Here is a 115343-nt window from a genome sequence, read left to right on the forward strand (position 1 = left end):
ACCTGCAAAAGACTGGAATGAGGCTTTACCAATAGGAAATGGACGATTAGGAGCCATGATTTTTGGTCATCCAAGTTTAGAGTTAATTCAATTAAACGAAGCTACGCTTTGGACAGGCGGCCCTGTTAATCTCAACCCAAACCCAACAGCTTATAAATATTTGCCACAAGTAAGATCCGCACTTTTTGCGGATAGCATACCCAAAGCGGTTTCTTTACTCAAGAAAATTCAAGGTCCAAACACAAATATGTACCAACCTTTGGGTGATATTTTGATTAAACAAGATTTTAAAGGAGAGGTTAAAAATTACAAAAGATCTTTAAACATTGAAAAAGCAATTTCCACTACTTCTTTTGAGGTTGATGGAGTGCAATATACCCGAGAAATGTTTTCTTCTTTTCCAGATCAGGTGATGATTTTACGCATCACCGCCAGCAAAGCCAATAGCCTTAATTTTAGTGTATCTAACACTCATTTATTAGCACATAGCAGTTTTGTAAATGCTCAAAATGAATTAGTACTGCAAGGCAAAGCCCGCATTGAGAGCGATGAAAGAAGAGTTCCAAAGCCTATTGTTTTTAAAGATGATGAATCTTGCAAAGGAATGCGTTTTGAATGGAGAATGAAGGTGATAAAAAACGATGGTAAATTAACAGGTAAAGACAGCACATTAACCATTACTAATGCTACTTCTGTAGTGTTTGCTATTGCCGCCCAAACTTCTTTTAACGGAATTGATAAATGCCCTGATGCTGACGGGAAAGATGAAAAACTTGCCGTCACTCAAGATCTAAATAAAATTGCGACTAAAAAATATGACGACCTTTTAAAAGCCCATCAAACAGATTACACTTCGTTTTTTAACAGATTATCTTTGCAAATAAAAGGAGAATCTCATCCAGAATTACCCACCAACGAAAGATTATCCCAATATAAAACTGGTAAGCCGGATGTAGGCTTAGAAAAATTGTATTATCAGTTTGGCCGGTACTTATTAATATCTAGCTCCAGAGCGGGCAGCCCGGCTGCAAATTTACAAGGAATTTGGAATCATTTATTAAGACCATCTTGGCGAAGTAATTACACTACCAATATCAACTTGCAAATGAATTATTGGCCAGCAGAAATGACTAATCTATCAGAATTAACAGAGCCATTAATTACGCAAATAGGTTATATGGCAAAAAACGGAACTGCAACTGCTAGTAATTATTACCAAATGAAAGGTTGGGCGGTTCATCATAATTCTGATTTATGGGGACAAACCAATCCGGTTGGCGAAGGAGGCGGAGATCCAAAATGGGCAAATTGGGCTTTAGGAAGTGCTTGGTTATCTCAGCATTTATATGAACACTATCGTTTTACCAAGGACAAAGAATATTTAAAAAATGTAGCTTATCCGCTAATGAAATCTGCTGCTGATTTTTGCGAAGATTGGTTGGTAGAATATAAAGGCGAATGGGTTACTGCACCATCCACTTCTCCAGAGAATATTTACCTGCATCCGGCTGGCTATAAAGGTGCTGTAACCATTGCTTCGGCTATGGATATGGAAATTATTTGGGATTTGTTTACCAATGTAATAGAAGCCGCCAAGTTTTTAAATACCGATAAAGATTTAATTGCTAAGCTTGAAATGAAGCGAGCCAGGTTACATCCCCTACAAATTGGTAAAAAAGGCAATTTAATGGAGTGGTATGGAGATTGGGAAGATGAAGATCCAAAACACAGGCATGTTTCGCAATTATTTGGCTTGCATCCGGGTCGAGAAATTTCACCATTATTAGATCAGAAACTGGCTAACGCAGCAAAACAAACCTTAATAGGTAGGGGAGATGGCGGAACAGGTTGGAGCAAAGCCTGGAAAATTAATTTTTGGGCCAGGTTATTAGATGGAAATCATGCTTATCTGATGTATCAGGAATTATTAAAAACAACTACTTTAAATAATTTATTTGATACGCATCCACCGTTTCAAATTGATGGAAATTTTGGCGCTACTGCTGGCGTTACCGAAATGCTTTTGCAAAGCCAGTTAGATTACATACAATTATTACCTGCCTTACCAAATGCTTGGGCTACCGGATCTGTTAAAGGCTTAGTTGCTCGTGGAAATTTTGTGGTAGATATGAGTTGGAATAACAAGGAATTACAAAAAGCCGAAATTCTATCAAGAAGTGGCGAAGATTGTAAGCTGTTAACTTTGTTGCCTGTTAAACTAGCAGGAGTAAATGTGCTGTCAAAACCAGTAGTTATCAATAACCAAACTTATCATAGTCTTAACTTTAAAACTAAAAAAGACAAAAAATATTTGATTCTAAAAATATGAAAATCTCTTTAAAATACTTATTTCTGCTTATCACTTTATCTTCTGGTCAATTATTGGCACAATCTACAGCAAGGCCATCTTTTAAATTTGATTTTGGATCATCTGATGTGCAAAGTGGCTACACCGCCGTCACCCCAAAAAGTACTTACACAGATGCCAGCGGTTTTGGATTTGATTATGAAACTTTGCCCGCTTTCGCTGATAGTGGAAAAGGAAATGCGTTAAAAAGAGATTTTGTGACCGCCAGTCAGCCGTTTTATTTCTCGGTAAAACTGCCCGAAGGCAATTATAAAGTAAGAGTGCTACTAGGTAATAGTGATGGAGCTTCAAAAACCACTGTAAAAGCCGAATCAAGAAGGCTAATGTTACAAAATATATCTCCTGCAAAAGGTAAATTCAGATATGAAACTTTTATAGTAAACATAAAGGATAGAAATATTAGCGAAAACAAAAAAGTGGCTTTAAAACCCAGAGAGTACACTAAATTAGATTGGGATAACAAGCTTACCCTAGAATTTGCTGTTCAGCCATGTGTGGCGGCTATAGAGATTACTCCCGTAGATGATCAAATTACTGTTTTTTTAGCAGGTAATTCTACCGTGGTGAATCAAGATGATGAGCCTTGGGCATCTTGGGGGCAAATGATTCCTTATTTTTTTAAACCAGGGATAGCCATTGCAAATCATGCGGAGTCTGGTCTTACTTTAGGGAGTTTTATGGGTTCTAAACGTTTAGAGAAGATTTTAAGCGTGATGAAAAAAGGAGATTACCTATTTATAGAATTTGGTCATAATGATCAAAAGGATAAAGGAGCTAATGATGGCGCTTATAAATCATATACAGAAAACTTAAAATTCTTTGTTTCTAGTTTTAGAGCAAAAGGCGGAATACCGGTAATTGTGACTTCTACCGCAAGAAGATCTTTTAGCAACCAAGGAGATGTGGTAGAGACTTTAGGCGATTTCCCTGATGCCGCCCGCAAAGTAGCTGCCGAGTTAAATGTGCCATTAATAGATTTGAACAAAGAGACCAAAATTTTATACAAAGCATTAGGAGTAGAGCCTTCTAAAAAGGCTTTAGTACACTATCCTGCCAATAGTTATCCGGGTCAAACTCAGGCTTTGGCAGATAACACTCATTTCAATCCTTATGGGGCTTATCAAATTTCAAAAATTATTACCCAAGGAATTATTGATCAGAAAATAAAACTCAAAAAATACATTAGAAATTTTGATCATTATGATGCTGAAAAACCCGATCCTTTTACCAGTTGGACCTGGCCAGAAAGTTTAAGAAGTGATGCGGTAAAGCCCGATGGAAACTAGATTAAATGGTAGTTTTTTTTATCTAATTTTTTAAATAAATGTACAAATGACATTTTTTTAGTGAAAATAGTAAAAAAACAGGATGCGACAGGATGCAAAGCTTCCCGGAAACTTGTACTTTAGTATATTAACCAATTAGAGAGTCCCCGACTTTCGAGATTTATTAACCTAAATTAACCTTAAGTATGATGAAACTTTACTTCAACGCATTGCCTCCTTTTCTAAGTTTGATAATCTTATTAGTGCTTCTAAAAAGCAATAACAAGCATCAGGTCAATTCTTTTGATTTATCATACGCTCAATAAAGACCTTTATTAATTTTCTAAGATATAATTACTAATTATGTTCACATCAATTAAACGTGTTATTCTTTTGGTTTTAGTGGGTAGTTTTATACTATCAGGCTGTCAGAAGGATAAATTTGACGAGTATTATGGTAGGCCAGATTCTCTTGCCGATCCCATATATCAACAACTGGTTGCAAAGGGAAATTTCACTACCTTACTTAAACTAATAGACAAAGCTGCATACGCAGATATTTTGTCTAAAGCTGGTTATTGGACTTTGTTTGCTCCAAATGATGCCGCTTTTCAAGTGTTTTTTCAGGAAAACGGAATTACAAATGCAGAAGCTGTAACTAAAGAAATGGCTGAAAAAATTGTAAAATACGCCTTGGTATACAATGCATTTAGGACCGATAGAATTTCAGACTATCAATCTAATATAGGTTGGATTCCAAATCAAGCTTATAAAAGAAGAACCGCTTATTATGATGGTTTCTACAAAGAAATGGTTAATGGGGTAGAAACAGTTGTTTTTTCTTCAAACAGAAACAACTCTGCGGTAGGCGGAACTCCTTATTATGTTGATGGAGATAACAACAATAAATACGTTCCTTACTTTCATCAGAATTTTGTAACCGCCGCAGGTTTAAGCGCAATAGATTACAATTATTTTTTTCCTAACGAACCTTACACAGGGTTTAATTTTATTGGAGGAAATGTTAAAACAGCCGATATTATTGCCGAAAACGGAATTATACATGAGGTCACAAAAGTAACTCTTCCTTTACCAAATTTAGACCAATACTTAGCAGGAAAGCCTCAATACAGTTTATTCAAAAGTATTTTAGATAAATATTTGGTTACCTACCAAGTGAATGAATTAGCTACCAGAAGATATCAAATTTTAACTGGTAAAACAGATAAGGTTTACATTAAAGTTTATAACGCTGGCTTAGCTTTTTCTCCTAATAATGAGAATTTTGTAAAAACAACTGATAATGATGGTCAATCTGATGGTTACAGCATGTTTGTTCCTACAAACACGGTACTTCAGAATTTCATCAATACTAAAATTTTAGAGCATTATACTTCTTTAGACGCTTTGCCACAATATATTTTAGTGGATTTAATAAATTCACATTTATGGGCAAACACAGTATGGCCTACAAAATTTGCATCGGCCCTTAATTTATTAGAAGAAGAAGTTAGGTTTAACAGAACTAATGATATTGTTGACGGTCAAATATTAAGTAATGGTTTGTTTTATGGTACTAATAAAGTACAAGAATCAAATACTTTCTTTTCTGTGTACAGCAGACCCTATTTGAATCCCAATTATACTTTAATGACAAGGGCTTTAAATGAAGAGTACAAACGTATCATCAATAATATTGATATAAAATTTACGCTTTTCATGATGTCTGATCAATTGTTAAGAGCTAAAGGTTTTGACTACGATCCTATTAGAGTAGAATGGGTTTACACTTCTCCTGCTACCGGGGTAAGAGTAGCGGGTGCTTTAGCAAGAGCAAGAATTCAAAGAATTCTTTACACACATATAGTTGCTACGCCAAATAATGAGTTAAACAACATTGCGACCACAACAGGTTTTATAAGAACTGGCGATAGAGATATCCCTGGTGAATATATTAAATGGAATAATAATAAAGTGGTTGCAGCTGGTAATGAAGATGTAGGAACAGTAGTAAACATTACAGGTTTTGATAATACCAGTAACGGAAGAGTTTATTATACTGATAACCTGTTAGAATATAGTGAAAGAGGCATTGGTTTAAAGCTGGCAGCTTTAGCGAATACAATCCCACCAGGGCAAACTATTTCTCCATTTAAAAGATTTTTTGATTACCTGAATAACTCACCATTGTATACAAGAGCAACTGGAGTGATAAACGGTGTGTTATTGGGAACTTCTCATACCTTATTAGTTCCAGATAATAATGCAATTGCAGCAGCTATCACTGCTGGTTTGTTGCCTGCAAGTACAACACCTACAACAGGTATAGATGTTGAGAAAGTTTCTGCATTTATCAGGTATCATATTTTGGTAAGAAGAACTGTAGCTGCAGATGGAAACCAAGATATTACCTCTTCTGAAACGCTTCATAAAAACATTAATGATGAAGTGGTAACGGTTAGGATAAATAACCAAATAAACAATTTGTCTTTTTCAGGACAAAATAACAACAGAACTGCTACCGTAATTAATGCTTCAAGCAATAACCTGGCAGATAGAACTTTAATTCATTTAGTTAATAATTATCTTGATTACAGATAGATATGAGAAATAGATATTTTTTAAGCTTTATGGTTGTTTTGATGGGTGTTTTTGCACTTCCATCATCAATTTTAGCACAGCAACCCGCAGCAACTTCAACAACTTTATTGGTGAGAGGTAAAGTGATAGATAAGGTAGATAAATTAGCCATTATTGGAGCCTCTGTTGTAGAATTAGACAAGGATAAGCGTACCGTTACCGGCGTAGTAACAGATTTAGATGGTAACTTCGCCATAAAAATTAAAGATGCAAGTCATACCATTTCTATTTCCTATTTAGGATATAAATCTCAGGTAGTAGCAATTAATGGTAGAACTACTATTAACATCTCCTTAGAATCTAACTATAATGAATTAGCAGGGGTTACCGTAACCGCCACAAAAACTGGAACTAGCGGATTAATGGCCATAGCCGATAGAGATTTAACTACTGCTAACGTTACTATTAGTGCCAGAGAATTACAAGAAATGCAATCTACTTCTATTGACGAAGCCTTACAAGGTAGAATTGCAGGGGTTGATATTGCTTCTAACTCTGGAGATCCAGGTTCTGGAATGTCTATCAGAATTAGAGGTACTTCTTCTATTAGTGGAAGTGCAGAGCCTTTAATTGTAGTTGATGGTTTACCTTATGAAACTACTGTTCCCGCTGATTTTAATTTTGGAACTGCAGATCAGGATGGATATGCGCAATTGTTAAACATTGCCCCAGCAGATATTGAAACCATTACTATTTTAAAAGATGCAGCAGCCACTGCAGTATGGGGAGCCAGAGCATCTAACGGAGTATTATTAATTACTACAAAACGTGGTACGGTGGGTACGCCAACTATTAATTATGCTTTTAGAGGGTCGTTATCTACTGTTCCAAAAGGGATTCCGCTATTAACCGGAGATCAATATTCTCAGTTAATTCCAGAGTTATTTATGAACAGAACTGGAACACCTTTAAATACATTGGTAAATAAAGAATTTCAGTATGACCCAAGTGATGTTTACTGGTTTAAAAATTACAGTAATAATACGGATTGGATAGATGCCATTACTCAAACAGGTTTATCAGGTGACCATACCATTTCTTTACAAGGTGGTGGTGAGAAAGCTAAATATTACACTTCTGTTGGTTATTTAGACCAAAAAGGAGTAACCAAAGGAACAGGTTTAAACAGAATTAGTGCAAGGTTAAACTTAGATTATACCGTTTCTAGTAGAATAAGATTTAGAACAGATTTTTCTTACACCCATTCTGTAACAGATCGTAACTATGTGAATTCTTTTAATGCAAATGATGGGGACAGATTAAGAAGTGTGGCCAATAATAAATTACCAAACATGAGTATTTATGAATACGATGAGTATGGTAATTTAACGCCTAACTATTTTTCTCCAGCACAAAACATTCAAGGTGCTTATTCTAGAACTTACAATCCGGCTGCAATGGCTGAGTATGCATCTAACCAACAAACAGGAGAAAGAATTACCCCAATTTTCAACTTAAAATACGATATCATTCCAAGTATATTATACTCAGATTTTTCTGTGATGTTTGATATCAATAATAGTAAAGTAAATAACTTTTTACCTCAAAATGCTACCGGCAGACCCTATACAGAAACGGTAGTTAATAGAGCGGGAGATTCTGATTTAGATCAATTTAGAGTACAATCTAAGGCTAACTTTATTTTTAGTCCAAAAATTGGAGATAACCATGAATGGCAAAGTATTCTATCTCTTCAATCTGATGATTACAGAGGCGTAAGTCAAGAGTCGTTAACTTCTAATACCGCTTCTTCTTTATTAACCGATCCTTCAAATCCATCAAGAACTCAAAATACAGATTTAAGATTGTTAACAGGTATTGGCGAATCAAGAAGCGTGGGTGCTTTAATTAGTACTCAATATAAATATGCCGATAAATACATTATCAACGTAGGTTTAAGGGCTGATGGAAGTTCAAAATTTGGACCTAACAACAGATACGGTTATTTCCCTTCTATCTCTACTCGTTGGAGAGTTTCTTCTGAAAAATTTATGAAGAAATTAAAATTTATTGATGATTTAAGTGTAAGAGCCAGTTACGGGGAATCAGGTAGAGCGCCAAGAACAGATTATTTGTTTTATAACTTTTACGGAAATTTCCAATCTAACTATTTAGGTTTATCGGGTGTATATCCTTCAAATATTGAGTTAAGAAACTTAAAATGGGAAACTGTAGCAGGTACTAACTTAGGGTTTAACTTAGAAATGCTAAATAGAAAGTTGAGAATAGATGTTGATTTATATAAAAATAGATCTACAGATTTATTGTTCGAAAATCTTCAAATCTCAGGAGTTTCTGGTTTCAATGATTTGGATTTAAACTTTGGAAAATTAGATAACCAAGGATGGGAAGTAGGCATTAATGCTACGCCATACAAATCTAAAAACTTAACCATTGATTTTGGTTTTAACATAGCCAGTAACGTAAACGTCATTAGAGAAATATCCGAATTTTTCCCTTCTGAGGATGGTTTTTCTGATAGAAATGGTAGCTACAAACGTTTTTTACAAATTAATAATCCTTATGGTTCATTCTATGGCTATAAGTTTAAAGGTGTTTACACAGATCAAAACGCAACCATTGCTAAAGATGCAAATGGAAATCAAATTGTTAGCCCAAGCGGTCAGCCAATTTACATGCGATTTAATTATCCTCAAACAGATTATGTTTTTCAACAAGGAGATGCCATGTATGAAGACATCAATTTTGATGGAAATATAGATTCAAGAGATGTTGTTTATTTAGGAAACAGTAATCCAAAATTCACAGGTGGTTTTGGTCCATCATTTAACTACAAAAACCGTATCAGATTATCTACTTTCTTTAGTTATAGAATTGGTTACGAAGTGATTAATCAAACAGATATGTTCACTACCAATTTATCAGGTTTTGACAACCAAAGTACTGCCGTTTTAAGCAGATGGAGAAACCCTGGTGATGTTACTAATATCCCAAGATCATTATTTGCTTCGGGTTATAATTGGTTAGGTTCTGATCGTTATGTAGAAGACGCTTCTTTTGTAAGATTTAGAACAGCAACCATCAGCTACAGCCTTGGACCAGATATGTTAAAGAAAATAAAGGTAGCAGATGTAAGGTTGTTTATTACTGGCGAAAACATGTTTACGCTAACTAATTACAGAGGGCAAGATCCAGAGATTAACATGCAAAGAGGCGTATTTGGAGTAGCTTTAGATAACTCTAGAACTCCACCTACTAAGCGTTTTACTTTCGGTTTATCAACAAGATTTTAATCATAGAGAATAATCATTATGAAATTTAAAAAAATATATTTTACGCTCTTACTTATAGTTTCTTTAAGTGGGTTTTCTTCTTGCAACAAATGGCTTGAATTAAAGCCTCAAGATGGTATTGTGGGTGCCGAGTTTTGGTTAACAAAAGAGCAGGTACAATCAGCAGTAATTGGTTGCTATTCTTCTTTATTGGTTTCACCACAAGGAAATAGAGATATTCCTATGGCCGATCTTTTATTTATGTATGGCGAATTAAGGGGTGATATGGTAGTCCCTGGTGCTTTTGCTAGTATAGATGAAATAGATTTAATGAATGTTAATATACTAGAAACAAGTGGTTTAACCAATTGGAACGCTTTTTATCGCATCATTAACTACTGTAATAATGTAATAGATTTTGCACCAGCTGTTTTACAAAAAGATCCAACTTTTACCCAGGCAGAATTAGATAGTTATGTAGCAGAAGCTTTAACTATTAGATCTTATATGTATTTTGTTTTAGCCAAAACATGGGGTAATGTGCCACTAAAACTTCAAGCCACTAAAAGTGATGATGATAATTTTCAGATTCCAACTTCTACACAGTTACAAGTATTTCAACAAATAGAAAAAGATTTACTGGAAGCAGAGGGAAAAGCAAAATTAACTTACAATAACATCGCTTCAGATAAAGGCAGAATTACTAAATATACTGTGAATGCCATGCAAGCCGATTTGTATTTATGGCTTAATGATTTTCAAAAAGCCAACGAAGCTTGTGATAAAGTAATTAATTCTGGTAAGTTTTCATTAGTTCCCGGTAACAATGCTTGGTTTACTACCTTGTATGCAAATGGAAATTCATCTGAAGGTATTTTTGAATTACAATTTGATTTACAACAGTTAAATCCTTTTTACACCATGCACTTACAAAGACCTAGGTTTATTGGCGCTCCAAGAGTAATGGAAGAAGTTTTTAGAATTAATTTTCTTGACGAAACCAAGTTTGATATCAGAGGAAATGGCGCTTCTATATTATCTAGTGATAATTCTATTTACAAATACATAGGTTTAAATTCTCAGGATAGAAAAACTTTAGAACAGTCTTTCACCCATTGGTTTGTTTACAGATATGCAGATGTTCTTTTAATGAAAGCTGAAGCTTTAAACGAATTAGGAGATGGTGAAGGTGCAATAGAAATTATTAACGGGAAAGATGATAGTGATATAAAAGCGATTAGAATTAGAGCCAGAGCTTTAGAAGAAACTAAAGAATCTTTTGCAAATCCTAATACTCAAAAGAATGCGGTGACAGATTATATTTTGAAAGAAAGAGCTAGAGAGTTTGCTTTTGAAGGTAAAAGATGGTTTGATGTGTTGAGAAATGCCAGAAGAAATGATTATGCCCGTAGAGATTTAATTATAGACATGGTTACTGCAAGTGCACCGGTAGATAAGCAACAATCAATCATTTCTAAATACAGAGATAATAATAGTCATTATTTGCCTATCAACTTTACAGAGTTGAGAACAAATAAATCCTTAGTTCAAAATCCATTTTACAAATAAACTCCAGGAAATATGAAAAAGTTATTCAAACTAAAAAAGTTACAAGTGATGACAGCTTTACTGTTCTTACTAGTAATAGGGTTTGTTGCTTGTAAGAAAGAAAATTTTAAACAAACAACAGATGACAGCGTAAATATTACAGGATATTTCGAAAAAGACATAGCCAACTATTCGGTGTTTTTAAATATTTTAAAATTAACCGATAATGCTTCTTTTTTAGGCGCTTATGGTACATATACCGTATTTGCACCAACAGATGAGGCATTTAAAGCATATCTAACGGCTCAAGGAAAAACCAGTATAGATCAAGTTGATATTAACGTATTAAAAGATTTGGTAAAACTTCATTTAATTGAAGATACGGTATCAACCACTTCATTTACTGATGGTAAAATTAGTAAACCTACTGTTTCAGGTCAGTATTTAACCACGCTAGCCAAAAATGAAGGTGGAGTGACAAGAATTGTCATCAATAAATTGGCTAAAATTTTACAAGGCAATATTAGAGTGGGTAATGGAATTATACATTCTATAGATCATGTTTTAGTTAAATCAGAAAGAACGTTAGCTCAAGAAATTAGTGCAACTCCAAGTCTTTCTATATTTAATAAATTATTAATAGCCACAGGTTGGGATGTAAAATTAAACACCCCATTAAGTTTTGTAAATGGCGAAGGCAGTTATGTATCTGTATTAACTACCACCAACGCAGCTTATAAAGCTAATGACCCAACGCTTACAGATGATCAAATAGTTGCCAAACTAATTGCAAAATACTCTAATACTGGCAATCCAATGAATGCTGCTGATAGTTTAAATGTATATGTTGCTTACAGGGTTTTGCCAGGTTTAAAATACATGGCTGATATTGTAACTGCAAGCTCTCATGGCACCAAAGCTCCTTTAGAAATTATTAGTGTAAAATTATCTAAAGATAGTATTCTGTTTAATGAGGATGTTTTTGCAGGTGTTTTAGAAAAGGGAGTAAGTGCAGATCGTGATATAAGTGATGTTTCTACAACAAACGGAGTATTGCATTTTGTTAGAGGAGATTTCGCTGTTAAGAAAAGGGTGCCAACAGCTGTATATTGGGACGTTGCAGACCAACCAGAGATTCGTCAACTACCAGGTATATTTAGAGTAGGGGGTAAATTTCAATCTTTTACAAGAGGTACGCTAAGAGATATCAGATGGGATGGCGGCAATAACCCTGTTGTTACCTACGCAGTAAGTACTACAGGAAATTTTGCTGGGGCATATTATTCAGATTATTTACAAATCAGTTTAAGAACCGCAGTAGCACAGTTTGTAGAGTTTAGAACACCAGTGGTAATTAGAGGAAGGTATAAAGTATGGATTTCATTTAGATCGATACGCGGTAGTAGTAATTCACAAAATACCTGTAGCGCTGCTTTAGATGGTGTTCCATTTTCCAGAACGGTTAGTTTTGGAGAATACAAAATTAGAGCGCAAGGGGATGTTGGTTCTGTAGCGTCAGATCCTACTCCAACAGAGTTAGAAGCACAAGGGTATAAAAATCCAATAACTTTTAATAGTTCTAACTGGAATTGTAGGCTTTTAGGTACTATGGATATTTTAACCACAGATAGACATATTTTTAGATTAGATGCATTAACCAATTCCAACGCATCTTCAGCCACTATTGATATGATACATTTTATTCCTATTGATCAAAATCAAATAAGTCCAAAGTTTGGACCCAACGGAGAAATTGTATATTAATTAACTATAAATATTCTATCAGCTATTTCTAATTAGAAATAGCTGATTATTTCAAATTCTATAAATAATCCATTAAGGGATGAAGATTTACAAACAATTACGCACCATACTATCTGTAGCTTTTGTGTCAATAGCAATCTATGGTTGTACTGATAAATGGGATGAGCATGTAGCAATCACTGATGAAATAGTGAATGATAATTTATCTGAACAGATATCAAAAAACACCAGCGTATCAGAGTTTAATAAGCTATTGGTAAAAACTGGTTATGATAAAGTGATAGCTTCTTCAAAAACTTACACTGTTTTTGCTCCAAATAATACGGCTATAGCAGCTTTAGATCCGGCGATAGTGAATGATACTGCCAGATTAAAATATTTTGTAGGTAATCATATCGCTATTTCTGCTTTTCGTACAGATATGGCTTCTGATTCTTTAACAGTAAAAATGTTAACAGGCAAAAATTTAATCTTCTTACAATCTGCAATTGATGAAGTAAATATTAGTACCCCTAATAAGTTTGCCGCAAACGGTATTTATCACATTATTGATGGCTTGTTGAGTCCTAAATTAAGTATATGGGAATATTTAAAAGCTAACAATACTACTTATGAGCAAGCGGCTTTTATTACTGCTTTAGATACCATAAATATTTATCCAAATGGTCAAGAAAATACGGGTAACCCAACAGTAGATAATGAATTTACCAGAGAAACATTTAATATCAGAAACGAAGATGGTAAATACACCTTATTCTTAATGCAAAATGCTGCTTTTAATACCGAGGTAACTAAATTACTTCCTTACTTAATCAGACCTTCTGCAGATACTACTAAACTTATTTCTACAGAATATACCTTAAGAGATATGGTTTTTGCTGGCGAATTAAAAGTAGCCAATTTGCCTGATACCTTGGTTTCTAAATTTGGCGTAAAAGTGCCCATCAATCGTGGTAACATTGTACAAACTATAAAAAGTAGTAATGGTCTAATTCACATTGTGAGTAATATGAATGTTGAGTTAATTCATCGTTTAGTCACTACAAAAATAGAAGGAGAAAATCCACGACAGTTTATACCTGGAAATAAAAGAGGTAATACCTACTATCGCCAAAAGTTAGATAATAATGGAATAGAGTTTAGAGATTTAATGGTTCAAAACCATGCAACTGCTCAATTCTTGGTGACTTATACTACACCTATTTTATATAGCACCAGGTACAAGGTTTTATGGAGAGCTATTAATGATATTCAGACCAATACGTTTCAGCAAAAATTATTAGTAGGAACATTATCTATCCCTCCAACAGGAGGTTTATATACGGGCTCAATTATGAGTTTTCCTTATACAAACGTAAATGTAGCAGATTATAAAGATGTAGAACTTACTGGTACATTTAATTTAACCACTGCTGGCGGTGTTCCTCTTGCCTTGGTAGGTGCAAATAATAATTTAACCACCGGAACCAACACCTTATCATTAGATTATATTAAACTAGTTCCTATCATTAAGTAATTGTTAAATTTTAGAACATTTAAAATGCAAATAAAACCTATACATATCCTAAAATACAGCTGCTTAATAACTTTGGGTGCTTTAAGCTTTAGCGTTGTTGCTCAACAGCGTGATAGCGTAATGGCCAAAACAGTTCAAAATGCTAAAACACAAAAAGTAAAAGGTACTGTTAAAGACGCTACAACGGGAGCGCCATTAGCGGGTATCAATATTTCTTCACCTGGTTACTCTGCAAGTATTACAGATGATAAAGGAAATTTCTCTATCAGTACACCTTATACCAATTCTACTTTATTGGTAAGCGGCAACGGTTTTCAAACTAAAGAAGTAGCCTTAAAAGGTAAATTAACTGTAGATATCATTCTTTACGAAGCTGGTTATACTTCATTTTTTGACGAGGTAACCATGCCAACAGGCGTAAAAATAGAAAGTCAAGTTCCTTTTGCTGCAAAATCTTTAAACGTGGAAAAAAGCCAGTGGGAATTAGCTTCAGAAACCCCCGGTACTTACCTGCAAGGCCGTTTAGCAGGCGTAAATGCTACTCGTCGTTCTGGAACATCTAACAGCGATGCAACATTATGGTTAAGAGGCTTTAACTCGCTTTATGCAACTAATAAACCTTTAGTGGTTGTAGATGGTGTAATTTACGATACTGAAGATTACAGTTCAGAATTAATTGGGAATAACTTTAATAATTCAATCGCAAATATTGATGTAAAAGACATTGAAGATATCAGTATTTTAAAAGATGGATCCTCTCTTTATGGCACAAAAGGGGCTAACGGAGTCATCATGATTAGTACCACCCACCCAAAAGATTTAACTACAAAAATGGATTTTGCAGTATATGGAGGCTTTAATCAGCAACCTAAAAACATTCCTTTGTTAGGTGCGTCAGATTATCGTTCCTACTTAACTCAAATATTGCAAACTAGGGGTTTAAGCCAAAATCAAATACAGGCACAGCCTTATATGAATGATAATCCAAATAATTTCACTTATAACAACAATACCAATTGGCAAAATGAGGTGATGCAAAATAGCTATAATCAAAACTATTACTTAAAAGTAACAGGTGGAGATAACATTGCTAAATATGCACTATCTATGGGTTATGTAAATAACGGGAGTGTAATTCAAAATAGTGATTTTTCTAAATACAGTATGCGTTTAAATGGCGATTTAAATTTAACGCCTAAGCTTACTTTACAAGCAAATTTATCTTTCTATTACAATGAGCAAAACTTACGCAATCAAGGTAACAACTATAGAACTTCTAGTCCGCTTTATTTAGGTTTAACTAAAGCACCTTTTTTAGCGACTAATGTTTTTGCTGTGGATGGAGCACAATCACCAAACTTTAACGATTCTGACATTTTTAATGTAAGTAATCCGGCGGTGATAGTTTCAGATAATACCATTGGAATTAACAGAGCTTACAGGTTTTTTGGTAACCTGCATTTTGGTTACAAATTCAATAAAAATTTAAACTTGGTAACCATTGCCGGTATTACTTATGATAAAGGCAGAGAGAATTTCTTTTTACCTCAACTAGGCGTTACCAGCGATACTTTAGCAACAGCTATTGCTTTAAACAGATCTGGAACAGAAATACAACGTTTATTTAGTGTTTTTAATGATACTTATTTAAACTTCAATAAAAGTTTCAACAACAAACACAACTTTAGCTCTAGAGTAGGTTTACGTACGCAAACTAATAATTCTGAAAGTGATTTTGGATTAGGATACAATTCTGCAACAGATGAATTTTTAAGTGTAGGCGCCGGTAGTACAACTTTACGTAAAGTGGGCGGTACTTTGGGCGGCTGGAATTGGATGAACGTTTACATGGCCAATAATTATAGCCTGTCTAACAAGTATTTCTTCTCTCTTAATTTAGCATTAGACGGATCAAGCAGATTTGGAAAAGATGCAGATAATGGAGCCATAGCCATTGGAGATAATAAATTTGCCTTTATGCCTTCTATTGGAGCAGGTTGGTTAATTTCTTCTGAAGATTTTATGGCCAACAATACCTTTATTAATTTCTTGAAATTAAGAGCTTCATACGGAATTACAGGTAATGATGATATAGGAAATTACTCCTCAAGATCTTACTATACTTCTCAAAATTTAGTGGGCGTACAAGGTTTAGTTAGAGGAAACATTGGAAACTCCAGTCTACAATGGGAAACCGTTAAAAAAGCGAATTTAGGTGTTGATTTAGCTGTTTTAAAAGAAAAATTAAGCTTAACGTTTGATGTTTTTTCTAATAGAACCAGCAATATGATTGTTTTTGAATCTCTTAATTCTTCTACAGGTTTTGATTTTGCCATTAACAACAACGCAGCCATGAGAACCAATGGATATGAAATTGCTGCTAACAGCCGTGTAATAGGAAAAGCTGATTTGAAGGTAGATTTAGGCGTAAGTTTTTCTCAATATAGAAATCAAATTACTTCATTGCCATCTGGCGAATTCCTTACTCAGTTTGGTGGCGCAACTTATATCACAAAAGTGGGTCAAGATGCTAATTTATTCTACGGTTTAACCAGTAATGGAATTTTCACTACTAACGCAGCCGCTACCGCATCAGGTTTACAAAGAAGATTACCTAATGCATCTTTAGTGCCTTACCAAGGTGGTGATGTTCGCTTTGTAGATTTAAATGGAGATAACGTAATTGATGATGCGGATAGAACTGTAATTGGTAATCCAAATCCAGATTTTATTGGAATGTTTAACTCTGCGGTGTCTTACAAAAGATTTAGCTTAAACGCGATGTTTAACTTCTCTGTAGGTAATGATTTGTATAACGGAACCAGAAATAGTTTAGAAAGCATGTCGGGTTATGAAAATCAAACTCAAGTAGCCTTAAACAGATGGAGAGCTGATGGTCAAATCACTTCTACACCAAGAGCAAATTGGGGAGATCCAATGGGAAATGCACAATTTTCTGATCGTTGGGTAGAAGATGGTTCTTACCTAAGATTAAGAACCTTGGCTTTAAGTTATAATATCCCCGTTAAGGATAAAATGATTAAAGGAGCTAAAATTTATGTGACAGCAAACAACCTGTTCACTTTAACCAACTATTTAGGTTACGATCCAGAGTTTAGTGCTAATTCAGCGCTATTTGCACAGGGTGTAGATACCGGTTTAATACCACAAGTAAGAACATTTCAACTAGGTTTTAAATTAGGCCTTTAATCATATCAGAGAATTTTTAGTATAGAAATGATGAAATTAAAATTTAATACAACAAAATGGTTTAGCTGCATTGCGTTTACGCTAGTGGTTACAGCTAACGTTTCCTGCAAAAAGTTTTTAGAGGTAGAACCTAAAGATAGATTAGTAGCAGAGCAAACTTACAGGAATGTATTTGATGCAGATGCTGCCGTAATAGGTGTTTACGGTAAGTTTATGAACTTGGCCGAGCAGTATGTAATTCTTAATGAATTAAGAGGCGATTTAATGTCGGTTACAGAAAACTCAAATCCTTTTTTAAGACAAATTAATGATCACCAGGTAAGTGCTGATAATCCTTACGCCGATCCAAAATTATTTTATGAAGTAATTTTAAACTGTAATGATGTCTTAGCCAACTTTGATATCATGCTAAAAGATAACAAGTTTACGCAAGATCAATACAATCAGCGTTATTCTGATGTGGCTTGTATCAGATCATGGGTTTACCTGCAATTAGGTATTCATTTTGGAAACATTCCATACATCACCTCGCCATTAGAAAACTTAGCCGATGTTAAAGATGTCACCAAATTTCCAAAGGTAAATTTTGATCAGTTATTAGATCTTTTAATTCCTTTTGTAGAAGGTTTACCTTACAAAAATACTTACGCAAGTAATTCCTCATTAATTACTACTGTAGATGGTTATGCTACAGCCAAATTCTTTATCAACAAACAATGTTTAATTGGTGATTTAAACCTTTGGAAGGGGAATTATACAAAAGCAGCAACCGCTTATAAAAGTGTAATGACCAGTTTTGATGATACAGGTGATGCAAATGCCAGGTATGATACTTACAAAATTAAGTTTGCTGATGTAGCTGGTAATAATGATTTATCTGTAGGATATATTCGTTTTAGAGAGCAAGATACTCAAGGGCTTATTAACAGTACTACCCAAGGCTGGAAATCTATTTTTGCCAGACCAAGAGATGTATTATGGAACACAGAATGGATTTGGGCTTTACCATTTAGCAAAAACTTTCAACCAGTAAATCCATTTGTAGATTTGTTTTCTATACAAGGCGGAAAATATTTGGTTAAACCATCTCAACTATCAATTGATAATTGGAATGCTCCAGTAAAATACAACGGTATAGTGGGCGATGCTAGAAAAATTTTCAGTATCAATGAAAATAACGGCAGACAAGTAGTAATGAAATACCTTTATAATTATTTAGACGATAGAACATTTTTGCCAAGGGTTTTATTTGAAAAAGAAGGAAATTGGTTTTTATACAGGGCAGCTACTTTGCACTTACGTTTTGCCGAAGCTGCCAATAGAGATAACAGACATAAATTAGCAGATGCATTAATTAGCACAGGAATTAATAATAATTATGACCCTACACCAGGAGTTACAGGCAGAAACGTAACTAACATTATGCAAACGTTTGATGTAGCACCTTATGATTTTGATGCTAGAAATGGCGATTTCCCAAGCTTTAGAGCTACATGGCATAGAAATACAGGAGTAAGAAACAGAGCTTATTTACCAAGGTTAGCGGTAGTTGGTGATAGTACCATTTCTATAGAAAACAATACCATTACAGAAGCAGGTTTAGAATTAGCTTTTGAAGGTAACCGTTGGGGAGATTTAATGCGTATTGCCAGAAGAAGAGGAGAGCCCGCTTTCTTAGCAGATAAAGTTTATCAAAAATTATTAAGAGAAGGTAATCCTAATGCAACTGCGGTACGTACCAAATTAATGGACCCAAACAATTGGTACTTGCCATTTAAGTTCGATTAATTTTTATTCATCATAATTTTTAAGCAAAACCGGCCTTTTAAAGCCGGTTTTGCTATTTTTAAGGTTTTAGCATTTACACATGGTCAAAAGCAACAGTAGGTTTATTTTTAAAAAATTCATCTTATTCTTAAAAGGAGGGTTCTTTTGTTTATTTCTATTCTTTTGCTCACCACTTAAAGCGCAAAATTTTGAGATTTTCACCTCAAAACACAAAGTAAGTATAGTTTACAGTCGTCAATCGGTAAAATTAGATTCTATTACAGCGCATTTATTAGCAAAAGATATTTATGCAGTTAGCGGTTATTTGCCTTTGGTTTACACCGATGTTAAAGAGGCCAAAGGAAACGTAATTATTTTGGGAAACTCCCAACATTCGCCAGCTCAAAGTTTTCCTGAATATGATGCATCACTATTAAAAAATAAATGGGAGGTTTTTTCATTTGTTTTACTAAAAAGACCTAATGAAAAAATTAAGCAGGCTTTAGTCATCACAGGTAGTGATGCCAGAGGATTGGCTTATGGCGTTTTTCATCTTTCAGAAAAAATGGGGATAAATCCTTGGTATGATTGGGCTGATGTTCATCCTGAAAAAAGGAAATCTTTAATCATCAACATAAAAGATACCATTTCTAAAACACCATCGGTAAAGTATAGAGGCATTTTTTTAAATGATGAAGATTGGGGTTTAAGGCCTTGGGCTGCAAATAACATAGACACAGCGCTAAAAAATATTGGTCCAAAAACTTACGCTAGAATATTTGAGCTTTTATTAAGGTTAAAAGCAAATATGATTTGGCCAGCCATGCATCCGGGGACCAAAGCTTTTTTTAATATTCCAGAGAATTTAGCTGTTGCCAAAGCTTATGAAATAATTGTTGGTTCTTCTCATGCCGAACCTATGTTGCGCAACAATGTAGATGAATGGAAAGAAACTAGCATGGGCGCTTTTAATTATGTAAGTAACCCCTCAGTAATTAACAATTATTGGCAAAAAAGAATCGAGGAAACCCAAGGCTTGCAAGCCATTTATAGTTTAGGAATCAGAGGAGTGCATGATAGCGGAATGGAAGGTGTTAAAAACAATAAAGAAGCCATAAAGGTTTTAGGAGATGTTTTTAAAGCGCAAAGAAACATGCTCAGTAATGCTTTAAATAAAGATCTACAGGTTATTCCGCAAGCTTTAACTTTATACAAAGAGGTATTAGATATTTATGATGAAGGCTTAAATGTACCAGAAGACGTGACTTTGGTTTGGCCCGATGATAATTATGGTTACATCCGAAGGTTAGGAAATTTAAAAGAAAATAAGCGATCAGGTGGGGCGGGCGTTTATTACCATATTTCTTATTGGGGTCGTCCGCATGATTATTTATGGTTAAGTACCACACCACCAGCTTTAGTACATCAAGAAATGCTAAAGGCTTATCAAAACGAAGCTAAAAACATGTGGATCGTAAATGTTGGCGATATTAAGCCGTCAGAATACCAAACCCAATTGTTTTTAGATATGGCTTATGAAATGGAACCTTTTCAAAAAAACGATTACTTAAAGCAGCATTTAACCAATTGGTTGCAGCAAATATTTAAGTTAGAGGAGACCCAAAATCTTACCCATATCATGCAAGCTCATTATCAGCTAGCTTTAGAAAGAAAGCCCGAATTTATGGGTTGGAGTCAAACAGAACCTACCACTCAAATTCAGCAAACAAAATATAATCATTTCGCTCATGGCGATGAAGCTCAAAAAAGAATTCAGGCTTATTTAACTTTAGAAAATCAAGTTGCTGAGGCGAAAAATAAAATTCCTTTGCATTTACATGATGCTTTTTATCAATTAATTGAATACCCGGTAATTGGCGCTTCTAATATGAATAAGAAGTTTATTTATCATGATAAATCAATGTTTTATGGCAAACAGGGTCGTTTATCTGCAAAAAGCTACACAGATTCAATGTTTTTGGCGTATGAAAATATCCAAAAAGCAACAATTTTTTATAACAGCACCTTAAGTAAAGGGAAATGGGCCGGTATGATGTCGGCAGAGCCAAGAAACCTACCTGTTTTTGCTTTGCCTAAAACGACTATAGAGATGGTGCCACAAAAAACAGTTTGGAATATAGCCGTTGATGGAGCCTCAAATTTAGAAAGCGACACGCTAATTGCGCCAACATTTTATGGCAAAGCCGATGAAAAATTCTTTATTGACATCTTTTTGCAAAAGGATGTACTCATCAATTGGAAAGCAGAAACTCCAACAAATTGGATTAAATTTTCTCAAAACCAAGGAACTTTAAACGCCAAGCAAAACCAGTACAGAATTTGGCTTAAACCTAATTTACGCAAATTGCCAAAATCAAATCAAATTGCTGATGTGCAAATTAAAACCAACCAAGGCAATAAAGTGATTAGGTTAAACTATCAGGTAAATGATAAAAAACTAGAGGGCATTTTTAAAGAACAAAATGGCTACGTTTCCATATTTGCGGCTAATTATTCAAATAAATTTGGCGATAAATGGCAATTGATAGAAGGTTTAGGTTATAGCGGTAAAGTAATGTCATCAGGTAATTTACCGCTAACCAAGCCAGATAGTCTGGTGTTAACCTATCAGTTTTATAATTCCACATCGGCGAAAGCCAAAATCTCTGTTTTTACCGTTCCTACCTTGCCTTTAAATAATGAATTAAAGTTGAGATATGCCATCAGAATTGATAAAGGCGAATGGAAAGAAGTAAATTTTGAAACTTTTGGTAGAAGTAACCAATGGAAAGAAAACGTTTTGTCTAACATTACCAAAAAGGATTTTGATTTCCCAAAATTAGCCGTAGGTATACATGAATTAGAAATTAAAGCGCTAGATCCACAAGTGATGATTGATAGAATATTAATAGATATGGGCGGATTAAAGCCAGCTTACAGCGTTATAAAAGAAACTAAATAATATAGAACAGGACACAGCAGGTTGCCAATTTTGCAATGCAAGCCTACATTTGATTATTCTAAAAGCGAATAAACCCTTATAAAGCTACTTTATTTGCAAAAATATTAATTGGTTCAATATGCGGCTCCCGCTGCATTACAAAAGATCATTTCAATCTGAAATGGTCTTTTCTTTTTTACAGGTTTTTTAAATGTTGATTAATTTTGGGATCCCCTTAAAACCAAAGCTCAACTTTAACACAGATTAAGTAATAAAGGAATTTTGAAGGGATATATAAGTTTCAACTTATGATTTGCAATAACGCTTTTTATTTCAATGATTAAAATCATTTAGCGTTGTGACCTTCGTGTGCTCGGTGGTTAAAATTTTAATATAAGTTAGCTTTTCATATTACCCATCATCGGGATAAAAATACAGTAAATAACAAAAAAATAAACATGAGGAATATTAAATATTGGCCGATTTTTAAATTAATTGAATTGATTTTTAATTAATAAGATAGTAATTAATTTAATAAAATAATGTCATTTTGTTTTTTAAGTTAAAAAACAAAATTATTAAAGTTAAATCACAAGAAAATTACAATCAGGATGCAACGGGTTGCGATGATTTTTTATCTGTGCTACATTTGTCTTAAGTCAATCCAAAAAGGCTTGTAAACCAAAAATTATAAACTAAACAATTAATTATGAATCCTAAGATTTTTAAAAATCCTAAAGGTTTTTCTCATCGGGTTTTAAGTTTAATGTGCTTACTTTTTATGTTTAGCTCATTATTAGTTAACGCTCAGGATAAAACAATATCCGGAAAAATCATTGATGAAACAGGTGAACCAGTACCAGGGGTGGTGGTTCAAAACAAAGTGAGTAAAAAAGGCGTGGTTTCTGACCTTTCTGGTAGATACAGCCTAACGGCAAACACAGGAGATGATCTTGTTTTCTCATTTTTGGGTTATATCACCCAAACCGTAAAAGTTGGAGCCTCAAGCACAATAGACATTACTTTATCATCTGATACCAGAGCACTTAGTGAAGTAGTGGTAATTGGTTACGGTACACAAAAGAAAGCCAACGTATCTGGTGCGGTAAGTACTTTCAAAGCCGATAAATTAGAAGAACGTCCGGTTGGTAGAGTAGATCAAGCAATGGTGGGGCAAATGGCTGGGGTAACGGTTAAACAAACCACAGGTCTTCCTGGTAAAGGATTAAGTATTCAAGTAAGGGGTACGGGGTCAATATCTGCCGGAAATGAGCCACTTTACGTGATAGATGGTTTTCCTCTTGCTGGAGCTAGTCCAAACGGAGCCGGAAACTATGCTACAGGTAATCCTTTAGATAATATCAACCCAAATGATATAGAATCTATTCAGGTTTTAAAAGATGCGGCTTCAGCGGCAATTTATGGTTCTAGAGCAGCCAACGGGGTAGTTTTAATTACCACAAAAGGAGGTAAAATTGGAAAACCTAAATTAACTTTTAATAGTTATGTGGGATATAATGAGGCGAGTAGAAAGGTAGATATGTTAACCGGTCCGGAATGGATAGACAGAGCTACCGAAATTATAAATGCGCAATGGGTAGCTTCGGGTACTGGGCGTACAGCAGCACAAACTAACGAGCAAAGAAGAGTCATATTAGGTTTAGCGCCTGGTTTGGTAAATACCGGTTTTATGACTGATGACCGTTGGGCGCAACCAGGCTATCCAGGTTTAAGAGTAATTGACTGGCAAGATGAGGCTTTTAGAAAAGGGGTAACGCAAAATTATCAGCTTTCTGCAAGTGGCGCTACAGATGCGGTTAAATACTATGTTTCTGGAAACTATGCTGGGCAAGAAGGAATGGTAATTGGTTTAAATTTTAAATCATACTCTGCCAGAGCTAACGTAGAAATTAATCCTAATAAAAATTTAAAACTAGGCTTAAACTTATCTCCAACTTATTCTGTTGGTGAAGACCCTGGGGTAGAAGGAAAAGATAATATTTTGCACCAATTAACCAGTATGACTCCTATACAGGAAGATACCATGGGTGTTTACAATAATTCTTTTAATAACGATCAATACAGATGGAGTTCTTCTCCAAACAGTCCAATTGCAAAATTGCAAAACACGCAAACTAACAATGCTACGTTTAGAAACATAGCCAGTATTTTTGCGGAGTATAAAATTTTAGAAGGCTTAACTTTTAAAACTACCCTTAACTTAGATAATTCAGATTACAACGCAAAAAGATATACTCCATATACTATTGGTGGTACTTTAGCGGCCAGATTATCACAATTAACGGTGGGTACTTCAGGTGCTTTTACATCTTTTAGAAGGCAAACTTTTGTGAATGAGAACACCTTAAATTTTCAAAAGAAATTTAATGATAAGCATGATCTATCTGTATTAGGAGGTTATTCTTTCAATACCGATAAATTAAATACGCAAAGTTTAACTTCACAGGGCGGGTTTGGAAATAGTGTAATTACTACTTTAAATGCCGCAAATGGAATAGTAGGTAATACTTTTGAAACAAAGAACGTGTTACTTTCTTATTTTGGAAGGCTTCAATATAGTTATGCAGATAAATACCTGTTTTCTGCAAGTTTACGTAGAGACGGTTCTTCAAGGTTTGGTGCAAATACCAAATGGGGATTATTTCCATCAGCTTCTGCTGCTTGGAGAGTAACTCAAGAAAGCTTCATGACTGATTATGCCAATGTAGTGAGTGATCTTAAAGTAAGAGTAAGTTACGGTGAATCTGGAAACTACAATATTGGAGATTATAGCAGTATTCCATTATTAGCTAACTTTAATTATTCTTTCAATGGTGTCCCTGCTATCGGCCAAGCTCCTAACGGAATTGTAAATCCAAATCTTGCATGGGAAAAATCAAAAACCATTAACGCAGGTATAGATTTTGGTTTATTTAAAAACAGAATCTCAGGTGCATTTGATATCTACAGAAAAGAAAGTTCTGATCTATTATTGAATGTATCTGTACCTCAAATTACAGGCTTTAGCTCTTCTTTAGATAATATTGGTCAGGTTCAAAATAACGGATGGGAATTTGAATTGAGCAGTCAAAATTTAGTTGGAGATTTTAAATGGTCAACTTCAGCTAATTTAACGCATAACAGCAACAAGGTAATGGCTTTACCTAATGGTCAATCGCAAATATTGGTGCCCTCAAGTTTTGATATACCTCATAGTTTAATTAGAGTTGGCGATCCATTATACAGTATTTTTGTAGTAAAGCAATTGGGTATTTTATCAGCTCAGGATATTACAAATAATGTGGCTAGATATGGCGCTCAAAAAGAAGGAGATGCTAAATATTTTGATGCAAATGGCGATGGTGTAATTGATGCAAATGACCGTGTAATAGTAGGTCATCCAAACCCAAATTATATCTACGGTATTACTAATAATTTCAAATACAAGAATTTTGATTTATCTGTTTTGGTGCAAGGTCAAACAGGTGGGTCTCTTTATTCTTTATTTGGTAGATCAGTTAATCGTACTGGTACTGGCGTTACAGATAACGTTTTGGGTACTTGGGAAAATCGTTGGCGTTCTGCCAGTGATCCTGGAGATGGCCAAATAGGTAAAGCATATTCAACTTTTGGTAGAATTAAAAATACAGATTGGTTATACTCTTCAGATTACGTGAGAGTAAGAAACATTACTTTAGGATACAACCTAGGGAATGCCATCAAAATAAAACAAATACAGGGAGCAAGAATTTATATTTCTGCCGAAAACTTCTTTGGTAAAGATAAATATGATGGAGGTTTTAATCCCGAAGCTACCAATACCAGTTTTAGTGGAAGTACACAATATCCAGAATCTGGAGATTATGGTGGTTTACCATTGGCTAAATCTCTCATTTTTGGTTTAAACTTCACCTTTTAATTCAACAAAAGAAAAAGATTATGAAAAAGATATTTTATGCAGTTACCATTACCGGAGCGCTGCTTATTACCAGTTGTGAAAAGGAATTAGATCAAACTCCTATTTCATCAGCAACTACTGAGACTTTTTATTCCATTCCCAATGATTTTTTACAGGGAGTAAATTCAGTTTATGCTAACCTAAAAACTTATCCAGATAGGCAATTAAATTTATCAGAAACCAGATCTGATAATTTATATGCCGTATCAGACGGAGGAGTGAGAGATTGGGAAGGCGTTAATAGCTTTCACAAGAATTTATCAGCCAATCCTTATTTAGAAGAAGCTTGGGCTACTAATTATAACGGTATTTACAAAGCAAATACGGTTTTAGGGCAAATAGCAACTAATGGAACCATTATTACTAATGCAACTTTAAGAAACAGATATGAAGCAGAAACGCGTTTCTTAAGAGCATTTTATTATTTTGATTTGGTAAGATGGTTTGGGAAAGTGCCCTTGATAGATAAGGTAGTTTCAGCAAAAGAAGCTTTAGAAATACCAAGAAGCCCTGTTGCAGATGTGTATGGTTTAATTATTTCTGACTTGCAATTTGCTATTGATAACCTTACAGAAGTTTATACTTTACCAGCAGATAAAGGACGTGTAACTAAAAATGCAGCTAAAGGAATATTGGCATTGGTTCACATGACTCGCTCAGGTCCAACTTATAGTATAGACGGCCCTGGTTTAGGTTTAAACGAATGGGGGAAAGCTTATACATTACTTAATGAAGTAGTGGTTAGTAATAGATATGCTTTTATTTCTAGTTACCCAACCGTATTCTCATTCACAAATGAGAACAATTCTGAAGTGGTATTTGATGTACAATACAATACGGGTTCTAATCCAGTAGTGGGTGCAACTTTTCCTTGGGTTTTAGTTCCTGATAATTGGTTTACCTCATTAGGGAAACCCGTACAAGGCGGCTTAACCATTAGACCTGTAGCTACAGATTTGTTAAATTCTTATGAAACGGCAGATACAAGAAAAGCATTTTCAATTCAAACTGGCTTTGTGGCAAATGGAGTGGCAGAGCCTCGCAGTTTTTTCAAAAAGTATGTTGATTTAAACCGAGTTCCTGTAAGTAGATTTGACTGGCCAATTAACTTTATTGTATTAAGATATACTGATATTTTATTGCTTAAAGCAGAATGTACACTAAATGGTGGTGGCGGAAACTTAGCTACAGATGTGTTAATACCAGTTAACCAAGTAAGAGCAAGAGCCGGATTAACAGTGCCGCTTACAAGTCTTACCCTAGCTCAATTAATGGAAGAGCGAAGAAAAGAGTTTGCAGCAGAAGGTTCTCGTTGGCATGATTTGGTAAGAAGCGGTTTAGTAATCACTAAAATACCTGCTTGGATTACCGCCGAAGATGTTCAACGTCAGATGCAGCCTTTTGTAAAAGATTTTGTGATCTATGCAATTCCACAATCACAATTAGATGTAAAACAAGGTTTATATACTCAAAACGTAGGTTATAACTAATTGTTCTTTAACTGAATTAAAAGCCACGAAATTTCTATTTCGTGGCTTTTTTTGTTGTGCCGGCTAAGAGATTTGTCAACTCTTTTGCCAGTTGTATTAAAGAGTTGACAAATTTTTCTTTCACAAATCTTCCGTTTCATCAAATGTCAGGACGATACAGGATAGCCCATTCTTTTAAAATTCCTATTTTAGAGGTTCAAGATTATTAACCAATTTTCAGACAAGCTTAAGATTACATACAACCTTTATATGTTGCTTGATATTTAAAACGTTAAGTTTTTTATTCCTGCATAAGGTAAAATATAATCTCCTTGCTGACCATAGAATTATGAACGTACGATACAAAAAATTAGTCCTGGTTACATTTCTCCTTATTGGATTCACATCAGGTTCCTTTGCCCAAAATCAATTATCGTGGCCAACAATAACCCAACAAAATAAACCATGGACAAGATGGTGGTGGGAAGGAAGTGCCGTAGATACCACCAACCTAAAATGGATGTTAAAAGAATATCAAAAAGTAGGTTTGGGCGGTTTAGAGATTACCCCAATTTATGGTATAAAAGGAGAGGAAAGTAAGTTTATCAATTTCTTGTCGCCAAAGTGGATGGATATGCTGGGCTTTACCTTAACAGAAGCTAAAAAATTAGATTTAGGCATTGATATGGCTCAAGCATCTGGCTGGCCTTTTGGTGGTCCGTGGGTAAAAGATGAAGACGCAAGTAAATATGTTGCACATCAAATTTACACCTTAAATGAAGGCGAAAAGTTAAAAGAACCTATTTTTTTTCAACAAAAAACTCTTTTAAGAACTGTTGGCGATAGAACAACTATTGATAAATTGGTTGAACCCATTGCGGCAAATCCCAATATGCAAGGTTACGCTTTTGATCAAGTGAGGTATCCTAAAATATTAAAAGCAGAAACCTTAATGGCTTACTCAGAGGAAGGTGAAACTTTAGATCTTACCAATAAAATTGGTGCTGATGGCCTATTAAATTGGGTCGCCCCAAAAGGAAAATGGACTTTATATGCGCTATTTGAAGGGATGCATGGTAAAATGGTAGAAAGAGCAGGACCGGGTGGCGAAGGTTATGCCATAGATCATTTCTCTTTATCGGCCACAAATAATTATTTGAATTTTTTTGATAAAGCTTTTAAAGGATATGATTTATCTTATTTAAGAGCCTTTTTTAACGATTCTTATGAAGTAGATGATGCACAAGGCGAAGCTAATTGGACGCCAAATTTTTTAGCGGAATTTAAAACCAGAAGAGGATACGATATAAGAAATGAATTACCTGCTTTATTGGGTTTTTCTAAAGATCAAGATAGAGCAACCAGAGTTTTAACAGATTACCGCCAAACCGTTTCTGATTTATTATTAGAAAATTATACCAAAGCTTGGCATAAATGGTCTAAAGGAAACGGAAAATTAATCAGAAATCAAGCACATGGTTCGCCAGCAAATATTTTAGATTTATATGCCGCAACTGATATTCCAGAAGCCGAAGGTGATGATGTTTTAAGAATTAAATTTGCTTCCTCAGCAGCTCATGTTACAGGTAAACCACTTTCTTCATCAGAATCTGCCACTTGGGAAAACGACCATTTTTTAACCCGATTAGGTGATGTTAAAAAGAAAATGGATTTATTCCTTTTAGGAGGTATTAACCATACTTTTTACCACGGCTCAAACTATACCCCACAAGATGCTAAATGGCCGGGTTGGTTATTTTATGCAGCAGTTCATTTTACGCCAAATAACTCTTTTTGGGGCGATTTTAAAGCCTTAAACAATTATGTGGCGCATTCACAATCCTTTTTACAAGCAGGTAAACCTGATAATGATGTGTTGGTGTATTTGCCAATTTATGATTCTTACGCCAACAGAGGAAACACTTTGTTAGTACATTATGATGGGATTGAAAAAGGTTTTAGAGGAACAGGTTTAGATAAAACCGCTAATGATTTATATGATAAAGGTTATGCTTTTGATTTTATTTCTGATACTCAAATCATGAATACTTCTGCTGCTAACGGAAAAATCAAAACTGCCGATGTAAATTATCAAACCATTTTAGTGCCAGCGGCAATGTATATGCCTGTAGCAACTTTACAAAAGCTAGTGAAATTAGCAGAAAGTGGCGCAACCATCAGTTTTTTAAATTTCTTACCTAAAGATGTTCCGGGCTTAGCTAATTTAGATCAAAATCGTTTGGCATTTAAAGCGCTTATTGCACAATTAAACTTTAAAACCGAAGGAAATTTTCAAGTGGCCAAAGTAGGTAATGGGTCAATTTTATTGGCTAACGATTTAAATAATCTATTATCGGCAGCTAAAGTTGCACCAGAAAGCATGAAAGAAATGAACCTTAACAACATTCGAAGAGCGGTTGATGGAGGTAAATATTATTTTATTGTGAACGAAGGAACAGAAATGATTAACGGTTGGGTGCCTTTAAGCACCAAAGCAAAATCAGTGGCTTTATTTGACCCAATGACAGAGAAAAAAGGTTATGCAGCCATTCGCCAAACCGCTAAAGGAACCGAAGTTTATTTGCAATTAGATAAACTAGAAAGCTGCATTTTACAAACTTATGATAACGTGGAAAATGCTGCCTCTTATGCTTACGTTGGTGCTGCAAATGAAGGGAATCAAATATCAGGAACTTGGAAGGTGAACTTTATTTCTGGCGGACCAGTTTTACCAAAAGCTTTAGAAATGCAAAGCTTAAAATCATGGACAGAAAGCGGTGCTGATTATGCAAATTTCGCTGGAACAGCATCTTATACTCAAACTTTTAAAAGGCCAAAAGGTAAAGCAACCGCTTATCTTTTAGATTTAGGTAAAGTAGAAGAAACCGTAAAGGTAAAATTAAATGGAGTAGAAATTGCCATTTTAATGGGTCCAAACTATAAAGTAGAGATTCAAAAAAGCCAATTAAAAAGAAAGAATACTTTAGAACTTTTGGTTTCTAACTCAATGGCTAACCGTATTTCTTGGATGGATAAAACCAATCAAAACTACAAGATTTTCTATAATATCAATATGTCATCAAGATTGCCCGAAAATAGAGGTGCTGATGGTTTATTTACCGCTAAAAACTGGACAGTAAAACCATCAGGTTTATTAGGTCCTGTTCAAATCACTCCTTTAACTTATATCAATCCAAAATAATTTATTCCCGTTATGAAAAAGTATTTATCTATTGTTTTTTTTCTGATGGCTTCCTTAAGTTCATCGGCGCAAAGCAATATTACTAAAACCATAAAATACCTGTCAGGAACAGATAATGAGAATACGGTAGCTTGGGATTTTTGGTGCACTGGTGGGAGAAAAGCTGGTGTTTGGACCAAAATAAATGTACCAGGCCATTGGGAACAACAAGGTTTTGGTGAGTATAATTATGGCAGAGATTACGTAACTTATGGTAAAAACTTTCGTTTTGCCGATGAAAAGGGCTTATACAAATACAACTTTACCGTTCCAGCAAATTGGACTGGAAAAGATATAAAAATTGTGTTTGAAGGTTCTATGACGGATACTGAGGTGAAAATTAATGGTAAATCAGCCGGAAAAATTCACCAAGGTTCTTTCTATTTATTCAAATATGATATCAGTTCTTTATTAAAATATGGAGCTTCTAATTTATTGGAAGTTACGGTAAGTAAAATGTCGGCAGATAACTCTGTAAATAATGCAGAGCGATTAGCTGATTATTGGATTTTTGGTGGAATTTATCGCCCAGTTTATTTAGAAGCTACTCCAAAACAACACATAGAATGGACATCTATTGACGCCAAAGCTGATGGCTCTTTTGCAATGAATGTGCATATAGAAAATCCTGTTAAAGGGGCCGAAGTTTATGCCGAGTTAAGCGATTTAAAAGGGAAAGTAATAGGTTCGGCGAAAGCCATAAATACCAATGGAGATACCGTTTTAAAAGTAAGTACAAAAATCACTAACCCTAATCTATGGACTGCCGAAACGCCAAATTTATATCAGGTAAAAACCTATTTACGCTCAGCAGGTAAATCAATTTATCAAACTCAAAACAGATTTGGTTTTAGAACCATTGAAGTGCGTAAGCAAGATGGAATTTACGTGAACGGTAAAAAGGTGAAAATGAAAGGCGTTAATCGCCATGTTTGGTGGCCAGAGACAGGTAGAAGTGTAAATGCCAGATTAGATTTAGCTGATGTGAAGTTAATTAAAGGGATGAATATGAACGCCGTAAGATGTGCGCATTACCCGCCAGATCAAGCTTTTTTAAACTATTGCGATTCGCTGGGTTTATATGTTTTGGATGAATTAGCGGGCTGGCAAAAAGCTTACAGCACCAAAGCTGGTGAACCTTTGGTTAAAGAAATGGTTAAAAGAGATGCCAACCATCCATCTATTATTTTATGGAGTAACGGGAATGAAGGCGGTCATAATTTTGATTTAGATGATGATTATGGCAAATATGATTTATCTAATCGTACGGTAATTCATGCTCACCACCGACCAGGAAATGCCATTAACGGCATTGACGGTAATCATTATGAAGATTTTAACAGCACCCAAAAAATATTAGCCGATACCAATATTTATATGGTAACCGAGTTTATGCATGCTCAAGATGATGGTGCCGGTGCAGCCGGATTATCAGATATGTGGGATTTGCATTGGAACGCTAAAAAAGGAGCCGGAGGCTTTATTTGGGCTTTTGTTGATGAAGCCATTGTGAGGACGGATAAAAACGGAATGTTAGATCCTAACGGTGTAAATGCGCCTGATGGTTTGCTAGGTCCGCATCGTGAAAAAGAGGGGAGTTATAACGCCGTAAAAGAAATTTATTCGCCTTATAAAATCATTTTAACCAAACTGCCCGAAAACTTTAATGGCAGCATTGAAGTAGAAAACAGGTACAATTTTACCAATTTAAATAAAGGAAAACTGAATTGGGAATTGATCAATTATAACCTTCCTGATGATAAAGATGCTGGTTATAAAGTGATGAAAAGTGGAACCGCAGTTGCGCCAGATATAGAACCTTTTGCGAAAGGAAATATTCAAATTCCGTTGCCTGCAGATTGGAAACAATACCAAGCTTTAGCTTTAACCGCCACAGATCAACATGGGGAAGAAGTCTATCGTTGGGTTTGGAAAATCCAACAAAATAGCCAAATGGTAAATATTTTGCTGCAAAGTAAACTGAAGAATCCTAAGGTTGCGGTAACAGAAAAAGACAGTATTTTAACCGTTAAAGGTGGTGATATCAGCGTAAGCTTTAGTAAAAAAACAGGTAAAATTATAGGTTTAACCAATGATAAAAGTGCGCCAATTTCTTTTGGAAACGGTCCGGTTTTGGTAAGCGGTAATGCTGCTTTTGTTTCTCTTACTCATAAAGAAGAAGGAGAAAATATAGTGATTGAAGCCAATTATACTGGTGCCATGAAAGCCATTAAATGGACCATGTACCCAAGCGGATGGTTACAGATGGATTATAGTTTTACTTTAAACGGAAAGCATATTTTTGCCGGAATAAGCTTTGATTACCCAGAAAATTATGTTTTAGGAGCTAAATTTTTAGGAAACGGACCTTACCGAGTTTGGAAAAACCGTTTGCAGGGCGTTACCTATAATACTTGGGAAAAATTTAATAACAGCACACAAACAGGATCTTATCCTTGGATTTTTCCAGAGTTTAAAGGCTATTATTCTAACATCAATTGGATTCAAATGAACACCGTGGAAGGTAAATTTACCATTGCTACCCCACAAGATGATTTATTTGTAAGGCTATTTGATTTTTACGGTTTAACCGGAATTGAGCCACATCCGCAATTGCCAACTGGCGATATTTCTTTCTTAGAAGGCATTCCGGCTGTAGGAAGTAAATTAGGTTTGAGGATAACTCCTCGTCCGCAAATGTATGGCCCAGCGGGCGAAACCAATGAATTTACAGGCGAACAGAAACGTACTTTATACTTCTTTTTTGGTTTAGCACCATCAGATAGAGTAAACAATTTTGTGATGCCAAAAGTGAATATCTTAACAGATTAATTGATGAAAAAAGCGCTCTTTTTATTCGTTTTTTTATTCGTTTTTGTTTTGGCTAAGGCCGAAGTAAAACTACCGGCATTATTTGCTAGTCACATGGTACTGCAGCAAGATACGCTAGTGAATTTTTGGGGTTGGGCAAAGCCGAATGAAAAAATAAGTATTAAAGCAGATTGGCAAAATAAAACCATAACCCTTACAGCTGATGCAGATGGAAATTGGAAAGCGACCATAAAAACCTTAAAATTTGATAAAAAGGCGCATCAAATTTCATTTAAAGGAGAAAACGAAATCATTATCAATGATATTTTATTTGGTGAAGTGTGGTTATGTGGTGGGCAAAGTAATATGTCTTTCCCCATTCAAGGCATACCCGGGCGCTATTTAGGCTTGGTAAACGCTAAAGAAGTTTTACAAAAAGCCGATAACCCTCTTTTGCGTTTCATCACAGTAGAAAGAAAAGTTTCTGCCGAGCCACAAAAAGATACCAAGGGCGAATGGTTAGTGTGCACACCAGAAACTGCTGCCGGAGATATTTCTGCGGTATCTTACTTTTTTGCTTTACAGCTGATAGAGAAAACAGGTTTCCCGGTAGGCTTAATTGGTTCTAATTGGGGAGGCACACCGGCAGAATCATGGACAAACAAGAAAATTTTAGAAAATGATAAAGATTTTAAGCCAATTTTAACTAGATATGATGCCACCGTAGCCGATTGGAAAAATATCAGTCAGCAATATCAATCAGATCGAAAACAATATTTAAAATTGGATTCTATCGCAAAAGCAAATAAAACAACAAGACCAACCGCACCTGCAGAACCTATTGGAGCAAACAGCAATAAATCGCCATATAAGTTATACAATGCCATGATTGCCCCATTAATTCCTTTTACAATTAAAGGCGTAATTTGGTATCAGGGAGAAAATAATGCTGTTAGAGCGTATCAATATAGAAGGTTATTTCCCGCTATGATTCAAAATTGGAGAGACGATTGGAAGAATCAAAATTTGCCTTTCTATTTTGTTCAAATTTCTCCGCATCGCTCTCAAAACGCCGAGATTAGAGAAGCGCAATTGTACACTTTTCAAAATGTAAAATCTACAGGAATGGTGGTTACCACAGATAACGGCGACTCTGTAGATATTCACCCAAGAAATAAAGAATTGGTAGGAAATAGATTGTCTTTATGGGCATTAAAAAACCATTATGGTTATAAAAATATAACAGCTTCTGGACCTATTTATCAATCTGCGCAAATTCAAGGCAATCAAATAGCAGTGAATTTTAAGTACGATAACGGTTTAACCGCAAATGGAGCACCCTTAAAAGAGTTTATGATTGCCGGTGCTAATCAGGTTTTTTATCCTGCCAAAGCAACCATTAAAGGAAAACAAATTATAGTTTCATCAGAAAAAGTAAACAAACCGTTAGCCGTTCGTTTTGCTTGGAAACATGTTCCTCATCCAAATTTATTTAATGCAGCAGGTTTGCCTGCATCACCATTCAGAACCGATTCTTGGGAAGTAGAAACCCAAGGATTAAATTAATCTTACAACAATTATGAACTTTAGAAGTAGAAAATTCTTCCTTATCGCTTTTGTTGCACTGGCAACATTTTTTCAATCGATTGCTAAAGATAAAGACCCCGCCTGGACAAAAAAGGTAGGTACTGCAAAACTGAAATTTAAGAAGCAAGAATTTGTAGCCAACAATTTTGGAGCTAAAGCCGATAGCACATTTTCTAGTACAGCGGCTATTCAAAAAGCCATTGATGCTTGCGAAAAAGCTGGAGGTGGTACAGTTACCCTAAATCCGGGTAGGTACTTAATAGGTTCTTTATATGTAAAAAGCAATGTGAAGTTAAGGATAGATGATGGGGTAGAACTATTGGGCAGTCAAAATATTAAAGATTACCCAATTATTGATACCCGTATTGCAGGTATGGAAATGAAATGGCCATCAGCTTTGGTTAATATTATTGATCAAAAAAATGCAGCTGTAGAAGGCAAAGGGCTCATCAATGCCAGAGGGAAAGTGTTTTGGGAATTGTATTGGAGCATGAGAAAAGATTATGAAGCAAGAGGTTTAAGGTGGATTGTAGATTACGATGCCCAAAGACCAAGAACCATTTTAGTGCAAAATTGTGAAAACGTACAACTCAAAGATTTTAGAATTAAGCAAGCTGGTTTTTGGAGTGTGCAAGTTTTATACAGCACTCATATTACTGTAGACGGATTAAATATTAGAAATAACATTGGCGGAAAAGGACCAAGTACAGATGGCGTAGATATAGATTCGTCTAGCTGGATTTTAGTTCAAAACTGTGATATAGATTGTAACGACGATAATTTTTGCTTAAAAGCTGGTAGAGATTGGGACGGTTTAAGAGTGAACAGACCAACAGAATACGTGGTGATCAGAAATAGTATTGCCCGCAGAGGAGCAGGATTATTGACTTTAGGAAGTGAGACATCAGGAATGATTAGACATGTTTTAGCCAAAGATTTAATTGGACTGGGTACTTCTAACGGCATCAACATCAAATCGGCACTTACCCGTGGCGGCGGTATAGAAGATATTCATTTTAAAAACTTTAGAATGGACAGCGTAAATACGGCTTTCCAAATTGGTAAAAATTGGAATCCCTCATACAGTTATTCTACTTTACCTAAAGAATTTAAGGTTGATGAAATTCCGGTTCACTGGCAAAAAATGCTGAATAAAGTAATGCCAGCCGAAAAAGGAATTCCGGTTTTTAAAGATGTTTATATTACTAATATGAGCGGTGTTGGTCTTAAAAGAGCTTTTAATATTGCGGGTATAGAAGGTTCGCCGGTAGAGCGTTTTAACTTTAGCAATATCAATTTAGAAGTTCAAACTGCAGGGACTATTTCTTTTGCAAAAGATTGGAAAATGCTTGATGTAAAAATCACAGCTAAAGATGGTACTAAAGTTAAAGTAGAAAATTCTACAGGGGTAGCGCTTTAAAATTGCTACGCTTAAAGTTCTTTTAAAATGATGTCGCTATCACTCTTGATGTGATAAATTTAATCGTCCAAAAATATAGCTCGATCTAACAATTGGTAAAATATATGCATGCATTACTTTAAAAAGCATTGGATCATTTTTATTCTTTTAACTTCATTTTTAACTGCAAATGCGCAGTTAAAAAGTAGGTTGAGGCATTATTCTACTGAAGATGGGCTTTCCCATGATGGCGTGTTATGCATCACAAAAGATAAGGAAGGTTTTATGTGGTTTGGTACCTGGGACGGAATTAATCGCTATGATGGCAATCAATTTATCACTTATAAAGCCCGCCCCGGGGATAGATCTAGCCTAAAAAACAACAAAATAAGGAGTATTGTTGAAGATAAAATTGGCTATTTATGGGTAGAAACCTATGATAATAAAGTTTATAGATTTGATAAGCGAACTGAGCAATTTCTTGCTATAAACAAGTCTGTTAACGGCGGAAACCTTAAAGATATAGTTGTAAGTAAATTGATAGCCACCTCATTAGGTGATACTTGGTTAATTACAGAAGAACAAGGCTTATTGTGTGCCGTTTATGATGAGGAAACCAAACTCCCTAAAGTTTACAGCTATCAAAAAGGGAAAAAAGGTGGTTTTGGAATTCCTTCTAATCATATCAATTTTTTAATTGAAGATAAAACAAAGAAAATTTGGGTAGGGACTGATGAGGGCCTATTTTGTTTAGTGAAAAGAAACGGAAAATACGTTCAGTATTTGAAGCGCCAAAACAGCGAAAAAATTCTAAAATCAAATTATAATGTTACTTGTGTTACCGGTAAGAATAACTTACTCTATTTTGGGACTTCAAGTGGCGAAATCATTATTTACAATACTAAAGAGCGGGTTTTTAAAATAAAAAATCTGGTTAAAGGCGCAAATATAAATGATATTTGTGTGGCCAAATCTGGTCAAATTTATATTTCTACCTCCAAACAAGGGCTTCTGGTGATGAATCCTAAAAGTCTTCAATTTGAAGTGCTAAAAATGGATGGGCAATCAAACTTGCTTTCATTATATGAAGATAAATCAGGAAATATTTGGATAGAGCCTACAACGCCGGGCATTATCAGGTATAATCCTTATAAAAAAGTATTTAAGCTTTATGTTCATCAAATTGAAGAAGTACCCGAACAGTTAATTACTAAAACTTATCAGGATAAAAATTATACTGTTTTTGAAGATGTAAATGGCGTTTTATGGACAAGTATGAAAGGTGGCGGCTTTGGTTATTATGATGAAGAGCGTAATGAAATAGCTTATTTTTATAACAAACCAGGTTCAAGTGATCAGCAATTATCTAATGTAGTTACTACCGTTTTTTCTGATAAGACGGGGGTTTTGTGGTTAAGTACTCGTTTTGGTGGAATTAATAAGGCGATTTTTACAGGTAACAATTTTCAACATCAACAATTAGAACCTCAATCTTTAAAAAGATATGATAATGAAGTGAGGGCAATTTATGAGGATAGCAAAAAGAGAATTTGGGTAGCTTCTAAAATTGGTAATTTATATGTTTTTGATAAGGGAAAAAAAATTCAAAACATTTTCAAAAATATATCAACCGCTAAAATTGGGAGTATTTATGCCATTAAAGAAAGTAAAAATGGGATCATTTGGATAGGAACAAAGGGGCAAGGTTTGTTAATGGCAAAGCCTTTAAATAAAGAGCGTACCAGTTATGAAGTAACCAGATTTTTAAATGACAAAAAGGATAGCAATAGCCTAAGTAGCGACATGATTTACGCTATTTTGGAAGATGCAAAAGGCAGAATTTGGATAGGTACTTTTGGTGGAGGACTTAATCTTATAGAAGAAAAAAACAACAAAATTATATTTAAGAATGCTAATAATTATTTCAAAAATTATCCAATTGCTACTTCCAATGTAATTAGATATTTGGAGGAAGGTGCAGACGGTACAATTTGGATAGCTACCACTGATGGCCTGCTCAGGTTTAATCCTGAGAGCAGTAAAAATGGCGATTATCAATTTTACAGATCTTCAAAAATACCCGGAGACATTAACAGTTTAGGAAATAATGATGTACAGGTAATTCACAAAAATTTGGATGGTCAAATGTGGATAGGCACCTTTGGTGGGGGTTTAAATAAAGTAATTGGAAGACCAAAAATTAACGACAAGCTAAGATTTGAAATTTACACCAAAGAACAAGGCTTACCCAATGATATTGTTTTAAGCATGGTGGATGATAAAAATGGGAATTTATGGCTGGCCACAGAAAACGGATTATCTAAATTTAACATTAACCAAAAAACATTTAGAAATTACGATTCTTATGATGGATTACCAAAAGAAGGATTCTCAGAGTCAGCTTGTTTTAGATCGGCATCAGGGGCTTTATATTTTGGATGCATTTATGGATATATTTCATTTTTCCCTGATAAAATAACCAGTAAAAAGTATAACACAGAAATTGCTTTAACCAATCTTCAATTATATAATAAAGATATTATTGCGGGTGCGCCGGGCTCTCCTCTGTCTTTTTCGCTTAACAAAACAAATAAAATTGTTTTAGATTATAATCAGGATGTGTTGAGTTTAGATTATTCGGTATTAGATTTTAGAGCCAATTCAAACATTAACTATGCTTTTATTTTAGAAGGCTATGATAAAGCTTGGCATTTTGTTAAAAATCAAAGAAAAGCAACGTACACTCATCTTTCTTCTGGAGATTACATTTTTAAGGTGAAAAGTTTGAACAAAGACCTGTTCACAAATATTCCCGAAAAAAGTATTGCCATCACTATTCTTCCCCCACCTTGGTTAACCATTTGGGCTTATTTGTTATACGCTATTCTTTTAGTTGTTTTAATTGTAATGGCCAGAAGAATCATCATCACCATGATAAGGTTAAGAAACAAAGTAACTGTAGAACGTAAACTTACCGATCTTAAATTGCAGTTTTTTACCAATATATCTCATGAGCTTAGAACACCTTTAACGCTGATTGTTAATCCTTTATCTCAAATTGCTAAAACAGAGCAACTATCAGAAAAAGGTAAAGAATACATGTTGGTGGTAAATAAAAATGCCAATAGAATGGTTCGGTTTATTAACCAACTGTTAGATTTTAGGAAAATTCAAAGCGGAAAAATACAACTTAAAGTTTCTGAAGTAGAGGTAGTGGCTTTTGTTAAAGATATTGCAGCGTATTTTAATGAACTGGCCGAAGAGAAAAATATTAAGTTCTTAATTCACTCAGATGTAGAAACATTTTTTGTTTGGATAGATGAAGAGAAAATAGACATTGTAGTTTATAACCTGCTTTCTAATGCTTTTAAATTCACCCCGCCCAATAAAATAATTGATATTCAGATTGATTGTGCCAGCTACCCTGATAAATTTATTATAAAAATTACTGATCAAGGGGTGGGAGTACCCGAAAGTAAATTAGCCGAAATATTTGAGTTGTATTATGAAGGTGAAAATCATGATCAGTCTCAAAAGGGAACTGGAATAGGTTTGGCCTTATCAAAAGATATTATTTTAAACCATAAGGGAAAAATTATTGCTCAAAATAATGAAGAAGGAATGAGCTTTATTATTGAGCTTAATAAAGGGAGTATGAGTTTTACATCAGTTGATATGCTGGAAAAGGAAAATGACGAAAGACATAGTTTACTTTTGCAACACCCTGAAAATAAAACAATTTTTTCTGCAAATGATAGCATTGATAAAAGCATTGCTGATAAAGAAAAACCTGTTGTTTTATTGGTAGAAGACAATACAGATTTGAGAAAATTTTTAGCCGACCAGTTAATAGATTTTTATAGAATTACCGAGGCCGCAGATGGGTTACAAGGTTTAAATACAGCATTAGAAATTTTGCCAGATTTAATTATTAGCGATGTGATGATGCCAAATATGGATGGTATAGAAATGCTTGATAAATTAAAAAACAACTTAACAACCAGTCATATTCCGGTGATATTGCTTACCGCAAAATCATCTATTGAAAACCAAATTAATGGCTTAAAATATGGAGCTGATTTTTATATCACTAAACCTTTTCATGTAGATCATATTTTGGTTTCTATGCAAAATCTAATTATGCAAAGGAAAAACCTTTACAAGAAATTTTTAGAGGAGAGAAAAATCTTCAAATTAGAACCTGGCGAAATTATTATTACTTCAAAAGACGAGAAATTTTTAAAGGAAGTAATTGCAATTGTTGAAAACAGCATGGCCGATCCACAATTTAACATAGATTCTGTTGCTGCGGCTATTGCTATGGGGCGTACCACATTTTTTAAAAAGCTAAAATGTTTAACCAACAGGTCTCCGGTAGAATTTGTAAGAGACATGAGATTAAAGCGAGGAAAGCAATTACTAGATGCAGGTGAGCATACCATTTCTGAGATTGCTTACATGATAGGCTTTAGTAGCTCAGGATATTTTAGCACCTGTTTTAAAGAAGAGTATAAAATTTCGCCGTCAGATTATCAGAAGAACAGAAATGAGAATAATTCTTAAACAGAAAACTTTGTTTGAACTTTAGTGTGATTTTAAAAACACCCCATAGAGTGCAACACTAAGTTGTAAATTATAAAAGCGAAGTCAAGCTCCGGTTTCTAATAATTTATTGCCTTGTTTTTCTTTTCACCAAAAATTGGAAGTTTTTCGCCAATTTTTTAATGCCCTAACCTTCCCACACTTATAAGTTTGTTAATACAATTATAAACAGCAAGTTCTGTTGAATTTTATTAATAAGCATAAAGTCTAAACTCTTTTTATTAAGAGGATTGGTTCCCTTTTTTTACGTGTTAAAACGTAAGCACTTTCTTAATGCCGTTAATGTTCAGCAGAAATTGCCACCATAATTCTCAAGATTAAGGTGTATAGTTAAAAAAACCAATTATTAAACAATTTCTATGAATCTAAAAAATTTACTTTTTAAGTCGGTAAAGTGCATGCTGATTGCTTTTTTTTTATCAGTTGCTTTTAATCAAGTTCATGCTCAAACCTTAGCTTTTCCGGGGGCAAAAGGTTTTGGTCGCTATGCTCTTGGGGCAAGAGGAGCCGCTAGTCAGCAAGTATATGTTGTTACTAATTTAAATAATAGTGGCGCTGGTTCTTTTAGAGATGCGGTAAGCCAGCAAGGGCGTATTGTTGTTTTTGCGGTAAGCGGAATCATCAATCTGGCTACAGATATTGTGGTGCCTCCAAATACTACTATTGCAGGGCAAACTGCGCCGGGTGAGGGCATTGTGCTTTTTGGTAAACGGGTAACTTTTTCATCATCAAGCAATACAATAGCTCGTTACATCCGTATCCGCTTAGGGGCAACAGATAATGCAGGTAAAGATGCGTCGGGTATTTCTAACGGAGCTAATATCATATTTGATCACATGACATTTACCTGGGGAATGGATGAAGTGTTTTCCATTAATTGGGATAATAAGGGCACAAGTCCAGATAATATTACCATCCAAAATTCTATTATTGGGCAGGGCTTACATCGTAACAATCACTCTGCAGGTGGTTTAATGCAGCCCTCAACCGGGAAAATTAGTTTAATAGGTAATTTATATACCAGTAATAAAACTAGAAACCCTAAAGTAAAAGGCATTAACGAGTTTGTAAATAATGTAGTTTACAATTGGGGAAATGCCAACAGATTAGGTGATATCATGAACTATGGCTGGAGTGGGGAAGCTTATATTATGGGTGGCGACTCTGAAGGTATTTCTCATGTAAATATCATTAATAACTATTTTATTGGTGGCCCTAGTACAAACCCATCAACCAGTACTCCATTTAACAGAGGGAACTCTAATTTTAATTTATATGGTGCAGGTAACTATATGGATAATAATAAAGATGGCGTTTTAAATGGAACGTTAATTCCTTCAGATTTAACAGGCTATCCAACCGGAGATATCAATAGTTTACAATCTGTAGCTTATGATTATCCGGCAAAGAATCCCGTTTTAACGGCTCAACAATCTTATGATTATATATGTGATAGTGTTGGTGCATCTTATCCAAAGCGTGATCAGGTAGATAGCATAATGATTGCCGATTTAAGATCAAAAGGTACAAGTGGTATTTACGTTTACCGCGAAACCGATTTGCCTTTTTCTAACGGCGGGGTAGGTAATGTTTTTAGCGCTCCGGCCCCTTTAGATACTGATAGTGATGGAATGCCCGATGTTTGGGAAGATGCTAACGGGTTAAATAAAAATAATGCAGCAGATGCAGTTACCTATAATATCAATTATCCAGAGTATTTAAATATAGAGGTTTACATTAATAGCTTAACCAGTATCACTCCGCCAGTATTTATAATTCCACCTTCTAATATCACTTTTAATGCAACATCGGTAGAATTACCTTCGCCGGCCAGTACCATTGTTGTAAACTGGAATGACAATTCAAACAACGAAAATAATTTTGTAATTGAGCGTTCTTTAAATGGAACTACTTTTACCCAAATTGCACAAGTAGGCGCAAATGTGATTACTTATACTGATTTAAATTTGGTGCCAAACACTAAATATTATTATCGCCTAAAAGCAGTTAACAGTACAGAATCATCTAGTTACAGTGCGGTATCATCTGTAACCACCCCTCCAATTCCTACAGCACCAACAAAAGCATCAGGGGCAAACCCAATTAACGGGTTTAATTTTGTTGAATTAAGCAGCGGAAACCTAAGTTTAAAATGGACAGGAAGTAGTAATACCACCACTTACGAAGTTTATTTTGGTACTACAGCCAGTAATCTTACCAAGCTTGGAGATGTAGCTTATACAGCTGCCCCAACTTATTTGGTGAATGGTTTAGCGTCTGGATCAACTTATTTTTGGCGAATAGATGCCCTTAACAATAAAGGCAGTGCAACTGGTGATGTTTGGAGTTTTAGAACCATTGCAAATGTTGCGGTAGGTACAGTTGGTTATTGGGCCTTTGATGAAACCTTATCAGCAGGAACACAAATTACAGATTCTACAACCTACATCAATCATGGTGTTTTAGGTTTAGATGATGATGATGCTACTATCAGGGTGTTAGGTAAAGTAAAAAATGCCTTAGATTTTGCTACCGCCCGTACAGATATTTATGTGGTGAGTGTACCCAGTCAGGATCAATTATATCTTGATAAAAGCTCATTTTCTGTTTCTTTTTGGATGAAGGCAGCATCCGCTTTGTTGCCTACAGGTACAAATAGCTCTTACCTAATGTGTAAAGGATCTATTACTAAAAACACCAATACTGGCGCTACCGGTAAAAGATTTGATATTGAATTTAAGAGCAGTCAGTTTCGTTTTGCAATTGATGATGATGTCACAAAAAAAGAACTCGCAACAAGCGCTACACCTTTTTTTACTGGCGATTGGGTACATGTAGTGGTGATGCGAGATGTATCAGACAATAAATTAAAATTGTATTTAAACGGAACCTTATTAACTACTTTAGATGCAACCGGGGTAACCGGAATTGGAGAAGCAAGTTCTTTGGTTGTAGGTAATATTGGCGAATTAGAGTTTTTAGCCACAACCAATTTGCCGGCTCCTTACAAAGGGCAATTAGATGAATTAAAGGTTTTTAATTATGCCTTAACACCACAACAGGTATTGTTGCAATACCATACCAGTCCTTTACCTATACAGGCTTATACGCCTTTTCCTACCAATACTGGCGTTGCTGATGATGCTTTGAAAGCAAATGTAACTTGGGCTGGAGGCATAAATACTACGCACTATAAATTGTATTTAGGTACTTCTAGCGGAGTATTAAATTATATAGATGATAGAGATGTAAGTACTCCAAATTATCAGTTCACTAATTTAATTGCCAATACACCTTATTTTTGGAGAGTAGACGCCGTTGGTGCAGCGGGTACCACTACCGGCAGCGTTTGGTCTTTCACAACATCGGCTTTTGCTATAGGTATTGTTGCCGATTGGCATTTAGATGCAACATCTGGGACAACAATTACAGATCACAGTACTTACGCCAATAGCGGAACAATTGATAATGTAAGCGCATACCAATGGATAGCTGGCAGGTTAAATAATGGGTTAAACCTGCAAACCATGACCACTGGTTCTACCATAACTATTCCTCATCAAAATCAAATAAAGTTTGATAAAAATTCATTTAGTATTTCTTTTTGGATAAAGGCTAATGCGCCCGCATCTGCAAGTACATCTGCCTATGTTTTAAATAAAGGGGCTTTTGCCAGAAATACAAGCACAGGCACTAATGGGCGGTGGTATGGGTTGGAATTAAAAAATAACTTGATTTATTTTTCTGTTGATGATGATGTGACTAAAAGCACTGTAAGTTTAAGCAGCGCCAATTTCTTAACCAATGCCTGGGTACATGTAGTTTTAATTAGAGACTTAGCAACCAATACACTAAAAATTTATAGAGGTGGTACGTTGGCAATTTCAGGTGCTGATAATACAGGCATTACAAATGGAATAGGAAATACCGACCCATTATTATTTGCAAATGCATCTGGCTTAACAGCTCCTTTTACGGGAGCTTTAGATGAGATAAAAATTTATAATTATGCTTTAACTCCTTCAGAAATAACCACTTTATCAACAGGGGCGGTTTTGCCTGTAAGTTTATCATCTTATACCGCTAATGAAGATGGAAACAGCGTACGATTAAACTGGACAACACTTTCTGAGCAAAATAATAACCATTTTTTGATAGAAAAATCTATCGACGGGGTGAGTTTTAACGCCATTGCAAATTTAAAAGGCAAGGGCACAACAAATGAGGTGTCTAATTATGTGGCTTATGATAAGCATCCATTTAATGGGAATAATTACTACCGTTTGCAGCAATATGATAATGATGGTGCTATAAAAAACCTAGGTATTAAAGTAGTGAAATTTGGCATCACCAACCAAGATGTACTTATTTATCCAAACCCAACCCTACAACGCATTCATATAAAAATGCCTACCCATATTGAAACAGCAAATGTTACTATCAGAAATTTAAATGGCGCTCAAGTCTATCAAAATATCATAAATGTGCAAAACCAATTATTGATGATTGATTTAGAGAATAAACCAAGTTCGGGAATTTATTTATTAGAAATTAATGCATTAGGGTTTACTAAAAGCGCAAAAATCATTGTAAAATAATAATTAATGTAAGGCTTGTTCCTTGTGCTTCTTATAACTCAATTAAAGGGAAGTGAAAAATACAAGCTTTTAAATCACCAATTCTAAACCTTTAAATAATATTAAAACATGAAAAAAAACTTACTTAAGATTTGCTTAATCTTTTTTACAGTAGCAATGGTAACAACTACTTCAAAGGCTCAAAACAACGGAGATTTTAGAAGTGTGACTAGTGGTGGTTGGGCAACTTTAGCAACTTGGGAAACCTATGATGTTGCAACTACTTCTTGGATTCCTGCAATAGCTGTACCAACCAATGGAAATAATGTTACTGTATTAAACACACATATTATTACTCTTGATGGCACAAAAGGGGTGAATAAACTAACTATTGATGCCGGAGCGGTTGTAAAATCAGCAGGCGGAACTATAAGAAATGTAAGGGTTCAGGAGTCAATTATTAATAATGGTTCTTTTGGTGCATCAGGCTCTAATGAACGGTTAAGCATAGAAGGCTATGCTGTAAATGGAACAATAACTATAACAGGGACAGGTGTTTATTTGGTGAGTTTAATTCGCAACAATGGGATTTCTCAAAATGTTGATTTTGTTATTGATGCTGATTTAAATGTAAGCTCATATATTTCTGGCCCATATACGCTAAGTTCTGGAACATCTAATTCTGCATCTCAGGGTGATGACAATGTAAACATTATTATAAATGCAGGTAAAACGGTTACTTGCGGAAGCTCTTCTTATCTTCATGCACCAAGTGGAAATACAACCATTACTACAGATTTTTATGGGAGTTATACTTATACCATTAATGGAACTTTAGATATGACAACTTCTACAACTTCTTGTGTGGTAGCTCATAATACAATTGGTTCTGTTACAATTAATGTAAATGGAACTTGGAAAATGGGTTCTGCTTTAAGAACAGCTTCAGCCTTTGCTACTATGCCAGTAGGTATTGCAGCTTTTAATTTAGGTACAAATGGGGTGATTGATGCAAGTTTAAATGCTGCGGGTACAAATTTGGTAATGACTAATAGCACCAGTGGTTTATATACATTTTTTAATATTACCGGTAACGGCATTCTAAAACAAAATCCAAGTAAGCATTCGTCTCAAGGGATATTTAGAGTAGGAACGGCTAATTTTTATTCTCCAGTTACCATTGGAGCAGTAGCAGCTCCAAATGCAGTTTATGCTGTTAATGTTTCGGCAGTTCCCGATGGTACAAAAAAAGTGGTGAATAGGGTTTGGGATATTTCATCGCCTACTACCGTTGCCGATTTAAATTTAACTTTTGGAGCAGTTGCAGGTATTGAAAAAAATGGGTTTAATATTACTCCTGATCCTGTTTTGGTTTACAATTGGTTAGGTGCTGCTTGGGGTGCAGGAACAACTGCTACAGCTGCCGGAAGTGGTACTGTAGCCGATCCGCATACAGCAGCAATAACTTTAGTAAACACCTTAGGTAAATTTAGTGTGGCTAATGAAGAGCCTATAGTTTTACCATTAAAATTTATTGCTTTTACGGCTAAAGCAAATGTTGCCGGCAACCAAGCATTGCTAAATTGGACAACTGCAGAAGAAAAGAATACCTTAGATTTTGTAATTGAAAAAAGTATTGATGGGGTTGTTTTTAGCTCTATCGGGATAGTTGGAGCCAAAAACGCTTCAGGTATTCATCCCTATAATTTTATAGATAATGCTGTAAATAGTGGTGTTTCTTATTATCGCATTAACCAAAGAGATTTAGATGGTAAATCTGCTATTTCTAAAGTGGTTTTTGTAAATATTAAAAGTCAGATTGCAATAAGTGCCTATCCAAATCCTGTGGTTAATGAACTTTATATCTCTCATCCATTAACTTCAAAAGAAGGTCAAATTGTGGTTTATGATTTAGCAGGTAAGAAAATTGCCAATCAAAAAATCATTTCGGGAACAGCCTTGTCTACTGTAAAGGTATCTCAATTAGTTCCTGCTATATATCTTTTAGAGGTAAATACAGGTTCAGATACCGTAAGAAAGCGCTTCATTAAAGAGTAAATAATTTAAATATTCAAAAGCATTTTACTATCAAAGTTTATAAAACAGAGATTGGTAAAATGCTTTTTGTTTTTTGCTCAATAGCTCATTTAGTTTGACGCTTATTTCACTTATCAGTAATCAAACCGAATTACTTTATTTTTTAGTATCAAAAAATGATTTTATCAAAAGCATAAAATATAAGAACGCCTATAATACTTCATTTAAAAGCTTTTTTACCAAAAATTGAAAGCATTTGGTCAATTTTTTAAAGCAATTTTTTACAGAGAAAGGTACGTTTGTTTCACAATTATAAATCAGTAAGTCTAAAAAATTACTGCAACCAAAAAAGCTAGGTATTAAAAACAGTTAAAGGGCGGTTATTCCGCTTTTCTACTTGCTTTTAGGAATGTTAATTTTTTAAAATTTAACCAAACCAAAATTATAAAATGAAGAATTCAGTAATTAAAAGCTTTTGGCTTTTGTGCAATTTAAAAATTACTACAATTCTCATTTATAATAGCAAAGATATTATCAAATAATTATCGGGCTTTTATAATCCTTTTTGATAAAGCCCAACAACCAATTTTTACAATTAGACGAAACTATGAGTAGAATTTCAAAAGTTTATTATCTAATCCTGCTTTCAGCCATAATATTATCGGGCTGTAAAAAAGAAATTAGTAGTTTTTATGATCGTCCAGAAAATTTAGGGCCTCCCATTTATCAGCAATTAGAATCTCGTGGCAATTTTAAGCACTTATTAGCTGCAATAGATAAAGCAGGGTACAAAGAGATTTTAGGAGGCACCGGATGGTGGACATTTTTTGCACCTACAGATTTAGCTTTTGAAAAGTTTTATCAAGCCAATAATATAAATGGTGATAGTGGTTTGTCTGATTCTTTAGCCACCGCAATAGTAAAATATTCTTTGGTTTATAATTCTTACAGAGATGATCAGTTGAGTACTTTTCAATCTGCCGATGGTTTAGATATTAATTCCGGTTTAGCCTTTAAACGTAAAACAGCTTATTATGATTGGGTTCAAGAAAAAGGTGATGCAAACCATCGCAAAATTATTGCTACCAATCGTAATGTTTCTACAGCCAGAAGCGGCAATGTAACTACCAATGTTTCTAATTACATAGATGGAGACAATAACAATAAATACATTCCATACTTCACTTCTTTATTTTTATCAACCAATAACCTTACCTCGACAGATTATAAAGCATTTTATCCTGATGCTAATTATACTGGTTTTAATGTGTTAGATGCCGCTGTAGATGAGAATAATAAAAATATTGCGGCAGAAAATGGGATGATACATGTGATTGATAAAGTGATTTTACCCTTACCAAATTTAGATCAATATATCAAATCTCAGGCGGCTTACAGTGATTTTGCCAAGCTCCTAGATTCTTTAAAATATTATTCTGCTAATGCTTACATCACCAATAAATATAGAATCGCAACAGGTAGTAACGATTCTGTATATGTAAAAGCCTATAGTGGTCAACTGGCTTTTTCACCAAATAATGAGCATTACCAAGTGCCAGGTCTTACTTCTTTTTCTAATACGCTTTCTCAAAGGCAAAGTTATAGCATGTTAGCCCCAACCAATGCGGCTTTGCAAGCCTACAGAGCTAAAATTTTAAAAAAATATGGCAATACTTTCTTTGGTACAACTCCTTTAAGTATTCTAATAGATTTTCTAAACTCACATTTATGGGGAGAAGCTTTATGGCCTAGTCAGTTTAAAACAAAAGAGAATTATTCTTTAGAAAACACAACCTTAGAGCTATCTAACGCTTCGGATAAGAAAATACTTAGTAACGGAATTTTTTATGGTGTTGATAAAGCAAATGAGGCTAATGTTTTTAGAACCGTTTTTGGAGTACCCTACCTAGATCCCGCAACCAGTTTAACCCACTTAGGGTTTAATGATTTATCTACCGGAATAAAAGCATACGTTATACAGCCAGGCGTAAGACAAACCATATTAGTAATGCCAAATTCTGTTTTGCAAAGTGCAGGTTGGCGATATAACGAATCTAGTGCAGGCTCATCAACAACGGTTTGGGGTTATAAATCACCAACAGCAACCAGTTATTCTCATGGTTTAATTTATCGTGAAAATATTTTAAGAATGTTTTCTACAGGTATTTTATTAACCCCTTCGGCAGAACTTAATAGTTTTGCTGGCGTTGGAGGCATTATAGAAACCAAAAGTGGAGATTACATTAAATATAAAAATGGTAAAATTCAAACCAGCGGTACTATAGAAACAGGTGTTGATATTAATGTAAGCTCACCAGATTTTTCCTCTATAAACGGCAATGTTTTTTATTTAGATAAAACGCTTTCTTTTACCGAGAAAAATGTAGGGCAACAAATAGAGAATTTAAAAGATCTTTATCCAAGCAGTTATGCCTCATTTTATTGGTTTTTATTTAACGGAGGGCCATCTATTTATAATAAAACATCTAAAGCTATTTCTGGTGTAAACACCGGTACCGATAATAAATATACCATACTGGTGCCTGATAACGCAGCAATTGCACAAGCAATAAAAGATGGTTTACTACCCGGAAATGTAACTACAGGAGCACTACCAACCTCAGCACCTACCAACCAGGTTCAGCTAGATCTTATTCGCAAATTTATTTTATACCATATTATACAAAGTGAATCTATCGCTTCTGATGGTAAAAAGTCTGATAATTTTATCACCATGCTGCAAACCGAAACCGGTGGTGTAACGCTGCTAAATGTTTTAAACCAACCTGGAAACTTATTAATTACGGATAAAAAAATGCGTACAGCAACAGTTAAAGAGAACGAAAGCAACCAGTTAGGAAACCGTTCTATTATACATTCTATTAATAAATACCTCAACTATAACAATTAATAAGCTATTGAGCCGAATATCATAAACATGAAAAGATCCTTATTAAAAAAATTATTTCTTTTTATACTGATTGCCCTAAGTGCTGGTTTAGAAATAGCCAATGCACAAGAGAAGTTTATCATTATAAAAGGAAAAGTAGTTGATAAAAATGATAAGCTACCCATACCAGGTGCTTCAGTTGTAGAATTAGATAAAGACAAAAGAACCATTACCGGCGTAACGACTGATTTTAACGGAAATTTTTCTATCAGAGTTTCTAAACCAGATCATCAACTTTCTGTGTCTTTTATTGGATATAAAACTTTTTTTAGTGGCGGCTTAAATGGTCGTACAGAGATTAATATTGCCTTAGAAACTAGCTTTAATGAACTTCAAGGAGTTACTGTAACCGCTAAAAGTGAGGCGCCACTTACTGATTTAGCTATATCAGCCCGAAATTCTACAAGGGCAACATCAACTATAAATGCAGAAAGAATAGATCAACTTTCTGTAACCTCCATAGATCAGGCTTTACAAGGGCGCTTAACCGGGGTAGATTTTGGTACAACTTCCGGAGATCCGGGAGCAGGTATGGCCATCAGAATAAGAGGTACATCTTCCATCAGTGGGTCTGCCCAGCCTTTAATTATTTTAGATGGCATGCCTTATGAAACCGAAGTACCAAAAGATTTTAATTTTGGAACTGCTGATGATCAAGGTTATGCCCAATTATTAAATATTGCGCCTTCAGATATTTTAGATATTACCGTATTAAAAGATGCCGCTTCTACAGCTTTATGGGGTGGCAGAGCTGCAAATGGTGTTTTATTGATCAATACCAAGAGAGGTAAAATGGGTAAGCCAGCTGTAAACTATAATTTTAAGGGTGCTTTAGCTACTCAGCCAGCTTCTATTCCGTTTTTAACAGGAAACCAATATTCTATGTTAATACCAGAAGAAGTGATGAATGCCACAAACTTACCTTTAGATTTTTTAGGTAATAATGGCCAAAATAAGGCTTTTCAATACGATCCTCTAGATGCTTATTACTATTATAATTACAGTAATAATACTGATTGGATAGATTTAATTTCTCAAACTGGTGTTACTCAAGATCATAATGTTTCTATGAGTGGTGGTGGCGAAAAAACCCGATATTATGCTTCTGTTGGTTACTTAAATCAATCGGGGACTACTAAAGGAACCGATTTAACACGTATCACCACAAAAATAAATCTTGATTATAATGTTTCAAGTAAGCTGCGTTTTAGAACCGATTTAACTTATACCCATGTTAATAATAATTTAAACTATACCAACAGCCTCCGTACTACTGCATTTAATAAGATGCCCAACATGTCGCCTTATGAGTATGATGAAAATGGAAATATTACACAGGTATATTTTTCTCCAGAATCTAACATTCAGGGAAGATACAGTGGGACTTATAACCCGCTGGCCATGGCAAATGAAGGTTCTAGTCAGCTATTTGGCGAACGTATTACGCCAAGGTTTAATTTAAGTTACAAAATTCTTCCTGATAATAAATTAACTTTTACCGGCGATGTGGTTTTTGATATCAATAATAATAAATCTAAAACCTTTTTACCGCAAATAGCCACCGGCAGGCCAAGTTCTGAAACAACAGTAAACAAAGCGTCAGATTCTGATGGAGATTCTTACAGTATGCAAACCAAATTAAACTTGGTTTACACGCCCATTTCAAATGAGAAACAATCGTTACAAAACTTAATATCTTTTCAAACTAGTGATAGTAGAACCGCATCTTTTAGTGCAATATCTTCTAACACCGCATCTTCTTACCTAAGAGATCCATCAATACTTTCTGTAACCAATGGAAGCGGTTTAGGACTTAATTCGGCCAAAGCACAATCAAGGTCTATGGGTTTGGTATTTCAATCTCAGTACCAATTGTTAGACAGATATATCTTTAGTTTAAATGGCCGTATAGATGGAAATTCTAAATATGGTCCTGATAATCGTTTTGGCTTTTTTCCGGGAGTTTCTGCCCGTTGGCGAGTTTCTGGTGAGCCTTTCATGAAAAAATACAATAAATTTTTAGATGATTTAAGTATCAGATTAAGTTATGGTTCTACACCAAATGCACCGGGCAGTAATTACGCTTATTTTAGCAGATACACACCTTTCTCCTGGACTTACCTCGGAAACTCAGCCGTTTCTCGTGATAACATAGCTTTAACGCAATTAAGATGGGAAACTGTAGTAGGTAAAAACCTTGGTTTTAACTTATGGATGTTTAATGATCGTGTTAAACTAGATGCAGAAATCTATCAAAATACCACTAAAGATATGTATTACAGTAATTTAAGAATTCCAAATATTACGGGTTATTCTGCTGTATCAATGAATATTGGCACCATGAATAATGATGGATGGGAAATTGGAATTAACACATTACCTGTAAAAACTAAAAATTGGGTGGTTGATCTTTCTTTAAATGTTTCTAGAAATGTAAACAGCATACAATCTATCTCAGAATTTTATCCTCGCGAAAGCGTGGTGGGTTTACCCGGTTTAGGAAATTACAAATCTTACCTTATAGAAGGTAATCCATTTGGTTCTTATTATGGTTTTAGGTACAAAGGCGTTTACAAAACAGCAGAAGACACTAAAGCAAAAGATGCAAACGGAGCACCTATTATTGGTCCAAACGGACAGGTAAAATACATGAGGTATAATTATCCGGTTGCCGATTATATTTTTCAGGCCGGAGATGCCATTTATGAAGATATTAACCACGACGGTAATATTGATGAAGCTGATATGGTTTACTTGGGTAACGGACTTCCTAAATTTAATGGTGGTTTTGGAACCGATATTTCTTATAAAGGGACTTGGAAACTGGGGGCGTATTTTAGTTATCGTTATGATTTTGATGTGGTAAACAAAGCGCAAATAACCACTACCAATATGTATGGCTTTAATAACCAAAGCACCGCAATTTTAAGCAGATGGCGTAACCCTGGGGATGATACCAATATGCCAAGAGCGCTATATAATGATGGTTACAACTGGTTAGGGTCTGATAGGTATATTGAAGATGCATCTTTCTTAAGATTATACTCTGTAACCTGTACCTACATATTTGGAAAATCTGTTCTTCAAAAATTGAATATTAAAAGTGGAAGACTTTATGTAACCGGGCAAAATTTATACACCTGGACAAATTACACAGGCCAAGATCCTGATATTAACATTGTAGGAGATAACAGTCCGTTTGCTTACCCTCAGGATAACGCATTAACTCCGCCCCCAAGAATTTTCACTTTAGGTTTAACACTCGGTTTTTAATAATTAAGAGATATGAAATTAAATATTAAACATATAACAGCTAAAGTATTTTTTATTGGGATGCTATTGCTTTGTTTGATGGGCACATCTTGTAAAAAGTGGTTAGAATTAAAACCCGAAGATGGCTTAATAGATCAAGAATATTGGCGAACCAAAGAACAACTTAAAGGAGCGGTGATGGGTTGCTATGCGTCATTGCTGGGTGGTTCTACCATGCCGCTTGCTAAATATTTATTTATTTGGGGAGAGTTGCGTGGCGATATGGTAACTACCGGAACAGATTTAGGTGGCGAAGAAAATGTATCAGCCTTAAATAATTTAAGACGAGACGAATTGTATATGTTGCGTACAGAACTTTCCTCAAACAATAGTTTAATTAATTGGGAAGCCGTTTACATCACCATTAATTATTGTAATGATGTGATAGAAAATGGCCCAAAAGTACTGGATAGCGATAAAACCCTCACAGAAACGCAGCTTAAAGCTTACTTATCTGAAGCGTATGCGCTTAGAGGCTTAATGTATTTTTATTTGTTGAGAAATTTTAAAGAAGTGCCTTTAAAATTAGAAGTTACCGCTACAGATAAAGCCATTAAGCAGCAGCCAAAAAACACCGAACAAGAAATTTACACCCAAATTATTAGTGATGTAACTTATGCTTCAGAAAATGCACCGGTATCTTATGGCTCTTTGGCCGAAGACAGAGGGCGTATAACCAAGTTTACAGCCTTTACCATTTTGGCTGATGCTTACCTGTGGATGGAAGATTACCAAAACTGCTTAACTGCATGTGAACAGGTAATTGCTTCAGGCAGGTACCAGTTATTTCCAGCCGGAACTATTCCTGCTAACTGGTATAGAGATGTGTTTTTTGATGGTAATTCTGTAGAAGGGATTTTTGAATTTCAGTTTGACAATCAAAAGCAAAATCCTTTTTGGGATATGTTTGGGGCTTCATCAAGAGAGTTTAAAGCTTTAGACTGGATAGCCGAGGGCGATTTATTTGGTGTAGATTTTAACAATCCCAACAACCGAGACATTAGAGGCAACGGTACTTCTATGAATGAAGCCACCAGCGGCATAGCAAAATATACAAATTCAAGAACCAACAGCACTTCTTTTTCTCACTGGTTTGTTTACCGATATTCAGATGTGTTATTAATGAAGGCCGAAGCATTGGTTTGGCTAAATCCGGGTGATGTAAACAATGCCACAAAGGCTATTGAAATAGTTGATAAGTTAAGATTTTCTAGAAATGCGCTAAGTAATTTAGCTTCTACATCAGTAGAAGTTCCTGATCCAACTGCAGAAACTCAAGAAATATCCAAATATGTATTTAATGAACGCTCTCGCGAATTTGCTTTTGAAGGCAAAAGATGGTACGATATACTCCGTAATGCAAAACGTAATAACTATCAAGACGAAAAAATATTATTAGACATTGTATCGGCGAAAGCCTTACCTAGTAAACAGCAAACCGTAATTAATAAGTTTAAAGACCGCCGCAGCCATTATTTGCCAATTTATTTTACAGAATTGCAAACAAATAAAGCCTTGGTGCAAAATCCTTTTTATCAATAGTAATAAACAAACTAACTAAAAAATATAATGAGAAATATTGTTAAACTAACATTTGGCCTCCTACTTTTCTTAAGTGTGTTGGCTGTTGTTTCTGCTTGCAGAAAATCAACACTTGTTTATTCTGTTTCTAACAGACCTAATATTACTAGGTTTTTGCAAGAACATCCAGATGAATTTTCTGAATTAAGCAAGGTTTTAAATTTATCGGGCACCGCCTCTTTTTTAGATGCTTATGGTAGCTATACTTTGTTTGCGCCAAACAATACAGCTATTAAAGCCTATTTGCAAACTAAGGGCAAAACTACAGTAGAAGAGATTAGCGGCGATGAATGGAAAAGCTTTGTCCGCTTTCATTTGCTGGAAGATTCTATTGGTACTGAGCAGTTTACAGATGGTAAATTACCGCAGCTTACCATGTTTGGGCAATACCTAATTACAGGTTCAGAAAGCGCAAACGGACAAACTAAAATTAGGGTGAACAGGCAGGCAAATATCACAGCATCAAATATTTCTGTTGGTAATGGGTTAATTCATACTATTGATAATACCCTTACTCCGGCCAGTCTTACCATTGCGCAAATTTTAGAGGCTAATGGCAATTACGTTATTTTTACTGAAGCATTAAAGAAATCGGGTTTATTTGAGACTTTAAATGTACTGCCAGCTAATAATCCAACCTTAAATAAAAAGTTTTTAACGCTTATTGCAGAAACTGATGATGTTTTAAAAGATGCTTTAATTTACGATTATGATGATTTAAAACGCACATACTCTAATACCGGAGACCCAACCTTGGCAACAGATAGTCTTCATTTGTTTTTAGAGTACCACATTTTATATGAAGCAAAATATTTGGCAGATATCATCACATCTAGCGCACATCATACGCTTGCACCTTTAGAAGTTTTAACGGCTAAATTATCTGGAGAATCTGTTTTAATTAACGATGACTATTTTAACGGAACGCATGAAGTAGGGATAGAATTACCACGTAACACTGGCGATATTTCTGCCACAAATGGTGTAGTACATAATGCGGCTAAGCATTTCGGAATTAAACTAAGATCGCCATATCGTGTAGATTTTGATGTTTGTACTTTTCCAGAATTATTAAAAAACAAGGCTTATTACGGGGTTAATAGCTACGAGTTTACTACAGAAGAAGCTGCTGAGTTAACCGAAGTGAGATTTTCTGGAGCTGTTGAAAACAAGAAATTGATTTACAGATTTGGCTCAGGTCAGGGAACTTCCAAAACTTCTTATAATGTAGATGTTTTAATAGTGCCAATGGCTACAGGCGGTACATCATCAAGGCCAGAGTGGGTTGAATTTAAAACGCCTTTGCTGATCAGAGGGAAATATAAAATTTGGATTGGCTATTACACTCAGGCTCAATCATCTAGTAATGGAGGTACAAAAACAGAAGTGCAGGCTCTTATTGGTGCAGATGGATCTGATGTGAGAACACCACTTTCTAACGCTCGTACCTTAAATTTTGTAACCAAAAGGCCAGGCCAGCCAGCAGATGTAGAAGAAGCCATTGGCTGGAAAACCTATATGGAAAACACCTCAGGGTCGCAGGTATCACGTTTAATGGGGATTGCAGATATTCCACAAACAGGCAGATATTGGATTCGCCTTAAAGCTATTGATGGCTCTCAAACTACTAATAATATTGATTTGATTCAGTTTATTCCTATAAACGATAATCAGCAATACCCAAAATTTAAACCAGACGGCACATTAATTCCTAAGCCTTAAATTATTTAAATACAAAATGAGAGGGAAAAAACCTTGGGCTTTCCCTCTCTTTAAAAAACACTCAATGCTAAATATTAATATGATTAATTTAATAAGAAGGAATTTGCTGGTAGTGGTTTTGTGCACATCTTTTTCAGTAATATCCTGTAAAGATGTATGGCAAGATCATAACGAATTGAATATTCAGGCGCTAGATAAAACCCTAATTGAACAAATTAGTGAAGACAGTAATTTAAGTTTGTTTAAAACCTATTTAGAGCAAACTGGCTATGATAAAGTTTTAGCAAGCTCTAAATCTTTTACAGTTTGGGCACCTGTTAATAGTGCATTGCAAAATTTAGATCAAGCTATTGTAAATGATAAAGACAAGCTTAAATCTTTTGTGGGCAACCATATATCTTATCAGTCTTACTTTACAAATACGCCTAAGCCATCTTTAATCATAAGAATGTTAAATGGAAAGAATACCACTTTTACTGCATTAAAATTTGAAAATGCCAGCATTGTTGATGCAGATTTATACGTAAAAAATGGAGTGTTACACACCATTAATGAAGCATCTGTACCAAAACCTAACGCTTGGGAATATTTACAATCTTCTACACTGGCAACCAAACAATCAAAATTTATAGCTTCTTTAGAACGAACAGAAATTGATACCACTAATGGAGTAAGACTTTTTGTAGATCCTGTTTCTGGTAGAACTGTTTTTCAGGAAGGCACCACTTTTCCGGTGCAACGTAATTCTTATTTTCAAAATGTATCTAATATTAGTAGTGAAGACAGTTTAATTACCTGCATTATTTTAACTGATGCTGCCTTTGATTTCGAAATTAATAAGTTAAGCAGCTTTAACCATACACCAAATGTTTTAAAATCAGATTCACTTACTAAATTTAATGCAGTAAAAGATTTGGTAATTAAAGGCGTTTTTGATTTAAATAGTCTTCCCGATTCTTTAACCGCAGTTACCGGAGTAAAAATCCATTTAGATAAAAATGCAGTGGTAGAAACCCGCCAGCTAAGTAATGGGGTGGCTTATGTAGTAAGTAGCATTGGTTATAAACTACTCCAAAATAAAATACCTACGGTATTAATACAAGGAGAGGCTTTAGATTCGCTACGTACGCCAACAGCGCCAGTTTATAAAATACAAAAAGATCCATCGGGTAAATTGTTTAAGCAAATACAGGTTTCTAATATTACTTCTTCGCCAAGTCCGCTATATTATTACAGGTACAAAGCTAAAGTGTATGCTACAAAATACGCTGTTTACTGGAGATGTATAAATGATATATATGCTACCCCAATATCAATGGCCGTAAAATTTAATCCTTTAAGAAAATATGATGTGGCTATGGCCGCAATGGATTATAAGGATGTACCTCCATTTAATGCCGCAAACCCGGTTACTTACCGTTTAGAATACTTGGGCGAATATACAGTAACAGACTATGGAGACTTATACACTTTTCTGGTTTCTTCACTTGGTGTCACAAGCTTAGCGCCAACGGCACTTTCTCTTGATTATATAAAATTAGTACCTATTAATTAATACCAGAAAGAATTCTATGCTCACAATAAATAAATCGATAAAAAAAATCTTAGTGTTTGGATTGGTGATTTTCACCTATTCTACATCTATGTTTGCACAAACCGATTCTCTAAGCAAAGTCTCTTCAATATCAAGAGACCCTGCATATAAAAATTTAGTTAAAATTAGCGGATTAGTGAAAGATGCGGCAACTGGTAGTCCAATAATTGGCGCTAACATTACTGTAGAAGGTTATTCGGCTGCTATAACTGGCGAAAACGGAAAATTTACTATTAACGTTCCTAATTTACAAAGCGCAGTAGTGGTTTCTGGTGCTAATTATCAAACTAAAGAGGTAGCACTTAAAGGAAAGTTAAATGTTGAAGTCATCTTGTATGAAGAAACTTACAGGTCTGTTTATGATGTTGCTGTACTGCCTTTTTCATCCGATTTAAAAAATAGAATTCCCTATGCTGTAAATTCAATCAATAATAATCAGGCTTGGAAAAAACCAACAGAAACACCTGATAGCTATTTACAAGGCAGCTTTGCCGGGTTAGATGTGGTAAGAAGATCTGGAACACCAGATATTGGCGCTAATATGTATTTAAGAGGCTACAATTCGCTTTACGCAACCAGTCAGCCTCTTATAGTAGTAGATGGGATGATTTTTGACAACAATTCTTACGGCGCATCACTTGTAGAAGGGCATCAAAATAATTCGCTGGCCAATATAGATATTAAGGATATTGAAAATATTACGCTTATAAAAGATGGAGGTTCTTTATATGGTACCAAAGGTGCTAATGGCGTATTGCTTATTACTACAACCAAAGTTAAAGATGTAGCCACCCATTTAGATTTTGCCGCTTATGGAGGAGTAAATCAAAACGTAAAAGCTTTACCTGTAATGCAAGCTAATGATTATCGCATTTACCTTTCAGATGTATTAAAATCTAAAGGCTTAACAGATGCAGCAGTGCAGGCTCAGCCCTATATGAATGATGATCCAAATACTGGTTTTTATACCTACCACAACAATACAAACTGGCAAAATGAGGTAACAGATGATGCTACAAGCCAAAACTATTATTTAAGAGTAACAGGTGGTGATGATATTGCTACTTATGCTTTATCATTAGGGTATTTAGATAATAATGGCATCATCAATAATACCAGCCTTACCCGTTATCAAACTCGTTTTAATGCAAATTTTAACCTCTCTAAAAAATTAGAAGCCTATACCAATCTTTCATTTAGCAGGAGTGAACAAGATTTAAACAATCAGGCTTTAGGAAGTAAAAAATCTCCACTTTATTTATCGCTAATTAAAGCTCCATTTCTTTCTCCAAATGAAATTTCTGAGTTAGGCATATCGTCTCCAAACTTCTCCGATACAGATATTTTTGGAATCAGCAATCCTTCAGTAGTTGTTTCCGATGCTTTTGTAGCCAAAAATAATAGCTACCGTTTTATGGGGTCTTTTGGCTTTGGTTATGCTTTTAATAATAAGTTCAAGTTAAATACACTTTTTGGTGTCACCTTTAATAAGGTCCGCGAAAACATGTTTGTTCCTCAAATAGGCGTTTCTGCAGATGTTTTAACTACTGCTATAGGTTATAACCAAACATCAGCAAGTTTACAGCGGTTGTTTTCGGTTTATAATGATACTTGGCTATCTTTTAATCATGATTTTAATCAAAATCATAAACTAACTTCAAATTTAGGATTCAGGTATAATAGTAATAAATCAGAATATGATACGGGCTTAAGCTATAATACTGCCAGTGATGATTTTATTACCCTAAATAGTGGGCAAACTACGTTAAGAACCGTTGGTGGATCTTTAGGGAAATGGAACTGGTTAAACACTTATGCTAATTTAAATTATTCGGCTTTTAGCAAATATTTTGTGGCATTTAATCTTGCTGTAGATGGTTCTTCTCGTTTCGGACAGGAAATACCAAGTGCTTTAGCTATTGGCAATTACCGTTATGCGGTGTTGCCTTCCGTGGCGGCTTCTTGGTTAGTTTCTTCAGAAGATTTTATGGCAAATGCTGCTTTTGTAGAGAGCTTAAAATTGCGTTTAAGCTACGGCTTAGCCGGTAATGATGACATTGGTAACTATGCAGCCAAAACATATTATGTATCTCAAAATTTCTTAGGTCGCCAAGGCCTTGTTAGAGGAAATATTGGTAACCCCGAATTAAAGTGGGAAACCAATACAAAATTTAATGCTGGTGTAGATGCTGCTTTCTTAAAAGACAGGCTAAATATTAGTTTAGATTTTTACCACAACAAAATTAGTGATATGTTAATTTATGAGCCTGTTTATACCTCATCTGGCTTTAATTATGCTTTAACTAATAGTGGCGCCATGCGAAATTTAGGTTTGGAGTTGGGGCTAAACGGTAGGTTAATTAATAAAAGTGATTTAAAATGGGATATGGGCTTAACGCTTGCCACCAACCACAATAAGGTAAATCAATTACCTAACAATGATGATTTGATTACCGAATATGGCGGTGCAACCATACTAACCAGAGTTGGTGAAAAAGCAAATTCATTTTATGGCTATAAAACAAACGGAGTATATGCTTCTGATACTGAAGCCGCTACTGCTGGTTTACAAAACAAAACTGCCGAAGGGGCTTTAATCCCTTTTAAAGGAGGCGATGTACGGTTTATTGATACCAATAATGATTTAGTTATTGATGCAAATGACCAACAAATTATTGGAGATGCCAACCCAGATTTAGTAGGTTCTTACAGCAATAAATTAGTTTATAAAAGATTTACACTCGATGCATTTTTTACATTTAACTTGGGAAACGATTTGTATAATGGCTTAAGAGCTAACCTAGAAGCAATGAGTGGTTTAGAAAATCAAACCCTAAGCATTAATAACAGGTGGCGTACCAACGGCCAAGTAACCAATGTGCCGGCAGCTGTATTTGGAGATCCCATGCAAAATTCTCGCTTTTCTGATAGATGGGTAGAAGATGGTTCTTACTTACGTTTAAGAGCCTTGTCTTTAAGCTATAATGTGCCTTTAAAATCTAGTTTTATAAGAAATGCAACAATTTATGCAACGGCTAATAATGTTGTTACTTTCACTAAATACTTAGGCTACGACCCAGAATTTAATGGCAATAGCAGTGTATTTGCTCGTGGGGTAGATTTAGGGATGAACCCGCTTTATAAATCTATGCAATTGGGCGTTCGCATAGGACTATAATTATAATTATTAAAGATGATGATCAATATGAACACAAGAATATATAGTAAATTAAAAAAAGTATTTGTTTTGTTGATGGTAACAAGCTTGCTGGTGTCTTGTAAAAAGATGCTGGATGTAGCGCCAGAAGATGCCTTAGAAGCAAAACAAATGTATCGTAATGTGTATGATGCAGATGCTGCTGTTTTAGGTATTTATGGTAAATTTTCTGGCCTTGCAGAACGTTACATTATACTTAATGAGCTAAGGGGCGATTTGTTAGAAGTTACGCCAAACGCTAATGCTTATTTAAGAGAGATTAGTACACATCAGGTTTCTGAAGATAACCCTTACGCAGATCCACGACCATTTTATGAAGTCATCATCAATTGTAATGATGCCATGAAAAACTTTACCATTATGCATGATGCTAAGCTTTTAGATGATATTCAATACAACCAAAGATATACAGAAGTAGGCTTATTACGCTGCTGGTTATATTTACAGTTAGGCATTCAATATGGCAACGTTCCTTATGTAACCCAAGCTATTGATAACGTAAACGATTTAAAAGATGAGTCTAAATTTCCTAAGCTTACTTTTAACGAACTTTTGGATAAGTTAATTGAATTTACAGAAGCTGTTCCTAAGGTTTATCTTAACCAAAATACATCTTCGGCAAGTCCTACGCTCATCATGCCAATGAATAGATATACAGTTAGAGATGGCGTGTTTAAGTTTTTTATTCATAGAAAAAGTTTGTTGGGAGATATTAACCTATGGAAGGGAAATTATACCAAAGCCGCCGAATATTACAAAGCTGTAATGGAATTAGGCACTACAACCACCACATCTGCAGATCAAAGAGTTGATATTTATGATACTTATCGCATCACTAATGATAATTCTGGAAGAAACACTTTATTAACCATTGGTACTATCAACCCTTGGTCTAATATATTTAGTAACGTGTTAGATGAGGTAGAAACCAACAGAGAACGCATGTGGACTTTGCCTTTAGATAAAGATTTTGCGCCAGGTAATCCTTTTATTAGTTTGTTTTCTTTAACCGGAAAATATTTGGTAAAACCATCTGCATTGGCCATTAATAATTGGGACAATCAGGTGCGTATGGATGGTGGTTTAACAGATCGACGTGGGCTCAACAATTCTTATTCTTCGCCGGGAGCGAATGCTCAAGTTGCAAAATACACTAAGAATTATACTATAACAGCTCCTTTTGAAAACACAGGAATTTGGATGTTGTACAGAGCTGCAATTTTACATTTAAGATATGCCGAAGCTGCAAATCAGGCGGGTTATAGTGCAGTAGCCGGTGTAGTTATAAACGATGGTTTTTTTGATAAAGGTGTTGTTTATGCAAGCAATCCTACCCCGTTTGATTTTAACGCATTTAAAGGAACAGTAAACGGTAACTGGTACCGAAGTATTGGAATTAGAGGGAGAGCGGTAAATAAAAGTGTCACTTTTGATATTGCCAATTTGCAAATCGATACCGAAAATAAAATTATTGAGGAAGAAGCTTTAGAAACGGCTTTTGAAGGTTACAGATGGCAAGATCTTTTACGTATTGCGTTAAGAAGAGAATCTACTGAGCCTAATTATTTAGCTAATAAAATAGGAGATAAGTTTACTGCTGCCGGAAGTGCAGATGCCGCTATTGTACGTTCAAGATTAAGTAATAAAGCAAATTGGTACCTGCCTTTTAAATGGAAATAGATTTAATAGGCGTAATTTTTTGTAACCAGTGTATGTTTTTTTGAATTAAAAAACTCATTATTTATAAGAAAGAGAAATGAGCAACTCAAGTAGCTGCTCCAAGTTTCAGCTGCTCCCTTAATCAATAATTTTAATAAATTTCTAAACAGAAAAGTATTAAAATATCCTTTATCAAGATAAAAAATGAAAAAATATTTAAAACTGTACGCATTCCTTTTATTTTTACCTGTTGAATTAATGGCGCAACAACTCGCTTTCCCCGGGGCATTAGGGCGTGGGCGTTTTGCCAGCGGAGGCAGAGGGTTAGAGGTTTTTCATGTAACCAATTTGAATGATACAGGTGAAGGATCTTTTAGAGATGCAGTAAGTAAACCCAAAAGAACAGTGGTTTTTGATGTGGGCGGCGTAATTAATATAAAATCTAAAGTGCAGGTGGCATCTGATATTACCATTGCTGGCCAAACAGCTCCCGGAGAAGGAATTGTGATTTATGGAGATGGGGTTACTTTATCGGGGTCTAAAAATGTGATTATGCGGTATTTGCGCTTAAGAGGCAGTATTAACATGTCTAGAGGAACATGTACTTTAATTATTGATCATGCTGAGAATATGATATTTGACCATATTTCTGTTCAATGGGGCAGATGGGATAATCTTCACATTAAAGAAAGTAACAACATTACGCTGCAACATTGTATCATTGGCGAAGCCATCGATCCTCAAAGATTTGGCGCATTATTAGAAATTCCTACCAATATTAGTATTTATAATTCTCTTTGGATAGATAATCAAAGTAGAAACCCTAAAGCTAAAGCAAAAATAGAATTTGTAAATAATGTGGTGTATAATTGGGGTGTAACAGGCTTTGTAGGCGGGCATTCTAGTGCGCATCATTATCAAGATATCATCAATAATTATTTTATTGCTGGTCCAAACTCTAATAATTCATTTATTGGGCAGTTTAGCGCTACAGATCATGTTTATCATAAAGGGAATTTTGTTGATTTAAATAAAAATGGAGTTTTAGATGGTATAGCCGTTCAAGACGAATCTTTTAAATCTGAAAAGGCAACTTTAGAAGAAAAACCCACTGTTTTTAATGTGGATACAAAAATATTAACCGCACAAGAAGCCTATTTAAATGTGATAAAAGAAGTAGGCTGTAGCTTAAAAAGAGATGCGGTAGATTTACGTTTATTGGGTTACTTAAAATCTTTAGGTAAAGAAGGCGTTATTTTTAAAACAGAGCAAGCCTCCGGTGGTCAGGGAGTAATAAAAGCGGGTAAAAAAATTAAGGATAAAGACTTAGATGGGATGTCTGATCAATGGGAACGTCGCCATCAGTTAAACATCAAAAATGTAAATGATCATCAAAAAATTACAGCTTCTGGTTATTCAAACCTCGAAGAATATTTAAATAATTTGGTGACTGCTCATCAAAAATAAAGCGTATAAATGAATCTATATCTTAATATAAAAGTTAATTTTTTTGCAGTTCCTTTTGTTGTTTTAATGCTGAGTTGTGCTGTTTACGCTCAAGAAAAAATAGATAGAAAAGCACTGGTAGAAAGACATACCATAAAAATTGAAAAAGCCGACCCTCTTTCGTCATTAACAATTGGTAACGGCGAATTTGCCATGACAGTTGATGTTACCGGGCTACAATCTTTTCCAGATTTCTATCAGGATGGTGTGCCTTTAGGTACCCAGTCTGAATGGGGATGGGATAGCTTTAAAGATACGGCAGGCTACCGTTTAGAAGAAAGCTTTAAAGATTATGAGCAACATGGGCGTAAGGTAAGTTACGCTGTGCAAAAGTCTGAAACGGCAAGAGGTAAAGAAGCTGCAGATTGGTTTCGCCAAAATGCACATCGTTTACAGTTAGGTAATTTTGGACTAGAGTTTTATGATAAAAGCGGAAAGATTTTACCTATTTCTGCCATCAAAAACATTAAACAAGAATTAAACATGTACACCGGAATAATCCATTCGGTTTACGAAGTGGAAGGCGAAAAAGTAGAAGTGACTACCCTTGCTCAGCCCAATCAAGATGGCGTAATGGCTACTGTAAAATCAGCACTCATCAAAAAAGGACAGCTTAAAATAAGGTTAAGATATCCTTATCCAACAGCACAATGGGCAGATGTAGGAAATTATTTTGGAGAAGATAGCCAGCATCAAACACAAATAGTAAAACAATTAGGTTCATCAGCTCAAATTAAACATCAGTTACAAGGCACTCAATATGCTACCTCATTAAATTGGAGTGGCAAAGCTCAAATCAGCGAAAAGCAAAAGCATTATTTCTTAATTAGTCCTGATAAAAATCAAGATCAATTTCAAATCAGTATTACCTTTTCTCAAAACGATAAAATCCCATCTTCCTCATTTAAAGAGATAGCCAAAGCCAATCAAAAAACTTGGGAAACTTACTGGGAAAGTGGCGGGGCGGTTGATTTTTCTGGAAGTACAGATTCCAGGGCTTTTGAATTAGAAAGACGCGTGATTTTATCGCAATATTTAATGCGAGTGCAAGAAGCAGGTTATTTTCCGCCGCAAGAAACAGGCTTAACTTACAACAGTTGGTTTGGTAAACCGCATTTAGAAATGCATTGGTGGCATGGCGTTCATTATGCACTTTGGGGCAGGGCAAGTTTATTGCAAAAAAGTACCGATTGGTATTTTAAAGTAATGGATGGAGCAAAAAATATTGCAAAAAGACAAGGTTTTGAAGGCGTGAGATGGCAAAAAATGACCGATAATGAGGGTAACGAAGTTCCATCAAGTATTGGCGCCATGTTGGTTTGGCAACAGCCACATCCCATCACTTACACCGAATTGCTTTATCGGGATAACCCAAATAAAGCAGTTTTAGAAAAGTATAAAAAAATAGTTTTTGCTACCGCAGATTTTATGGCTTCGTTTGCCCATTTAAATCCTAAAACTAATAAATATGATTTGGGCCCGGGTTTAATTCCTGCTCAAGAAAGATTTAAAGCCGAAGAAACCTTTAACCCCACGTATGAACTTTGTTATTGGAAATGGGCTTTAGAAACAGCACAACAATGGCGTTTACGATTGGGAATGCCACGAGAAGCTAAATGGGATGATGTGATTCAAAAAATTGCGCCATTACCCGTTTTAGGTGATGTTTATTTGGCTGCCGAAAGCGCTCCAGATTCTTACACCAACCCAGAGTTTAAAACAGATCACCCTTCTGTTTTTGGTGCTTTTGGTATGTTGCCTCAAACAGGTTTGGTAGATACCACAATTATGAAAAACACCTTTAATCTTATTTGGAAAGATTGGAGTTGGGCCGAAACCTGGGGTTGGGATTTCCCATTAACTGCTATGACGGCTGCCAGGTTAGGAATGCCAGAAAAAGCAGTTGATGCTTTATTAATGAACATCAAAACAAATACTTATTTAGTAAACGGGCATAATTATCAAGACGATAGGTTAAGAATTTATATGCCTGGTAACGGCGGTTTATTAACCGCAGTTGCAATGATGTGTGCCGGCTGGGATGGTACAAATGAAAAGAATCCTGGATTCCCTAAAGATGGTACATGGAATGTACGTTGGGAGGGTCTTATAAAAATGCCTTAATAATAATGAGGGTTTATACATAATTGGTTCTGTAGGGGATTACGTTCTAGTAACTTCTGCAATTTCAGTAGGGATAACGTCAGCTTATCCCTACTTTCTTTTAAACAAGAATAAAAGATGAGTTTCTTTTTCTTTTTATAATTTGGTAAGATGAGACGTAAAGATTTTTTGATTTCAAGCGCATTAGCCGGCATCACTTTATTTTTGCCAGATTGGAGTTTGGCCTCCAATCAAAAAGATCCAAAACTATCCAAACTTGCTAAACGCTTAAAACCACTTCATAGAATTTTAGAGTTAGAAGGTTATTACGTTTGGTGTTGTAGCCCAATTTTAGCCGATGACGGTAAAGTTCATGTTTTTTATTCTCGGTGGGATGCCAAAAAAGGAATGGGAGGTTGGATAAACGGTTCAGAAATTTGTCAGGCTGTAGCCGATGGTCCCGAAGCAGAATTTAAACACCTTCGTGTAGTGTTAAAACCCCGAGGAACTGAATTTTGGGATGGCACTACCTGTCACAATCCGCTTATTAAAAAAGTAGATGGAAAATATGCGCTCTTTTATATGGGTAACCATAATGGTAAAACCAGTACCAAATTAATAGGTTTAAGCATAGCCGATGATCTTTTAGGCGAATTTAAACATGCAGAAAAACCTTTGCTGCAAGCGGGTAAACTAGGCAGTTGGGACGATCATTGCACCACCAACCCGGCGTTTGTAAAACATCCAAACGGGAAATATTACTTGTTTTATAAAAGCTGGAATACTGCCGATTATGATCAATCTAAAGATCAAATAAGAGGGAACAGGAAATATGGTTTGGCTATTGCCGATGCCTTAGAAGGTCCATATATTAAAACCTCAGAAAACCCGGTGATTGATTTTTCATCTAAAGGAAATAACGCTCAAATAGAAGATGCCTATATTTGGTGGGAACATCATCAGTTTAACGTTGTAGCCAGAGATATGGGTTATTATGATCACCTCAGAGGAATTTATATGAACAGTAAAGATGGATTAAACTGGAGCCAACCCGAAAGGGCTTTTGAAGAAGTTGCGCATTATTTTCAGCAGCCACCAGCGCCTTCCAATCTTAAAAAATATGGTCGGTTTGAAAGGCCACAATTATTGCTAAATCATAAAGGAAAACCCACACATTTGTTTGTCACTACCCAAGGAGGAGCTTTTAAAACCTCTTCTCCTTTTGTATTTAAGATAAGCTAAAACAAAATAAAAAATATCCCTTAGGGTAAAAAGGCAAACAAAAGCCTCATTGGGGTAAAATGTCGGTAACTTTGGTAAGGAGGTAAAAATAAAACGTATGAAAATCAAGATACTAATAGGGCTTTCTCTTTCTTTTTGCTCCCTATCAGCCCAAACACCATTTGCTGTCCAAGCTTTTAAATCTCAGGAAGTCCAATTACTTTCCAGCGATTTTAGCAAGGCTCAGGCAACAGATTTAAAATATATGATGGCTTTAGAGCCTGATCGTTTGTTGGCTCCTTATCTGCGTGAAGCTGGTTTAACTCCAAAAGCAACAAATTATAAAAACTGGGAAAGTGATGGTTTAGATGGGCATATTGGCGGTCATTATTTAACGGCACTTTCTTTAATGTATGCCTCAACCGGCGATGTAAAAGTGAAAGAACGCTTAAACTACATGCTGCAAGAGTTAAAAAAATGCCAAGATAAAAATGGTGATGGATACCTTGGTGGCGTACCGGGAAGTAAAGTATTTTGGGCTAAAATTTTTAATGGAGAAGTAGAAAAGGTGAGCGAAAAATGGGTGCCATTTTACAACATTCATAAAACATTTGCAGGCTTAAGAGATGCTTGGTTATATACCCAAAACAAACAAGCCAAGGCCATGCTCCTAAAGTTTGCCAATTGGCATGTAGCTTTATCTTCTAAATTAACCGACAAACAAATGGAAACCCTATTAAGAACAGAATATGGTGGGGTAAATGAGGTATTAGCTGATGTTGCCGCTATTACAGGAGATAAGAAATACTTGCTAGCCGCTCAAAAATTTTCTCAAAAAGCCATTTTAAATCCTTTAATAAAACATGAAGATAAATTAGATAATCTTCATGCAAACACGCAAATTCCTAAAATTATTGGCTTTAAACGTATTGCAGAAATAGACGGAAATGAGGATTATAACCAAGCAGCTCGGTTTTTTTGGGAAACCGTTACCCAACGCCGTTCAGTAGCTATTGGGGGAAATAGCGTGAGAGAACATTTTAATCCCGCCAATAATTTTAGCAGTATGATAAGTAGTGAGCAAGGACCAGAAACCTGCAATACTTACAACATGCTAAAGCTCACAAAAATGCTGTACCAGTCTGAAGGTTTGGTTAATTACATCGACTATTACGAACGAGCATTATATAATCATATTCTATCAACCCAACAGCCAGAAACAGGCGGTTTTGTGTATTTTACACCCATGCGTCCCGGGCATTACAGAGTGTATTCTCAGCCCGAAACCAGTATGTGGTGTTGCGTAGGTTCGGGAATAGAAAACCATGCAAAATATAACGAACTAATTTATGCGCATACGGCCAAAAACTTGTATGTGAATTTGTTTATTCCATCTGTTTTAAATTGGAATGAAAAGGGATTAACGCTTACTCAGCAAACTAAATTCCCAGAAGAAGAAGTCACACTTTTAAAAATCAACATTAAAAAACCAGCTACTTTTAGTTTAAATATTCGTTACCCAAAATGGGTTGATACCGGATTAATGAAGATAAAAGTGAATAAAAGGGAAGTTAAATTTAGCGCTAAGCCGGGTTCTTACGCAGCCATAACACAGACTTGGAAAAATGGAGATGAAGTGGAAGTAACTTTACCCATGAAAACCACAACAGAGCAATTGCCAGATGGCTCCAATTACGTAGCCGTTTTACATGGCCCTATTGTTTTGGCCGCCAAAACCGATACCACAAACATGAAAGATTTATATGCCGATGACAGCCGATTTGGACATGTAGCCAATGATAAACAATATCCATTATTAGGCATGCCCATATTTGTGAGTGAGCAGCAAAATTTAGCAAAATATATAAAACCCGTTGCAGGCAAACCACTTACTTTTAGTGCTTCCAAAATTATTTATCCTGCTCAATATAAAAGCCTAGAACTTATTCCATTTTATAAGTTGCACAATTCTCGTTACGTAATTTATTGGCAAACCGAGAATGAAAATCAGCTGAAAGCGAGACAAGAAAAACTGGCTATTGAAGAAGAAGCATTGGCTAAATTAGATGCTCAAACCATAGATTTGGTTTATCCGGGAGAGCAACAACCCGAGTCGGATCATTTTATGAAATCCGAAAAAAGTGAAAGCGGAGTAAACAATGGAAAGCATTGGCGAGATGCGAAAGCTTGGTTTAGTTATCAGTTAGCTGATGCGAAAAAAGAAGCTAAAAAGCTGCAAATCACTTATTATGGAAGAGACACTAAACGTCTGTTTAATATCCTTATCAATGGAGAAATTATTGTTTCAGAGAACTTCAAAAGTAGTAAAGGAGATAAGTTTTATACCCAAGATTATGAAATTCCAGCAGCGCTATTAGAAAATGCAAAAGGTGTTTTAGTAGTAAAATTTGAAGCTTTACAAGGCTCCGCGACAGCCGGAATTTATGAAGTGCGATTAATACGTTAAACTTTTTTTGATGAGGTGAGTTTGGGTATTAAAAAAGGTGAAATTCGCAGCAAAAAAACAACTTTCAAAAGCTAACCTAAATCTTTTACCTCAATTAACCACGAATACATTAGTGAAAATTCGTGAAATTCGTGGCAAAAAAAAAGCTTTTAATCATAAGAACATTAGTAAAAATTCGTACTGAAAAAAATCTTAAAACCTCATTTACTAAAAGAAAATATCCCAAACACATAACTGAAAAGCCAGAAATAACCACAACAGCATTAGAGAAAATTAGTGAAATTCGTGGAAAAAAACACCCCTCAAAAGCTAATCTATATCTCTCTACTCATGGTTAATATTTTCCTAAACTCGTCTTTCATGTGCTCAAAATTTAGATCCATTTCATCCACAACTATAAAGTGATGTTTCTTATAAAAATCAACAGATCGGCTGCTGTTCATCGCTTTTAGCCAAACAATTTTTTTGTCTCTTTTATTAGCTAATACTATTACAAAATCAATAATTATTTTCCCCAATCCTTTCCCTGTAGCATCTTTAACAAAGTAAATCCGCTCTAATTCTAAAGCATCCAATGCCGAATAGTTTTTAAGACCACTATCTATATTTAATTTTAAAAAGCCGACTAACTTTTCTTGAAAGTAAAGGAGGTAAAAAGAAGAGTTTGGTTGAGCTATTTCTTCACTTAATCTGGCGGCGTTAAAATTTAGAGCGACGTATTTCGCACCTTCATCATCCCATAGGTAAGTATAATGTTCTAAATATGACTTTCTCGCAATAGCGACTAAATCATCAATATTTTCTTCTAAATAGGGTTTTATTTGCATAGAATGGAAAAGAGTGAATAGGTCAAATATAGAATTTTGCTTTGCTTTAAAATAAATCAAAAAAGATAGGATGAAGTCATTATTAGTGGAATAAACACCATCCAGACTATAAATGGGGCTGTGTAATATTTCCATTGCATTCGCTTTTCCGCAGGACGGCACATGATGCCTCTTTACCTGCTAATAGCTATCTTTCATCACCAATTATAGAATAAATCATTCTTTTGCATGTTTTTTAGAAAAACCAAGTTTAGCTTTATACTCATTTTATGCACTTTCATTTCCGTTTCACTTTTTGCCCAAAGGCAAATGGAATATTTAGACAGAGGAATGATTGCTATGCAAAGTGCCCCACAAAGTGTTTACATTGCTTGGCGTATTTTAGCTACTGATGCCAGTAATTTAGAATTTTCTTTATACCGAAAAGAGGCGGGCAAAAATCCTGTAAAACTTAATAAACCCGCAAAATCAAACAATTATATTGATTCTTTTTTGGGTTCAATCTCATCTTGCGAATACATTTTAAATGCTGTAATCAAAGGAAAAGAAACCTTATTAAAACGAATTAAATTCATTCCATCGGCTCAAAAACAAGCTTATTTAGCCATTCCATTGCAAATTCCTGCTGGCGGCACAATAGAAGGTAGCAATTATACTTATTCTGCTAATGATGCCAGTGTTGGCGATTTAAATGGCGATGGTCAATATGAAATTATCTTAAAATGGGATCCTTCTAACTCAAAAAATCCACCGCAATTGGGTTTTACAGGCAATCAATTATTAGATGCTTATACTTTAGAAGGGAAGCTTTTATGGCGAATTGATTTAGGAAAAAACATCCGTTCTGGAGCTGCATATACCCAATTTTTAGTTTATGATTTTGATGGAGATGGACGTTCTGAATTGATTTGCAAAACTGCTGATGGAACTATCGATGGAACCGGAAAAGTAATTGGCGATGCCAATAAAGATTGGAGAAATTACGATTCTAAAAGTGCTTTTCATGGTAAAATAGCTGAAGGTCCGGAGTATATTACCGCTTTTGATGGTTTAACCGGAAAAGCAATGGATACGCAAATTTACACTTCCTCAAGGTATCCGCTTGATGGTTGGGGAGGCATTGGCGGCAACGGCGGAAATGATAATTCCGCTAGCCGATCAGATCGTTTTACAGCTTGTGTGGCCTATTTAGATGGCAAAAAACCTAGTGCGGTAATGGTACGTGGTTGGTACGGGCGTTCAGTCTTATCTGCTTGGGATTTTGATGGAAAAAAATTAAAACAACGCTGGATTTTTGATTCTAAAGATGATAAAAACCCTTACTCAGGAATGGGAAATCATAACCTTTCTGTTGCAGATGTAGATCAAGACGGTAAAGATGAAATTTGCATTGGCGCTATGACAGTTGATGACAACGGAAAAGGGTTATACACTACAGGTTTACGTCATGGCGATGCTTTGCATTTAACAGATTTAGATCCAGATAGACCAGGTTTAGAAGTTTTTGGCATCCACGAAAGTGAAGGGAAAACCGAAGCTTTAATGACACCCGGAACTGCGCAGTTTGACGCCAAAACTGGTGAACTTTTATGGAGTAAAAGTCCGGGAATAGATGTAGGCAGAGGAGTTGCTGGCGATATTGACCCTACAAAAAGGGGTTTCGAAAATTGGGGTGGACCCGGTGGTTTGCGAGATGTAAAAGGAAATACCATTTCAGAAAAAGCGCCTAATTCTACCAATTTTTTAGTTTGGTGGGATGACGATTTAACCCGAGAATTACTAGACAAAAACTATATAGAAAAGTGGAATTGGCAAACGCAAACTACTGATCGTTTGTTTACTGCCGAAGGCGCTGTGGCAAACAATGGAACAAAAGCCACACCTTGTTTAACGGCCGATATTTTTGGTGATTGGCGTGAAGAAATCATCTGGCGATCAGCAGATAATAAGGAGCTTAGAATTTATACACCAACTACACTTTCGACCCATAATTTTTACACCCTAATGCATGATCCGCAATACAGATTAGGTGTAGCTTGGCAAAATACATCTTATAATCAGCCACCGCATACCGGCTTTTATTTAGGTGCCGAAACTAAAGAATTCCCAAAATCTAATATTCTTATTCTAAAAAAATGAAGAAATTAATTTACCCATTCCTTATGATTCTTTTGTGTTCTTGTGCTTCATTGGCGCAAAGGCAAATGGAAAACCTTAATAGAGGATTAATTGCTGTAAAAGAAAATAATGGAAAAGTATTTGTTGGTTGGCGAGTTTTAGGGACTGATGATGAAGGCATTGCTTTTAACCTTTATAGAAAAAGCGAAAATCAAGCGGTCATAAAACTGAATGCTAAACCCATTACAGGAGCCACAAATTTCATCGATTTAAAAGCTGATACAACAGTTTCAAATACTTGGTTTGTGAAAAGTATTATTAAAAACAAGGAAGTTGACGAGGCCGGAAGCTTTACCATCGTTGCAAAAGCACCCATTCAACAATATCTAGCTATCAAATTAAAAGAGATAGCAGGTTATCAGCCAAATGATGTTTCTGTTGGAGATTTAGATGGTGATGGGCAATATGATATCGTTTTACACCAAACCGGCAGAGGAAGAGATAATGCATCTTCAGGATTGACTGATCCTCCAATTTTTCAAGCTTATAAGCTAGATGGAACTTTGTTATGGGAAATTAATTTGGGTAAAAATATTCGCGAAGGCGCACATTACACTCAATTTATGGTGTATGATTTAGATGGTGATGGCATAGCCGAATTTGCTTGTAAAACAGCCGATGGCACTACTGATGCTAAAGGTAAAGTAATTGGTGATGCCACTAAAGATTGGAGAGAAACTGCTAATCCGCGTTCTCCAACTTACGGAAAAATTATAACTGGTCCCGAGTATTTTACAGTATTTAGCGGTAAAACCGGCGAAGCTTTAGCCACTACAGATTATATCCCGGCCAGAGGAAACATTGGCGAATGGGGCGGTAAAGGTGGAAATGGCGGAAACGATAGAAGCGGAAACCGGGTAGATAGATTTACTGCTTGTGTGGCTTATTTAGATGGTGTACGCCCAAGTGTGGTGATGTGCCGTGGTTATTATGGCCGAACAGTTTTAGCCGCATATGATTTTAGAGAAGGAAAATTAACCACCAGATGGGTTTTTGATTCCCAAAATGGAGATAATCCGTTTTCTGGAATGGGAAATCACAACCTTTCTGTTGCAGATGTGGATAGCGATGGTAAAGATGAAATTATTTTTGGCGCCATGGTGGTTGATGATAACGGGAAAGGTTTATTTACTACTGGTTTCCGTCATGGAGATGCCATTCATGTTTCAGATTTAGATCCCGAAACTCCTGGGCAAGAAGTTTTTGGAGTACATGAAATTGAAGAAGGGACTACTGGTCCGGGTGTGGTTTTATATGCTGCCGCAGATGGAAAAGTTTTATTTAAAGCACAAGATAATACAGATGTAGGCAGAGGCGTAGCCGCAAATATAGATACAACCAGAGTTGGGGCGCAAATGTGGTGGTCTGGCGGAAATGGTTTATATGATATTAAGGGAAATAGAATTGGTGATGCTCCGAGGTCTACAAATTTTTTAATTTATTGGGATGGCGATGCCACCAGAGAGTTACTAAACAGCAATTATATTGATAAATATGGCAAAGGCCGATTGTTTACTGCTGTAGGCGCTTCATCAAATAATGGAAGCAAATCTACCCCGGCTTTGTCTGCTGATATTTTAGGCGATTGGCGTGAAGAACTCATTTTAAGAAGTGCGGATAATAAAGAATTGCGCATTTATTCAACCACCATTCCTACAGATATTAAACAATATACTTTAATGCATGATTCGCAGTATAGATTAGGCGTGGCTTGGCAAAATGTAGGCTACAACCAACCGCCGCACACTAGTTTTTACATGGGGAAAGAAATGAAACCTGCTCCAAAACCAAATATCAAGACAGTAAATATTAAACAATAAGAATTTTTAAAACCAATTTTCAGCACCATGAATATCAAATTATTAAAGAAGTTTAGTGTTTTTATCATTCTGTTTTGTTGCATAAACGGTACTTATGCCAGAGTTGCTAATCCGGCCAGAAATTTAATGATCCCCAAAGCCAGTATCACTTCAAATACGGTAACCCTTTTATGGGATAAGCCCAACTTTTACAATGATATTGTTTCTTATCAGATATTTCAGAATGGTAAATACGTTGGCGAATCCACAAAAACCAATTACACCGTAAAAAAGTTAAAATCGGGTAAGAATTACTCTTTTCACATTGTAGCAAAAAATAAAAACGGAGAAACTTCTGAAATAAGTAATAAAGCAACTGGCAAAACAAAGGCAAAAAGCAAAATTTTTAATGTGTTAGATTATGGAGCTATAGCTGATGATAAAACACTCAACACCATAGCAATTCAAAAAGCTATTGATGCTTGCTCAAAAGGTGGTACGGTTTACATCCCTAAAGGAAAGTTTTTAAGTGGGGCGTTATATCTAAAAAGTGATATGACTTTATTGATTGAAAAAGATGGCATTTTAAAGGGAAGTAAGGAAATTAAGGATTATTTACCTTTTAATTTAAACAGGTTTGAGGGTTGGGAGATGGAAACTTTTGCAAGTTTAATTAATGCAGGGAAATTGGATAGGAGCGGGAAATATAACGTGAGTAATTTAAGCATTATGGGTGAGGGCACTATCTCTGGAGGTGGCTCTCCTTTGGGTAGTGCAATGATTAAAGCAAACGGAATAAGAAGTAGAGGGCGTTTAATTTGTATAATGAACGGCCAAAATATTAATATGCAAGGTTTAAATATTGAAAACGCTCCCTGCTGGACTATCCATTACATTTATTCTGATCAGGTTACTTTGCATGATTTAAATATTGTGAGTACTGCCCGTAATGGTGATGGAATAGACCCAGATTCTTCTACAGATTCCTATATTTTTAATTGTGATTTTTCTACTGGTGATGATTGTATTGCCATAAAATCAGGGAAAAATCCAGAAGGTTATTATGTTGGCAAGCCTACCAGAAATATCCGAATTACCGATTGTAATTTCATAAGAGGACATTCTTTAGCCATAGGAAGCGAAATGTCTGGAGGCGTAAGTGATGTATTTATACAAGATTGTAAAATTGGTAATCTTTTACACGGCCTTCAAATTAAAGCCACAAAAGATAGAGGCGGTTATGTGAAAAATGTAATTGTGAGGGATTGCGAACTGTTAAAAGTGACCTTATATACCGCAGTTAATTATAATAACGATGGCGAGGCAGCACCTGTTTTACCTCAGTTTAGCGATATGGAGTTTTCAAATCTAAATTTATCAAAAGCTAAACCTAATGAAGTTTTAATAGATGTTAACGGATTTGAGGACGAGCAGCATTATACTCGAAACATCTTGTTTAAGAATATAAGTTTGCCTAATCAATCCATCATACGTGTTAAAAATGGCGAATTAATCACTTTTAAAGAAGTGAAAGGTTTGGATGATAAAAAACCTGAGTACAAAATTATTGCATCAAAAGAGATCGTTTATTAAACGCTGATATAAAAACTAAGATCAAATATTATTTGATATCAACTTATAAATAATGAAGAATTTATTTTACGCATTTATTGTTTTAAGCATTGTTTCTTGTGCGTCTTTAAAGAAAAGTAATCAACCTCAATTGGCTGATAAACCTCTTTTCAGAGATCCAATTTATGATGGCGCCGCAGATCCTGTAATCGTTTACAATCAAAAAACTAATAAATGGGTGATGTTTTACACCAACCGCAGAGCAAAAGGCGAAGGTTATGATGGCGTAACTTGGGTGCATGGTACAAGAATTGGTATTGCCGAATCTAAAGATGGCGCAAAATGGACTTATGCCGATACCGCAAATATCAATTACAGAAATACAGATTATACCCATTGGGCACCAGAAGTGATAGAAAATAATGGTATTTATCACATGTATTTAACTTATGTACCGGGCATTTTTACCGATTGGCAGCATCCACGCTACATCTTACACTTAACCAGTAAAGATATGTTTGATTGGAAATTTGAAAGTAAATTAAACTTAGCAAAAGATAAAGTAATTGATGCTTGTGTTTATCCGCTGCCGGGTGGTGGTTGGCGTATGTGGTATAACAATGAAAACGATGGAAAATCTGTTTATTACGCAGATAGTAAAGATTTATACAACTGGACAGATAAAGGAAAAGCTTTAGCCACCAGAGGTGAAGGCCCAAAAGTTTTTAAATGGAAAGATAAATATTGGATGGTGGTAGATATGTGGCGAGGTTTAGGGATTTACTCATCAAATGATTTACTAAAATGGACTAAACAGCCCGAAAATATTTTAGAAAAACCAGGGACTGGTGTAGATGATGGCGTAATTGGCGGCCACCCAGATGTGGTGGTTAGAGGAGATAAAGCTTATATTTATTATTTTACGCATCCTGGTAAAACGCCAGAAAATAAAGGGAAAGATGGCTTTGAACAAAGAAGAAGTTCTATTCAAGTGGCCGAGTTAAAGTTTGAAAACGGCGTAATCACTTGCGACAGAAATGCCCCAGTTTATTTGAATCTAAACCTCACAAATTAAATAGTATGAAATATTTAAGATTAAGTTTTCTGTTGGCTTTTATTGTTTTCAATAATTTTGCTTTTTCTCAAAATAATGCTTCAAGAACTGAGCTTTCATTTGATGAAAATTGGAGCTTTAAACAAGAAGATGTGGCTGGCGCCGAGAAACCTGATTATGCTGATGCGTCTTGGAGAAAATTAAACGTTCCTCATGATTGGAGCATTGAAGGAGAATATGATAAATTAAATACAACAGGCAGAGGCGGTGGTTATTTACCATCAGGCATTGGTTGGTATCGAAAAATATTTACGTTAGCTGAGGAGCAAAAAAGTAAAAAAATATCCATTGAATTTGATGGCGTATTATCCAACTCAGAAGTGTGGATTAACGGAAAATCTTTAGGAAAAAGACCTTACGGTTACAGTGGTTTTACTTATGATTTAACGCCTTATTTAAATTTCGGAAAAGGGAAAACAAATGTCATCGCTGTAAAAGCTGATAATTCTATTCAACCCGCTTCAAGGTATTATGCTGGAGCAGGAATTTATCGTCATGTTCGTTTGGTAACCACAAATCCTGTTCATTTTAACCATTGGGGAGTTTTTGTAAGCACAAAAGATGCTGATGCTCAAAAAGCAAATATGAGTGTAGAAATGAATGTTGAAAACGAAACTTCCACATTATCAGTGGTAGAATTGCAAATTAGCATGGTATCTCCGGCAGGCAAAACAGTAAAAATATTTACACCAGCAAAGCAAAATTTATCGCCAAAAGGAAAACTAAAATTTACGCAGCTTTTAGCTATTGATCAACCCGAACTTTGGGATGTAGAACATCCAAATCTGTATAAGGCCATCACAAAAATCATAGTAAATGGAAAAGAAATAGATCAAAAAACTACAGAATTTGGGATAAGAGAAGCCAAATTTGAAGCCGCTACAGGTTTTTGGTTAAACGGTAAAAACATCAAAATTAAAGGAGTTTGTTTACATCATGATGCGGGGAGTTTAGGCGCTGCAGTTCCATTATCAGCTTGGGAAAGAAGGTTTAAATTACTCAAAGAAGCGGGGGTAAACGCTATAAGAGTCGGACATAATCCAGCTTCGCCAGAGTTTATGAGCCTTTGTGATAAAATGGGTTTTATGGTAATGAATGAAACTTTTGACACTTGGACAGCCAGTAAAAACAATGGCGAAAATGGCTATAATCTTTATTTTAAAGATTGGTGGGAGAAAGATACTCGTGATTTAGCTTTAAGAGATAGAAACCATCCATCGGTAATTATTTACAGCGTGGGGAATGAAATTAGAGATAATTTGGATAGCCCTGAAGGTTTTAAAAAGTATAAAGAACAACAAGATTTAATACATAGCATCATTCCAAATATGCCGGTAACTATGGCTTTGTTTCGTCCGTCGGCTTCTAAAGTTTACACCAATGGCTTTGCACAAACTATGGATGTGGTAGGGCAAAATTATAGAGAAAGTGAATTGGTTAATTTTCATGAGGCTAATCCTACTTTAAAAGTTATTGGAACAGAAAACGGACATACCCAAGCGGGTTGGTTAATTTTAAGAGATAAACCTTATATGGCGGGTCAGTTTTTATGGACAGGTTTTAACTATTTAGGCGAAGCCGATTGGCCAGAAGTAACCAATAACCAGGGTTTATTTGATGTATCGGGCAGGTGGAGAACAGAAGGATTGCAAAGACAAAGTTGGTGGAGCAATAAACCAGTTGTTCACATGGTAAGAAGAGATGATAATGCTGGAAAAGGAGATTGGGTTGCCAATTGGACACCTTCAGATTTTGACACTTATGATGTCGCCAATGTGCAAGTTTATAGCAATTGCGAAGAAGTTGAGCTGTTTTTAAACGGTAAATCGCAAGGGACTAAACCTAAGCCAGCCAATGATTCGCCCAGAAATTGGGAACTAACTTTTGAGAAAGGAACCATAAAAGCTGTTGGCAGAAATGGAGGAAAAGAGGTAAGTGTAGAAGAATTTATAACGGCATCAGAACCAACTAAAATTATTTTAGAAGTAGAAAAAACCAGCATTTCTAATAATTGGGATGATGTAGTTTATGTGACTGCAAAAGTGGTAGATAAAGATGGAAATATTTGTCCAAATGCTACTTCGTTAATTAACTTTAGCGTCAGCGAAAATGCCGAAATTGTAGCTGTTGAAAATGGTTTTAACGCTAGTCATGAGAAATTTAAAGACACCAAACGTTTCGCTTATAAAGGCTCATGTAATGCCATTATCAGAGCAAAAGCATCAAAAGGAGAAATCACCATTACCGCAAATTCTCAAGATTTAACACAAGGAACAACAAAAATTACCATCAAATAAATATGAAAATTAAAAAGAGTCAATCGTTATTAGCCATCATCGTTTTTATAGCTTTTATCGCCTTTAAGGCACAAGAAAAACCTACCATTTATTTAATTGGCGATTCTACCGTAAGAAACACCGATAAAGAACAATGGGGTTGGGGAAGTTTGCTGCCCGAGTTTTTTGATACCACAAAAGTGAGCATCAAGAATAACGCAATGGCAGGCAGAAGCACCCGTACTTTTATTAAAGAACAGCGTTGGGAAAAAGTGCTCAATAACCTAAAACCCGGAGATTATGTGATGATGCAGTTTGGGCATAATGAAGGCAGTAAACCCGATACTTCTAAAGCCGGTTACCGTGGGGTTTTAAAAGGAACTGGAGAAGAAACTGTAAGTTTAACTTGGAAAGACGGCACCGTAGAAACCGTTTATACTTACGGCCATTACCTTAGAAAATTCATTAAAGAAGCTAAGGAAAAAGGCGCTACACCAATAGTTTTATCTATGATTCCACGAAACCAATGGGACAATTTAAAAGTAAAAAGAGCCGATAAAGATTATGGTTTATGGGCAAAAACAGTAGCAACAGAAGAAGGCGTTACTTTTATTAATTTAAACCAAATTTCAGCCGATAAATACGATGTTTTTGGTCCTGAAAAAGTAAAAGGATTTTTTGCCGGAGACCATACGCATACCAACAAAATTGGAGCTAAAATAAATGCGGCATCGGTAGCAAAAGGGTTAAAATTATCAAAAGAAAAGAAACTTAAGAAATACCTTATTAAAGCTAAAATCAAAGAAAATGACTAAAAAATATAGATTATTTACCCTCCTAGTTTTAGGGCTATTTGTTTCTTGTGCTGCTGCTAAAATGGCGGCAAAACCTACTCTTTTTTTAATTGGCGATTCTACCGTAAAAAACGGAAGAGATAACGGTGCAGGTGGTTTATGGGGTTGGGGGCATTATATTTCAGATTTATTTGATACCCAAAAAATTGATATTAAAAACCACGCTTTAGGCGGCACCAGTACCAAAACTTTTAGAACCCTAGGTTTATGGGACAGCGTTTTAGTGAAAATGAAACCCGGCGATTATGTAATTATGCAATTTGGACATAATGATAGCAGCCCTTTAGATGACAGCGCCCGAGCAAGAGGAACCATTAAAGGAAACGGCGATGAAAGTAAGGAAATTTATAACCCAATTTTGAAGAAAAAAGAATTGGTACATAGTTATGGTTGGTACATCCGTCAGTTTGTGAAAGAAACTAAAGCCAAAGGCGGAATCCCAATTGTTTGTTCTTTAATCCCAAGAAATGCGTGGAGTAACGGTAAAGTAAACCGTTCTGAATATGTAGAATGGGCCCGAGCTGCCGCCATTCAAGAAAACGCTTATTACATTGATTTAAACAAATTAATTGCCGACGAATACAATAAAGTAGGACAAGCAAAAGTAAACGAACTCTATTTTGGACCCAAAGACGCAACCCACACCATTTTAGAAGGCGCAAAGTTTAATGCTCAAAAAGTAGTAGACGGCATTAAAGAAATCAATGATTTAAAACTAGCTAAATACCTTAAATAAGTTAAAAGGGTTTAAGAGTTTAAGGATGAGCAGAAATTGGGCATTTTAACACGCTTTCCGCTGTATCTTTTTGGCCTCAAAAAGCCAAAAAGGATGCCGCTTCAATCGTTAATGCATCTAAACATTTAAAATAATAATACCTTGTTAAGAGAAAGAAAAAATACAAAAAAGAAGCAGAGCGATTAAGCCAAAGCACTAACAACCGTTCACCCTTTTTATTCGGCCTTGGCCTTTGCGGTAATTACAGGCCAGCCCTAAGCAGAAACTTTGTAGCAAAGGGCGTAGCCGCGGCTTTTTGGTTCTTTTCAGCTGAAGGAAAAGAACTAGAGATGGCCGCTCATGAGGCCGGAGAGCCATGTGTTTTTGGGCATTTTTGATAAAAAAAGGTAAATTGAATAAGTTAAACAAATAAAGTGACTAGAGATGGCCGCTCATGAGGCCGGAAAGCCATACGCTTTTGGGCATTTTAACACGCTTTCCGCTATATCTTTTTAGCCTCAAAAAGCCAAAAAGGATGCCGCTTCAATCGTTAATGCACTAAAACAATAATATCATGTTAAAAGTAAAAGCCATTTCATTATTAATTCTCGTTACAATCGGTTTACAAAGCTTAGCTCAAAAATCAGTTCCCAAAAAACAACCTAACATTGTTTTAATTCTAGCTGACGATATGGGTTTTTCTGATATTGGAAGTTTTGGCTCTACTACACAAACTCCGGTGCTAGATAAAATGGCTGCCGAAGGTCTAAAAATGACCAACTTTTACAACGCATCTCGTTGTTGCCCAACCAGGGCGTCTTTAATGACTGGGTTATTTCAGCACCAAGCAGGCGTTGGAGATATGATGAATACCCGCCCGCAACCTGCCTATCAAGGGTATTTAAATAAAGAATGTGTCACCATTGCCGAAGCTTTAAAAGCAGGAGGATACGCTACTTTTATGACAGGTAAATGGCATTTGGGGCAAGCCAAAGAAAACTGGCCAACTCGCAGAGGTTTTGATCAATATTTTGGATTAATTGATGGTGCAAACAGCTATTTCGAAAACAGACCCTACCGTCCCAATCAAAAATTAAGCATCGTTTTAAACGAAGAAGAATATAAAACAGGTAAGGGTTATTACTCTACCAATGCCTATACCGATTTTGCTATCAAATTTATTGAAGAAAAGCGCCAGCCTAACCAACCTTTTTTCTTGTACATGGCTTTTCAGGCGCCACATTGGCCGCTGCATGCTTTGCCAGAAGATATTGCAAAATACAAAGGTAAATTTATGAAAGGTTGGGATGTGTTGAGACAAGAGCGTTTTGAAAAACAAAAGCAAATGGGCGTAATTTCTCAAGACCAAACATTATCGCCCAGAGCTGCCGAACTGCCAGATTGGAACAGCCTCACTCAAAAAGAAAAAGAAGATTGGGACGATAAAATGGCAGTTTATGCCGCAATGATAGATAAAATGGACCAAAATATTGGGAAGCTAAAAGCTAAACTTAAAGAACTGGGAGAAGAGGAAAACACCGTTTTTATGTTCCTTTCAGATAATGGAGGCAGTAATGAAACCATTAATAACACCGGTTTTACGCCTCAAATTATAGCGTCATCTAAAATGGATGCTTCCAATCCGCAGTCATTTACCGCTTATGGTTACCAAGGGGCAAATGTGAGTAATACGCCGTTCCGTTCTTTTAAACATTGGGAATATGAAGGCGGAACCGCTACACCATTTATTGCTTACGGTCCAAAATGGATTAAGCCGCAATTAAACCATCAACCGGCACACATTATTGATGTGATGAACACTTGTTTAGAACTCGCAAATGTGAGCTACCCAACAACATATAATGGTCAGCAAATTACGCCAACAAGGGGTAAAAGTTTGGTGCCTATGTTTCAAGAAAGGAAATGGAAAGGACATGACGCTTTGTTTTTTGAGCATGAAGGAAACAGAGCTTTAAGAGCAGGAAATTGGAAACTCGTTTCAGAATATCCGGCAAATCAATGGCAATTATACAACCTTTCGTCTGATAGAGCCGAGCTGAATAATTTAGCCGCAAAATATTCAGATCGAGTGAAAACCATGGCTAAAAAATATGATAAATGGGCAAGCAAAACAGGAGTGATTCCTTTTGCCGAGCTAGATAAAAAAAGACCTCAGGATAAGTTTTAGGTTTTTTGGGGATTCATTTTCATAATTTATTCTGTATGACGTAGGGATAACCCTCGGGTTATCCTACACAATTTTTCATAAACGGAATCCGAGGATTATCCTTACATTTCTGTCAGTAGAGGGTTGTCTATTTTAAGAATACATAGGGATAACCCTCGGGTTATCCTACACAATTTTTCATAAACGGATAATCCGAGGATTATCCCTACATTTCTGTCCGTAGAGGGTTGTCTATTTTAAGAATAAGTAGGGATAACCCTCGGGTTATCCTACACAATTTTTCATAAACTAAACTATTTTAGCCATCTATTTCTATCCAAACAAATGTTAAACATCCCGAAATAATGAATTATTTACTAACAACTATATTACTTCTAATAGGAACTTTTGCTTTCGGACAGGATAGGATTATTCTACAAAAAAAGAATAATCCTAACAAACATAAAATCTTAAATGACAAAACAGAATATATTATTAAAACAGTAAACGCCTCCTATAAATCTACAATAGCTACTTATACAGATTCAACATTAACAGTAACAACTTTTGGTAAAACTGGAAAAGACACTATTTACAAATATAATCAAGGTCTCAAAGAAATTAATAAGTTGCGGCCGTTATACGCTAGGAATACAATAGTAATTCCCTTTAAAGAGATTCAATACATTAAAAAAGACTTGTTCAATAACAGAAAATGGCTAGAACCTTTTGGGTACATTGGACTTGGTGCTGGATTAGGGCTAGTTCTTTTGCCTGTAGTAGCTATAGATAAAGGTGCCGCTGGAGTTAAAGAATGGGTTACTTTTGAGTTAATTTTATTGGCGGTATCAGTCCCTCCAATATTTATCGGGACAAGAAAGGTTACCTATAATCTAAAAGATAAGTGGGTTATAATGATCCAAAATTCTCCACAGCATTGAGAGAAAATCTCGCAATTCAAAATTATAGAGATCAACCCATCTCTAAATTTAAAACCCTATTTTAAAATTCACAATTCATTTTAAGAATACGTAGGGATAATCCTCGGGTTGTCCTTTATCATTAGAAATTAATCTTTTTCACAAACGGATAATCCGAGGATTATCCCTACGTTTCTGTTCGTTGTTCTATAAATACATTTCAATGAAAAACATATTTAAAATTCTTCCCTAGTATCACGTTTAAGTATTTCTTCGCCAATTAATTCTATCTCCAATTTATTGTAATCAATGGTAAATTCAAAGAATAAATCCCCCTTCAAAACATCTTCTCTATCAATGCAGCCATTAAATTCAGTAGCCACATAATTTACCTTAAGCTTCCCCTTATTTCCCCCTTCATCTATGATTAAAATATCCTCACATTTATCAACGGTATATTTTCCCGGGAGATAAAAAGAGAGGAGACCAATAATTTTGTCTTCGTTATTTTTAAGGTCTTCAAGCAACCTAGTTTTTTTATCGTTTTCATCGTTTTCCCAAGCATGAATAGTTGTTTGAGTTGACGATAGGATAGCTGTAGGCTTATTCATGGCAGGTTATTTTGTTTGTACTTTGTACAAAGGTAGTGATTAAGTAAAAAAACATGTTTCTGTTTGTAAAGTTAAACTCTCCCAATCCCCCAAAATAAAACAGCCAATCCTTTATTACCACGTAACAATCCAGCTATTAACCACCTTTGCAGGATAAAGCAGGTTGCCTAAAACAGATAAAAGCTTTAAAATAGTAGCTGATAACCAATTCACCTTATCCAAAATTAATAAGGCTCTATTTTAGATGATTAAGAATATTCTTCATATCGTGATAATTTGTGTTTTTTTAAGCTTTTCGCCAAATGTTGGTTTTAGTCAGGGTGTAGAAAAAGCGGTGATATCCCTACAAGGAAAATGGAATTACCAATTAGATTCTTTAGATGTTGGCGTAAAACAGCAGTGGTTTTTACAAAAAATTAAAGATCAGTTAGTGCTTCCAGGCTCTTTAAACGAGCAAAATATCGGCAATATCATTACCCTAAAAACCAAATGGACGGGTAGCATTTACGATAGTTCTTTTTATTATCATCCTCGGTTAGCCAAATACCGCCAAGCTGGAAATATTAAAATTCCTTTTTGGTTAACCCCAAAGAAGCATTATGTAGGTGCGGTTTGGTATCAAAAAGAAGTAGATATTCCATCATCATGGGGTAATAAAAAGATAATGCTTTATTTAGAAAGAGCCCATACCGAAACCATTTTATATGTAGATGAAAAGCAAATTGGCAAGCAAAATAGTTTAGTTGCACCCCATGTTTACACGCTTGATTTTCCCTTATCTGCCGGAAAACACACCCTTACTTTGCGAATTGATAACAGCGTAAAAGAAATTAATGTTGGACCAGATTCGCATAGCATTACAGATCATACCCAAGGAAACTGGAATGGCGTTGTGGGTAGGATAGAGCTGCAAGCCAAAGATTTGGTTTCCATAGCCAATGTGCAAGTTTACCCTAATGTAGCGCAAAAAATGGCGAAGGTAAAAGTGGTGTTAAATGCTCCGCAAAAGCAATTGAATGGTACCATCACTTTGTTAGCTAAAAGCTTTAATTCGGCAGCTCCTCAGCAAACTAAAATTCTAAAAGTTAATTATCAAATTAAGAATAATAAAGACACAGTTACGCTTGATTTACCAATGGGCAATGATTTTTTGCTTTGGGACGAGTTTAAGCCAGCATTGTATGAATTACAAGTAAGTACCACTTTTCAGGATTTTAAAGATGCGCAATCAGTTACGTTTGGGATGCGAAAGTTTGAAGCCAGAGGAAAGCAGTTTTTTATTAATGATCGTCCGGTTTTTTTGAGAGGCACCGCAGAAAATGCTGTTTTTCCTTTAACAGGATATGCTCCAATGGATGAAGCATCATGGGAAAGAATCTTCAAAATTTGCAAATCATTTGGCTTAAACCACATGCGTTTTCATTCCTATTGTCCGCCAGAAGCCGCTTTTAAAGCCGCAGATAAAATAGGTTTTTACCTACAGCCAGAAGGTCCAAGCTGGGCAAATCATGGTAGTTCTTTAGGAAATGGCAAACCCATAGATCAATACATTTATGATGAGACTAATTTAATGGATGAGCATTATGGTAATTATGCATCATTTTGTTTAATGGCTTATGGCAATGAACCTAGCGGGAAACAGGTAGAATACCTAACTAAATTTAATAATTATTGGAAAGCTAAAGACTCCCGAAAGTTATATACTGGCGCATCAGTTGGTGGCAGTTGGCCGGTAATTCCAAATAACGAATTTATGGTAAGGGCCGGTGCCCGAGGTTTAGCCTGGAATCGTTTACCAGAAAGTAAAAGCACTTACGAAATTCAAATTAAGCAGTTTACTGTTCCTTTTGTGGCTCATGAAATGGGGCAATATTGTGTTTTTCCAGATTTTTCTGAGATTAAAAAATATACAGGTGCATATCAAGCTAAAAACTTAGAGCTTTTTCAAGAAGATTTAGCAGATCATCACCTAGCCAATCAAGCTCATGATTTTATGATGGCTTCTGGAAAATTGCAAGCCTTATGTTATAAAAACGAGATAGAAAAAGCGCTGAGAACACCTGGTTATTCGGGTTTTCAACTCTTAAGTTTAAATGATTATACCGGACAAGGAACTGCCTTAGTGGGTGTTTTAAATCCTTTTTGGGAAGAAAAAGGATACATTACGGCGAAAGAATTTAGTCGTTTTTGTAGCCCAACGGTACCGCTTACCCAGCTAGATAAATTTGTTTATAACAGTTTAGAAACCTTTAAAGCAACAGTAGAAATAGCGCATTATGGCGAAAAACCTTTGGTAAATAAGGTAGTTTATGCCCGTATAAAAACTACAGCAGGTAAAGTACTATTTACTTTCAAATACACTAATCAAAGCCTCAATTTTGGAAACAATATGTTGGGTAATATATCTTTTTCATTGAATCCAATTACCAAAGCCGAGAAGTTGATTTACGAAATTAGCTTAGAAGGTACTCCTTATATTAATAGCTGGGATTTTTGGGTTTATCCAAAAGAATTACCTCAATACAAAACCAGTTTTTATTATACCACAACTTTAGATGAGCAAGCTAAAAAAGTATTAGCCGAAGGTGGAAACGTGTTTTTAAATGCGTCAGGAAATGTGGTGAAAGGAAAAGAAGTGATACAAAATTTTACGCCTGTTTTTTGGAATACCTCATGGTTTAAAATGCGCCCGCCTCACACGCTAGGTTTTTGGTTAAATCCAAAACATGCTGCTTTTCAAAATTTCCCTACGGCTTACCATAGTGATTTACAATGGTGGGAAATTGTAAACAAAACTCAAGTAATGAATTTAGAAGATTTTCCTTCAGAATTTAAGCCTTTGGTGCAGCCCATTGATACTTGGTTTATGAATAGAAGGTTGGCTATGGTTTTTGAAGCCAAAGTAGGTAAAGGAAAAATAATAGTTTCTAGCGCTAATTTATCCCCAGATTTAAAAGTAAATCAGCCGGCTGCAAGGCAACTGTTTTACAGCTTACAACGTTATATGCAATCAGACAAATTTGAACCTAAATTTGAGGTAAATTTGAATACTATAGATGATCTTTTTAAAACAGGCTCAAAACAAGTTTTTGATACTTACACAAAAGACAGCCCCGACGAATTAAAACCAAAACTTAATTAAATACAAACAGTAAATCATTTATATCATGCTTAAAGCAACATCAAAACTCATTTTACTAGGCTTAGCTGCGCTCACTTTTTCTTCTTGTGCGGTTCAAAAACAGCAAAAAGCTCAAAAAGAAGAGATCTTAAAAGTGATGAGATCAACCAATGAATATTTTATGAATAAATGGCCCGATCCTTACAAGCCTATTTTTACTAATATTCAAAGACCTAGTAACATTTGGACCAGAGCCGTTTATTACGAAGGTTTAATGGCACTTTATCAATTAGATAAAAATCCTAAATATTATGATTATGCTGTAGAATGGGGCGAAAAACATAAATGGGGTTTAAGAAACGGAATCAAAACCCGTAACGGAGACGATCAAGCTTGCGGACAAACCTATCTTGATTTATTTGAGATTGATCAAAAGCCAGAGCGCATCAAAGACATTAAAGCTTCTATGGATTTGATGATGGCTTCAGGAAAAATCAACGATTGGACTTGGATTGATGCCATTCAAATGGCAATGCCTGTATTTGCTAAATTGGGTGTTTTAGAAAAAAATCCAGAATACTTTGAGTACATGTACAAAATGTATATGCATACTAAAGAAGTAGAAGGTGGCGGTTTATACAACGCAAAAGAAGGTTTATGGTGGAGAGATAAAGCTTTTGTGCCTCCTTACAAAGAACCTAACGGCGATGATTGTTATTGGAGTAGAGGGAACGGCTGGGTGGTAGCTGCATTGGTGAGGGTTTTGGATATTATGCCTAAAGATGGTCCTCACCGTGAGGAATACCTAAAAACTTATTTAGAAATGATGAAAGCATTAGTGCCTTTACAAAGAGAAGATGGTTTTTGGAATGTAAGCTTAAATGATGCAACTAATTTTGGTGGCCCAGAAACTAGCGGAACAGCATTGTTTGTTTACGGAATGGCTTATGGCATTAATAAAGGTTTATTAGAAAAATCAGTTTATCAACCCGTGATAGATAAAGCTTGGAATGCTATGGTTACCAAAGCGGTTCATCCAACTGGCTTTTTAGGTTATATGCAAGGAACAGGGAAAGAACCAAAAGATGGTCAGCCGGTAACTTATACCAGTATGCCAGATTTTGAAGATTATGGTTTAGGTTGTTTTCTTTTAGCTGGAGCTGAAGTTTACAAAATGGGAGGAAAATAATGTTAAAAGCAAAGAAAAAATTTATAGTTAATTTATTGGTTTGTAGCTTTTTTTTAGGAAGCACTTTAGTGGTTGCTCAAGAAAGTAAAAGCACTTTTAAAACTTTAAAAAGAAGTGTGAACGAGTTTACTTTCCAAAATACTGATGGAGCAGTAAAAATAGAATTTTGCACTCCTCGTGTTTTTAGGGTAAGATATAGTTGGGATGGAAACTTTGCCGCAAACGAATCTTACATGGTCCAAAAATACCAATGGTCGGCAATTCAATTAAATCAATCGGCTTCAAAAGATAATATTGTAATCAATTCTGATAGTCTTCGTTTGGTAATCAATAAATCGCCTTTTACCATTAAAGTGTATAACAAGGCAGGCGTTTTAATTAATGAAGACGCTTTGCCTGCAAAAAAGCAAAATACAGAAGTAGCCATTACCAAAAAAATGCAAGCCGAAGAACACTTTTTTGGTTTTGGCGAGCGTATGGATTTTTTAGATAGAAAAGGAAAGCAGCTAACTTTAAATGTTGGGCGTGGCGAAGGTTTACCTCATGAAGTGGGCGCTTACAACATATTAGAAGCTAATTATTGCCCAGTTACCTTTTTTATGAGCACCAAAGGTTATGGTATTTATTTGCATAATTCTTTTGCTTCTAATTGGGATATGGGTTATTCCAACCCTTCTAAATACAGTTTTTCTGCAGTAGATGGCGAGTTAGATTATTACTTTATGTATGGTGATTTTCCAACATTAATTAACCAATACACAGATATTACGGGTAAATCTCCTTTAATGCCCAAATTTGCTTTGGGTTTACACGTAGGGACTTATAGCGGCGGAACTTGGGGACACGAAGAAATGACCAGCACCCAATATGTGGTGGCTTTAGCCGGAAGGTTGCGTTCTCAAAATATCCCTGCTGATATCATTTGGTTAGATTCTACCTGGCGTTTATTTGGAGAAAATGGAGGAAAAGGAGCGACCACTTTTGAGTGGAGAGATACTTTTAAAGATCCAAAATCTATGTTTGATAGCATTTATGCGATGAATTATAGCATGGTTGGAGTGCATTTACGCCCAAGGTTTGATAATGCTAAAAAACTAAACTTATTAGACCAAGCCCGTGAAAAAGGATTTACTTATCCCGAGGATGGAAAACCCGGCGAATTTGTGAATTTCTTTGATCAAAAAGCCGTGGATTGGTGGTGGGAAAACGGGGTAATGAGAGTGGCCAAACAAGGCGCCATGTTCTTAAAAACCGACGAGGGAAGTGCTTTTGGAAGAAAAGCCAATGAAAGCGATAAAGTTGGCCCAACAGGTAGAGAAGCAGAGCGTTTACACAATATTTTCCCCTTAGCTTATGCTAAAGCACCTTATGAGAAATTTCAGGAATTAAATAAAATTAGAGGCTTAAACCAAACCCGTGAAGGTTATGCGGGCATTCAAAAATACCCTTTCATTTTTGCAGGAGATTGGCCTAGCGAATGGCAATATTTTGCGCCAGTAATTAAAGCTGGTTTAAACATTGGTTTGTCAGGAGTGAGTGATTGGGCGCATTGTATGGGAGGTTTTGAGCATCCTGCCGATCCTGAATTATACATCCGTTGGGTACAATTTGGCATGTTAAGTCCTATAGCTTTAGTTTTTGGGATGGATCATCCAGGTTACAAAGAACCTTGGAATTACGGTGAAGATGCCTTAAGAAATTTCAAATATTATGATCAATTGCGTTATCGCATGTTGCCTTATTTGTATTCTACCATGTATCAAAACTATAAAACAGGTATTCCAATGATGCGGGCTTTAGTTTTAAATCACCAAAATGATGTAAACACTTATCAGGTTGATGATCAATATTTATTAGGCGATAATTTAATGGTTTGCCCTGTAACGGTAAAAGATGCAAAAACCCGTTCGTTGTATTTGCCAAAAGGTACTTGGTTTAATTACTGGAGTGGTAAGAAAATAGAAGGAGGAAAATACATTCATGTGGTTGCACCGTTAGATAGTATTCCTCTTTTTGTAAAAGGCGGAGGCATTATTCCTATGCAGCAGGATATGAAATATACCGATGAGCAGGAAGTAAAAACTATCACTTTAGATATTTATCCATCCGGAAAATCAAGTTTTGATTTATATGAAGATGATGGTAAAACTTTAGCCTATCAAAACGGCAAATTTGCTATCACCAAAATCACTTGTGAAGAAAGCAATACGGGCTTAAAAATAATGATAGGCAATCCAAAAGGAGACTTTGTGCCTGTAAAGCATCAATACAAGGCCAATATTCGTTGGACTGGCAAAGCACCTAAAAACATAATGTTAAACGGAACCGCAACTCAAAAAGCAAATTGGAATTTTGATGCCGAAAAAAATATTTTAACTGTTAATATGGCTGGCGCCGATACCTTGCTAGTGAACTAAATGACTTAGCCCCCCGATTTTAATCGGGGGGCTAAGTCATTTTAATTACATTATAAAAGATTTATTGCCCTCGATTTTAATCGAGGGAGAGAGATTATAAAAGATTTATTTCCCCTGATTTCAATCAGGGGAAACTTAAACAAGAAATTATGAAAAGAATTTCCTTTTGCGCATTTCTGCTTTTTTGGAGTATCTCATTCACTCAAGCACAAACCAGAGAAAAATTCAATTTCAACCCCGAGTGGAAATTGAAAGTTTTTGATGATTCATTGGCTTTTAAGCCAAATTATAATGATAGAGATTGGGAAACCATTTCTTTACCTCATGCTTGGAATGAAGATGATGCATTTTTAAAACCTATTGATAAACATTCAACAGGAATTAGTTGGTACAGAAAGCATTTCAAAATTCCTGCAAATGCCATAAAAGGGAAAGTTTTTTTAGAATTTGAAGGCGTTAAATTTGGTGCCGAGATTTGGATTAACGGTAAATACGCTGGTATTCATGAAAACGGTGTAATGGCTTTTGGTATTGATGCCACCCCTTTTTTAAATCCAGATGATCAAGAAAATATCATCGCTTTAAGAATTGATAATGCTTGGAATTATCATGAAAAAGCAACCAACTCTACCTGGCAATGGAACAATAATAATTTTAACGCCAATTACGGCGGAATGCCTAAAAATGTTTGGTTACATACCACAGGTGATGTTTATCAAACACTTCCATTATACAGCAATTTGGGCACCACCGGCACTTATATTTATGCATCGGCTTTTGATATCAAACAAAAGTCGGCACAAATTAATGTAGAAAGTCAGGTGAGCAATGCATCGGCGAAAGCCAAAAAAATTAGGTTAGAAACCGAAGTATTAGATCTTCAAGGTAAATCTATCGCTACTTTTTCATCATTAGAATTATCGTTAAAAGCTGGTGAAACTAAAGAAATAAAGGCTTCATCCATCCTTAAAAATTTAGAATTTTGGAGTTGGGGCTATGGCTATTTATATACCGTAATTACCAGAATCAAATCAGAAGAAACACTAATAGACGAAGTGAAAACCAAAACAGGCTTTAGAAAAACCGAGTTTAAAGACGGAATGGTTTATTTAAACGATAGAGTGTTGATGATGAAAGGCTATGCACAACGTACCAGTAACGAGTGGCCTTCTGTAGGAATGTCTGTACCGGCTTGGTTGAGCGATTTTAGCAATAAATTAATGGTTGAAAGCAACGGCAACTTGGTGCGTTGGATGCATGTTACGCCTTGGAAACAAGATGTAGAATCTTGCGATAGGGTGGGTTTAATACAAGCTATGCCTGCCGGCGATGCAGAAAAAGATGTAGAGGGAAGAAGATGGGAGCAACGTAAAGAATTAATGCGAGATGCCATTATTTATAATAGAAACAGCCCCTCCATTGTTTTTTACGAGTGCGGAAACGAGTCTATTAGTGATGCGCACATGGCAGAAATGAAAGTAATTAGAGATCAATACGACCCTAATGGCGGTCGAGCAATTGGTTCTAGAGAAATGCTTGACAGTAAAGTTTCTGAATATGGTGGCGAAATGTTGTACATCAATAAAAGTGATACGCAACCACTTTGGTCTATGGAATATTCTAGAGACGAAGGTTTAAGAAAATATTGGGATGAGTTTACTCCACCTTTTCATAAAAATGGAGCTGGTCCCAAATATAAAGATCAAGACGCTAGTGATTATAACCGTAATCAAGATTCTCATGCCATAGAAAACATTATTAGATGGAATGAATATTGGGTTCAACGCCCCGGAACAGGTAAAAAAGTAAGTTCTGGAGGGGTAAACATTGTATTTTCTGACACCAATACCCATTACAGAGGAGAAGAAAATTACCGTAGAAGCGGCGAAGTGGACGCCATGCGTATTCCTAAGGATGGCTTTTTTGCACACAAAGTGATGTGGGATGGTTGGGTAAATCCAGATCCAAAAGGCTTGCACATGATTGGCCATTGGAATTATACTGATGATGTTGTGAAAGATCAATATGTGATTTCGGCAGCTCAAAAAGTACAACTTTTCTTAAACGGAAAATCTTTAGGTTATGGCAATAGAACGCATAATTTTTTATTCACTTTCTCTAAAGTAAAATGGGAAGCTGGAACATTAAAAGCCATTTCTTATGATGAAAAAGGAAAACAAGTTGCTGAAAAAACTTTAGTAACTGCAAAAGCTCCAAAAAAGATAAAATTAACTTTACATCAATCTCCAGCTGGCTTTAAAGCCGATGGTGCCGATATGGTTTTGGTAGATGTTGAGGTTTTGGATCAAAACGGACAAAGATGTGCAACGGCTTTAAATATGATTAATTTTAAATTAGAAGGCCCGGCAGAGTGGAGAGGTGGAATTGCTCAAGGTCCAGATAATTATATTTTATCTCAAAACATACCAGTAGAAGGTGGGGTAAATAGAATCATTATTCGTTCGGCTTTAGCATCCGGTAAAATTAGATTAACGGCTACATCTGCAAATTTAGAAAGCGCTGTTATAGAGTTTTCATCTGCGCCAGTGGTAGTAAATAATGGCATTTCTAAAATTATCCCTGCTGATGGTTTGCCTTCTAATTTAGAAAGAGGCGAAACACCACAAGGCGCTTCTTATACATTAAGCAAACAGGCGCTTAAAATAGTAAATGTGACTGCCGGTGCCAATGAAAAAACGGCTAAAGCCAGTTATGATAATAATGAGCTTTCTAGCTGGACAAATGATGGAAAACTAAGTACAGCTTGGATCACTTATGAATTAGCCGAAAAATCTAAAGTAGATGAAGTAGTTTTAAAGCTGAATGGTTTTAGAACTAAGCAATATCCAATTCTTATTTTGGTTGATGATAAAGAGGTTTTTAAAGGGTTAACCGATATAAGCTTGGGGTATATAAATATTAAATGTATTCCGGCAACTGGTAAAAAAGTGAAAATCATTTTAGCCGATCAATCTTTAACAGATGATAAAAAGCAAATGGCCGAAATGAACGGAAAGAATTTAGATGATGGCAATAGCACAAATTTAAATAGTAAAGGAAGCCTTGGGATTATTGAAGTAGAGATTTATAAAACATTAAAATAATTTTGAAATGAAAGTCGCATTTGCAATGAAATTGAAACCGGGTTGCGCCGATGAATACAAGAAAAGACATGATACCATTTGGCCAGAACTTGCTCAGCTTTTAAAGGATAACGGAATTAGTGATTATTCTATTTTTTTAGATGAGTCGAGCAATACCCTATTCGCTGTGCAGCAGCAATCTGGTTCTTCTTCTCAAGATTTAGGCAGCACCGCAATTGTTCAAAAATGGTGGGCTTATATGGCAGATATTATGGAAACCAATCCAGATCATTCTCCGGTAAGCACTCCACTTCCTCAAGTATTTCATTTAGACTAAATACCATCATGAAAAAAGTAGTAATAGGCTTATTGTTTTTTTGTTTCTGTTTAAAACTGAATGCCCAAGAAGCAGAAAAATCAATTTATCTGTTTTCCTATTTCAAAAATAACGGTCAGGATGGTCTGCATTTAGCGTACAGTAAAGATGGTTTAAAATGGGATGCACTTAAAAATGATCAATCGTTTTTAAAACCAACAGTTTCAAAAGATAAATTAATGCGTGACCCTTGCATTATTAGAGGCGGAGATGGTAATTTTCACATGGTTTGGACCGTAAGCTGGACCGATAAAACCATTGGTTATGCTTGGTCTAAAGATTTAGTGAATTGGTCTGAACAAGTTGCTATACCAGTAATGGCACATGAAGAAGGCGCAAGAAATTGCTGGGCACCAGAAATTACTTATGATGCGGCAAAAAAGCAATACCTAATTTATTGGGCAACTACCATTACTGGTAAGTTTCCCGAAACCTTTTCTGAAAAAGATAATGGCTATAACCACCGCATGTATTATACTTTAACTAAAGATTTTAAGAAGTTTTCTAAAACAAAATTATTGTATAATCCGGGTTTTAATGTAATTGATGCTACTATTTTGAAGGATGGAAAGCGCTTTATCATGTTTGCTAAAGACGAAACCAGAGAGCCCGCTCAAAAGAACCTAAAAGTGGCTTACAGTAAAAAACTAAAAGGACCTTACAGCAACGCCAGCGAACCAATTACAGGAAAATACTGGGCCGAAGGACCAACTGTAATTAAGAAAAATGATACTTGGATAGTCTATTTTGATAAATACACTTTGCATCAGTATGGAGCCATTTCATCAAAAGATTTAAAAAATTGGGATGATATTTCTGCTCAGATTTCTTTGCCAAAAGGTATAAGACACGGTTCTATTTTAACCATTACAGAGGCAGAACTTAATAAACTAAAATAAGTGAATTAATTTTTTTAAATTAAATTAACTTTATACCGAGGTTTATTATTTAAAAATCGAGAATGAAACCAACTGATTTCTTCAAATTTGTACATGTAGATGAATACTCTGCAACGCCAAAATACTTGCAGTTAAGCGACTCTATAATTTCAGCAATTGAGACCAATCATCTTCAAAAAGATGATGTTTTACCCTCAATTAATGAGCTCAGTTATATGCTCGAAATTTCTAGAGATACAGCAGAAAAAGGTTATCGGTATCTTAAAAAACTAGGCGTAATTATTTCAGTTCCGGGTAGAGGTTATTATGTGGGTAATGCCGATTTTAAAAAGAAAATTAAGGTATTTCTACTTTTCAACAAGCTTTCAGCCCACAAAAAAATCATTTACGATTCATTTGTTTCTTCTTTAGGTGCTGATGCCGCCGTTGATTTTTATATCTACAACAACGATTTTACCATATTTAAAAAACTCATTCAAAACAGAAGGACAGATTATTCGCATTACATTATTATTCCTCATTTTATGGAAGGGGGTAGTAATGCTTATGATATTATCAACACCTTACCCAAAGAGAAATTAATTCTTTTAGATAAAAAAGTGCCGGGTGTAGAAGGCGAATATTCGGCCATTTATGAGAATTTTGAAAAAGACATTTACGGTGCTTTAAGCGAAGCAAAAGAACAATTATCTAAATATCATACCCTAAAAATTATATTCCCCAAAAAGAGTTACTTCCCAAAAGAAATCATTTATGGTTTTAAAAGGTTTTGTCAGCAATACGCCTTCAATCATAAAATAGTAAGCGATCTCCATATCGAACCTATTTTACCCGGCGAAGCCTACATTAATTTAATGGAGGATGATTTAGTGGTTCTTATAGAAAAAATTATCTCTCTTGATTTAGTAATAGGTAAAGATGTGGGGCTAATATCCTATAATGAAACACCATTAAAGAAACTTTTATTAAACGGCATAACCACAATTTCTACAGATTTTAAGCTCATGGGAAGTCTGGCAGCAGAGATGATTAAAAAGAAAACTCATGAGCACCATGAGGTTCCATTCTATATTACATTAAGACCCTCTCTTTAAAATATTTTAGGCACTTACATGATAGTGCATGACAGTTCAATAGCTCTATCTTGTTATTTTAGCTTTACCAATAAATAAACTAAAATAACATTTTTCATGCAAGCAATTTTTGGCGTACTTTTTCATTTCATCGGAGGCTTTGCTTCGGGTAGTTTTTACATTCCTTATAAAAAAGTCAAAGGATGGGCTTGGGAAAGTTACTGGATAGTTGGGGGACTTTTCTCTTGGTTAGTGGTGCCACCTTTAGCCGCATATTTAACCGTTCCTAATTTTTCAGATTTTTTAAGTAGCGCAACAGGGAGTGTTTTGTTGTTAACTTACTTTTTTGGCGTTTTATGGGGAATAGGCGGATTAACCTATGGATTGGGCGTTCGTTATCTTGGTGTTTCACTGGGGAGTTCTATTATTTTAGGTCTTTGTATGGTGTTAGGTTCAATACTACCATCAATTTATTTTGATGTTTTCCCAAAAGAGGGAAAAGATACATTTACCATGTTCTTAACAACAGATTGGGGGCAGATGGTGCTTTTAGGACTAATTGTTTGTGTAATCGGAATTATCATTTGTGGTAAAGCGGGAATGATGAAAGAAAAGCAGTTAAAAACCGCTGCTACAGATCCTCATGGCTTAGAAGTTAAAACAGAATATAAATTCGGATTAGGTTTATTTGTTGGTATTGTTTCTGGTGTGCTAAGTGCTTGTTTTAATTTTGGTATCGAAGCTGGAAAACCAATTTCTGATGCAGTTAATACCGTTTGGAAACTAGCAAATCCAACTGAAACCACTAATTTTCTTTACTCAAATAATGTTACTTATATCGTTATCCTTTGGGGTGGTTTAACAACCAACTTTATTTGGTGTATGATTTTAAATGCTAGAAATAAGACTTTTGGAGATTATACCAATCAAAAAACTCCGCTGTTAAAAAATTATATCTTTTCGGCACTTGCAGGAACAACATGGTTCTTACAATTCTTCTTCTATGGTATGGGCGAAAGTAAAATGGGCAATGGTGCAAGTTCTTGGATTTTGCACATGGCGTTTATCATTTTAATTGCCAATGCTTGGGGTCTTATTTTAAAAGAATGGAAAGGCGTGTCAAAAGGTACATTAACAACTATTTTAGTAGGTATTGCTACCATTATACTTTCTGTTTTAATAGTTGGTTATGGAAATTCAATTAAGGTTTAAATAAAAAATAAAAAATATATATTATGTCTGTACAAACAACCTCTTTTAAACACGTAAGCTATCTTTGGAATGAAGAAGAAGCGGCAAAACTTGCTGGTGATGAGGTAGCATTATTAATTTACAGGTCTAATTTGCTAGGTGCAGATTTAAGACTGACCAATTATGGTGGTGGCAATACATCATGTAAAGCATTAGCCAAAGATCCATTAACGGGAGAAGAGACAGAGATCATGTGGATTAAAGGTTCTGGTGGAGATATTGGTACTTTAAAGAAAAGCGGCTTAGCGGCTCTTTATGTAGAAAGATTAAGAGCATTGAAAAATGTTTATCGTGGGCTTGATTATGAAGATGAAATGGTGGAGCTATTTAACCACTGCATTTATGATTTAGCTTCTAAAGCGCCATCTATTGATACACCTTTACATGGTTTTTTACCATTTAAGCATATAGATCATTTACATCCAGATGCTGCTATTGCAATTGCAGCGGCAAAAGATGGAGAGAAAATCACTAAAGAACTGTTTAATGGCCAAATTGGATGGGTGGAATGGAGAAAACCCGGATTTGAATTAGGATTAGAATTAAAGAAATGTTTAGATGAAAATCCTGGAATTAAAGGGATTATGCTGGGTTCTCATGGTTTATTTACTTGGGGAGATACCGCTTACAAAAGCTACATCAATACATTAGAAGTCATTGAAAAATGCGCTGAATACCTAGAGGAAAATTACGGTAAAAAAGGACCAATATTTGGTGGCGAAAAATTAAAAAGTTTAGCGCCAGATCAACGTAAAAATCAAGCTTCAGCATTAGCGCCAATTTTAAGAGGCTTTTGTTCTAGCGAACGTAAAATGATTGGTCATTTTACAGATGATGCCAGAGTGTTAGAGTTTATCAATTCTAATGATTTAGACAGATTAGCGCCTCTTGGAACAAGTTGCCCAGATCACTTCTTAAGAACAAAAATTAGTCCTTTAGTTTTAGATTTAAAGCCAGATCAAGATTTATCTGATGTAAACGCTATCAAAGAACACTTAGCGCCAGCTTTTGATGCTTACCGTAAAATGTATACAGATTATTACGAAACCTGTAAGCATGATAACAGCCCGGCCATTAGAGATACCAACCCGGTAATTATTTTATATCCAGGAGTAGGTTTATTTTCTTTTTCAAAAGATAAACAAACTACAAGAGTTGCAGCCGAGTTTTATACCAATGCCATTAATGTAATGAAAGGTGCCGAAGCAATTTCAGAATACACCTCATTACCAAGACAAGAAGCATTTAACATAGAATACTGGTTGTTAGAAGAAGCTAAATTGCAAAGAATGCCAAAGCCAAAAGCTTTGTCTGGTCAAATTGCTTTGATTACAGGTAGTGCTGGTGGTATTGGAAAAGCAATTGCTAAAAAGTTTGTAGATGAAGGTGCAGTTGTAGTGCTTAATGATATGAATGCCGAGCGTTTAGAAGCAACTGGCGAAGAATTTAAAAATATTTACGGTAAAGATTCTTATACTACCACTATATTAGATGTTACCAATAACGATCAAATTAAGCAAGCTTTTGATGATGCAGCTTTAGCTTTTGGCGGAGTAGATATCATTATTAACAATGCGGGTTTATCTATTTCTAAAACTATTGAAGATCATACAGATAAAGATTGGGATTTGTTATACGATGTTTTAGTAAAAGGCCAATTTAAAGTAACACAAGCCGCTGTTGGCGTGATGCGTAAGCAAGGTACAGGTGGCGATGTGATCAATATTGTAAGTAAAAACGCATTGGTTTCTGGTCCTAATAATGCAGGATATGGAAGTGCAAAAGCGGCACAGTTACATTTAAGCAGATTAAACGCTGCCGAATTAGGTGCAGATAATATTCGTGTAAACGTAGTTAATCCAGATGCAGTAATCTCAGATAGTAATATTTGGGCAGGCGGTTGGGCCGAAGGCAGAGCAAAAGCTTACGGAATTACAGTAGCAGAATTGCCAGCCTATTACGCAAAAAGAACCTTGCTAAACAAAATTATATTACCAGTTGATATTGCAAATGCTTGTTTTGCTTTCACTGGTGGCTTATTAAATAAGTCAACAGGAAATGTATTGAATGTTGATGGTGGAGTAGCAATGGCTTTTGTGAGATAATATTAGAATAAATACAAAATCGGGGAATCATGTTAATAGAAAAATATCAAATAGATCAGCACAATGGAGAATTGTCTGAGAAACAACAAAATAAATTCAATTTTTTTAAAGCAGAAAATCCATCAGCAGAGAGTTTATTGCAAAAATTAGTTGATTTTCAAATTGCAATACCTAGCTGGGCTTTAGGTACAGGAGGAACACGTTTTGGCCGTTTTTCTGGCGGTGGCGAACCTCGTAACCTGGAAGATAAAATGATGGATATTGGTTTATTACACCAATTAAATCGTTCTAGCGGGGCTATTTCATTACATATTCCTTGGGATATCCCAGAAGATGTAGAGAAAATTAAAAACCTTGCAGCTTCTTTAGATTTAAAATTTGATGCTGTAAATTCAAATACTTTTCAAGATCAACCTAATCAAGCTTACAGCTATAAGTTTGGTTCTTTACAACACGTAGATAAAAAAGTAAGAGACCAAGCCATTGCTCATAACATAGAAGTTATAAAACAAGGGGAAGCTTTAGGCTCAAAATCTTTAACGGTTTGGTTAGCAGATGGATCTTCTTTTCCAGGTCAATTAAATTTCCGCGAAGCTTTTCAAAATACTTTAGCCAGCTTAAAAGAAATTTATGCCGCATTACCTGCCGACTGGAAAATGTTTGTAGAATATAAATCTAATGAGCCAAATTTTTACTCAACAACAGTAGCAGATTGGGGTCAATCATTATTATACGTTACCAAATTAGGTCCAAAAGCTTATACTTTGGTAGATTTAGGTCACCATTTACCAAATGCTAATATTGAGCAAATTGTTTCTATCCTATTAATGGAAGGTAAGTTAGGTGGTTTCCACTTTAACGATTCTAAATACGGAGATGATGATTTAACTGCCGGAGCAATTAAACCCTACCAATTATTCTTAATTTTTAATGAATTGGTAGAAGGTATGGATGCAAATAACATGAACCATGCAACAGATTTAGGTTGGATGATTGATGCTTCTCACAATGTTAAAGATCCATTAGAAGATTTATTACAATCTGTAGAAGCTATAATGATGGCGTATGCTCAGGCTTTAATAGTAGATAGAAAAGCATTAAAAGCAGCTCAAAAAGTAAATGATGTTGCGCTTTGTCAAGAAATTTTACAGGAAGCTCACCGTACAGATGTGCGTTCTTTAGTTGCCCAAGCTCGTTTAATGGCGGGTGGTGCAATTGATCCAATTGGTTTATTCAGATCTGTAAAAGTGAGAGAAAAACTAATCGAAGAAAGAGGATTAAAATCGGTAGCAACCGGATTATAAAAATTACTATTTTAGATTCACGATTTTAGGTTTCCTTGCAAAAAGGACGATCTAAAATCGTGATTCATAAATCTAAAATAAGATAAATCTAAAAGCCAATACAATTTAATGTCTAAGCCCGTAATCGCCATATTTGACGTAGGAAAAACCAATAAAAAGCTTTTCCTTTTTGATGAAGAATATAAAATCGTTTTTGAACGTTCGGCAAGGTTTACAGAAACAAAAGATGAAGACGGCGATTCTTGTGAGAATTTAGAAAGCTTAAGGTTATCAGTTTTTGATTCCTTACGTGAAGTTTTAAGAGAGAAAGAGTTCAATATTAAAGCTATCAATTTTTCTACTTACGGCGCAAGTTTAGTTTACGTAGATCAAAACGGACAGGCTTTAGCTCCTTTATACAACTATCTTAAAGAATATCCCGAAGCTCTAAAAAAGCAGTTTTATGATACCTATGGCGGCGAAGAAGATTTTTCTGTCAGAACATCATCTCCCGTTTTAGGAAGTTTAAATTCAGGAATGCAATTGTATCGTATGAAATACGAGAAGCCTGAATTATTCAAGCGAATGAAATACGCTTTGCACCTTCCTCAATACATGAGTTCTATCATTACCGGGAAAATGTATAGTGATATTACCAGCATTGGCTGTCATACCAATTTATGGGATTTTCAAAATAATGCCTATCATGAATGGGTAGCAGAAGAAGGTGTTGATGCTAAATTAGCTCCGCTTTTTCCTGGTGATAAAGTAATAACCTCTAGCTTTCCAAGTGATAATTATTTAACAGGCGTAGGCTTGCATGATAGTTCTGCAGCATTAATTCCTTATTTAGAAAGTTTTAGAGAGCCGTTTGTATTGATATCTACCGGCACTTGGTGTATCAGTTTAAATCCTTTTAACCATAATCCACTTACAAAATTTGAGCTAACTCAAGATTGTTTAAGCTACATGACTTTTACCGGTAAGCCCATTAAAGCTTCCCGTTTATTTGCTGGTTTTGAGCATGAACAGCAGGTAAAAAGAATAGCAGCTCACTACAATCAAGCTATTGGGAAATATAAAACAGTTAAATTTGATATGGCTGTGGTAAAGAAATTTCTTCCTGATAAGCCTTTGCATCTGTATTTCAATTCTTTAGGTTTTGATTATTTTGACTTTGCCAGAGAAGATCTAAGTCGTTTTAAAAATGACATAGAAGCTTACCATTATTTTATTTATACACTTATATTTAAGCAGTTTTTGTCTACCAGCTTAGCTTTAGATAAAACCAATGTAAAAAGGATATTTGTGGATGGCGGCTTTTCTAAAAATTCAATTTATATGAATTTATTAGCATTAGTTTTTCCAGATATTGAAGTTTATGCCGCATCAATGGCGCAAGCAACCGCAATGGGAGCCGCAGTAGCCATTCATCAGCATTGGAATAAACAACAATTGCCTACAGATATGATCACCTTAAAATTATTTGTATCACCAAAAAGTAAATGAGAGTAGCCTTATTTGTCCCTTGTTATGTAGATCAGTTTTACCCGCAGGCAGCCATTGCGAGTTTAGAGTTATTAGAAAAATACGGATGCGAGGTACATTATCCAAAGAATCAAACCTGTTGTGGTCAACCTATGGCCAATTCGGGTTTTGAGCATTTATCTGGCGGCTGCAATCATAATTTTGTAAAGAACTTTGTTGGATATGATTATATCGTAGCGCCTTCTGGTAGTTGCGTATTGCATATTAATGAACATTTGCATGATGATGAATTTCCGGCAGAAGCAAAATACATCAGAGAACACACTTACGAATTGATTTCTTTTTTAACCGATATTTTAAAAGTTAAAAACTTAGAAGCCAGTTTTCCATACAAGGTAGGAATGCACCAAAGCTGTCACGGGCAAAGGGGTTTAAAGCTTGCGCAAATGAGCGAACTAAATGCACCCGCTTTTTCTAAACCAATGGATTTGCTAAATATGGTGAAAGACATTGAAATGGTAGAACTAGACCGAAAAGACGAATGCTGTGGCTTTGGTGGAACATTTTGTGTAGCCGAAGAAGCAGTATCTGTAAAAATGGGAAAAGACAGAGTGGCAGATCATATTAAACAAGGTGTAGATTATATTACCGGTGTAGATCTTTCCTGCTTAATGCATATGGAAGGAATATTAAAACGTCAAAACAGCAAAGTTAAAGTCATCCATATTGCCGAGATTTTAAACGGAAGTATCAAATGAAAGTAGCAGACCACGCCCAAAGAGCAGATATTTTTAATCAAGATGAGAAACGGGTTGATTGGCATGATGAAACCCTTTGGTGGATCAGACAGAAACGCGATAAAATTGCCCATCAAATTCCGCAATGGGAAGAATTACGTGAAGCCGCCTCATCCATAAAAGCACATACCTTATCAAATCTGCACAATTACCTCATAGAATTTGAGAAACATGCAGAACAAAACGGCATTAAAATACATTGGGCAGCTGATGCCAAAGAACACAACCAAATTGTTCATCAGCTGTTACAAAAAAATAACATCAATCAACTGGTGAAAAGTAAGTCAATGCTGACAGAAGAATGCCATTTGAACGAGTATTTACAAGAACAGGGAATAGATGTGATTGACTCTGACTTGGGCGAACGTATTGTTCAATTAGCTAAAGAACCACCAAGCCACATTGTACTGCCTTGCATTCATAAAACTAAAGAAGAAATAGGAGAGCTATTTCATGAGCATTTGGGTACACCCAAAGGAAATTCAGATCCACAGTTATTAACAGAAGCTGCCCGCATACATTTAAGAGATACCTTTTTAACCCGCAAAGCAGCGCTTACCGGCGTAAATTTTGCTATCGCAGAAACCGGAGAAATCGTAATCTGTACTAACGAAGGTAATGCAGATATGGGCGCCCATTTGGCTGATATTCATATTGCCAGTATGGGAATAGAAAAGATCATCCCAAAAAGAGAACATTTGGCAGTATTCCTTAGATTATTGGCCAGAAGTGCAACAGGGCAGCCTATTACCACCTACTCCAGCCATTTTAGTAAACCAAGAGCCGGAACAGAAATCCACATCATATTGGTGGATAACGGTAGAACCCGACAATTAGGAAGAGAAGATTTTAGAAGCTCTTTAAAATGTATTCGCTGTGGTGCTTGTATGAACACCTGCCCGGTGTACAGAAGAAGCGGAGGACATAGCTATCATAACGCAGTTGCAGGTCCAATCGGTTCTATTTTAGCGCCAAATTTGGATATGAAAGACTTTGCAGATTTACCCTTTGCATCCACTTTATGCGGCTCCTGCACCAACGTTTGTCCGGTAAAAATTGATATTCATGAGCAGTTGTATAAATGGCGCCAAGTATTGGTAAAAGAAGGACATGTAGATCCTAAAAAAGCAATAGCTATGCAGGTAATGGCTAAAACTTTGGCCTCACCAACCTTATATCATTTAGCAGGAAAAGCAGCAAGAATAACATTGAAATATGCCCCATTTGTGGTGAACAATAAGTTTAATGCTTGGTATTTGCAAAGAGAAATGCCCGAAGTGCCTAAAAGCTCTTTTGGCGAATGGTACCAACAAAACAGAAAAGACTCATGATGAGTAGAGAACAAATTCTACATGCCGTAAAAATGAACCAGCCGGAAGAATTAGCGCTTCCAAATTTAGACTCATTTTTTGAAAATCAGACTCAAGGAGATATCGCCGAGTTTACCAGCGTACTACAAGGTATTGGCGCTTTAGTGCTACAGGTAAGAAATCATCAGGAGATGATCAATACGCTAAAAGCACAATTCAAAATAGGAGAGGTAAGAGTAGTTTCTCCTTTAGAAAGTCTAAGAGAAATTGCAGAACCATTTATTGGTGATGACCCGCATCAATTAGCAAATGCCGAATTGGTGATACTTCCATCTCATTTTGCAGTTGCAGAAAACGGAGCTTGCTGGTTAAGCGATGCTTTATGTAGCGAAAGAGTGTTACCTTTTATTACCCAACATTTGGTGTTAACAGTCAATAAAGAAGATATTGTACCCACCATGCATGAAGCTTATGCGAGAATTGGCAAGGCCGATTATGGCTTTGGAACTTTTATAGCAGGTCCATCAAAAACAGCAGATATAGCGCAAAGCTTAGTGTTAGGTGCTCACGGCCCTAGAAGTTTAATTGTTTTTATAATTTGATGATCTTTTAGAGTTTTCTATCAGCCTTAATTTGAATTTTATCGATTTTAAGAAATAAAGAGATTTAAGGGTTTTATAAGCTCCTATTCATTTGTTTTTATTACATAAATTATAAACATTTAGCTCTGTGACCTCCGTGATCTCTGTGGTTAATTATTCAACGCAAAGATCGCAAAGGGTAAAGGCGAAGAAATATAAGCGTTCTAGCTCTGTGATCTCTGTGGTTAAAATTTAAAAAATCAGCAATAAAAAGTGTAAATTTTTTGATGTTTATCTCCCTTCAATCAATTATATAAAATAGCTTTCCTATATTAGAAATCGTTTTAACTAAAAAAAGATGATGATTAAGTTGTGCAAAGCTTTACTGCTTGTTATTTGTTTGCCTTTATTTTCTTGCGCACAAAACAATGCAGATTATGTAAAAGAAAACTACAATAAAATTGAACGCTACATTACCATGCGAGATGGGGTAAAACTATTTACTTCCATTTATATTCCTAAAGACGCATCGGCAAATCAAAAATATCCGGTAATGATGCAACGTACCTGTTATAGTGTTGCACCTTACGGCGAGGATAAAATGAGAACAAGTGTGGGCCCGTCAGAATCGATGATGAAAGAAAAATACATTTTCGTTTATCAAGATGTGCGTGGAAGATGGATGAGTGAAGGTACTTGGACAAACATGACACCCGTAATTGACAATAAAAAATCTAAAAAAGATGTTGATGAAGGTTCTGATACTTATGATACCATAGATTGGCTGACTAAAAACTTGCCATTTAATAATGGAAAAGTAGGGCAATGGGGTATTTCTTATCCTGGTTATTATACCGCAGCAGGTCTTTTATCAGGTCATCCGGCATTAAAAGCTTCTTCGCCACAAGCACCAATTTCTGATTTCTTTTTTGATGATTTTCACCATAATGGAGCTTTTATTCAGGCTTATTTTTTTACTTTTCCTGTTTTTGGCGTTCAAAAAACCGAAAACACAAGCAAGCCTTGGTATCAAATGCTAGACGCTAAAACTAAAGATGGCTATCAGTTTGGAATGGATTTAGGTCCGCTAAAAAATGCACAACAATATTATAAAGACAATTTCTTTTGGCAAGAAACCATCGATCATCCCAATTATGATGAGTTTTGGCAAAAGCGCAACTTATTACCGCATTTAAAAAATATAAAGCCAGCAGTAATGACGGTAGGCGGTTGGTTTGATGCCGAAGATTTACGTGGCCCATTAGCCATTTACAAAACCATTGAGAAAAACAACCCGGGAATTTATAATACCATTGTAGAAGGCCCGTTTGGACATGGAAGATGGAGCCGAGAAACCGGTCATACTATGCACAATGACATTTATTTTGGCGATAGTATTGCTACTTATTACCAAAAAAATATTGAAGCAAAATTCTTTAATCACTTTTTGAAGGGTGTTGGTGATGGTAAAACAGGCTTGCCCGAAGCTTACCTTTTTGATACTGGCGCAAAAGAATGGAAATCTTATGATCAATGGCCTGCAAAAAATGCCGAAAAAGTGAAGTTCTATTTGAATGAAAATGGCGCATTAGCTAAAAATACAACAATGGCCATGGCGGCCCGTTCATTTGAAAGCGACCCTATGAAACCTGTTCCTTACACCAATGACATTACCACTACTATGGGTTTTACGCCATTTAATTATATGAGCGAAGATCAACGTTTTGCAGGTAGAAGACCAGATGTTTTGGTTTACGAAACTGAAGTTTTAGAAAATGATATGGTTTTAGGTGGCGAGATTTTAGCTAAATTAAATGTGAGCACCACCGGAACAGATGCAGATTGGGTAGTTAAATTAATTGATGTTTATCCGGCAAATGAGCCAAACAACAATTACATGCCAAATAAAAACATCACTTTAAGCAATTATTGGCAAATGGTACGTTCTGAAGTGATGCGTGGACGTTTTAGAAATAGCTTTGAAAAACCCGAGCCTTTTGTGGCCAATCAACCTACAACGGTAAATATTCCGGTTCAGGATGTGTTGCATACCTTTAAAAAAGGGCATAAAATTATGGTTCAAATACAAAGTACCTGGTTCCCTTTAATTGATAGAAATCCTCAGAAATATGTTGATAATATTTTTAAAGCCGAGCAAAGTGATTTTATCAAAGCCACCCATAAAGTATTTAATAACAGCTATATTGAAGTAGAGGTTTTAAAGTAAGTTTTGATTTGTCATGCTGAATTTATTTCAGCATCTCATAATACAGACTTTGCATTAAAGGAAAATTTCACATAAGATACCGAAACGAGTTCGGCATGATAAACACATTGTATGCTGAATTTATTTTAGGTTGTAGGAGCGTTAACGATTGAAGCGGCATCCTTTTTTTGTCGTCCTGAGCGGAGTCGAAGGATAAACAAAAAAAGATACAGCGAAAAGCGTGTTAAAACGCCCGAATTAATTTGAGATTAATAATTAAAAGAAGTTAACTATAGATAATGAAAAATATTGTTTTAATTCTCCTATTCGTAAGTTCATCTTTAATTGTTAATGCCCAACTATTACAAACTAAAGAGCTTTACACCAAAGCAGATACTTTACGTGGCAGTTTAACATCCCCTTTTCGTACCTGTTATGATATCAATTACTATCATTTATCGGTAAAGGTAAATCCCGACGATAGGTTTATCAGCGGAAGCAATCTTTTTAAATTTACCGCGACTACCAATTTTAAAACGCTCCAATTTGATCTTTTTGATAATTTAAACATCGATAAAATCATTTATCAGGATAAAGAAATTGACTATAAAAGAGAGTTTAATGCCGTTTTTATTGATTTCCCTAAAGAGTTGTTAAAAGGCAAACAAGATAGTTTTACGGTTTATTACTCGGGGAAACCCATTGTTGCAAAAAATGCACCTTGGGATGGAGGTTTTGTTTTTACCAAGCATGATGGAGACAAAGACTGGATTGCTACGGCTTGTCAGGGAGTTGGGGCAAGTATTTGGTGGCCAAATAAAGATCAACAAGCTGACGAGGTAGATAGCGCATTCATCAGCATTAGCGTTCCAAATGGTTTAACCAATGTTTCTAACGGACGGTTAATGGGTGTTACCGATTTAAAAAATGGCTATTCTCGTTTTGATTGGAAAGTTGTAAATCCTATTAATAATTATGACATCGCGGTAAACGCAGCTAATTATTTTCATTTTTCTGATAGTTACATTGGCCTAAACGGTAATTTAAGTTTAGATTATTATGTATTACCAGAAAACGAGGCAAAAGCGAAAAGGCAATTTACTGATGTAAAAAGAATGTTAAAAGCTTTTGAGCATTGGTTTGGTGCATATCCGTTTTATAAAGATGGATTTAAACTGGTAGAAACACCACATTTAGGAATGGAACACCAAAGTGCGGTAGCTTATGGAAATAAATACCAACAGGGTTATTTAGGAAGAGACCGATCTGGAACGGGCTGGGGCTTAAAATGGGATTTTATTATTGTGCATGAAGCTGGTCATGAGTGGTTTGGCAACAACATTACAGCAAAAGACATTGCTGATATGTGGATTCATGAAAGCTTTACAGATTATTCAGAATCTTTATTTGTAGAATATTGGTACGGGAAAGAAGCTGGCGCTGATTATGTCATCGGCTTAAGAAAAAATATAGCCAATGATCAACCTGTGATTGGCCCTTACGGAGTGAATAAAGAAGGTTCGTCTGATATGTATGATAAAGGAGCAAATATGCTGCATACGCTAAGGACCATTATCAATAATGATGAAAAATGGCGTTCTATTTTGATAGGCTTAAATCAAACTTTCGGGAAGAAAACTACAACAACCCAAGAAGTGATAAGCTATATCAACAAAGAATCTGGAAAAGATTTAACTAAAATTTTTGATCAGTATTTAAGGTTCAGAAGCATCCCGGTATTAGAAATAAAGCAAGAAGGCGCTACTATTTTTTATCGTTGGTTATCAAATGTTGAAGGTTTTAATATGCCAATTCAGTTAGATAAAAGTGATGTTTTCCTTTATCCAACCACAGAATGGACGGTTTTAAGAACCACAGTTCCTTTAAAAGACATTAAAGTAAAGCGAGATTATTTTATAAATATGAACGTTTTAGAAAATTGATGCAACATTTTCAATAAAATGAGCGTCTTTTAGGGGAATAAAAAACATTTTTTAATATGAAATTTTTAACATTTATTTTTTCTGCTTTTGCAATTTTAGTACTAAGTCCATCCATTTCAAAAGCTATAGATAACAACAGACCACAACTTATTGTGGAGACAGAAAAACGTGAAGTCAGCAATTTTCACGGCATTGCTTCGGGTGGTTCTTTTAATATTGTAGTGAAAATGGGCGATCAGGAAAGTTTAGAAATAGAAGGAGATAAAGACGATATTGATCGTATAGAAACTGTAGTTCAAAACGGAACGCTCAAAATCCGTATGAAACGCGATTTAAAGAATTTTAATATTCCTTTTAACAGTCAGGTTAATATTTACATCACCGCCAAAAAGTTAGATGCATTGGCAGTTTCTGGTTCTGGTAATTTAGAAGTAGAAGGGGAGTTAAATTCTGCAAGTGCTAATATTCAATTAAGTGGTTCGGGTAGTGTAAAAGCAAAAGTTGAAACTCAAAGTGTTTCAGTTATTTTAAGTGGCTCTGGCGGATTAAACTTGAGCGGAACAACTGGTTCTTCTACCATTACAATTTCTGGATCTGGAGATTTAAATGCAGTAGATTTAAAAAGCAAAACCAGCAACATTAAAATTGCGGGTAATGCTACGGCAACTTTATACGTAGAAGATTATTTGAATGCAAGTTTAGTAGGCCCTTGCTCTGTAAAATACAAAGGAGGGGCAGAAGTGAAGCTGACTAATTTAGTAGGCTCAGGTTCGGTGACTAAAATGTAATCATTTAAAATATAACTCAAAGAGGAATTGATTAAGCCATCAATTCCTCTTTTTCGTTTTAACCCTAATAAAGCAATAAAGGTTTGAATGGGTTTATATGCTCAAATTCTTTATTACAAAGGCTTTTTATTTTTTAAATTGTGATCATTTAGCTCTGTGGTCTCCGTGTACTTTGTGGTTAAATTTTTTTGTTTTTTAGAGCTTTTGTTAGGTTTTTTTTAACCACAGAGATTCAGAGGATGCTGAGGAAAAGATAAATCTTTATAATAGAACAAATTTCGCTCTAAGTTTAGCCTAAATCTATTGTGTAATTCGAATTTAAAGATCTTCTTCGGCGGTTTTTTCGGTCACCATATCGTGAATAATACCATCGTTTTTAACAATAATAGCAGTCAATTTATTGTCTTTAAAAGCTCCAGTATCAATATTTATACTGTTACTTTTTTGATCGAAAGCAGCGTTATCTTGTGGCGTGTGCCCAAAAACCTGTAACTGATCTAATCTTTTAATCTCTTTACGATTCCAAAGTACGCCATCTTTATTATCAGGGTTAAACGGATTTTCTATATCCGTAACCCCTGCATGGGTTACCAATAAACTAGGTGTTTCAAACAACAAAGGAAAAGTAGCAAACCAAGCCGCATCTTTGGCTATTTCTCTAGAAAAGGATAAATATTGTTTGTAATTTCTTTCTCCCGATTTTTCATACCAACTTTCATCCGCTTTTACCAAATAATGGCTGCTCAACAATTCTTCGTGGTTTCCTCTTACAATAACGGTATCAGGGTATTTTTTTATAATTTCTTGTAAATAAGACGCTGTTTGCGGGATATTCATCCCATGGTCGGTAATATCACCCACCAAAACAAGCTGTTGTTCTGCTGGTTTCCAGTTTTTAAGAAGCGCTTTTAAGGTATAAAAACAACCATGTACGTCTCCTACAATAAAGTGGTCTTTCATTGTTATGAATATGCTTTTTTAATTTTTGCAAGTTTACAATTTTGAAAATCAAAAATCACACTAATGCAGTTCTTTAGTGTTCTATAGCCTATTATTATATTTCAAGGGATCTTTTAGGGTTACAGTTTTTAGGTCAACTGTAAATTTTTAACTTTTATGATTTAAATTTAATTGCCATTACTGATTTTAAATGGTGGTCCAAAAAAATAATCCCATAAAATGGAGCAAGATAATTTAAAACGTATTCCTTATTTTTTATTGTTTTGTGCCTTATTAGTGGTTTATATTTTAGGATTATTAGCTCCAATGATTGATGAAGATTGTACGCATCATGCAAATATTGCTTTACACATGTACCTTCATCATGAATATATTAACCTTATTGATAACGGTAACGATTATTTAGATAAACCTCATCTGCATTTTTGGTTGGCTTCCATATCGTATCATTTGTTTGGCGTAAATAATATAGCTTACCGTTTACCCTCTGTTTTAATTACTTTTTTAGGCATATATAGCACCTATAGATTGGGAAGGTTGTTTTATACCAAACAAGTAGGTTTGTTGGCCGCCTTAATTTTAGCCAGTGTACAAGCTTTTATATTGGCTAATATGGATGTAAGGATGGATGCCATTCTTACTGCGTCCATCATTTTTGCCATCTGGCAATTAGCAGAAGCGGTTTCCCTCAATAAATGGTACAATTATTTGCTAGGCGCCTTAGGTTTGGCCATGGGTTTTTCAACCAAAGGCATGGTGGGTTTTATGATGCCCGGTATTGCCATCTTTTGTTTATTGCTTTATAAACGAGAATGGAAAGCCTTTTTTAACCCAAAATGGCTATTGATGATGCTTTACTATATAATTTTTATCTCGCCGGTTTTGTATGCTTATTATGTACAATATGATTTACATCCCGAAAAAATAATTAGAGGGATGAACAACATCTCCGGGGTGAAATTTATCCTGTGGTCGCAAAATTTTGAACGCATGGCAGGCACAAACTGGGGGAAAGCAAAAGTAGATTATTTCTTTTTTCTTCACACCTTACTTTGGGCTTTTTTACCTTGGTGCTTATTAACCTATCATGCCATTTTTGATAGGATTATCTTTTTTATAAAAACAAAATTTCGCTACCAAAACGGAATAGAATTTTTAACCTTAGGTACTACACTTTTAATACTTATCATCATCTCCACTTCAAAATATAAGTTGCCACATTACCTCAATATTTTATTTCCAGTTTTTGCCATTCTTACCGCAGCTCAATTTTATTTCAATACCATAGAAAACCGATTGAAAACCTTCAAAGTTTATTTAGGATTGCAGTATTTTGTAATGGGGGTTTGTTTATTGCTTTCAGGAATTTTAACTTTTTGGGTGTTCCCCATACAGTCTTTTTGGATAGCCGCCATTGCTTTTTTCTTTTTGATGATACTGATTTGGGTGATCATCAAGGAGAGAGGAATCATCAGAAAAACAGTGATTATTTCTGTTCTCACCAGTGTATTAGTCAACGTTTTAATGAATGGTAATTTTTATCCTCAATTATCGCAATATGATGCCGGTACAACCTTGGCTGCCGAAGTAAAAAAGCAAGAAATAATAGTGCAAGACATTTATAAGTACAAAGAAAACCACTATACTTTTGATTTCTACACCAAACACCTCACACAGCCCATTACCTTTGCCGAAATGGAAAATCAATCTACTACTTTATGGGTTTTAACCAATGAAGAAGGTTATCAAGAAATGAAAAAGACACTACCCGTAACCGATGTGATTAGTAAAAACGAGTTTGGAATTACCAGATTGAAAGGAGAATTTCTAAATCCCAATTCCCGTAATAAAGTGCTTAGAAAGTCTTATTTGGTAAGGATCAATTGATTTTGGTGTTTCAGTAATGTTTGTTTATCCATAAGAATATCGGGATAATACGCTGTCCACTACCTGCCTGCCGTAGGCGAGGTATTTTTTTGTCACCCTGAGCGGAGTCGAAGGGAGCACAAAAAAAGATGCAGATTCCATCGTTAACGCATACTACGCTTTTTTGAAATTTGGATTAATTTTTAAATACTGTTCAAATCTTGTCTGCCAATAATGCTCATAATTTCAACAGTGCCATTATTCACTTTGAAAAAAATACTGTCTGAACCACAAACACAACGTCTGTAG

At 35.4% G+C, this 115343-nt stretch carries 61 protein-coding genes (2 of these 61 cut by a window edge); 57 read left to right on the top strand and 4 right to left on the bottom strand.

Annotation, left to right across the window (positions count from 1 at the left end; genetic code table 11):
* From FA046_RS13670 to FA046_RS13815, 30 genes are all read left to right on the top strand, one after another.
* Positions 1-2329, top strand: partial view of a glycoside hydrolase family 95 protein gene (locus tag FA046_RS13670; protein ID WP_136827099.1) — the 3' portion only. It extends 110 nt beyond the left edge of the window; the window shows 2329 of its 2439 coding nt (coding positions 111-2439); its start codon lies off the left edge, out of view; it ends in the stop codon at positions 2327-2329.
* Positions 2326-3654 (top strand): rhamnogalacturonan acetylesterase, encoded by a 1329-nt coding sequence (locus FA046_RS13675; protein WP_136827100.1) that lies wholly within the window; start codon positions 2326-2328, stop codon positions 3652-3654. Before FA046_RS13670 ends, FA046_RS13675 begins: the two co-directional genes overlap by 4 nt.
* 342 nt (positions 3655-3996) lie before the next feature.
* Positions 3997-6234, top strand: a complete 2238-nt coding sequence (locus tag FA046_RS13680; RefSeq protein WP_136827101.1) for a fasciclin domain-containing protein — start codon at positions 3997-3999, stop codon at positions 6232-6234.
* Positions 6235-6236: 2 nt separating this feature from the next.
* A complete protein-coding gene (locus tag FA046_RS13685; protein ID WP_136827102.1) occupies positions 6237-9527 on the top strand; it encodes a SusC/RagA family TonB-linked outer membrane protein in 3291 nt (1096 codons plus the stop codon).
* 18 nt (positions 9528-9545) lie between these two features.
* Positions 9546-11075: a RagB/SusD family nutrient uptake outer membrane protein gene (locus tag FA046_RS13690; protein WP_136827103.1), complete on the top strand. Its 1530-nt coding sequence runs from the start codon at positions 9546-9548 to the stop codon at positions 11073-11075.
* A gap of 12 nt (positions 11076-11087) precedes the next feature.
* On the top strand, positions 11088-12818 hold the full coding sequence (locus FA046_RS13695) for a fasciclin domain-containing protein (RefSeq protein ID WP_136827104.1): 1731 nt from the start codon (positions 11088-11090) through the stop codon (positions 12816-12818).
* Between the two features lie 79 nt (positions 12819-12897).
* A complete protein-coding gene (locus tag FA046_RS13700; protein ID WP_136827105.1) occupies positions 12898-14334 on the top strand; it encodes a fasciclin domain-containing protein in 1437 nt (478 codons plus the stop codon).
* A gap of 24 nt (positions 14335-14358) precedes the next feature.
* Positions 14359-17544, top strand: a complete 3186-nt coding sequence (locus FA046_RS13705; RefSeq protein ID WP_136827106.1) for a SusC/RagA family TonB-linked outer membrane protein — start codon at positions 14359-14361, stop codon at positions 17542-17544.
* A gap of 27 nt (positions 17545-17571) precedes the next feature.
* A complete protein-coding gene (locus tag FA046_RS13710; RefSeq protein ID WP_205943659.1) occupies positions 17572-19332 on the top strand; it encodes a RagB/SusD family nutrient uptake outer membrane protein in 1761 nt (586 codons plus the stop codon).
* A 79-nt stretch (positions 19333-19411) separates the two neighbouring features.
* Positions 19412-22273 carry a glycosyl hydrolase 115 family protein gene (locus tag FA046_RS13715; RefSeq protein WP_136827107.1) on the top strand — a complete coding sequence of 954 codons (2862 nt, stop codon included), beginning with the start codon at positions 19412-19414 and terminating at the stop codon, positions 22271-22273.
* A 688-nt stretch (positions 22274-22961) separates the two neighbouring features.
* The gene (locus FA046_RS13720; RefSeq protein WP_136827108.1) at positions 22962-26171 is read left to right on the top strand and encodes a SusC/RagA family TonB-linked outer membrane protein; all 3210 of its coding nucleotides are present in this window, start codon (positions 22962-22964) and stop codon (positions 26169-26171) included.
* Positions 26172-26191: 20 nt separating this feature from the next.
* Complete coding sequence (locus FA046_RS13725) at positions 26192-27700, top strand: RagB/SusD family nutrient uptake outer membrane protein (protein WP_136827109.1); 1509 nt, start codon at positions 26192-26194, stop codon at positions 27698-27700.
* Between the two features lie 328 nt (positions 27701-28028).
* Positions 28029-30881: a glycosyl hydrolase gene (locus FA046_RS13730; protein WP_136827110.1), complete on the top strand. Its 2853-nt coding sequence runs from the start codon at positions 28029-28031 to the stop codon at positions 30879-30881.
* Positions 30882-30893: 12 nt separating this feature from the next.
* Positions 30894-33752: a glycoside hydrolase family 2 protein gene (locus FA046_RS13735; protein WP_136827111.1), complete on the top strand. Its 2859-nt coding sequence runs from the start codon at positions 30894-30896 to the stop codon at positions 33750-33752.
* 3 nt (positions 33753-33755) lie between these two features.
* The gene (locus FA046_RS13740; RefSeq protein WP_136827112.1) at positions 33756-35297 is read left to right on the top strand and encodes a sialate O-acetylesterase; all 1542 of its coding nucleotides are present in this window, start codon (positions 33756-33758) and stop codon (positions 35295-35297) included.
* A gap of 13 nt (positions 35298-35310) precedes the next feature.
* On the top strand, positions 35311-36738 hold the full coding sequence (locus tag FA046_RS13745) for a glycoside hydrolase family 28 protein (protein ID WP_136827113.1): 1428 nt from the start codon (positions 35311-35313) through the stop codon (positions 36736-36738).
* A 108-nt stretch (positions 36739-36846) separates the two neighbouring features.
* Positions 36847-41280 (top strand): hybrid sensor histidine kinase/response regulator transcription factor, encoded by a 4434-nt coding sequence (locus tag FA046_RS13750; protein ID WP_136827114.1) that lies wholly within the window; start codon positions 36847-36849, stop codon positions 41278-41280.
* A gap of 437 nt (positions 41281-41717) precedes the next feature.
* The gene (locus FA046_RS13755) at positions 41718-45917 is read left to right on the top strand and encodes a LamG-like jellyroll fold domain-containing protein (RefSeq protein WP_205943660.1); all 4200 of its coding nucleotides are present in this window, start codon (positions 41718-41720) and stop codon (positions 45915-45917) included.
* Positions 45918-46025: 108 nt separating this feature from the next.
* Complete coding sequence (locus tag FA046_RS13760; protein ID WP_136827116.1) at positions 46026-47954, top strand: T9SS type A sorting domain-containing protein; 1929 nt, start codon at positions 46026-46028, stop codon at positions 47952-47954.
* Positions 47955-48540: 586 nt separating this feature from the next.
* Complete coding sequence (locus FA046_RS13765; protein WP_136827117.1) at positions 48541-50844, top strand: fasciclin domain-containing protein; 2304 nt, start codon at positions 48541-48543, stop codon at positions 50842-50844.
* A 27-nt stretch (positions 50845-50871) separates the two neighbouring features.
* A complete protein-coding gene (locus tag FA046_RS13770; RefSeq protein ID WP_136827118.1) occupies positions 50872-54156 on the top strand; it encodes a SusC/RagA family TonB-linked outer membrane protein in 3285 nt (1094 codons plus the stop codon).
* Positions 54157-54168: 12 nt separating this feature from the next.
* The gene (locus tag FA046_RS13775) at positions 54169-55737 is read left to right on the top strand and encodes a RagB/SusD family nutrient uptake outer membrane protein (RefSeq protein ID WP_136827119.1); all 1569 of its coding nucleotides are present in this window, start codon (positions 54169-54171) and stop codon (positions 55735-55737) included.
* A 27-nt stretch (positions 55738-55764) separates the two neighbouring features.
* Complete coding sequence (locus FA046_RS13780) at positions 55765-57498, top strand: fasciclin domain-containing protein (RefSeq protein ID WP_136827120.1); 1734 nt, start codon at positions 55765-55767, stop codon at positions 57496-57498.
* A 79-nt stretch (positions 57499-57577) separates the two neighbouring features.
* On the top strand, positions 57578-59053 hold the full coding sequence (locus FA046_RS13785) for a fasciclin domain-containing protein (RefSeq protein WP_169303374.1): 1476 nt from the start codon (positions 57578-57580) through the stop codon (positions 59051-59053).
* A gap of 16 nt (positions 59054-59069) precedes the next feature.
* Positions 59070-62270, top strand: a complete 3201-nt coding sequence (locus FA046_RS13790; RefSeq protein WP_136827122.1) for a SusC/RagA family TonB-linked outer membrane protein — start codon at positions 59070-59072, stop codon at positions 62268-62270.
* 27 nt (positions 62271-62297) lie between these two features.
* Complete coding sequence (locus tag FA046_RS13795) at positions 62298-63989, top strand: RagB/SusD family nutrient uptake outer membrane protein (protein WP_169303375.1); 1692 nt, start codon at positions 62298-62300, stop codon at positions 63987-63989.
* A gap of 183 nt (positions 63990-64172) precedes the next feature.
* Positions 64173-65435, top strand: a complete 1263-nt coding sequence (locus tag FA046_RS13800; protein WP_136827124.1) for a pectate lyase family protein — start codon at positions 64173-64175, stop codon at positions 65433-65435.
* A gap of 9 nt (positions 65436-65444) precedes the next feature.
* Positions 65445-67598 carry a hypothetical protein gene (locus tag FA046_RS13805; protein WP_169303376.1) on the top strand — a complete coding sequence of 718 codons (2154 nt, stop codon included), beginning with the start codon at positions 65445-65447 and terminating at the stop codon, positions 67596-67598.
* A gap of 150 nt (positions 67599-67748) precedes the next feature.
* A complete protein-coding gene (locus tag FA046_RS13810; RefSeq protein WP_136827125.1) occupies positions 67749-68819 on the top strand; it encodes a glycoside hydrolase family protein in 1071 nt (356 codons plus the stop codon).
* A gap of 97 nt (positions 68820-68916) precedes the next feature.
* A complete protein-coding gene (locus FA046_RS13815; protein ID WP_136827126.1) occupies positions 68917-71265 on the top strand; it encodes a glycoside hydrolase family 127 protein in 2349 nt (782 codons plus the stop codon).
* A gap of 314 nt (positions 71266-71579) precedes the next feature.
* Here the strand turns inward: FA046_RS13815 and FA046_RS13820 are convergent, their stop codons facing one another.
* The gene (locus FA046_RS13820; protein ID WP_136827127.1) at positions 71580-72227 is read right to left on the bottom strand and encodes a GNAT family N-acetyltransferase; all 648 of its coding nucleotides are present in this window, start codon (positions 72225-72227) and stop codon (positions 71580-71582) included.
* Positions 72228-72401: 174 nt separating this feature from the next.
* Here FA046_RS13820 and FA046_RS13825 point away from each other — a divergent pair, with 174 nt between their 5' ends.
* The 9 genes from FA046_RS13825 (at position 72402) to FA046_RS13865 (ending at position 85708) form a co-directional block, all read left to right on the top strand.
* A complete protein-coding gene (locus FA046_RS13825; protein ID WP_136827128.1) occupies positions 72402-74231 on the top strand; it encodes a rhamnogalacturonan lyase in 1830 nt (609 codons plus the stop codon).
* Positions 74228-76090 (top strand): rhamnogalacturonan lyase, encoded by a 1863-nt coding sequence (locus tag FA046_RS13830; RefSeq protein WP_136827129.1) that lies wholly within the window; start codon positions 74228-74230, stop codon positions 76088-76090. Before FA046_RS13825 ends, FA046_RS13830 begins: the two co-directional genes overlap by 4 nt.
* Before the next feature lie 27 nt (positions 76091-76117).
* Positions 76118-77662 (top strand): glycoside hydrolase family 28 protein, encoded by a 1545-nt coding sequence (locus FA046_RS13835; RefSeq protein ID WP_136827130.1) that lies wholly within the window; start codon positions 76118-76120, stop codon positions 77660-77662.
* A 52-nt stretch (positions 77663-77714) separates the two neighbouring features.
* On the top strand, positions 77715-78716 hold the full coding sequence (locus FA046_RS13840; RefSeq protein WP_136827131.1) for a family 43 glycosylhydrolase: 1002 nt from the start codon (positions 77715-77717) through the stop codon (positions 78714-78716).
* Between the two features lie 5 nt (positions 78717-78721).
* On the top strand, positions 78722-81052 hold the full coding sequence (locus tag FA046_RS13845; protein WP_136827132.1) for a sugar-binding domain-containing protein: 2331 nt from the start codon (positions 78722-78724) through the stop codon (positions 81050-81052).
* A gap of 2 nt (positions 81053-81054) precedes the next feature.
* Positions 81055-81846, top strand: coding sequence for a rhamnogalacturonan acetylesterase (locus FA046_RS13850; RefSeq protein ID WP_136827133.1), 792 nt, complete (start codon positions 81055-81057; stop codon positions 81844-81846).
* Positions 81839-82621, top strand: a complete 783-nt coding sequence (locus FA046_RS13855; RefSeq protein ID WP_136827134.1) for a rhamnogalacturonan acetylesterase — start codon at positions 81839-81841, stop codon at positions 82619-82621. The genes FA046_RS13850 and FA046_RS13855 overlap by 8 nt, the downstream gene beginning before the upstream one ends.
* A gap of 553 nt (positions 82622-83174) precedes the next feature.
* A complete protein-coding gene (locus FA046_RS13860; protein ID WP_136827135.1) occupies positions 83175-84788 on the top strand; it encodes an arylsulfatase in 1614 nt (537 codons plus the stop codon).
* A gap of 344 nt (positions 84789-85132) precedes the next feature.
* Positions 85133-85708, top strand: a complete 576-nt coding sequence (locus FA046_RS13865; RefSeq protein WP_136827136.1) for a hypothetical protein — start codon at positions 85133-85135, stop codon at positions 85706-85708.
* A 215-nt stretch (positions 85709-85923) separates the two neighbouring features.
* Here the strand turns inward: FA046_RS13865 and FA046_RS13870 are convergent, their stop codons facing one another.
* On the bottom strand, positions 85924-86298 hold the full coding sequence (locus FA046_RS13870; protein WP_136827137.1) for a hypothetical protein: 375 nt from the start codon (positions 86296-86298) through the stop codon (positions 85924-85926).
* 244 nt (positions 86299-86542) lie between these two features.
* Between FA046_RS13870 and FA046_RS13875 the strand changes: the two genes are divergently transcribed.
* The 17 genes from FA046_RS13875 (at position 86543) to FA046_RS13955 (ending at position 112208) form a co-directional block, all read left to right on the top strand.
* Positions 86543-89440, top strand: a complete 2898-nt coding sequence (locus FA046_RS13875; protein ID WP_136827138.1) for an exo-beta-1,4-galactosidase — start codon at positions 86543-86545, stop codon at positions 89438-89440.
* 25 nt (positions 89441-89465) lie between these two features.
* A complete protein-coding gene (locus FA046_RS13880) occupies positions 89466-90608 on the top strand; it encodes a glycoside hydrolase family 88/105 protein (RefSeq protein ID WP_136827139.1) in 1143 nt (380 codons plus the stop codon).
* A complete protein-coding gene (locus FA046_RS13885) occupies positions 90608-93025 on the top strand; it encodes a glycoside hydrolase family 31 protein (RefSeq protein ID WP_136827140.1) in 2418 nt (805 codons plus the stop codon). Before FA046_RS13880 ends, FA046_RS13885 begins: the two co-directional genes overlap by 1 nt.
* 149 nt (positions 93026-93174) lie before the next feature.
* Positions 93175-96129 (top strand): glycoside hydrolase family 2 protein, encoded by a 2955-nt coding sequence (locus tag FA046_RS13890; protein WP_136827141.1) that lies wholly within the window; start codon positions 93175-93177, stop codon positions 96127-96129.
* A gap of 7 nt (positions 96130-96136) precedes the next feature.
* A complete protein-coding gene (rhaM, locus tag FA046_RS13895) occupies positions 96137-96445 on the top strand; it encodes an L-rhamnose mutarotase (protein WP_136827142.1) in 309 nt (102 codons plus the stop codon).
* Positions 96446-96453: 8 nt separating this feature from the next.
* Entirely contained in the window at positions 96454-97383 is a 930-nt protein-coding gene (locus FA046_RS13900) for a glycoside hydrolase family 43 protein (protein ID WP_136827143.1), read from the top strand.
* Positions 97384-97445: 62 nt separating this feature from the next.
* Positions 97446-98477 carry a GntR family transcriptional regulator gene (locus tag FA046_RS13905; RefSeq protein ID WP_136827144.1) on the top strand — a complete coding sequence of 344 codons (1032 nt, stop codon included), beginning with the start codon at positions 97446-97448 and terminating at the stop codon, positions 98475-98477.
* Between the two features lie 96 nt (positions 98478-98573).
* Positions 98574-99668, top strand: coding sequence for an L-rhamnose/proton symporter RhaT (rhaT, locus tag FA046_RS13910; RefSeq protein ID WP_136827145.1), 1095 nt, complete (start codon positions 98574-98576; stop codon positions 99666-99668).
* Positions 99669-99691: 23 nt separating this feature from the next.
* Positions 99692-101812 (top strand): bifunctional aldolase/short-chain dehydrogenase, encoded by a 2121-nt coding sequence (locus FA046_RS13915; protein ID WP_136827146.1) that lies wholly within the window; start codon positions 99692-99694, stop codon positions 101810-101812.
* A 29-nt stretch (positions 101813-101841) separates the two neighbouring features.
* Positions 101842-103116, top strand: coding sequence for a sugar isomerase (locus tag FA046_RS13920; RefSeq protein WP_136827147.1), 1275 nt, complete (start codon positions 101842-101844; stop codon positions 103114-103116).
* Between the two features lie 108 nt (positions 103117-103224).
* Entirely contained in the window at positions 103225-104604 is a 1380-nt protein-coding gene (locus tag FA046_RS13925; RefSeq protein ID WP_136827148.1) for an FGGY-family carbohydrate kinase, read from the top strand.
* The gene (locus FA046_RS13930) at positions 104601-105341 is read left to right on the top strand and encodes a (Fe-S)-binding protein (RefSeq protein ID WP_136827149.1); all 741 of its coding nucleotides are present in this window, start codon (positions 104601-104603) and stop codon (positions 105339-105341) included. The genes FA046_RS13925 and FA046_RS13930 overlap by 4 nt, the downstream gene beginning before the upstream one ends.
* A complete protein-coding gene (locus FA046_RS13935) occupies positions 105338-106711 on the top strand; it encodes a lactate utilization protein B (RefSeq protein WP_136827150.1) in 1374 nt (457 codons plus the stop codon). The genes FA046_RS13930 and FA046_RS13935 overlap by 4 nt, the downstream gene beginning before the upstream one ends.
* Positions 106708-107292: a LutC/YkgG family protein gene (locus FA046_RS13940; protein WP_136827258.1), complete on the top strand. Its 585-nt coding sequence runs from the start codon at positions 106708-106710 to the stop codon at positions 107290-107292. The genes FA046_RS13935 and FA046_RS13940 overlap by 4 nt, the downstream gene beginning before the upstream one ends.
* Positions 107293-107629: 337 nt before the next feature.
* The gene (locus FA046_RS13945; RefSeq protein WP_136827151.1) at positions 107630-109498 is read left to right on the top strand and encodes a CocE/NonD family hydrolase; all 1869 of its coding nucleotides are present in this window, start codon (positions 107630-107632) and stop codon (positions 109496-109498) included.
* Between the two features lie 278 nt (positions 109499-109776).
* Complete coding sequence (locus FA046_RS13950) at positions 109777-111420, top strand: M1 family metallopeptidase (RefSeq protein WP_136827152.1); 1644 nt, start codon at positions 109777-109779, stop codon at positions 111418-111420.
* Positions 111421-111476: 56 nt separating this feature from the next.
* Positions 111477-112208 carry a head GIN domain-containing protein gene (locus FA046_RS13955; RefSeq protein ID WP_136827153.1) on the top strand — a complete coding sequence of 244 codons (732 nt, stop codon included), beginning with the start codon at positions 111477-111479 and terminating at the stop codon, positions 112206-112208.
* 318 nt (positions 112209-112526) lie between these two features.
* On the opposite strand, the gene FA046_RS13960 is transcribed toward FA046_RS13955, so the two are convergent.
* Positions 112527-113168 carry a metallophosphoesterase family protein gene (locus tag FA046_RS13960; protein WP_136827154.1) on the bottom strand — a complete coding sequence of 214 codons (642 nt, stop codon included), beginning with the start codon at positions 113166-113168 and terminating at the stop codon, positions 112527-112529.
* Positions 113169-113387: 219 nt separating this feature from the next.
* Here FA046_RS13960 and FA046_RS13965 point away from each other — a divergent pair, with 219 nt between their 5' ends.
* Positions 113388-115055: an ArnT family glycosyltransferase gene (locus FA046_RS13965; RefSeq protein ID WP_136827155.1), complete on the top strand. Its 1668-nt coding sequence runs from the start codon at positions 113388-113390 to the stop codon at positions 115053-115055.
* A 182-nt stretch (positions 115056-115237) separates the two neighbouring features.
* Here the strand turns inward: FA046_RS13965 and FA046_RS13970 are convergent, their stop codons facing one another.
* Positions 115238-115343: the end of a type II toxin-antitoxin system RelE/ParE family toxin gene (locus FA046_RS13970; protein ID WP_136827156.1), read on the bottom strand. 179 nt of this gene lie beyond the right edge of the window; the window shows 106 of its 285 coding nt (coding positions 180-285); its start codon lies off the right edge, out of view; it ends in the stop codon at positions 115238-115240.

Source organism: Pedobacter cryophilus (assembly GCF_005116455.1).
Lineage (GTDB): Bacteria > Bacteroidota > Bacteroidia > Sphingobacteriales > Sphingobacteriaceae > Pseudopedobacter > Pseudopedobacter cryophilum.

What these genes read in the sequence shown, in the direction of transcription:
- FA046_RS13805 (WP_169303376.1), top strand. Translation starts at nt 65,445, where the DNA reads ATGAATCTATATCTTAATATAAAAGTTAATTTTTTTGCAGTTCCTTTT.
- FA046_RS13810 (WP_136827125.1), top strand. Translation starts at nt 67,749, where the DNA reads ATGAGACGTAAAGATTTTTTGATTTCAAGCGCATTAGCCGGCATCACT.
- FA046_RS13705 (WP_136827106.1), top strand. Translation starts at nt 14,359, where the DNA reads ATGCAAATAAAACCTATACATATCCTAAAATACAGCTGCTTAATAACT.
- FA046_RS13915 (WP_136827146.1), top strand. Translation starts at nt 99,692, where the DNA reads ATGTCTGTACAAACAACCTCTTTTAAACACGTAAGCTATCTTTGGAAT.
- FA046_RS13725 (WP_136827109.1), top strand. Translation starts at nt 26,192, where the DNA reads ATGAAAAAGATATTTTATGCAGTTACCATTACCGGAGCGCTGCTTATT.
- FA046_RS13800 (WP_136827124.1), top strand. Translation starts at nt 64,173, where the DNA reads ATGAAAAAATATTTAAAACTGTACGCATTCCTTTTATTTTTACCTGTT.
- FA046_RS13730 (WP_136827110.1), top strand. Translation starts at nt 28,029, where the DNA reads ATGAACGTACGATACAAAAAATTAGTCCTGGTTACATTTCTCCTTATT.
- FA046_RS13820 (WP_136827127.1), bottom strand. Translation starts at nt 72,227, where the DNA reads ATGGAAATATTACACAGCCCCATTTATAGTCTGGATGGTGTTTATTCC.
- FA046_RS13690 (WP_136827103.1), top strand. Translation starts at nt 9,546, where the DNA reads ATGAAATTTAAAAAAATATATTTTACGCTCTTACTTATAGTTTCTTTA.
- FA046_RS13680 (WP_136827101.1), top strand. Translation starts at nt 3,997, where the DNA reads ATGTTCACATCAATTAAACGTGTTATTCTTTTGGTTTTAGTGGGTAGT.
- FA046_RS13790 (WP_136827122.1), top strand. Translation starts at nt 59,070, where the DNA reads ATGCTCACAATAAATAAATCGATAAAAAAAATCTTAGTGTTTGGATTG.
- FA046_RS13935 (WP_136827150.1), top strand. Translation starts at nt 105,338, where the DNA reads ATGAAAGTAGCAGACCACGCCCAAAGAGCAGATATTTTTAATCAAGAT.
- FA046_RS13675 (WP_136827100.1), top strand. Translation starts at nt 2,326, where the DNA reads ATGAAAATCTCTTTAAAATACTTATTTCTGCTTATCACTTTATCTTCT.
- FA046_RS13885 (WP_136827140.1), top strand. Translation starts at nt 90,608, where the DNA reads ATGTTAAAAGCAAAGAAAAAATTTATAGTTAATTTATTGGTTTGTAGC.
- FA046_RS13905 (WP_136827144.1), top strand. Translation starts at nt 97,446, where the DNA reads ATGAAACCAACTGATTTCTTCAAATTTGTACATGTAGATGAATACTCT.
- FA046_RS13875 (WP_136827138.1), top strand. Translation starts at nt 86,543, where the DNA reads ATGATTAAGAATATTCTTCATATCGTGATAATTTGTGTTTTTTTAAGC.
- FA046_RS13880 (WP_136827139.1), top strand. Translation starts at nt 89,466, where the DNA reads ATGCTTAAAGCAACATCAAAACTCATTTTACTAGGCTTAGCTGCGCTC.
- FA046_RS13840 (WP_136827131.1), top strand. Translation starts at nt 77,715, where the DNA reads ATGAAGAATTTATTTTACGCATTTATTGTTTTAAGCATTGTTTCTTGT.
- FA046_RS13930 (WP_136827149.1), top strand. Translation starts at nt 104,601, where the DNA reads ATGAGAGTAGCCTTATTTGTCCCTTGTTATGTAGATCAGTTTTACCCG.
- FA046_RS13695 (WP_136827104.1), top strand. Translation starts at nt 11,088, where the DNA reads ATGAAAAAGTTATTCAAACTAAAAAAGTTACAAGTGATGACAGCTTTA.
- FA046_RS13735 (WP_136827111.1), top strand. Translation starts at nt 30,894, where the DNA reads ATGAAAAAGTATTTATCTATTGTTTTTTTTCTGATGGCTTCCTTAAGT.
- FA046_RS13750 (WP_136827114.1), top strand. Translation starts at nt 36,847, where the DNA reads ATGCATTACTTTAAAAAGCATTGGATCATTTTTATTCTTTTAACTTCA.
- FA046_RS13945 (WP_136827151.1), top strand. Translation starts at nt 107,630, where the DNA reads ATGATGATTAAGTTGTGCAAAGCTTTACTGCTTGTTATTTGTTTGCCT.
- FA046_RS13720 (WP_136827108.1), top strand. Translation starts at nt 22,962, where the DNA reads ATGAATCCTAAGATTTTTAAAAATCCTAAAGGTTTTTCTCATCGGGTT.
- FA046_RS13815 (WP_136827126.1), top strand. Translation starts at nt 68,917, where the DNA reads ATGAAAATCAAGATACTAATAGGGCTTTCTCTTTCTTTTTGCTCCCTA.
- FA046_RS13795 (WP_169303375.1), top strand. Translation starts at nt 62,298, where the DNA reads ATGAACACAAGAATATATAGTAAATTAAAAAAAGTATTTGTTTTGTTG.
- FA046_RS13850 (WP_136827133.1), top strand. Translation starts at nt 81,055, where the DNA reads ATGAAAATTAAAAAGAGTCAATCGTTATTAGCCATCATCGTTTTTATA.
- FA046_RS13845 (WP_136827132.1), top strand. Translation starts at nt 78,722, where the DNA reads ATGAAATATTTAAGATTAAGTTTTCTGTTGGCTTTTATTGTTTTCAAT.
- FA046_RS13755 (WP_205943660.1), top strand. Translation starts at nt 41,718, where the DNA reads ATGCTGATTGCTTTTTTTTTATCAGTTGCTTTTAATCAAGTTCATGCT.
- FA046_RS13940 (WP_136827258.1), top strand. Translation starts at nt 106,708, where the DNA reads ATGATGAGTAGAGAACAAATTCTACATGCCGTAAAAATGAACCAGCCG.
- rhaT (WP_136827145.1), top strand. Translation starts at nt 98,574, where the DNA reads ATGCAAGCAATTTTTGGCGTACTTTTTCATTTCATCGGAGGCTTTGCT.
- FA046_RS13960 (WP_136827154.1), bottom strand. Translation starts at nt 113,168, where the DNA reads ATGAAAGACCACTTTATTGTAGGAGACGTACATGGTTGTTTTTATACC.
- FA046_RS13925 (WP_136827148.1), top strand. Translation starts at nt 103,225, where the DNA reads ATGTCTAAGCCCGTAATCGCCATATTTGACGTAGGAAAAACCAATAAA.
- FA046_RS13955 (WP_136827153.1), top strand. Translation starts at nt 111,477, where the DNA reads ATGAAATTTTTAACATTTATTTTTTCTGCTTTTGCAATTTTAGTACTA.
- FA046_RS13765 (WP_136827117.1), top strand. Translation starts at nt 48,541, where the DNA reads ATGAGTAGAATTTCAAAAGTTTATTATCTAATCCTGCTTTCAGCCATA.
- FA046_RS13835 (WP_136827130.1), top strand. Translation starts at nt 76,118, where the DNA reads ATGAATATCAAATTATTAAAGAAGTTTAGTGTTTTTATCATTCTGTTT.
- FA046_RS13890 (WP_136827141.1), top strand. Translation starts at nt 93,175, where the DNA reads ATGAAAAGAATTTCCTTTTGCGCATTTCTGCTTTTTTGGAGTATCTCA.
- FA046_RS13740 (WP_136827112.1), top strand. Translation starts at nt 33,756, where the DNA reads ATGAAAAAAGCGCTCTTTTTATTCGTTTTTTTATTCGTTTTTGTTTTG.
- FA046_RS13950 (WP_136827152.1), top strand. Translation starts at nt 109,777, where the DNA reads ATGAAAAATATTGTTTTAATTCTCCTATTCGTAAGTTCATCTTTAATT.
- FA046_RS13830 (WP_136827129.1), top strand. Translation starts at nt 74,228, where the DNA reads ATGAAGAAATTAATTTACCCATTCCTTATGATTCTTTTGTGTTCTTGT.
- FA046_RS13780 (WP_136827120.1), top strand. Translation starts at nt 55,765, where the DNA reads ATGAGAAATATTGTTAAACTAACATTTGGCCTCCTACTTTTCTTAAGT.
- FA046_RS13860 (WP_136827135.1), top strand. Translation starts at nt 83,175, where the DNA reads ATGTTAAAAGTAAAAGCCATTTCATTATTAATTCTCGTTACAATCGGT.
- FA046_RS13965 (WP_136827155.1), top strand. Translation starts at nt 113,388, where the DNA reads ATGGAGCAAGATAATTTAAAACGTATTCCTTATTTTTTATTGTTTTGT.
- FA046_RS13715 (WP_136827107.1), top strand. Translation starts at nt 19,412, where the DNA reads ATGGTCAAAAGCAACAGTAGGTTTATTTTTAAAAAATTCATCTTATTC.
- FA046_RS13870 (WP_136827137.1), bottom strand. Translation starts at nt 86,298, where the DNA reads ATGAATAAGCCTACAGCTATCCTATCGTCAACTCAAACAACTATTCAT.
- FA046_RS13920 (WP_136827147.1), top strand. Translation starts at nt 101,842, where the DNA reads ATGTTAATAGAAAAATATCAAATAGATCAGCACAATGGAGAATTGTCT.
- FA046_RS13710 (WP_205943659.1), top strand. Translation starts at nt 17,572, where the DNA reads ATGATGAAATTAAAATTTAATACAACAAAATGGTTTAGCTGCATTGCG.
- FA046_RS13900 (WP_136827143.1), top strand. Translation starts at nt 96,454, where the DNA reads ATGAAAAAAGTAGTAATAGGCTTATTGTTTTTTTGTTTCTGTTTAAAA.
- FA046_RS13865 (WP_136827136.1), top strand. Translation starts at nt 85,133, where the DNA reads ATGAATTATTTACTAACAACTATATTACTTCTAATAGGAACTTTTGCT.
- FA046_RS13775 (WP_136827119.1), top strand. Translation starts at nt 54,169, where the DNA reads ATGAAATTAAATATTAAACATATAACAGCTAAAGTATTTTTTATTGGG.
- FA046_RS13745 (WP_136827113.1), top strand. Translation starts at nt 35,311, where the DNA reads ATGAACTTTAGAAGTAGAAAATTCTTCCTTATCGCTTTTGTTGCACTG.
- rhaM (WP_136827142.1), top strand. Translation starts at nt 96,137, where the DNA reads ATGAAAGTCGCATTTGCAATGAAATTGAAACCGGGTTGCGCCGATGAA.
- FA046_RS13825 (WP_136827128.1), top strand. Translation starts at nt 72,402, where the DNA reads ATGGAATATTTAGACAGAGGAATGATTGCTATGCAAAGTGCCCCACAA.
- FA046_RS13685 (WP_136827102.1), top strand. Translation starts at nt 6,237, where the DNA reads ATGAGAAATAGATATTTTTTAAGCTTTATGGTTGTTTTGATGGGTGTT.
- FA046_RS13700 (WP_136827105.1), top strand. Translation starts at nt 12,898, where the DNA reads ATGAAGATTTACAAACAATTACGCACCATACTATCTGTAGCTTTTGTG.
- FA046_RS13785 (WP_169303374.1), top strand. Translation starts at nt 57,578, where the DNA reads ATGATTAATTTAATAAGAAGGAATTTGCTGGTAGTGGTTTTGTGCACA.
- FA046_RS13855 (WP_136827134.1), top strand. Translation starts at nt 81,839, where the DNA reads ATGACTAAAAAATATAGATTATTTACCCTCCTAGTTTTAGGGCTATTT.
- FA046_RS13770 (WP_136827118.1), top strand. Translation starts at nt 50,872, where the DNA reads ATGAAAAGATCCTTATTAAAAAAATTATTTCTTTTTATACTGATTGCC.
- FA046_RS13760 (WP_136827116.1), top strand. Translation starts at nt 46,026, where the DNA reads ATGAAAAAAAACTTACTTAAGATTTGCTTAATCTTTTTTACAGTAGCA.